Annotated in this window: 104 protein-coding genes and 8 pseudogenes (1 of these 112 only partly in view); 55 read left to right on the forward strand and 57 right to left on the reverse strand. The window is 69.8% G+C overall.

Features of this window, described 5'->3' with window-relative positions:
* Window positions 1-205 precede the first annotated feature (205 nt).
* Together ACIQFX_RS09255 and ACIQFX_RS09260 are read left to right on the forward strand one after the other, a co-directional pair.
* Window positions 206-1465 (forward strand): sensor histidine kinase, encoded by a 1260-nt coding sequence (locus ACIQFX_RS09255; RefSeq protein ID WP_402460379.1) that lies wholly within the window; start codon window positions 206-208, stop codon window positions 1463-1465.
* A gap of 187 nt (window positions 1466-1652) precedes the next feature.
* Entirely contained in the window at window positions 1653-2180 is a 528-nt protein-coding gene (locus ACIQFX_RS09260) for a ferredoxin (protein ID WP_402460380.1), read from the forward strand.
* A 10-nt stretch (window positions 2181-2190) separates the two neighbouring features.
* On the opposite strand, the pseudogene ACIQFX_RS09265 reads toward ACIQFX_RS09260, so the two are convergent.
* Together ACIQFX_RS09265 and ACIQFX_RS09270 are read right to left on the reverse strand one after the other, a co-directional pair.
* A pseudogene (locus ACIQFX_RS09265) lies at window positions 2191-2550 on the reverse strand (IS5/IS1182 family transposase); the annotation flags it as partial.
* Window positions 2484-2720 (reverse strand): hypothetical protein, encoded by a 237-nt coding sequence (locus tag ACIQFX_RS09270; protein ID WP_402460730.1) that lies wholly within the window; start codon window positions 2718-2720, stop codon window positions 2484-2486. The pseudogene ACIQFX_RS09265 and the gene ACIQFX_RS09270, both read right to left, overlap by 67 nt.
* Window positions 2721-2813: 93 nt before the next feature.
* Between ACIQFX_RS09270 and ACIQFX_RS09275 the strand changes: the two genes are divergently transcribed.
* Window positions 2814-3221 carry a MerR family transcriptional regulator gene (locus tag ACIQFX_RS09275; protein WP_402460382.1) on the forward strand — a complete coding sequence of 136 codons (408 nt, stop codon included), beginning with the start codon at window positions 2814-2816 and terminating at the stop codon, window positions 3219-3221.
* Between the two features lie 229 nt (window positions 3222-3450).
* A complete protein-coding gene (locus tag ACIQFX_RS09280; RefSeq protein ID WP_402460384.1) occupies window positions 3451-4068 on the forward strand; it encodes an MFS transporter in 618 nt (205 codons plus the stop codon).
* Window positions 4069-4275: 207 nt separating this feature from the next.
* Here ACIQFX_RS09280 and ACIQFX_RS09285 read toward each other — a convergent pair whose 3' ends face one another.
* Window positions 4276-5085 carry an alpha/beta fold hydrolase gene (locus ACIQFX_RS09285; protein ID WP_402460386.1) on the reverse strand — a complete coding sequence of 270 codons (810 nt, stop codon included), beginning with the start codon at window positions 5083-5085 and terminating at the stop codon, window positions 4276-4278.
* A 557-nt stretch (window positions 5086-5642) separates the two neighbouring features.
* Here ACIQFX_RS09285 and ACIQFX_RS09290 point away from each other — a divergent pair.
* A complete protein-coding gene (locus ACIQFX_RS09290; RefSeq protein ID WP_402460389.1) occupies window positions 5643-6077 on the forward strand; it encodes a hypothetical protein in 435 nt (144 codons plus the stop codon).
* Between the two features lie 102 nt (window positions 6078-6179).
* Here ACIQFX_RS09290 and ACIQFX_RS09295 read toward each other — a convergent pair whose 3' ends face one another.
* Entirely contained in the window at window positions 6180-6947 is a 768-nt protein-coding gene (locus tag ACIQFX_RS09295; RefSeq protein ID WP_402460390.1) for an SDR family NAD(P)-dependent oxidoreductase, read from the reverse strand.
* Window positions 6948-7704: 757 nt separating this feature from the next.
* Window positions 7705-7935 carry a hypothetical protein gene (locus tag ACIQFX_RS09300; protein WP_402460393.1) on the reverse strand — a complete coding sequence of 77 codons (231 nt, stop codon included), beginning with the start codon at window positions 7933-7935 and terminating at the stop codon, window positions 7705-7707.
* Between the two features lie 131 nt (window positions 7936-8066).
* On the opposite strand from ACIQFX_RS09300, the gene ACIQFX_RS09305 reads away from it, so the two are divergent.
* From ACIQFX_RS09305 to ACIQFX_RS09320, 4 genes are all read left to right on the forward strand, one after another.
* Entirely contained in the window at window positions 8067-8456 is a 390-nt protein-coding gene (locus ACIQFX_RS09305; RefSeq protein ID WP_402460395.1) for a hypothetical protein, read from the forward strand.
* Between the two features lie 81 nt (window positions 8457-8537).
* Window positions 8538-9554, forward strand: coding sequence for a family 1 glycosylhydrolase (locus ACIQFX_RS09310; protein WP_402460397.1), 1017 nt, complete (start codon window positions 8538-8540; stop codon window positions 9552-9554).
* Window positions 9555-9703: 149 nt separating this feature from the next.
* Window positions 9704-9946, forward strand: a complete 243-nt coding sequence (locus tag ACIQFX_RS09315) for a hypothetical protein (protein WP_402460705.1) — start codon at window positions 9704-9706, stop codon at window positions 9944-9946.
* Complete coding sequence (locus ACIQFX_RS09320; protein ID WP_402460399.1) at window positions 9910-10335, forward strand: GDSL-type esterase/lipase family protein; 426 nt, start codon at window positions 9910-9912, stop codon at window positions 10333-10335. The genes ACIQFX_RS09315 and ACIQFX_RS09320 overlap by 37 nt, the downstream gene beginning before the upstream one ends.
* Window positions 10336-10381: 46 nt before the next feature.
* On the opposite strand, the gene ACIQFX_RS09325 is transcribed toward ACIQFX_RS09320, so the two are convergent.
* Window positions 10382-11071, reverse strand: coding sequence for a TetR/AcrR family transcriptional regulator (locus ACIQFX_RS09325; protein WP_402460401.1), 690 nt, complete (start codon window positions 11069-11071; stop codon window positions 10382-10384).
* A gap of 99 nt (window positions 11072-11170) precedes the next feature.
* Here ACIQFX_RS09325 and ACIQFX_RS09330 point away from each other — a divergent pair, with 99 nt between their 5' ends.
* The 3 genes from ACIQFX_RS09330 to ACIQFX_RS09340 all read left to right on the forward strand — a co-directional run bounded on the left by ACIQFX_RS09330 (window position 11171) and on the right by ACIQFX_RS09340 (window position 13890).
* A complete protein-coding gene (locus tag ACIQFX_RS09330; protein ID WP_402460402.1) occupies window positions 11171-11785 on the forward strand; it encodes a hypothetical protein in 615 nt (204 codons plus the stop codon).
* Window positions 11782-12741, forward strand: a complete 960-nt coding sequence (locus tag ACIQFX_RS09335; protein ID WP_402460404.1) for an NAD-dependent epimerase/dehydratase family protein — start codon at window positions 11782-11784, stop codon at window positions 12739-12741. Before ACIQFX_RS09330 ends, ACIQFX_RS09335 begins: the two co-directional genes overlap by 4 nt.
* A gap of 198 nt (window positions 12742-12939) precedes the next feature.
* Window positions 12940-13890 carry an agmatine/peptidylarginine deiminase gene (locus tag ACIQFX_RS09340; protein ID WP_402460406.1) on the forward strand — a complete coding sequence of 317 codons (951 nt, stop codon included), beginning with the start codon at window positions 12940-12942 and terminating at the stop codon, window positions 13888-13890.
* 762 nt (window positions 13891-14652) lie between these two features.
* Here the strand turns inward: ACIQFX_RS09340 and ACIQFX_RS09345 are convergent.
* Window positions 14653-15324, reverse strand: coding sequence for a TetR/AcrR family transcriptional regulator (locus ACIQFX_RS09345; protein WP_402460407.1), 672 nt, complete (start codon window positions 15322-15324; stop codon window positions 14653-14655).
* Window positions 15325-15440: 116 nt separating this feature from the next.
* On the opposite strand from ACIQFX_RS09345, the gene ACIQFX_RS09350 reads away from it, so the two are divergent.
* Window positions 15441-16475, forward strand: coding sequence for a hypothetical protein (locus ACIQFX_RS09350; protein WP_402460410.1), 1035 nt, complete (start codon window positions 15441-15443; stop codon window positions 16473-16475).
* Between the two features lie 29 nt (window positions 16476-16504).
* Here ACIQFX_RS09350 and ACIQFX_RS09355 read toward each other — a convergent pair whose 3' ends face one another.
* Complete coding sequence (locus tag ACIQFX_RS09355; RefSeq protein WP_402460412.1) at window positions 16505-17338, reverse strand: hypothetical protein; 834 nt, start codon at window positions 17336-17338, stop codon at window positions 16505-16507.
* Between the two features lie 265 nt (window positions 17339-17603).
* Between ACIQFX_RS09355 and ACIQFX_RS09360 the strand changes: the two genes are divergently transcribed.
* Together ACIQFX_RS09360 and ACIQFX_RS09365 are read left to right on the forward strand one after the other, a co-directional pair.
* Window positions 17604-17843, forward strand: a complete 240-nt coding sequence (locus tag ACIQFX_RS09360; RefSeq protein ID WP_402460414.1) for a hypothetical protein — start codon at window positions 17604-17606, stop codon at window positions 17841-17843.
* On the forward strand, window positions 17843-18217 hold the full coding sequence (locus ACIQFX_RS09365; RefSeq protein WP_402460416.1) for a toxin Doc: 375 nt from the start codon (window positions 17843-17845) through the stop codon (window positions 18215-18217). Before ACIQFX_RS09360 ends, ACIQFX_RS09365 begins: the two co-directional genes overlap by 1 nt.
* A gap of 116 nt (window positions 18218-18333) precedes the next feature.
* On the opposite strand, the gene ACIQFX_RS09370 is transcribed toward ACIQFX_RS09365, so the two are convergent.
* On the reverse strand, window positions 18334-19227 hold the full coding sequence (locus ACIQFX_RS09370; RefSeq protein WP_402460417.1) for a GyrI-like domain-containing protein: 894 nt from the start codon (window positions 19225-19227) through the stop codon (window positions 18334-18336).
* Window positions 19228-19443: 216 nt separating this feature from the next.
* Window positions 19444-19797 (reverse strand): hypothetical protein, encoded by a 354-nt coding sequence (locus ACIQFX_RS09375; protein WP_402460418.1) that lies wholly within the window; start codon window positions 19795-19797, stop codon window positions 19444-19446.
* Window positions 19798-20092: 295 nt separating this feature from the next.
* Between ACIQFX_RS09375 and ACIQFX_RS09380 the strand changes: the two genes are divergently transcribed.
* Both ACIQFX_RS09380 and ACIQFX_RS09385 read left to right on the forward strand, forming a co-directional pair.
* Window positions 20093-20335, forward strand: a complete 243-nt coding sequence (locus ACIQFX_RS09380; protein ID WP_402460420.1) for a hypothetical protein — start codon at window positions 20093-20095, stop codon at window positions 20333-20335.
* Between the two features lie 167 nt (window positions 20336-20502).
* Window positions 20503-20760: a hypothetical protein gene (locus ACIQFX_RS09385; protein ID WP_402460422.1), complete on the forward strand. Its 258-nt coding sequence runs from the start codon at window positions 20503-20505 to the stop codon at window positions 20758-20760.
* A gap of 22 nt (window positions 20761-20782) precedes the next feature.
* Here ACIQFX_RS09385 and ACIQFX_RS09390 read toward each other — a convergent pair whose 3' ends face one another.
* From ACIQFX_RS09390 to ACIQFX_RS09415, 6 genes are all read right to left on the reverse strand, one after another.
* Window positions 20783-21181 (reverse strand): hypothetical protein, encoded by a 399-nt coding sequence (locus ACIQFX_RS09390; RefSeq protein ID WP_402460423.1) that lies wholly within the window; start codon window positions 21179-21181, stop codon window positions 20783-20785.
* Between the two features lie 170 nt (window positions 21182-21351).
* Complete coding sequence (locus ACIQFX_RS09395) at window positions 21352-21546, reverse strand: DUF4253 domain-containing protein (RefSeq protein ID WP_402460425.1); 195 nt, start codon at window positions 21544-21546, stop codon at window positions 21352-21354.
* Window positions 21547-21766: 220 nt separating this feature from the next.
* Window positions 21767-22069: a hypothetical protein gene (locus tag ACIQFX_RS09400; protein ID WP_402460427.1), complete on the reverse strand. Its 303-nt coding sequence runs from the start codon at window positions 22067-22069 to the stop codon at window positions 21767-21769.
* Between the two features lie 50 nt (window positions 22070-22119).
* Window positions 22120-23310: an IS110 family transposase gene (locus ACIQFX_RS09405; protein ID WP_402460429.1), complete on the reverse strand. Its 1191-nt coding sequence runs from the start codon at window positions 23308-23310 to the stop codon at window positions 22120-22122.
* 155 nt (window positions 23311-23465) lie between these two features.
* Window positions 23466-23945, reverse strand: a complete 480-nt coding sequence (locus ACIQFX_RS09410; protein ID WP_402460431.1) for a diadenosine tetraphosphate hydrolase — start codon at window positions 23943-23945, stop codon at window positions 23466-23468.
* Window positions 23946-24049: 104 nt separating this feature from the next.
* Entirely contained in the window at window positions 24050-24232 is a 183-nt protein-coding gene (locus ACIQFX_RS09415; protein ID WP_402460433.1) for a hypothetical protein, read from the reverse strand.
* A gap of 297 nt (window positions 24233-24529) precedes the next feature.
* Here ACIQFX_RS09415 and ACIQFX_RS09420 point away from each other — a divergent pair, with 297 nt between their 5' ends.
* Both ACIQFX_RS09420 and ACIQFX_RS09425 read left to right on the forward strand, forming a co-directional pair.
* Window positions 24530-24949, forward strand: a complete 420-nt coding sequence (locus ACIQFX_RS09420) for an SAV_915 family protein (protein ID WP_402460435.1) — start codon at window positions 24530-24532, stop codon at window positions 24947-24949.
* Between the two features lie 14 nt (window positions 24950-24963).
* Window positions 24964-25811 (forward strand): annotated as a pseudogene (locus tag ACIQFX_RS09425) (diaminopimelate decarboxylase family protein).
* A 67-nt stretch (window positions 25812-25878) separates the two neighbouring features.
* Here ACIQFX_RS09425 and ACIQFX_RS09430 read toward each other — a convergent pair.
* Together ACIQFX_RS09430 and ACIQFX_RS09435 are read right to left on the reverse strand one after the other, a co-directional pair.
* Window positions 25879-26100 carry a ferredoxin gene (locus ACIQFX_RS09430; protein ID WP_402460437.1) on the reverse strand — a complete coding sequence of 74 codons (222 nt, stop codon included), beginning with the start codon at window positions 26098-26100 and terminating at the stop codon, window positions 25879-25881.
* Complete coding sequence (locus ACIQFX_RS09435) at window positions 26097-27290, reverse strand: cytochrome P450 (protein WP_402460438.1); 1194 nt, start codon at window positions 27288-27290, stop codon at window positions 26097-26099. Before ACIQFX_RS09435 ends, ACIQFX_RS09430 begins: the two co-directional genes overlap by 4 nt.
* A gap of 380 nt (window positions 27291-27670) precedes the next feature.
* Here ACIQFX_RS09435 and ACIQFX_RS09440 point away from each other — a divergent pair, with 380 nt between their 5' ends.
* A complete protein-coding gene (locus ACIQFX_RS09440) occupies window positions 27671-29554 on the forward strand; it encodes an APC family permease (RefSeq protein ID WP_402460440.1) in 1884 nt (627 codons plus the stop codon).
* 428 nt (window positions 29555-29982) lie between these two features.
* Here the strand turns inward: ACIQFX_RS09440 and ACIQFX_RS09445 are convergent, their stop codons facing one another.
* Complete coding sequence (locus tag ACIQFX_RS09445) at window positions 29983-30621, reverse strand: GNAT family N-acetyltransferase (protein WP_402460442.1); 639 nt, start codon at window positions 30619-30621, stop codon at window positions 29983-29985.
* Window positions 30622-30819: 198 nt separating this feature from the next.
* Between ACIQFX_RS09445 and ACIQFX_RS09450 the strand changes: the two genes are divergently transcribed.
* The 3 genes from ACIQFX_RS09450 to ACIQFX_RS09460 all read left to right on the forward strand — a co-directional run bounded on the left by ACIQFX_RS09450 (window position 30820) and on the right by ACIQFX_RS09460 (window position 34892).
* Entirely contained in the window at window positions 30820-31545 is a 726-nt protein-coding gene (locus ACIQFX_RS09450; protein ID WP_402460444.1) for a DUF2238 domain-containing protein, read from the forward strand.
* A 282-nt stretch (window positions 31546-31827) separates the two neighbouring features.
* Complete coding sequence (locus ACIQFX_RS09455; protein WP_402460446.1) at window positions 31828-33231, forward strand: serine/threonine-protein kinase; 1404 nt, start codon at window positions 31828-31830, stop codon at window positions 33229-33231.
* A gap of 251 nt (window positions 33232-33482) precedes the next feature.
* Window positions 33483-34892, forward strand: coding sequence for an SMI1/KNR4 family protein (locus ACIQFX_RS09460; RefSeq protein WP_402460448.1), 1410 nt, complete (start codon window positions 33483-33485; stop codon window positions 34890-34892).
* Between the two features lie 253 nt (window positions 34893-35145).
* On the opposite strand, the gene ACIQFX_RS09465 is transcribed toward ACIQFX_RS09460, so the two are convergent.
* A complete protein-coding gene (locus ACIQFX_RS09465) occupies window positions 35146-36273 on the reverse strand; it encodes an NADH:flavin oxidoreductase (RefSeq protein WP_402460450.1) in 1128 nt (375 codons plus the stop codon).
* Window positions 36274-36391: 118 nt separating this feature from the next.
* Between ACIQFX_RS09465 and ACIQFX_RS09470 the strand changes: the two genes are divergently transcribed.
* Window positions 36392-36826 carry a MarR family winged helix-turn-helix transcriptional regulator gene (locus ACIQFX_RS09470; protein WP_402460451.1) on the forward strand — a complete coding sequence of 145 codons (435 nt, stop codon included), beginning with the start codon at window positions 36392-36394 and terminating at the stop codon, window positions 36824-36826.
* A 73-nt stretch (window positions 36827-36899) separates the two neighbouring features.
* On the opposite strand, the gene ACIQFX_RS09475 is transcribed toward ACIQFX_RS09470, so the two are convergent.
* On the reverse strand, window positions 36900-37253 hold the full coding sequence (locus ACIQFX_RS09475) for a hypothetical protein (protein ID WP_402460453.1): 354 nt from the start codon (window positions 37251-37253) through the stop codon (window positions 36900-36902).
* Window positions 37254-37391: 138 nt separating this feature from the next.
* Window positions 37392-37772 (reverse strand): FKBP-type peptidyl-prolyl cis-trans isomerase, encoded by a 381-nt coding sequence (locus ACIQFX_RS09480; RefSeq protein ID WP_402460455.1) that lies wholly within the window; start codon window positions 37770-37772, stop codon window positions 37392-37394.
* A gap of 100 nt (window positions 37773-37872) precedes the next feature.
* Between ACIQFX_RS09480 and ACIQFX_RS09485 the strand changes: the two are divergent.
* Together ACIQFX_RS09485 and ACIQFX_RS09490 are read left to right on the forward strand one after the other, a co-directional pair.
* Window positions 37873-38082 (forward strand): annotated as a pseudogene (locus ACIQFX_RS09485) (hypothetical protein); the annotation flags it as partial.
* 155 nt (window positions 38083-38237) lie between these two features.
* Window positions 38238-39536 (forward strand): PQQ-binding-like beta-propeller repeat protein, encoded by a 1299-nt coding sequence (locus tag ACIQFX_RS09490; protein WP_402460457.1) that lies wholly within the window; start codon window positions 38238-38240, stop codon window positions 39534-39536.
* Between the two features lie 147 nt (window positions 39537-39683).
* Here ACIQFX_RS09490 and ACIQFX_RS09495 read toward each other — a convergent pair whose 3' ends face one another.
* The 4 genes from ACIQFX_RS09495 to ACIQFX_RS09510 all read right to left on the reverse strand — a co-directional run bounded on the left by ACIQFX_RS09495 (window position 39684) and on the right by ACIQFX_RS09510 (window position 45414).
* Window positions 39684-40058, reverse strand: coding sequence for a hypothetical protein (locus ACIQFX_RS09495; RefSeq protein ID WP_402460459.1), 375 nt, complete (start codon window positions 40056-40058; stop codon window positions 39684-39686).
* Window positions 40059-40279: 221 nt separating this feature from the next.
* On the reverse strand, window positions 40280-41542 hold the full coding sequence (locus tag ACIQFX_RS09500) for a ThuA domain-containing protein (protein ID WP_402460460.1): 1263 nt from the start codon (window positions 41540-41542) through the stop codon (window positions 40280-40282).
* A gap of 104 nt (window positions 41543-41646) precedes the next feature.
* A complete protein-coding gene (locus tag ACIQFX_RS09505; protein WP_402460462.1) occupies window positions 41647-43896 on the reverse strand; it encodes an RICIN domain-containing protein in 2250 nt (749 codons plus the stop codon).
* A 153-nt stretch (window positions 43897-44049) separates the two neighbouring features.
* A complete protein-coding gene (locus ACIQFX_RS09510; RefSeq protein WP_402460464.1) occupies window positions 44050-45414 on the reverse strand; it encodes a ricin-type beta-trefoil lectin domain protein in 1365 nt (454 codons plus the stop codon).
* 467 nt (window positions 45415-45881) lie between these two features.
* On the opposite strand from ACIQFX_RS09510, the gene ACIQFX_RS09515 reads away from it, so the two are divergent.
* Both ACIQFX_RS09515 and ACIQFX_RS09520 read left to right on the forward strand, forming a co-directional pair.
* Window positions 45882-46436 carry a hypothetical protein gene (locus ACIQFX_RS09515; RefSeq protein WP_402460466.1) on the forward strand — a complete coding sequence of 185 codons (555 nt, stop codon included), beginning with the start codon at window positions 45882-45884 and terminating at the stop codon, window positions 46434-46436.
* 194 nt (window positions 46437-46630) lie between these two features.
* Window positions 46631-46888, forward strand: coding sequence for a DUF6221 family protein (locus ACIQFX_RS09520; protein ID WP_402460468.1), 258 nt, complete (start codon window positions 46631-46633; stop codon window positions 46886-46888).
* A 103-nt stretch (window positions 46889-46991) separates the two neighbouring features.
* Here the strand turns inward: ACIQFX_RS09520 and ACIQFX_RS09525 are convergent, their stop codons facing one another.
* Together ACIQFX_RS09525 and ACIQFX_RS09530 are read right to left on the reverse strand one after the other, a co-directional pair.
* On the reverse strand, window positions 46992-47612 hold the full coding sequence (locus ACIQFX_RS09525) for a VOC family protein (RefSeq protein WP_402460469.1): 621 nt from the start codon (window positions 47610-47612) through the stop codon (window positions 46992-46994).
* Window positions 47613-47897: 285 nt separating this feature from the next.
* Complete coding sequence (locus ACIQFX_RS09530) at window positions 47898-48290, reverse strand: hypothetical protein (protein ID WP_402460471.1); 393 nt, start codon at window positions 48288-48290, stop codon at window positions 47898-47900.
* Window positions 48291-48686: 396 nt separating this feature from the next.
* On the opposite strand from ACIQFX_RS09530, the gene ACIQFX_RS09535 reads away from it, so the two are divergent.
* The 3 genes from ACIQFX_RS09535 (at window position 48687) to ACIQFX_RS09545 (ending at window position 50607) form a co-directional block, all read left to right on the forward strand.
* Window positions 48687-49121, forward strand: coding sequence for an ATP-binding protein (locus tag ACIQFX_RS09535; RefSeq protein WP_402460473.1), 435 nt, complete (start codon window positions 48687-48689; stop codon window positions 49119-49121).
* Window positions 49122-49282: 161 nt separating this feature from the next.
* On the forward strand, window positions 49283-49849 hold the full coding sequence (sigK, locus tag ACIQFX_RS09540; protein ID WP_402460474.1) for an ECF RNA polymerase sigma factor SigK: 567 nt from the start codon (window positions 49283-49285) through the stop codon (window positions 49847-49849).
* Window positions 49846-50607 (forward strand): anti-sigma factor domain-containing protein, encoded by a 762-nt coding sequence (locus ACIQFX_RS09545; RefSeq protein WP_402460476.1) that lies wholly within the window; start codon window positions 49846-49848, stop codon window positions 50605-50607. The genes sigK (ACIQFX_RS09540) and ACIQFX_RS09545 overlap by 4 nt, the downstream gene beginning before the upstream one ends.
* 609 nt (window positions 50608-51216) lie before the next feature.
* Here ACIQFX_RS09545 and ACIQFX_RS09550 read toward each other — a convergent pair.
* The 10 genes and pseudogenes from ACIQFX_RS09550 to sigK (ACIQFX_RS09595) form a co-directional block, all read right to left on the reverse strand.
* Window positions 51217-51714, reverse strand: a pseudogene (locus tag ACIQFX_RS09550) (DUF1295 domain-containing protein).
* On the reverse strand, window positions 51711-52988 hold the full coding sequence (locus ACIQFX_RS09555) for a class I SAM-dependent methyltransferase (protein WP_402460478.1): 1278 nt from the start codon (window positions 52986-52988) through the stop codon (window positions 51711-51713). Before ACIQFX_RS09555 ends, ACIQFX_RS09550 begins: the two are co-directional and overlap by 4 nt.
* The gene (locus tag ACIQFX_RS09560) at window positions 52985-54241 is read right to left on the reverse strand and encodes a class I SAM-dependent methyltransferase (RefSeq protein ID WP_402460480.1); all 1257 of its coding nucleotides are present in this window, start codon (window positions 54239-54241) and stop codon (window positions 52985-52987) included. Before ACIQFX_RS09560 ends, ACIQFX_RS09555 begins: the two co-directional genes overlap by 4 nt.
* 77 nt (window positions 54242-54318) lie before the next feature.
* Window positions 54319-55098: a DUF1365 domain-containing protein gene (locus ACIQFX_RS09565; protein WP_402460483.1), complete on the reverse strand. Its 780-nt coding sequence runs from the start codon at window positions 55096-55098 to the stop codon at window positions 54319-54321.
* The gene (locus tag ACIQFX_RS09570) at window positions 55095-56360 is read right to left on the reverse strand and encodes an NAD(P)/FAD-dependent oxidoreductase (protein ID WP_402460485.1); all 1266 of its coding nucleotides are present in this window, start codon (window positions 56358-56360) and stop codon (window positions 55095-55097) included. The genes ACIQFX_RS09565 and ACIQFX_RS09570 overlap by 4 nt, the downstream gene beginning before the upstream one ends.
* A gap of 211 nt (window positions 56361-56571) precedes the next feature.
* On the reverse strand, window positions 56572-57789 hold the full coding sequence (locus ACIQFX_RS09575) for a redoxin domain-containing protein (protein ID WP_402460487.1): 1218 nt from the start codon (window positions 57787-57789) through the stop codon (window positions 56572-56574).
* Window positions 57790-57817: 28 nt separating this feature from the next.
* Window positions 57818-58468: a cytochrome c biogenesis protein CcdA gene (locus ACIQFX_RS09580; RefSeq protein WP_402460706.1), complete on the reverse strand. Its 651-nt coding sequence runs from the start codon at window positions 58466-58468 to the stop codon at window positions 57818-57820.
* Window positions 58469-58480: 12 nt separating this feature from the next.
* Window positions 58481-58603 (reverse strand): annotated as a pseudogene (locus tag ACIQFX_RS09585) (redoxin domain-containing protein); the annotation flags it as partial.
* A 177-nt stretch (window positions 58604-58780) separates the two neighbouring features.
* Complete coding sequence (locus tag ACIQFX_RS09590) at window positions 58781-59530, reverse strand: anti-sigma factor (protein WP_402460489.1); 750 nt, start codon at window positions 59528-59530, stop codon at window positions 58781-58783.
* Window positions 59527-60120 carry an ECF RNA polymerase sigma factor SigK gene (sigK, locus tag ACIQFX_RS09595; RefSeq protein ID WP_402460491.1) on the reverse strand — a complete coding sequence of 198 codons (594 nt, stop codon included), beginning with the start codon at window positions 60118-60120 and terminating at the stop codon, window positions 59527-59529. The genes ACIQFX_RS09590 and sigK (ACIQFX_RS09595) overlap by 4 nt, the downstream gene beginning before the upstream one ends.
* A 377-nt stretch (window positions 60121-60497) precedes the next feature.
* Here sigK (ACIQFX_RS09595) and ACIQFX_RS09600 point away from each other — a divergent pair, with 377 nt between their 5' ends.
* Window positions 60498-60737, forward strand: coding sequence for a chaplin (locus ACIQFX_RS09600; protein WP_306311021.1), 240 nt, complete (start codon window positions 60498-60500; stop codon window positions 60735-60737).
* A 172-nt stretch (window positions 60738-60909) separates the two neighbouring features.
* Here ACIQFX_RS09600 and ACIQFX_RS09605 read toward each other — a convergent pair whose 3' ends face one another.
* Window positions 60910-61320: an ATP-binding protein gene (locus ACIQFX_RS09605; protein ID WP_402460493.1), complete on the reverse strand. Its 411-nt coding sequence runs from the start codon at window positions 61318-61320 to the stop codon at window positions 60910-60912.
* 460 nt (window positions 61321-61780) lie between these two features.
* On the opposite strand from ACIQFX_RS09605, the gene ACIQFX_RS09610 reads away from it, so the two are divergent.
* From ACIQFX_RS09610 to ACIQFX_RS09625, 4 genes are all read left to right on the forward strand, one after another.
* Window positions 61781-62176: a hypothetical protein gene (locus ACIQFX_RS09610; RefSeq protein ID WP_402460494.1), complete on the forward strand. Its 396-nt coding sequence runs from the start codon at window positions 61781-61783 to the stop codon at window positions 62174-62176.
* Between the two features lie 68 nt (window positions 62177-62244).
* Window positions 62245-62934 carry an MMPL family transporter gene (locus tag ACIQFX_RS09615; protein ID WP_402460708.1) on the forward strand — a complete coding sequence of 230 codons (690 nt, stop codon included), beginning with the start codon at window positions 62245-62247 and terminating at the stop codon, window positions 62932-62934.
* Between the two features lie 67 nt (window positions 62935-63001).
* Window positions 63002-64585 carry a molybdopterin-dependent oxidoreductase gene (locus ACIQFX_RS09620; RefSeq protein WP_402460497.1) on the forward strand — a complete coding sequence of 528 codons (1584 nt, stop codon included), beginning with the start codon at window positions 63002-63004 and terminating at the stop codon, window positions 64583-64585.
* 93 nt (window positions 64586-64678) lie between these two features.
* On the forward strand, window positions 64679-65326 hold the full coding sequence (locus ACIQFX_RS09625) for a fasciclin domain-containing protein (RefSeq protein ID WP_402460499.1): 648 nt from the start codon (window positions 64679-64681) through the stop codon (window positions 65324-65326).
* A gap of 163 nt (window positions 65327-65489) precedes the next feature.
* Here ACIQFX_RS09625 and ACIQFX_RS09630 read toward each other — a convergent pair whose 3' ends face one another.
* Window positions 65490-66359, reverse strand: a complete 870-nt coding sequence (locus ACIQFX_RS09630) for a DUF4394 domain-containing protein (protein ID WP_402460501.1) — start codon at window positions 66357-66359, stop codon at window positions 65490-65492.
* A 443-nt stretch (window positions 66360-66802) separates the two neighbouring features.
* Here ACIQFX_RS09630 and ACIQFX_RS09635 point away from each other — a divergent pair.
* A pseudogene (locus ACIQFX_RS09635) lies at window positions 66803-67995 on the forward strand (IS3 family transposase).
* Between the two features lie 92 nt (window positions 67996-68087).
* On the forward strand, window positions 68088-68453 hold the full coding sequence (locus ACIQFX_RS09640; protein WP_402460502.1) for a hypothetical protein: 366 nt from the start codon (window positions 68088-68090) through the stop codon (window positions 68451-68453).
* An 87-nt stretch (window positions 68454-68540) separates the two neighbouring features.
* On the opposite strand, the gene ACIQFX_RS09645 is transcribed toward ACIQFX_RS09640, so the two are convergent.
* From ACIQFX_RS09645 to ACIQFX_RS09660, 4 genes are all read right to left on the reverse strand, one after another.
* Window positions 68541-69005 carry an SMI1/KNR4 family protein gene (locus tag ACIQFX_RS09645; protein ID WP_402460504.1) on the reverse strand — a complete coding sequence of 155 codons (465 nt, stop codon included), beginning with the start codon at window positions 69003-69005 and terminating at the stop codon, window positions 68541-68543.
* A gap of 254 nt (window positions 69006-69259) precedes the next feature.
* The gene (locus ACIQFX_RS09650) at window positions 69260-70087 is read right to left on the reverse strand and encodes a hypothetical protein (RefSeq protein ID WP_402460507.1); all 828 of its coding nucleotides are present in this window, start codon (window positions 70085-70087) and stop codon (window positions 69260-69262) included.
* Between the two features lie 140 nt (window positions 70088-70227).
* Window positions 70228-70626, reverse strand: a complete 399-nt coding sequence (locus ACIQFX_RS09655; protein ID WP_402460509.1) for a hypothetical protein — start codon at window positions 70624-70626, stop codon at window positions 70228-70230.
* A complete protein-coding gene (locus tag ACIQFX_RS09660; protein WP_402460510.1) occupies window positions 70607-70987 on the reverse strand; it encodes a hypothetical protein in 381 nt (126 codons plus the stop codon). Before ACIQFX_RS09660 ends, ACIQFX_RS09655 begins: the two co-directional genes overlap by 20 nt.
* A 140-nt stretch (window positions 70988-71127) precedes the next feature.
* On the opposite strand from ACIQFX_RS09660, the gene ACIQFX_RS09665 reads away from it, so the two are divergent.
* Window positions 71128-71655: a hypothetical protein gene (locus ACIQFX_RS09665; RefSeq protein ID WP_402460512.1), complete on the forward strand. Its 528-nt coding sequence runs from the start codon at window positions 71128-71130 to the stop codon at window positions 71653-71655.
* 210 nt (window positions 71656-71865) lie between these two features.
* Here the strand turns inward: ACIQFX_RS09665 and ACIQFX_RS09670 are convergent, their stop codons facing one another.
* Entirely contained in the window at window positions 71866-72156 is a 291-nt protein-coding gene (locus ACIQFX_RS09670; protein WP_402460513.1) for a hypothetical protein, read from the reverse strand.
* A gap of 790 nt (window positions 72157-72946) precedes the next feature.
* Between ACIQFX_RS09670 and ACIQFX_RS09675 the strand changes: the two genes are divergently transcribed.
* From ACIQFX_RS09675 to ACIQFX_RS09685, 3 genes are all read left to right on the forward strand, one after another.
* The gene (locus ACIQFX_RS09675; protein ID WP_402460515.1) at window positions 72947-73522 is read left to right on the forward strand and encodes a hypothetical protein; all 576 of its coding nucleotides are present in this window, start codon (window positions 72947-72949) and stop codon (window positions 73520-73522) included.
* A gap of 287 nt (window positions 73523-73809) precedes the next feature.
* Window positions 73810-74286, forward strand: coding sequence for a hypothetical protein (locus tag ACIQFX_RS09680; RefSeq protein ID WP_402460516.1), 477 nt, complete (start codon window positions 73810-73812; stop codon window positions 74284-74286).
* On the forward strand, window positions 74283-74840 hold the full coding sequence (locus ACIQFX_RS09685) for a hypothetical protein (protein WP_402460518.1): 558 nt from the start codon (window positions 74283-74285) through the stop codon (window positions 74838-74840). Before ACIQFX_RS09680 ends, ACIQFX_RS09685 begins: the two co-directional genes overlap by 4 nt.
* A 446-nt stretch (window positions 74841-75286) precedes the next feature.
* Here the strand turns inward: ACIQFX_RS09685 and ACIQFX_RS09690 are convergent, their stop codons facing one another.
* Window positions 75287-76480, reverse strand: a complete 1194-nt coding sequence (locus ACIQFX_RS09690; RefSeq protein ID WP_402460520.1) for a HEAT repeat domain-containing protein — start codon at window positions 76478-76480, stop codon at window positions 75287-75289.
* Window positions 76481-76961: 481 nt separating this feature from the next.
* On the opposite strand from ACIQFX_RS09690, the gene ACIQFX_RS09695 reads away from it, so the two are divergent.
* Complete coding sequence (locus tag ACIQFX_RS09695) at window positions 76962-78947, forward strand: hypothetical protein (protein WP_402460522.1); 1986 nt, start codon at window positions 76962-76964, stop codon at window positions 78945-78947.
* A gap of 1096 nt (window positions 78948-80043) precedes the next feature.
* Here the strand turns inward: ACIQFX_RS09695 and ACIQFX_RS09700 are convergent.
* Window positions 80044-84096, reverse strand: coding sequence for an FG-GAP-like repeat-containing protein (locus tag ACIQFX_RS09700; RefSeq protein ID WP_402460524.1), 4053 nt, complete (start codon window positions 84094-84096; stop codon window positions 80044-80046).
* Between the two features lie 1494 nt (window positions 84097-85590).
* On the opposite strand from ACIQFX_RS09700, the gene ACIQFX_RS09705 reads away from it, so the two are divergent.
* From ACIQFX_RS09705 to ACIQFX_RS09715, 3 genes and pseudogenes are all read left to right on the forward strand, one after another.
* A complete protein-coding gene (locus tag ACIQFX_RS09705; protein ID WP_402460526.1) occupies window positions 85591-91746 on the forward strand; it encodes an RHS repeat-associated core domain-containing protein in 6156 nt (2051 codons plus the stop codon).
* On the forward strand, window positions 91743-92429 hold the full coding sequence (locus ACIQFX_RS09710) for a hypothetical protein (RefSeq protein ID WP_402460528.1): 687 nt from the start codon (window positions 91743-91745) through the stop codon (window positions 92427-92429). Before ACIQFX_RS09705 ends, ACIQFX_RS09710 begins: the two co-directional genes overlap by 4 nt.
* A gap of 262 nt (window positions 92430-92691) precedes the next feature.
* Window positions 92692-92949: pseudogene (locus tag ACIQFX_RS09715) on the forward strand (MerR family transcriptional regulator); the annotation flags it as partial.
* A 98-nt stretch (window positions 92950-93047) separates the two neighbouring features.
* On the opposite strand, the gene ACIQFX_RS09720 reads toward ACIQFX_RS09715, so the two are convergent.
* Window positions 93048-96491: a hypothetical protein gene (locus ACIQFX_RS09720; RefSeq protein WP_402460530.1), complete on the reverse strand. Its 3444-nt coding sequence runs from the start codon at window positions 96489-96491 to the stop codon at window positions 93048-93050.
* A 229-nt stretch (window positions 96492-96720) separates the two neighbouring features.
* Here ACIQFX_RS09720 and ACIQFX_RS09725 point away from each other — a divergent pair, with 229 nt between their 5' ends.
* The 4 genes from ACIQFX_RS09725 to ACIQFX_RS09740 all read left to right on the forward strand — a co-directional run bounded on the left by ACIQFX_RS09725 (window position 96721) and on the right by ACIQFX_RS09740 (window position 98490).
* Window positions 96721-96903 carry a hypothetical protein gene (locus ACIQFX_RS09725; protein ID WP_402460533.1) on the forward strand — a complete coding sequence of 61 codons (183 nt, stop codon included), beginning with the start codon at window positions 96721-96723 and terminating at the stop codon, window positions 96901-96903.
* A 255-nt stretch (window positions 96904-97158) separates the two neighbouring features.
* Window positions 97159-97251, forward strand: a complete 93-nt coding sequence (locus ACIQFX_RS09730) for a putative leader peptide (protein WP_402460536.1) — start codon at window positions 97159-97161, stop codon at window positions 97249-97251.
* Window positions 97252-97464: 213 nt separating this feature from the next.
* Window positions 97465-98055, forward strand: a complete 591-nt coding sequence (locus ACIQFX_RS09735) for a helix-turn-helix domain-containing protein (RefSeq protein WP_402460539.1) — start codon at window positions 97465-97467, stop codon at window positions 98053-98055.
* Between the two features lie 126 nt (window positions 98056-98181).
* Window positions 98182-98490, forward strand: a complete 309-nt coding sequence (locus ACIQFX_RS09740; protein WP_402460709.1) for an integrase core domain-containing protein — start codon at window positions 98182-98184, stop codon at window positions 98488-98490.
* Here ACIQFX_RS09740 and ACIQFX_RS09745 read toward each other — a convergent pair.
* Window positions 98464-99097: pseudogene (locus ACIQFX_RS09745) on the reverse strand (helicase); the annotation flags it as partial. The gene ACIQFX_RS09740 and the pseudogene ACIQFX_RS09745 overlap by 27 nt on opposite strands.
* A gap of 78 nt (window positions 99098-99175) precedes the next feature.
* Between ACIQFX_RS09745 and ACIQFX_RS09750 the strand changes: the two are divergent.
* Both ACIQFX_RS09750 and ACIQFX_RS09755 read left to right on the forward strand, forming a co-directional pair.
* Window positions 99176-99445, forward strand: a complete 270-nt coding sequence (locus ACIQFX_RS09750; RefSeq protein WP_402460540.1) for a hypothetical protein — start codon at window positions 99176-99178, stop codon at window positions 99443-99445.
* Between the two features lie 611 nt (window positions 99446-100056).
* Window positions 100057-102147, forward strand: a complete 2091-nt coding sequence (locus ACIQFX_RS09755; protein ID WP_402460542.1) for a BTAD domain-containing putative transcriptional regulator — start codon at window positions 100057-100059, stop codon at window positions 102145-102147.
* On the opposite strand, the gene ACIQFX_RS09760 is transcribed toward ACIQFX_RS09755, so the two are convergent.
* The 5 genes from ACIQFX_RS09760 to ACIQFX_RS09780 form a co-directional block, all read right to left on the reverse strand.
* Window positions 102110-103069, reverse strand: a complete 960-nt coding sequence (locus tag ACIQFX_RS09760; RefSeq protein ID WP_402460544.1) for a 3-oxoacyl-ACP synthase III family protein — start codon at window positions 103067-103069, stop codon at window positions 102110-102112. The genes ACIQFX_RS09755 and ACIQFX_RS09760 overlap by 38 nt on opposite strands.
* 35 nt (window positions 103070-103104) lie before the next feature.
* Window positions 103105-104244 (reverse strand): acyl-CoA dehydrogenase family protein, encoded by a 1140-nt coding sequence (locus ACIQFX_RS09765; RefSeq protein ID WP_402460547.1) that lies wholly within the window; start codon window positions 104242-104244, stop codon window positions 103105-103107.
* Window positions 104245-104278: 34 nt separating this feature from the next.
* A complete protein-coding gene (locus ACIQFX_RS09770) occupies window positions 104279-105274 on the reverse strand; it encodes an aldo/keto reductase (protein WP_402460712.1) in 996 nt (331 codons plus the stop codon).
* Between the two features lie 126 nt (window positions 105275-105400).
* Window positions 105401-106045, reverse strand: coding sequence for a nitroreductase family protein (locus tag ACIQFX_RS09775; protein ID WP_402460550.1), 645 nt, complete (start codon window positions 106043-106045; stop codon window positions 105401-105403).
* A gap of 83 nt (window positions 106046-106128) precedes the next feature.
* Window positions 106129-107499 carry an aspartate aminotransferase family protein gene (locus tag ACIQFX_RS09780; protein WP_402460553.1) on the reverse strand — a complete coding sequence of 457 codons (1371 nt, stop codon included), beginning with the start codon at window positions 107497-107499 and terminating at the stop codon, window positions 106129-106131.
* Window positions 107500-107868: 369 nt separating this feature from the next.
* Here ACIQFX_RS09780 and ACIQFX_RS09785 point away from each other — a divergent pair, with 369 nt between their 5' ends.
* The gene (locus ACIQFX_RS09785; RefSeq protein WP_402460555.1) at window positions 107869-108144 is read left to right on the forward strand and encodes a hypothetical protein; all 276 of its coding nucleotides are present in this window, start codon (window positions 107869-107871) and stop codon (window positions 108142-108144) included.
* A 41-nt stretch (window positions 108145-108185) separates the two neighbouring features.
* Here ACIQFX_RS09785 and ACIQFX_RS09790 read toward each other — a convergent pair whose 3' ends face one another.
* The 3 genes from ACIQFX_RS09790 to ACIQFX_RS09800 are packed head-to-tail and all read right to left on the reverse strand — an operon-like array spanning window position 108186 to window position 110296.
* Window positions 108186-108677, reverse strand: a complete 492-nt coding sequence (locus ACIQFX_RS09790; protein WP_402460556.1) for a hypothetical protein — start codon at window positions 108675-108677, stop codon at window positions 108186-108188.
* Window positions 108674-109735: a TerC family protein gene (locus ACIQFX_RS09795; protein ID WP_402460559.1), complete on the reverse strand. Its 1062-nt coding sequence runs from the start codon at window positions 109733-109735 to the stop codon at window positions 108674-108676. The genes ACIQFX_RS09790 and ACIQFX_RS09795 overlap by 4 nt, the downstream gene beginning before the upstream one ends.
* An 18-nt stretch (window positions 109736-109753) precedes the next feature.
* Window positions 109754-110296: a universal stress protein gene (locus ACIQFX_RS09800; protein ID WP_402460561.1), complete on the reverse strand. Its 543-nt coding sequence runs from the start codon at window positions 110294-110296 to the stop codon at window positions 109754-109756.
* A 127-nt stretch (window positions 110297-110423) separates the two neighbouring features.
* Here ACIQFX_RS09800 and ACIQFX_RS09805 point away from each other — a divergent pair, with 127 nt between their 5' ends.
* Together ACIQFX_RS09805 and ACIQFX_RS09810 are read left to right on the forward strand one after the other, a co-directional pair.
* On the forward strand, window positions 110424-110756 hold the full coding sequence (locus ACIQFX_RS09805; protein WP_402460564.1) for a helix-turn-helix transcriptional regulator: 333 nt from the start codon (window positions 110424-110426) through the stop codon (window positions 110754-110756).
* Window positions 110757-111585: 829 nt separating this feature from the next.
* A protein-coding gene (locus tag ACIQFX_RS09810) for a hypothetical protein (protein WP_402460565.1) crosses the window boundary here: on the forward strand, window positions 111586-112187 show its 5' end (the start). 832 nt of this gene lie beyond the right edge of the window; 602 of the gene's 1434 nt are visible here — the first part of the coding sequence; its start codon is at window positions 111586-111588; its stop codon lies off the right edge, out of view.

Genomic DNA, 112187 nt, shown 5'->3' on the forward strand with positions numbered 1-112187 from the left:
GAACGCCGAACGCCGAACGCCGAACGCCGAACGCCGAACGCCGAACGCCGAACGCCGAACGCCGAACGCCGAACGCCGAACGCCGAACGCCGAACGCCCAACGCCGAACACCCAACGCCGCGTCTCGGCGACCCGGCGCCGACGTCCGTCGTAGTACCGCGGCGGTCTCGTGGATCAAGCAAGCGCGGGGGCGTAAGCTTCGCTGATGCGACCGGATCGGGGACTCTTCGGCCGTCCCGGCGAGGGCCTGCGTCGACCCCTGGTGGTCGATTCGCTCCTCGCCGTGGGGTACGCGACCACCAGTCTGCTGCTCGGGATGGAGCGACCGCCGACCGGCTGGTCCGACATGGACGCGACCGGCGCACTGCTGACGGTGCTGACGAGCCTGGCACTGGTCGCGCGACGGATGGCACCGGTGGCGGTGCTGTCGATCGTCGTCGCCTTGTGGGTGGTGTACATCGCGTGCGGGTACTGGCCCGTGGTCAATTCCCCCGCGGCGCTGCTGGCCCTGTACACGGTGGCGGCGACGAGGACCGGCAGGTCCGTTCCGATCGGTGGCGCGGCGGTGGGGGCGGCCTGGCTGCTGGCCGGTCTGTCCAACGTGGACAACGGCTCCATGAAGACCGTACTGGTGCAGGCGGTGGCCTTTCCCGCGGTCGTCGCCCTGATCGGACGAGGCGCAGGCCGGTCCGCCGAACGCAGCCGCGAGCTTGCCCGGTTGACCCGCCGTCTGCAGGTCGAGCAGGAGACGAGGGCCTCGCAGGCCGTCACCGAGGAACGGGTTCGCATCGCCCGGGAGTTGCACGACGTCGTCGCCCACCACATGTCGGTGGTGTCGCTCCAGGCCGGCATGGCGTCGTACGTGTTCGAGGGCGACCCCGCCACGGCCCGACGGGCCCTGGACACGATCGCCACCACCAGCAGGGAGGCGCTGGAGGAGCTCCGCCGTCTGCTGGCTCTGCTGCGCGTCGGATCGGACGACGTACGGGCCGCCGGCGGTGGCACCGACGCCGACACCGAGGGGGCGGAGGACGCCTACGCGCCGGCGCCGGGGCTCGAACGGCTCGACGCGCTGCTGCTCCGCGTACGGGAGGCCGGTGTCCCGGTGGACCTTGAGGTCACCGGAGAGCCCTACGCGCTGCCGCCGGGGATGGACCTGTGTGCCTACCGGGTGGTCCAGGAGGCACTGACGAACGTCCTCAGGCACGCGGGGCCCGCCACGGCGTCGGTCACCGTCGGCTACCAGCCGCAGCTCCTCACCGTCCGGATAGCCGACGACGGGCAGGGACGGGTTCCGGCGGTTGATCGGCCGAACGTCGGGCACGGGTTGATCGGCATGCGCGAACGCGCAAGGATCTATCAGGGAACGGTGAACGCCGGCCCCCGGGCGGGAGGCGGCTTCGAGGTGCTGCTCAGCCTGCCCACTCCGACCAGCGGCAGCGCGCACGACCTCCGGTCCCCGTAGCCGCGAGCCTCGCGTCGCCGCCGTCGAGGGCCGACCGTTCCCATGAGGGTGTTCCCGACGCTGCCTTCCGTCCTGGCCGTCGACGATCAGACCCTCGTCCGGGCCCGACGTGCCGCCCTGCCGCGGATGGCTCCGGGCCTCCAGGTCGTGTCTGGTGAATCGTTCGGCAGGTGGCTAACCTCCTTCCGTGGACCTCTACTTCGATCCGGTGCCTCTGCTCGACAATGCGCGCGGAGCGTTCCTGGGGCAGTGGTCGGAGCGGAAGTGGCTCAACGTGCCCGGGCCGTTCTACGGATCCGAAACCGACAACTGCGGCACGGGCCGTATCCACGCCCCAGAGCTCGTGCTCTACGAGGCCGACTACTTCACCGAGTACGTGTACCGGCAGCCCCGGACGCCGGAGGAGCTTCAGCGGTTGGTCGAGGCAGCGGAGGCTGAGGTCTTCTCCGGCTACGGCTGTGACGGCGACACCCACTGGACGCCGGCAGCGGTCCGGGAATGGTGGCGCGACCGAGGGCGGATCAGGGAGTATCTGGCGGACCGGCGGTCGGACTGGGAGGCCGACGACGCGAAGGCCGGGCAAGGTGTGGCCGCCGCTGCCCTGGAGTACGCCGCCTACCTCGACGGCGAGCTGGCATCGCACCTCCGCGTCTATCTCTTCTGGCTTGAGGAGCGACGTTCTCCCACAGTTGCGGACCGACTGCCGCCGCTCTGACGGCGGCGCGTCAGTCGCAGAGCTGGAGACGGATCGCGGTGACAGTCACGGTGCCGTGGAAGACGTAGGCGCGTTTGTCGCAGCGCGTCGCCACGGCGCGGAAGCCCTTCAGCCTGTTGACCAGGCGCTCGACCTCGTTGCGGCGCCCATGGGCGCCGCGATCGAAGGCGGGTGGGCGGCCACCCGCTTGGCCCCGGGCCAGCCGGTGGCCCACCTGGTCCTTCTTCTCCGGGATGCTGTGCGGGATTTGGCGTCTGCGCAGGCAGATCCGTATGCGGCGGCAGCTGTAGGCCTTATCGGCGCTCAGTGCCAGGGCGCGTCCGGCGCGTCCGCCGGGCCGGGCACGGTGAGGTCCTCGTACTCCACGCGGTCGTTGGGCGGCAGGGCGGCGAGGGCCACCCGGTTCATCTCCTCGTACAGCTCGCGCTGCCGCGGGACGTCGAAGTCGACCAGGCCGCGAGGGCTGGTCAGCGCGTGGAAGGCGCGGAGGCCCTCGCGGACCTCCGGGTCGATACGGTCGGTGATGCCGGGCTCGGACACAGGAGCGCCTTTCTCGGAAGTGACGTTGCGGCAGTGACGTCAAACCCTCACGTCGACGTGAGGGTCAATCGGAGCCGTTGCGGAGTGGGCCACATGAAGATCGGAGAACTGTCCCGGCTGACCGGGGTCAGCGTGCGGGCGCTGCGCCACTACGAGGAGGAGGGCCTGGTCCTCCCCGAGCGCGGCGACAACGGGTACCCCGACTACTGCGACGGCGCGGACGAGGTGGTCCGGCAGATCCGCGGGCTGATCGAATGCGGCCTGCCCACCCGGATCACCCGCGACATCCTTCCGTACCTCGACGGCCCCGCCGACCTGCTGCCCCAGGTCCCCTGCGCCCAGATGCTCGACCAGGTCGCGGCGGAGCACGAACAACTCGACCGCCGCATCCGCTGCCTCACCCGCAACCGCGCCGCCATCGACGCCTACCTGCGCGCCGCCAGGACCGCCGCGGGGGCGCCCCAGGCCGATGAGGCGGCAAAGGGTTCGACGGTCGCTTGACCCTCACGTAAACGTGAGGGTTTTAGCGTCCGCTCATGACCTCAATCTCAACCTCAACCTCAATGTCTGCTTCAACCTCAGCACCGTCTCCGTCTCCAACCGCGACCCCCACCGCAAACTCCCCCTGGCCGCTGGCCGGGCTGCTCGTGCTGGCCGGCGCCGCGTTCGTCACGATCCTCACCGAAGCCCTGCCGGCCGGCGTGCTGCCCGTGAGGGCGCGGACCTCCAGGTGACCGAAGCCCGCGCCGGGCTACTGGTCACCGTCTACGCCCTGGCTGCCGCGCTCACCGCGATACCGGCCACCGCCTGGACGCTGATCGTGCCGCGCCGCACCCTGCTCGTTGCACTGCTCGTCGGCTTCGCCTACATTGCCCCCTTCGTGGAGCGGGCGGACCTGGGCATCGGCACCGGCACCGTCCTCTTCGTCTTCGGCCTGGGCTCCATGGCCGGCGTCTGGCTCGCCGGCGCCACCGCCGACCGCCACCTACGCACCGCGGCCCTCGCCCTCCTGAACCTCGCCACCCTGTGCCTGGCCTCCCTCGGCCTCCTCGCCCACAGCGCGCCGGCCCTCCTCCTCGGCACCCTCCTCTGGGGCTCCACCCACGGCGGCCTCCCCACCCTGATGCAGACCGCCGGCGTCCGAGCCGCCCCCGACGACCCCGACACCGCCAACTCCCTGTGGGTCACCGGCTGGAACATCGGCATGGCCACCGGATCACTGCTCGGCAGCGCGATCCTTATCAGCGCCGGCACCTCTGCCCTCCCCTGGACGGCGGGCGCCCTCCTGGCCGCGTCCGCCCTGACGAGCGCCTTCGCACGCCGCAGCGCCTTCCCTCCTGCCGCCTGAGGAGGCGCCGAGCGCGGTGAGAAGCGTGCATCCGGGGAAGCCCGCGTTCTGCCTCGAAGCATGCTGCTTGCCTGCGCCTGTGGGGCGAGAACGGTCAGGTCCGGCGTCGTTAGTCCTGAAGGCGGGACCGGTAGACAACGTCCAGACGCAGGACAGCCGCCGCTTTGCGGGGCATGACCCTTCTCTCCAAGGAGCGATCTCGGCGAGTCACCCTCCTGGGTGGTCGTCTTGCGCGTTCGCGCGGCAGAAGGCCCGAACCGCAGCCGTGAAAGCCTCGGGCGCTTCGAGGTTGCTCATGTGGCCCACCGAGGGGATCACCACGAGTTCGGCGTGCGGGATCGCCTCCTGGAAGGCGTGGGCGACGGTCAGGGGAGAGCGGGCGTCGAGCTCGCCCCACAGCAGCAAGGTCGGCACGGTGACGCGGGGCAGGAGGTCGGTCTCGTCGGCCTCGGCCATCAGGGAGAGCTGGGCGCGCATGGTTTCCGGGCGGACGTCCCTGCTCATGGCGTCCAGCGTCGCTGCGAAGCGTTCCGGCGGGCCGTCGGCGTACAGCCCGGGAAGCGTCGGGTCGAACTCGTCCCGAGGCGCGGCGAGCATGCGCTCGGCCCCCTCGACGCGCGCCGCGACCTCCTCCGGGGGCAGTGAGCCCTTCCAGCCGGCGTACGTGTCCACCAGGAGCAGCGACCGCACCAGGTCCGGTCGCCACCGGTACAGCTCCAGGACCACCGTTCCACCCCAGGACAGTCCCGCGACCTGGGCGGGCCCGAGCCCCACGTCCTCGATCACGGCGGCGAGGGCGTGCGCGAAGTCCGCGAGCCCGAACCCCGCCGGCAGCGCTCCGGACCTGCCGGAGCCCGGCTCGTCCCAGGCCACCACCGTGAACTCGTCCGCCAGTGCCTCGACCTGAGGCTGCCACATCCGCCCGTCGATCCCGGCCCCGTGGGCCAGGACCACGACCGGCCCGCGCCCCGTCCTCGTATAGGCGACCTCGACGCCGCCGAATCGCACCACTGCCATGCCTCCAGGCTAGGCCGCGCGGTAGGCCCTTGCCTTGCGCCGCGCGAGCAAGCCACGGGAACGAACCACGGGAACGAACCACGGGAACGAGCCGTGCGAACACCCGACACGGTGGGTGGCGGACCTTCCGTCAGGACCAGCCCTGTGGCTTGGTCCGGGTCACCACCGCGCCGAACAAGGGGATCCCCTTGATCACGACGCGGGGTGTGCCAGGCTTGCGGGTCCTTCGGGTCACTCGCCGGCCGAAGGCGCCGAAGAGGGCCAAGCCGCGCACGTCTCCCACTGGTGAAGGGCATACCGCCGATCCGCTCCCGCTGCGGGCCCCGGCGGCGCAAGCCGGGCAAGCCCCACGTTCCCGGCCTCCGTGCTGCATCAACCCTGACCGCGGAATCGGGGCCCGGCCCGTTGCACGTCCGGCGAACTGGGGAAAGGCCGCACAAGTTCGAGCCCTGTTCGACGATCCGAGGTTGAACATCAAGCTCAGCGCCTGTCCGGGCGATCACGCTGCGGTGACGCGTTGAGGGCTGTGTCGCAGGTCATCAGTAGGATTCGCGGGCATGGGAGCGAGCAGATGGTCGTACTTCACGCCTTTCCGGTGCAGCGAGCAGGATGCATTGAACGATCTTCGCGAGACGGTCTTCGCCCAGGAGGTCGAGCACTACCGGGAAGCAGGCGTCGAGACGCTGGCGGCGCTGGTGGCGAGCGGTTGGCTGGAGGAGGAGCCGGCGCATTCCGTGCTGGACGTCGAGCGCGTGGTCCGTTGCGAGGAACACATGGAGGAACCTGGTGACGTGAGGGTGGTCGAAGCGGCGGAAGTCGTCGAACTGTTCGGGACGACGCGGCCCGGACGGGATGCTGTCGAGCAGGCCTTGAAGCGGGCCGGAGACGGTTGGTTCCCTCCGTTCGACCGCGGCTCCGGCTGCTGCACGGTCGTTTATGAAGACGAGGGGCGCCCGGCAGAACTGTGCTTCTGGGGCTCCACCGGAGACTGATCCGGACCCCACGGCCAGAGATGTCCCAGTCGATCTCCCCAGCCGCGCCCGCCCCGGCCCGGAGCGTCGGGCAGGGGCGGGTGCCGCTCTCGTGTGTGTTCATCAACTCCGAAGGTATGAAGCGCCGTTGAGGTCGAGGATCGTGCCCGAGGACCATTCGGCGGAGGGGGAGGAGAGCCAGAGCACCGAGGCCGCGACCTCCTCGGCCGAGGCGACTCGGCCGAACGGGCTCTGCCGGCGGATGGCCTCCCCTTCGGGGCCTTCCAGGCGGGGAGCGACGCGCTCGGTGGCGAAGAAGCCGGGGGCGACGGAGGCGACGGCGATGCCGTACGGGGCGAGGGAGACCGCGAGGGACTGGCCCAGGGCGTGTACGGCGGCCTTCGTGGCGCCGTATGCCGGGTGGTCGGGTTCGCCTCGGAACGCGCCGCGGGAGCCGATGTTCACGATGCGGCCTCCCGTGTTCTGGTCGATCATGAGCCGGGCGGCGAGGTGGCTCAGGTTCGCCGTGGCGAGCAGGTTCACGGCCACGTGCTGCTGCCAGACCGCCGCCCACTCCTCGTACGAGGTCTCCGCCAAGGGGTGACGGGTGTTGACCGCCGCGTTGTTCACGAGCACGTCGATCCCGCCGAGTGCCTCCGTGGCCATCTCGACGACGACTGCCGCTCCGTTGGGGTTCGTCAGGTCGCCGCCGACCAGCACGTGCCCCGTACCGGCGAGGGACTCCAAGGTCAGCCGCGCGTCATCGACGCGCGAGCCGAAGTGGACCGCCACCCGGTCCCCGTTGGCCGCGAACGCCTGAGCCACCGCGCGCCCGAGCCCGCGGGACGCGCCACTGACCAGGACGCGCCTGCCCGACGGAGGCAGATTCATGAAGTTTCCTTTCGAACGGCGACGAGGAGCGGAGACCGTGAGGCCTCTGTCGCCCGACTGGGCACTTGGTCCGACGTTCCGCACGGCGGGTCACGACGCTGTCGGCCGCCACGTAGATCATCGACCGCCAAGCGTAGGAGATCCACGGACCGGTTCAGCGGCACGCACGAGGCGACAAGCGCCTTGCCGCCAGGGGTTTACGGGCTTCGGTGGCCGGATCTCTGTGGGTGCTCCGCGTCAGAGCGACCACGGGGTCGGTGTCCGTGTCGGTGACGGCGGCGGGCTCTCGCCGCCCTCGCAAGTCGTGCCTGTTGGTTGAACATGGCGCGATCACTACCACCGGGACGGCACTGAACCCCATGCCGTCCGTGGGGAGGACGGATGGGGTTCAGTGACCCGAAAGCGTGAGGGGTGATATTCGGTGTACGTGGTCGGCGGGGGCGTAGCGGGCTTGCTCCGGGCTTCTCCGGGTGGCCGTTTGGCCAGGCATCTCCGGCTGGTCCTACGGTGGTGATGGTGGTAACCCACGGCGTCAACCTGCCCAGTTGGGCTACGCGCTATGTCGGCGCTCGGCACCCGACGCCCGTGACTGGCACCCGACGCCCGTGACCGGGACCCGGGACCGACCTCGACCTCGACCTCGACCTCGACCTCGACCTCGACCTCGACCTCGACCTCGTCCTCGACCTCGACCTCGACCTCGACCTCGGTCCCGGGCCCGATCCCGGCCCGGGCCCGATCCCGGATCCGAGTTCGGTCAGCGGGAAAGCCTCACGACGTCCGAAGTGGCCTCGCGGAAGGACTCGGTCGCGTCGAAGCGGGCGCGGAGGAATCCGGACTTGGGTGCGGCGATGTCGGCGGAGAAGGTGTGGTCCTCGCCGGACCGGTGGGCCTCGACCGTGGTGACGTCGGTCCAGGACGCGCCGTCACGGGAGTGCTGGACGCGCACCGGGACGGTGCCGGGAGCCCAGCCGTCGGGGAAGTTCATGCCGCCCTCGACGTGGGCGCTGTGCCTGTCGGTGCGGGGCGCGGAGAGACGGGTGAAGGCGGGGAGACGCGCGCAGGACGCGTACCACGGGGCTCTGGGTCGGGACGGCGGCGACGAACGGGTCGTCGCTGATGGCCGACAGACGGAAGGCGCCGGTCTCCCCCCGGGGCGTGCGTGAAGGCGATCTTGCCGTCCTGGCCGGTGGTGAACTGGCCGACGACCGAGAACTGGCCGCCGGAGGAAGGCTCGAAGACGCCCCCGCCGCTCTGGCCGGCGAACGGTGCCCAGCCCCGCGGGGACTCCCGCTCCAGGCCGTCGTCGCGGAGGTGCTGCCCGACCAGGAGAACCGGGCCAAGGACCTCGGCTTCCTCAACGTCGCCAACACCATGCCGCAGCTGATCGCCCCGATCGCCGCGAGCCTGGTCGTGCCCGCCTTCGGGCATCCGACCCTGTTCGTCCTCGCCATCGTGCTCACCCTCGCCGGCGGACTCTGCATCCTGCCCCTCCGCCGCGTCCGCTGACCCCGTAGACCTCCGCTGCCCCCGGCAGCCTCCCGCCGCATCCGCCGGCATCGCTCATCCCACCTCTCAGGAGTACGCACCATGACCGCCCCGAGCTCCACCCTGCCCGCCGACTTCCTCTGGGCAGCCCCCGGCGAGATCTCGCGCGCCGCGATCGACCACTACCGCCGCATGGTCGAGGGCGCGCACCAGCGCGGCCTGCGCCCGCTGGTGACCCTGCACCACTTCACCTCGCCGCGCTGGTTCGCCGCCCGCGGCTCGTGGTACGCCCCGGACGCCGACGAGCGGTTCGCCCGCTTCGTCGAGGCCGCCGCCCCGATCTACGCCGACGGCGTGGACCACGTGTGCACCGTCAACGAACCGAACATGGTGGCCTCGCTCCTCCCCGCCCTCGCGCAGGCGTCGACCGGCACGGAGTCCGCGGGCTCGACCGAGCACCTCGCGACCATGGGCATCCCCGAACCCGATGCCGGACTCACCGAAACCCTGATCCGTGCCCACCGCCGAGGCGTTGAGGCGGTCAAGTCCCGCGCACCCCACGTGCGTACGGGCTGGTCGGTCGCCGTCCAGGCCTGCCAGGCGCTGGAGGGCGCGGAGACGGCGGCCGATGCCTGCAGGCGTCCGCGCCAGGACGTCTTCGTGGAGGCGGCGCGCGGCGACGACTGGCTCGGCGTCCAGACCTACACCCGCGTCGTGATCGGCCCCGACGGCCCGCTGTCCGTCCCCGACGCCGCCGAACGCACCCTCACCGGCTGGGAGTTCTACCCGCAGGCCCTCGGCGAGACGCTGCGCCACACGGCCACCACCGTCCCCGGTGTGCCGCTCATCGTCACCGAGGACGGCATCGCCACCGGCGACGACACGCGCCGCGTCGCCTACACCTCCGGCGCCCTGGCCGGCATGACCGCCGCGATGGCCGACGGCGTCGACGTACGCGGCTACTTCCGCTGGTCCGCCCTCGACAACTACGAATGGGGAAGCTACGGCCCCACCTTCGGTCTCATCGAGGTCGACCGCACCACCTTCGCCCGCACCCCCAGGCCCTCCGCGGCCTGGCTCGGCGCGGTCGGACGCGACCGTCGCCGGCCCACCGCCTGACCGACGGCGACCACGGAGGCCGAAGCCGCTCCCCACTCCGGCCTCCACCTCCCGGTCGCCTTGAGCGCCCCACCTGCCGAACGGTCCCCGGCCCCGGACCCGACCAGTACGGCGGCGCGTGCGAACGCTCCACGCGCAACTACCCCCACCTGGTCGCCGAGGCCGAGGGCTACGCGCTCACCGACGTGACCTGCGGCGGCGCCACCACCGATACGGTGATCGCCACGCAACTCGACGCCCTGTCGCCCACCACCAAGCTCGTCACGCTGACCATCGGCGGCAACGACCTCGGTCTGGCGGAACTCGGCATCACCTGCGGCCTTTCTCATCTGGCAAAAATCCTGGCCTGGGCGCTGTGTCAGGAGGCCCTGGCGACACGATCCAGGAGCTGATCGACGTGGCCGCGGGGAAGGCCGGCGCGCTGATCCAGCGGATCCACACGGCCGCTCCCGGCGCCGAGGTCGTCGTGGTCGGCTACCCGCGGATCATGCCGGACAACGCCTGGAGCCGCCAGTTCAACACCCCGCTGGCGGTGGGGGACATCGACTACCTGCGCAACGCCGAACTCTCGCTGAACGCCGCGATCTCCACCCAGGCGCAGGCCAACAAGGCGACGTTCGTCGACACTTACCACTCCACCGACGGGCACGACATGTGCCGGCCCAACGAGCAGCGCTGGGTGGAGAACGTCGTCGTGGTCAACGGGACCGGGAAGCCTCTGCACCCCAACCAGTACGGGCAGATCGCCATGGCGGGTGCGGTCCAGCGGGCACTGGGCTGACCGTCGCCGCTCCAGCCGGACCGACCGCGACGCCGCGCCCCTCGGCTCAGCCCGTCGCCCGCCCCGCGATGCCGTCCAAGGCCCGGTCGAGCCCCCACGCGAACTGCTCGTCGGAGACGAACCGGGCGATCGTGTCCGCCGCCTCGGCCGTACGCGGATAGTGGTCGGAGGGGATGGAGCGGAGCTGCTCCCGGCGGAGGGCGACCCGCTCGTCGATGGGCGGGGCGGGTGCGGGGGAGGGGAGTTCGGCGGCTTCCAGGGCGATGGCTCCGAGGACCTGGACGATCAGCATGTAGGAGGCGCGGGCCGCTTCCGTCGGGTCGAGGCCGGCGTCCGCGAGGACGGTGAGGAGGGCTTCGCCGAGCGCGAGGGCGTTGGGGCCGTCCATCGGGCCGGAGAGCAGCAGGTGGACGGCTCCCGGGTGGGCGAGCAGGCGGTGGCGCAGGTCGGCGGCGAGTGTGTGGATGCGGGCCCGCCAGGGGGTGTCGGGGGAGGTGAGGCCCGCGAGGTCGGTCTCGCCGAGGAGGTGCTCGACGACGGCGCGGACCACGGCGGCGCGGTCCGGGAAGTAGGTGTAGACGGCGTTCGGCGCGAGTCCGAGCTCGGCGGCGATTCCCCGGATGCTCACCGCGTCGGCGCCGCGGGTGCCGAGCAGCCGTATGGCGGCCGCGACGACCTCCTCCTCGCGGACCGCCCGCTTGCGGCCCCGCTTCGCCGGTGGCGCGTCCTGTGTCATGCGTACGGCTCCTCACACGTCCTGACTCGAAACCTTGGCGATCTATTTTTGCACGGCGTACATTAATTGCACGCCGTACAAAAATCAGAGGGGATCCCCATGCGCGTGATCCCCGTGCGCGTCCCTGTCCGCGGCGTCGGGCGCCCCGCCGTGCGCGACTGGGTCCGGTGGACGGCCGGCTTCCTGGCGTTCCCGATCGCCGGACTCGCCGGCCGCGCGGTGGCCGGTCCGGTCGACGACGCGATGAGCGCCCTGGTGGGCGGGGCCGTGACCGGGGCGGCGATCGGCGCCGGGCAGGCGCTCGTCTCCTCCGGTCGGCTGGGCCTGCCGCGCTGGTCCGCGGCCACCGCGGCCGGCAGCGGGCTCGGGCTCCTGATCGGCGCCGCACTGGTCGGCCACCGCACCGATCTCGGCTCACTGGCGCTGAGGGGCGCGGTCGAGGGCGTGCTGCTCGGCGCGGCGCAGGCCTGTGCCCTTCCGCGCGCCACCCGTCTGCCGTGGCTCTGGGCGGTGGCGATGCCGGCCCTGTGGGCGGCAGGCTGGACGGTGACCACCCTCGCCGGAGTCGGGGTGGAAGCGGGGTTCACCGTCTTCGGAGCCACCGGCGCCCTCGCCTTCTCCGCCCTCTCCGGTGTCCTGCTCCACCGACTCCTGCCCACCACCAGCCCCACCCGGACCCCCGGCTCGGACTCCCTCAGCGAGGTCGGCGCATGAAGCACACCACCACCCCCCGTCACGTGATCTTCGGTGCCGGCGCCGTGGGCACGGCCGTCGCCGAGGCGCTGGTACGCCAGGGAGAGACCGTCCGGATCGTCAACCGGTCCGGTCGCGCCGACGTCCCCGACGGCGTCGAGGTGGCTGCCGGCGACGCGGCCGATCCGGCGTTCACCACCGCCGTCGCCGCCGGCGCGGCCGTCGTCTACCAGGCGCTCAACCCGCCGTACCACCGCTGGCAGCAGGAGTTCCCCGCGCTCCAGGTCGGCGTCCTCGCCGCGGCCGAGGCGACCGGTGCCCGCATGGTCTCGATGGGCAACGTCTACAGCTACGGTCCGCCCGGCGGCCGCCCCTTCACCGAGGAGACCCCCGACGCCGCGACCACGCGCAAGGGCCGGCTCCGGGGCCGGATGGCCCAGGAACTGCTCGCCGCGCACGAGGCCGGGCGCGTGGAGGTGGCGATCGGCCGCGCCTCCGACTACTTCGGACCGCGCGGCGGCGCCCAGTCCAACCTCGGCGACCTGGTCTTCCCGGCCCTGCTGGCCGGCCGTACCGCCACCGTCCTCGGCGATCCCGACCAGCCGCACACGTACACCTTCCTCCCCGACATCGGGGAGTCCCTCGCCCTTCTCGGCTGCCACCCCGATGCCCCCGGCCGCGTCTGGCACCTCCCCAACGACCCCCACACCCGCACGACCCGCGAGCTCGTCGCCCTGGCCCACCGCAGCACCGGCCGCCCCGGCGCCGCCCGGCTGCGCCGCATGCCGACGCTCGCGCTGTACGCGGTGGGTGCCGTGAACCGCACCGTGCGTGAACTCATCGAGATGCGGTACGAGTTCGCCGAACCGTTCGTCGTCGACTCCACCCTCATCCGGGACCGCCTGGGCGCCGTGGCGACCCCGTCGGAGGAGGCGGTGGAGCGGACGGTGGAGGCCTACCGGGCCCTCGGGAAGTGAGCCCTCGGTCCGAGTCGCACGAGGGCCCTGGGTCGCCGGACAGTGGTGTAACCGGCGGTAGTGGGTGAGTGTGAGCCGGATTCGCCGAACTATCCGGACGATCATCTCTCCGAGAGACCTCTTGGCTGAATTTTCGGTTAACGCAAGTGTGTGCGGCGCACCACACCTCACCTCCCCACCCCCTCCAGGGAGAGTTCCATGAACATGTCTGAAGCCTCGAGGCGCAACCTGCTCAAGTTCGGCGCCGCAGCCGTCCCCGCCCTGGCGCTCGGCAGTCTCCTCCCCGCCACCGCGCGTGCCGCAACCAGCCCCACCGGGGTGCAGCTGCGGATGCCGGCCGAGGACGGCCGTCACCTGCAGACCTTCATGGCCTGGCCCGCGCTGTCCGCGGTCTGGGGCAACGCCCTGTCGGGTGTCCGCAACGACATCGCCTACCAGATCTCCCGCTACGAGCCGGTGGTCATGCTGGCCCGCCCCGGGCAGGCGGCCGGCGCCCGGTACGCATGCGGCAACGGCGCGTACTACAGCATCACCGCGGTGGAGATCGCCAACGACGACCTGTGGATCCGGTACTTCGGCCCGACGTTCCTGACCGACCCCGGCGTGATAGCCGGTCTGGACACCAACTTCAACGGCTGGGGCAAGACCGGCACCACCTACTACCCGCCCTTCGCCAACGACGCCGCCGCGGCCGCCCCCCTGCTCGACTACTACGGCATCCAGCGCGTCCAGGCCGCCTTCGTCGGTGAGGGCGGCTCGCTGGAGACCGACGGCGAGGGCGCCCTGCTCGCCACCGTCAGCTCCCTGCTCAACCCCAACCGCAACCCGGGCAAGACGCAGGCCCAGGTCGAGCAGGACCTCAAGTCGTCGCTCGGCGTCGACAAGGTCATCTGGGTTCCCGGCCTCGGCGACCCGCGCACACCACCTCCCCGGCAACCAACGGTCCGCGCCACCGGCTCAACCCGGCGATCACACGGACGCCCGCCGCATCGCAACCACGTTGCACGTCCCCGACACGGGGTTCACCATCCGGGTCGACACCGACCGACCGGATCCAGAGCCCTCGAGCCCGCCCCTGCCGACATCCCCGACGGCAGGGGCGGGCGCACGCGTGTCGGGACGCAGCCGGCGACAGGAGTACGTACCTGACGGGGCCCCGCGGAGACCCGGACGCGCGGGCGCAGGAACTGACGCACCGGTCCGTCGTCAACGTCTGCGCCGAGAAGGCGCCGAACGAACCTCTCCCACGCGCGGCTGTCCCACGGGCAAGCTCCGCAGGCGTACGGGCGCGCCTGAACCCTTCCCGTGGGGAGCCGGGAAGGGGCCGGCGCGGTCCCGACCCCGCCCAACGGCAGGTGGGACCAGCATGCGATCCCTCTCCGGGACTGGCCTCTCTGCGAGGACCGCGTACCGACACACTGCCACCGGCCTTCCGCGCACAACAGGGTCGTGCACGAAAAGAACCATCGACATATGCGCCCGCCCGCTCATCCACGCGGTACGCCCTCGTCGTGCGGCATGATGGCGACCATGGACATGCACCCCTCCGACTGGGTGACCCTCTTCTCCTTCGAGAACGTCGCCGGCTGCCCGAGGCCCGGCCGACTGATGGCGGTTTGACTGCGTGACCGGGGGATCGACTGGTACCCCTTCACCGAGCACGACGTTCGGATCGACCACATGTGCGGCGTGCGCTCCGACGGCCACTGGCACGGTGTGATAGCCGTCCGCGTACGCGCGAACGTCCTGCGTCGACTCGGACTCCACCCCGACCAGCCGACATCGGCTCCGACCGATCCGCTGCCCCCCAAGTGGTGGGGGCCGTGGGCGCGTTGGTCGGAACCCGCTTCCGCCGGCGATCAGGTGCTCGGGTGGCCGCGGTGAGGTGCTGCGAGCCCGGCCGGGTCGGCTTCACGGTTGAGATCGCCGCTCCGCGGCGTCGAATGCCGGCGCGAGCGGAGCCAGTGCCGCGCGGAGCTCCTCGGGCAGGGAACCGGAGGGCACGAGGAGACCCGTCGCGCCGACACTCGCGGTGGCTTCCGTGTGCCCGGCGGGCCGGAGCCAGGATTCGAGCGCGATGCGGACCGCTGCGCCCACGCTCGCAGCGAGCACACGGGCGGTGTGCTGCGGGGTGTCTCCCAGTCGTGCGGTGAGCGCTGCCGCGAGGGGGGCTTCCATGGCGGCGGTGGTGTCGAGGAACGCCTCGCGCAGTGCGGTCCGGGTGGTGATCAGCATCAGCGCCCGGTGGTCGCGTTCATCGGTGTCCGTGTACTGCTCGACGACCGCGTCGGTGACGGCATCGGCGAGGCGCGTGCCCGCGGGCCGGGCCACGACCGCCGCCGCGATCCGCGCCTCGCGGTCGGCCGTGACGGCGGAGACGATCGCCTGCTCGCGACTGGCGAAGTAGTTGTTGTAGGTGCGCGGTGACACCCCGGCAGTCTCGGCGATGTCCTCGACCCGCACCTGATCGGGCCCGCGCTCCAGGGCAAGGCGGAGCGCCGCCTCGCTCAGCGCCGCGCGCGTGGCCCGCTTCTTTCGCTCCCGCAGTCCCGCTGCCGCTGGTGGGGGTGGTGGTGTCGTCACGGTGTCAGCGTTCCATACCGAACTGCGCGCACGCAAACTTTCGTAAACGCAAACTTGCGTGCACGCATTTTCCCTGTCAGTCTCGGCCCGACGGCACCGACAGGAAGGGCATGGACATGCGAGCCAGAGGGATGACCTACGACACCGGATTCGTTGTACACGGTCGGACGTCCCGTGAGGACTTCGACCCCGTGGTGGTCCGGCGCGAACTCGCCGTCATCCGAGACGACCTCCACTGCAACGCGATCCAGATCATCGGCGGCGACGCGGACCGACTGGAGGTGGCCGCCGATGCCGCCGCTGAGCTCGGCCTCGAGGTCTGGTTCTCGCCCTATCCACTGGAACTCGACCCGGAGGAGATCCTCACGCTCTTCCGCGACTGCGCCGAGCGGGCGGAACGGATCCGGCGGCAGGGGGCGACCGTCGTGTTCGTCGCGGGGGTCGAGCTGAGCGTGATGAACCGCGGCTTCCTGCCCGGGCGGAGCCCCGAGGAGCGCGTCGCGCAGCTCATGAGCCGCCCCGAGCGACGGGCCGACGCGATGCGCGAGCTCGGCGTGCGCGTCAACGCCTTCCTCCGGGACGCCGCGGCCGCCGTCCGCGAGCACTTCCACGGCAAACTCACCTACGCCGCCATCCAGTTCGAGCAGGTCGACTGGACCCCCTTCGACATCACGACGTTCGAACTGCTCCGCTCCGCCGAAGTCGCCGACGGATTCCGCGACGCCGTGCGCACCCTGGCCCGAGGCCCCAGACCCCTCGCCGTCACCGGATTCGGCACCGCGGCCTACCGCGGCGCGGGCGACCGCGGCGGCCGGGTCATGGAAGTGGTCGAACACGACCCCCTGACCAGGGCCCCCATTCGGCTGAACGGCACGTACGAGCGCGACGAAGCCGGTCAAGCCGCCTACCTGAGCGAACTGCTGGAGATCTTCGACACCGAGGGAGTGGACAGCGCGTTCGTGTTCCTGTTCGCCCTGCCCGGCTACCCGCACCGCCCGGACGGCGACCCCCGGGACGACTTGGACCGGGCCGGCCTGGGCATCGTCAAACTCCTCGAAGACGGCCGAGGCCGGACCTACCCCGACATGGGATGGGAGCCCAAGGAGGCTTTCGCGGCGGTGAGTCGGCAGTACCGGCAGAAGCAGCGGTGACGGCCGGACCCGCGGCGACCGGGCCTTCCTCAGGCGGGGTAGGCGATGGTGCCCAGAGGCGGGCAGTGGGTGAGCGTGGCGTCGGCGCCGGGGCGTCCGACGAAGGCGCGGGCCTGGGCGGCTCGTACGCGCTGGGATTCCAGCGCGTCGGCGTGCCAGGCATCGCGAGTGGCGCTGGTGTAGTCCCACGTGTCGTCGATGAGGCTGAGGCTGGTGTTGCCGGAGCTGCGCTGGAACTCCATCTTCAGGGCGACCTGTCGGAAGGTGCTCTGGACCGCGGCGAGTTCGATGCGGGTGACCAGGAGGCCGCGGGTGTTCGGCTCGCGGGTCGGCATGGGGGCCAGGGGGAGCAGTGACACTCCGGTGTCGAGGCGGCCGATGTTGTCGATGGTCGACCTCTGTGATTCCTGAACGGTGAGCTGTATCTCCTGGTGCAGCCAGAAGAGCTCGTCGAGGTCGGCCGCGGTGATGCGCATGCGCTGGTAGAAGGCTTGGAACCGCGGGTCGTGGTGCAGCCGTCGCAAGGGGGTGGAGTGGAGCGCCACGCAGTCGTTGTAACCGCTGGTCACCGCGGCGTCGAGGTGGAAGAGCGCCTGGTTCGCGTCCCCGCGCGCGATGGCCAGAGCGCTCAGGCTCGAGTGTCCCGCGGCAGCGAGCCACGTACCTTCGGGGCCGAGCGCCGCAGCGCGCGTGACGACGTCACGAAGGGCCGAAGCGACGTCCAGACGCTGACGGGAACCGAGGAAACCGCGGGGCGAGGAGGCGGTGTCCTGCCCCGGCACCATCACGTCGGCACCATGAGTCAGGATCGCCACCAGCAGTTCGTGCACGCGGGTGGCCAGTGAGTTGACGGTGTCGACCATGGATCTCCTCGGTCCTCAATGGTGCTGATTGCTGAGGATGTTGAGTTTCTGTCAGCTTCTGTGGGGATGACAACCTTCCGTATTTCGCCATTTCGCCATTTCGCCATAGCGCCGTTCCGTCATGCCGCTGTTCCGTCATGCCGCCGTGCCGCCTCGGTCTGCCTCGTGGCCGTACGAAAGTCCCGTCGGCCCGCCACCGGCAGCGCCCTGAGGCGTACAGCCGAACCCTGGCCGCCTCAGGTACCTGCTAGGTACCATCGGCGACATGCCGTCCTTGAACGTCACCTTCACCGACGAGGAGCTGGAGGAGGTCCGCGCCGCCGCGGCCGCCGAAGGCAAGTCCCTCAAGCAGTACGTCCATGACCTGTCGCTGCGCGAGCGACTGCGCCGCCAGTTCGTCCGGTACGCGGTCTCCTGGGGCGAGGCGCACCGGAGCGAGTTCGACGACGCGTTCCCCGACGAGGCCCCGCCCGCTTCCGCCGACCGCGGGGCGGACGCCGCCTGATGATCCTCCACATCGACGTCTCCTGGCTCTTGGACGTCCAGGAGCAGGCCGTTCCGGAAGACGTCAGCGTCGCCGACTACTCCGCACTCGTCGCCGCCGTGGCCCGCCACAAGACCCGCATCCCGCGCCCCGCCACCGCCGAGCCCGACCCGGCCTGGCGCGCCGCCGCCCTCCTGCACACCCTCGTCAGGCTGCAACCGCTGCCACACCGCAACAGCCTCTACGCCTGCCAGGTCACCGCCGCCTACATGCAGGCCTCGGGCGAGGGCATCAACCCTCCGTACGGTGCCATGGTCGAGCTCGTCCGCGACATCCAGGCCGGCAAGGCAGACGTCTACGAGGCCGCCGACCGCATCCGGACCTGGCGAGTCTGACCGCGGAGCGCGTCGCGACGTACATCAGAAGGGACCGGGACATCTCCTTCCGTCCTTCCGTCCTTCCGTCTGGAAGGCGATGAAAGCGATGAAAGTGATGTCCCGGTCCCAGCCCCTCACGCCCCGGCGCCCCCGCCGACGCGCTCGACCGGGATCCACAGCTGGGAGTCCGTGTCCGCGCCGATCTCCACCGGCTGCGTCCGCAGCAGCTCCGGACCCGGGCGGCTCGCGTACGGGTTCGAGGGGAACCACTGCGTGAACACATCTCGCCACAGTTCCTGGAGGGCGCTCGGATAGGGGCCGTGGTTGTCGAAGACCGCCCACGTCCCGGCCGGCACGTCGAGGGTTTCGAGCTCCTCGGCGGCCGCATCAGGACCAGTCACCACTCCGATCCAGTAGTCCACCTCTGCGCCCTCCTCGCGGCTGTCGGTCAGGTGCGTCACCGCCGACAGGACCCCGTTCGGCTCGCCGTCGGCCAGCTCCTTCATCCGTACGATCGCCTGTGTGTCCAGGCTCTGCACATGGGCCGCGGCGGCCGCGTTGACGCCCTCGTGCACGAGCGGGACCCGCGCCTTCCTGCCGACGACGCGAAACGCTTCCTTCTCGACGATCCGGTACCGCATGGTCGTACTCCCTTCGACGACGACACGGAAGGACATGCGCGGCTGTGCCGTGAGCGTCGCACCGGTGCGCCGTGCCTCGCCCGGCCCGATGCCGTGCACCGACCGGAACGCCCGGGCGAACGCCTCGCCCGAGCCGTACCCGTACCGCACGGCCACGTCGAGCAGCGTCCGCTCCCCGCCCAGCACCTCGGCCCCGGCCAGCGTCATGCGCCGACGCCGTACGTACACGGAGAGCGGCATCCCGGCGAGCGCCGAGAACAGGCGCCGGAAGTGGTACTCCGACGTCATCGCGACCCGGGCGACCTCGGCGACGTCGACCTCCCGGCCGGCCTCCGCTTCGAGAGACCGCTCGATGTGGTCGAGCGCCTGGTTGAGCTGCTCCAGCACGGTTCCGCGTCCTTCCTTCTGATGCCTCCACCGTAGGAAGCACCACCCTCCCAGGACCCGACCATCCGTGCCCGGAACGATCGGGTGCCTGACCAGGTCAAGAGCGTGCGGCATAGCGCCGCGCCGACGTCCGTGCGCGTCCCCTTCGGGGACAGGGACAGGGACAGGGACAGGGACGGGGACAGGGGTCCGGGTCCCGGCCGTGACGAAGAGGGTCTACTCCAGCGGATCCACGCGGCCGAGCATCTCCGCGAGCGGTGTACCGGTCCGCGCGGCCGCGATACGGCGGGCGCGCAGCTGAGCGCGCGTGCGGGGGCGGAACTTCGGTTCCCGTCCACAGCCGCACCCCTCGAAGCCCTCGTAGCGCAGCCCGGCACCGAGGACCGCGGCGACGACCGACCACGCCTTCCGATTGCTCCGGCGGGGCGCCGCGAAGTCGTGACCGGCACACAGCATCGGCACCCCACAGCGCGGGCAGGGCTGCTCGGCACCCGGATGCCGTTTGAAGCTGACCCGGCACGAGACACACGCGTAGTGCAGCTTGTAGTGGACGAACGCGTAAGTGCACATGGGGCGACCGTACCGACAGCGCTTCTCCGCCGGCCAACGGATTCCAGGTGGGTCGCGCGGGCCGGCGCTTCCGTGGCATAGCGGGGGGGCTGAACGAGGGGGTCACGTGTCGGAAGATGCAGCCGGAGCCGGAGCCGGAGCCGGAGCCGGAGCCGGAGCCGGAGCCGGAGCCGGAGCCGGAGCCGGAGCGGGCGTCACTGCCGAAACGAAGATGAACCGGTGGCTGGGTCGAACACGAGGATGTGAGCATGCGACGGTGAACTCAGGCCTCCCCACCGGTTGGACGATCGAGCGCGTGCGGACTGTGTCCGGAGACGCGAGCGCCGTCGTGCTCTCCGCCGATCGCCTCGTGGTGGTCGAGAACGCCGACCGGGCAGACTACGACACGCCCCGGCCCGCCGTGATCCTCTCGTTCCACGAGCTGTGCCTCGTGCAGGACGACGACGAATGGTTCATGGGGCAGCTGGACGGTGACGGGTCGGTGACCTGCTGGGCCTCGTACGGCTCCGACCTCGCCGAGGCCATCCGAAGCCTCTGAGCCCCGGGACGCGCAGCGGCGGCCTCTGAACTCCCGCACCTTCGGCGACAGCCTCCGAGCCCCACACCTTCGGCGACGGCCGCTGAGCTCCCGCACCTTCGGCACGCCGTCGCGCACGGCGCCGACCTGCTGGGCACCTTCGGGTCCACCCGGAGGTGGACCCGAAGGTGCCCAGCAGGTCGGAACTCTCCGAGGCCGTCGGCTGGCTGGACGCGGTCGAGACGGACTTCGCCGCGGGCCGACGCGGCGCCCCCACCGTCGCCGCGCACACCTCGAACGCCATGCGCACGCTCCGGATGCTCTACTTCCTCGCCGACACCGGCGTCCGCCCCGACGGCGGCCCCACCCCCGTGCGCCCACCGCACGCGGAGGCGCTGGAACGACGCCTGACCGAGGTACTGGCCCTGGCCTTCCAGCGGGCCTGAGCCCGAGCCTGAGTACGAGCCATCAAGGCCTGGCTGCGAGGGGGTGGTGACGGGCGCATGATTCCGCGGCCGACCACGGGACCCAGGAATGGGCCTCACGCCAACCAGGTCGCCCGCAGGCCCAGCCCTGGAGCACCTCAGCCACGGGTTCCACGGTGAAGACCCCGTGCCCACGGGGTACCCATGTCTGGAAGTGCTTGTCCGGCCCTCCCTCGCGGTACTCCACCTGATAGCTCAGGTCGTCGTTGAGGAAGACCTGCATGTAGTGCTGGTCGACGGGTTCCGAATCGAGCCGCCGCACGACGACGAAACGCGACGAGAGACTCATGTCAGCCAGCAGGTCGTGAAGCTGATCCTCGGACGGGTCGTCCCAGGTCGCCCCGTCCGCCTCGACTGCTTGAAGTATTGGTGTTGCTGCCATGTGGCCGACTCTAGTCACCCACCGCGGGCACGGATGGGAGCTCGACCCGGAAGCCGAGATCTGCAGGAGTGACCGGGCGGTCCGCTTCCCGTCCGGGCCTGTGCCGTACGGACAGGACGACAGCGTGCGGCCGACGTACACACACTGTCCCCGGGGCCTCCGGTCCGGGTTCAGTCCCACCAGAGCGACCACATCGTCGAGCGGACCATCGTGTCGCCGGTCTCCACCGGGTCCTGCACGGTGTCGAGGCAGTAGGCATGCAGTTCTGCGGCGGCCTGCGCGGCGCCCCGCGGGTCCAGCGGCGGTCGGTCGACGACCAGCTCTCCAGGTCGTCGACCCCGTAGGCGACCTCCTCCACCGACCATCGGCAGGCCGATACCAGAACGGACGCGGTCCTCGCATCGTGGTCCTGGGAGACGGCGTCACCGACCAATCCCTCCACCTCTGCGTCGTGACTCGGCTTCCCGCGCCCCGCGACCAGCGCCGTCGGCGAACTCAGCCCGACGTATGGCCGCCAGCCGGTCTCGCCGTGCCTACTGCGCCACTCCTCCCCAAGAGACATCTCACGTTGCTATGCCGTCAAGTTCAGGGGATGAGTCCTCCGTTCACGGCGCGGCCGTAGAGGCGCTGGTGCCACTCGTTGGCGTCCGGTCCGGGGTCGGCGGCCAGGACGGGGTTCGGGCCCGTCTCGATGAGGTGCAGGAGCGTCCAGGCGACGCCGTAGCAGTCGTCGGGGCCGAAGCAGGAGACGAGCGCTCGGGCTTCTTCTCCGGTGACTGGCCTCGAAATCGCTTCGAGTTGCTGAACGCGCCTGTCGATCTCTTCTTCGCTCGCGTCCCAGTCGGGGAGCGGGCCGTCGGCGACGAACGTCTGCACTTCGGGTCTCATGGGCGAATGATCGACTGCCTCCGTCACCGGGGGCAAGACATCTTGGCTGGTCAGGCTGCTGCTGCCTCGGCGAGCGAAGATGTGGGGAACGCGGACTGTTCGTCGAAGAGCTCGCGCTTGTGGAGGCAGTGGTAGAGCCGGCCGATCATGCGGTTGAAGAGGTTGCGCTGGGCGGCCGCGTGCCAGTCGCCTTGTTCGCGGCGGCGCCGGTAGTGGGCGTTGGCTCCGGTGGATGCCCGCAGGGTGGCGAAGGCCCAGAGGTAGCCGGCGTGGTTGAGCCGGTCGTTCTTCACCCACCGTCTGGTGATGGCGGACTTCTTGCCGGAGGCCCGGGTGATGGGTGAGGAGCCGGCGTAGGCCTTCAGGCCGCGGGCGTCGGCGAAGCGGGTGCGGTCGTCGCCGACCTCGGCCAGGACGCGGGCGGCGAGCTGGATGCCGAGCCCGGGGAAGCTCAGCAGGATCTCGGCGTCCGGATGCTGCGGGAAGGCCTCTTCGACCGCTTCGGCGAGCTGGTCGGCGGCGGTGCAGGCGGCGTCGAGCTGGATGAGGAGGGCGAGCATCTGCTTGCCGAGCGCGTCCTGGACCAATGGCGGCTGGTGGGCCCATTCGTCCCGGAAGACCTCGTGGAGGCGGTCGGCCTCGGCTTCGATGCCGCGTTGGCGGCCGGCGCGTTTGAGGGCGGCCTGGATCTGCGTGCGGGTCAAGCGCGCCGCCCGGGCCGGGGTCGGTGCGGTCTTGAGGGGTTCTCGGGCCTCGGGCCGGCACAGGCCGTTGGTCCAGGTGGCGAAGGCGGCCAGGGCGGCGGGGTAGTGCTCGCGCAGCAGGGAGCGGAGCTGGTTGGCGAGCTGCTGCCGGTTCCGCAACGAGTCCTGCCGGGCGCGGGCCAGGACGGTGATCGCGCGGCCGAGGTCGGAGTCGTCGGGCAGGGGCCGGTGGGCGTGCATGTCGGTGCGGAGGATGTTGGCGAGGACCAGGGCGTCGCCGGGGTCGGACTTCTTGCGGGAGACGCTGCGCCGGTCGCGGTAGCGGGCGGCGGCCATCGGGTTGATCGCGAACACCTTGCGCCTGCCGGTCCGCAGGACTGCGACCAGCAGGCCGCGGGAGGTCTCGATCGCGACCGGGATCGGGTTCTCCTCGCTGTCGCCGTACTCGGCGAGCAGTTCCAGTGCGCACTGTCTAGCCGTAGGCCTCTCGGGTCGGGTGCGTACGAAACGTCCGTCCGGCGCCCACGTGACCGCCACCACTCGCACCGGACCGCGCACCGATCTACGTTGAGGCCTCCATGGGACCCGGCTGCACCTGGATGTCACGGTCTGGTACTCGAACGCTCCGAGAAGCACCCGCTCCTGCAGAACGCTCATAACTACGGATTAGGTGACTTCTCGGTGCTGTGCTGTCAGACCGTCGAGCGCAGCCGATCCAGTTCGCTGCCGATCGCGGTCCGCAGTACGTCGTGCTGCGGACCGAGCCTGAATTCCTCTTCGGTCCATCGGGCCCGCGGATAGAGCCACACCGGGGCACTGACCACATCCGCCGGCTCCCAATCGAACCGCGGCCACACGTGTGCATGCAGAAACGGGTCCTTGTTGCCCAGGATCTCCAGGTTGACGCGTCGGAAAGCCGGGTCCAGCCGTCGGCAGGCGTGCTCGACCGCTTCGCCGAGCCGATCCATGTCGGAGAGGAAGGACAGCCGCTTGGACCGGGGAAGGTCTGACAGGCGCTGTACGTCCGGGTCGTCCACGAGGAGTACGGAGTATCCCGGCAGGAACTGGACATCGCCGATGACGGCGAACCCTGACGTCAACCGCCGCAGCACGGTCGGGTTCTCACCCTTCAGGGCAGTACCGATCCGATCCATCCGCCAGTCGTCAGCCATGTACACAACTTACTGACCCACAAAGGCTGGTCCCTGCCTTGCCGGCCACCTTGCCTTCCCGTGAGGGTCGGAAGGGGCAGGAAACGGCATGACCACGCGCGAGATCAGGGGCGGTAGACGAGTTCCAGAAGGACGGCCGCGATCAGGAGCCAGGCGCCGCCGCCGAGGAGCCACATGGTGTCGGCCACCACTCCCGCGGCAATGGCGACGAAGGCGCCGGAGGTGAGCGTCACGGAGCGGCGACGTACACGGTGGTCGGCACGCATCCGTCCGTGGGATCGGCTCATGAGACGAATGTAGGGCTGGAGGGCGACGAGTGGGCCGTTGCGTACGGCGTCTTCACGCGGTTTTGACGCCGTAGGACTCTGCGGTGCGTGTCATGACGCTTTGAGGCGCGTGGCGCGCGTGGCGAGGAGGCGGGGACGGTGTGGTCGGGAGGGGCGTATGAGCGGCGTATACGTCGTGGCTGATGCCGTCAGGGGAGTGTCAGGAGGCTGCCGGGGCTGGTGGGGGCCGGGAATAGCGTCGGAGGCAGCCCGGCGCGACCGCGTCGGGGGAGTGCGTTCCCTTCCTCGGAGGAACCCATGTCAGCTGCTTTGTACGGAGACGAGCCGGAGCCCGGAGAACCGCTCCCGGCCGGACGGCTGTGCGTGCCCGTCCGGCCGGGGTCCGGCAGGTGTGTGACCCGTCTCTTCCGCACGCCGGTCGGTGGCCGCACCGCCGTCGCGTTCACGGGCCCGGCACGTCTGAGGGCCGCCTTGGGGGAGACCCAGCCGTGGATCGTCCTCGCCGAGCCGGCGCTGCGCGCGCTCGTGGAACCGTTGGGCGTCCGCGAGCTGCGGATCGACCCGGTCCTGACCGCACCGGCTCCCGCGGCCTCCTCGGACGGGGCGCTCGCCGGTGTCGCTGTCGGCTCTTCCGCCTCTGCCTCCGCCTCTGCCGCTTCCGGCTCCGGGGCGCAGTCACTGCGGCGCCCGCGGCCGCTCACCTCGCTCGCGAAGTGAAGGGAACCGCAGCGATGGCCACCCTCCCCGTCTCCCTGGGCACCACCCCGACCGATTCCGATTCCGATTCCGATTCCGACGCCGATTCCGACGCCGATATCGATACTGTCCCGGTCCCCGCCCCCGTCCCCGTCCCTGACATCGCCCCCACCCTCGACGCCGCGACGGGCCCGGACTCCGCCGGCCTCGGTTCCGTCTGGCCCGCCACGACGACCGAGCGACCGCACGCCGATGTCCTCGTGGGCGGTGTGTCCCTTGCCGAGGTCGCCGAGAGGCACGGCACCCCCGTGTACGTCCTGGACGAAGCCGAGGTCCGTGAGCGCTGCCGTACCTACCGCAGGGCCTTTCCCGAAGCCGAGGTCCACTACGCGGCCAAGGCGTTCCTGTGCCGCGCGCTCGTTCACTGGGTCGAGGAGGAGGGGCTCGGCCTGGACGTGTGCTCGGCCGGTGAGCTGGAACTCGCCGTCACCACCGGATTCCCGCCCGAGCGGATCCTGCTCCACGGCAACGCCAAGTCGCCGCAGGACCTGGCCGTCGCGCTGCGCCTCGGTGTGGGACGGATCGTCATCGACAACCCCGCCTGATCGGCCGTCACTCGCCGGCCGAGGGCGAGCGCGTGACGGTCGTCGGCCGCCACTGCGAAGCCGGCGACGTCCTCGCCGAGGACGTGCCCCTGCCTGCGGACACCCATCCGGGCGACCTGATCGCGGTGCCGGTGGCAGGCGCCTACCACCTGGCGATGGCCTCCTCGTACAACCTCGTCGGTCGCCCGCCGGTGGTCGCCGTGCTCGACGGCCGGGCCCGCGTGCTGGTGCGGAGGGAGACGCTGGAGGACCTCAGGGTCCGCGACGTCGGCCTGTAGGAGAAGCCGGCCCCCGCCGCGATGCGGCGGGGGCTCGGGCCGGGCGTGTGGGCGACGGCGACGGCGGCTAGGAGGTGCCTGGCGCCGCTTCGTGGAAGGCGATCGCACCGGAAGGACAGACGCCGGTGGCCATGCGTGCGGCCGTGTGGTGGGCGGCGGGCGGTTCGGTGTGGAGGAGGAGTACGAGGCCGTCTTCGGGGTCCTGGTCGAAGACGTCGGGGGCGGTCATGGCGCACATGCCGGCGCCGATGCAGCGTTCGCGGTCGGCGGTCAGGTGGGGCGCGCTCACTTGGCGTCCCAGGTGACCGGGAGGCTCTTCACACCGAAGATGTCCGCGGTCTCGGGGCGCAGGACGACCTCGGCCGCCGGTACGGCGAGGCGGAGGGTGGGGAAGCGGTCGACCAGCGCGCGGAAGGCGACGCGCATCTCGACGCGGGCGAGTTGCTGACCCAGGCACTGGTGGATGCCGTGGCTGAAGGCCAGGTGTCCGGTGGCCTGGCGGTGGAGGTCGAGCGTGTGGGGGTCGGGGAAGCGGTCGGGGTCGCGGTTGGCGGTGTTGTAGGAGAGGACGACCGTCGTGCCGGCCTTGATGGTCCGGCCGTCCAGCTCGACGTCTTCCAGCGCCGTCCGGTGGAACGTCTTGGCGACGCTCAGATACCGCAGAAGCTCCTCCACGGCCCCGTCGGTCAGCGCGGGATCGGCGCGCAGCGCGGCGAGTTGCTCCGGGTTCTGGAGCAGCGCGAAGGTGCCGAGGGACAGCATGTTGGCCGTGGTGTCGAACCCGGCGGCCAGGAGGATGAGGCTGATGCCCTTCAGTTCCTCGTCGGTCAGGTCGCTGTCGGTGAGCTCGCTGAGGACGTCGTCGGTGGGGTGGGCCCGCTTGGCGGCCACCAGCTGCGCGAGGTACTCCTGCGTCGCGGTGTAGGCCGCGATCAGTTCCTCGTCGCTGACCTCCCCGCCCATGAACGCGTCGATCTGCTCCTGGAAGGATGCCCGGTCCTCGTAGGGCACGCCCAGGATCTCGCAGATCACGATGGTGGGGATGGGCTTCGCGAACGCGGTCACCAGGTCCGCCGTCGGCCCGGCCGCCTCCATGGCGTCGAGACGGTCGGCGGTGATCTGCTCGATCCTCTCGGTGAGCATCCGCATCCGCCGCACGGTGAACTTGCCGACCAGTGGCTTGCGGTAGCGGCTGTGCTCCGGCTCGTCCATGAGGAGGAACTCACCGGGTGGCGCCGGAGGAAGCTGGAAGTCGACGACGTTCATCAGATCCTTGCGCGAGCTGAACCGCGGGTCGGCCAGCACCGCTCGCACCATGTCGTACCCGGTGATCAGCCATCCGGGCTTTCCGCCGGGGTGCGTGTAGCGACTCAGGGGGCCGTGCCGACGGGCGTCGACCAGCTCGGCCGGAGGGTCGAAGGGGCAACCGGCCTGACGCTCCGTCGGCAGTGTCGTGGCGGTGTGGGGGGTTGCGTTCATGTCTCGTCCTCGTCTCGCGATATGACGTGTTCGAAGCTGACTGAAAGCTACGTTGCGTTCATAGTGACGTCAATTAATCTGTCGCGTTTCTGCAGGTAGATCGCGAGGAATTGATGCAATGACGCTGACGTTGAATGCAACGGTCTCGTTGCAACTGATGAAGGCGAAGGTAATGCTCGCGACCAGGACGGCCCCGCCTCCGTCCGAGGGGCCCAGGACGACCGGGCTGGGGTGCCCTCGGCCCTCCGCCGAGGACCGGCCGCGTCAGGAACGCGTGAAGAGTGGGCGCCCGGGCGCAAGGAACCTGACAGGAACGGCGGAAGTCCTCCGGTCGGGGCTCACGCTGAGCGGACGTGACCTGCTCGAAGGAGTCCGCCCACATGACCGCCCTGACCACCGACAAGACCACCGAGAAGGGTGCCGAGAAGGCCACCGAGAAGGGCGCGGTACCCGGCGCCGAAGAGCCTCCCGACAGCGGTGCACGGCACAAGCTGACGGCCGTCACGGGACTCGCCGCGCTCTCCCTCGACGCTATGGCCTCGGTGGCGTACGGCCCCGAGGCCATCGTCCTGGTCCTCGCGGCGGCCGGCGGATACGGGCTCGGCTTCACTCTCCCCGTCACCCTCGCCATCGCGGGCCTGCTGGCCGTCCTCGTGGCCTCGTACCGGCAGGTCATCGCCGCGTTCCCCGACGGCGGCGGCTCGTACGCGGTGGCCAAGGCGCACCTCGGCCGCCGCACCAGCCTGGTCGCGGCGGGTTCGCTCGTCCTCGACTACGTCCTCAACGTCGCCGTGGCCGTGACGGCCGGTGTCGCCGCCCTGACGTCCGCCTTCCCGGGGCTCTACGGCGACCGGCTGTGGATCTGCCTGGCGGTCCTCGTGCTGATCACGGGCGTGAACCTGCGCGGCATCGTCGACTCTGCCGGTGCCTTCATCCTCCCGACCGCCGTCTTCATCGGCGCGATCCTGGCGCTGATCGTCGTCGGCCTGTTCCGCGACGCCCCCGTCTCCACGGCCGCGTCCGCCGGACACGCCTCCGTCCTCGCCGACAACGCCACCACCGTGGGCGCCCTGCTTCTCCTGAAGGCGTTCGCCTCGGGCTGTTCCGCGCTCACGGGCGTGGAGGCGATAGCGAACGCCGTGCCTTCCTTCCGGTCCCCGGCCGCCCGCCGGGCCATGCGCGCGGAGGTCGCACTGGGCGCGCTGCTCGGCGTGATGCTGATCGGCCTGTCCGTCCTCATCTCGCGCTTCGGCCTCCAGCCCGTCGCGGGCGTCACCGTCCTCGCCCAGCTCGCCGACGCCTCCCTCGGCCACAACGCGGCTTTCTACGTCGTCCAGTTCGCCACCATGGTCCTTCTGGCCCTGTCCGCGAACACCTCGTTCGGCGGCCTCCCCGTCCTGCTGAAGCTCCTGGCCCGGGACAACTACCTGCCGCACGTCTTCGGCCTCAAGGCCGACCGCCAGGTCCACCGCCACGGCGTGGTCTGGCTGGCCGTCGTCTCGGCGGCGCTCCTGGTCTTCTCCGGCGGCGACACCAACACCCTCGTGCCGCTCTTCGCGATCGGCGTCTTCGTCGGCTTCACGATCGCCCAGACCGGCATGGTCCTGCACCGGCACCGCGAGCGCGGCCCCAAGTGGGCCGCGAAGGCCCTGCTCAACGGCCTCGGCGCGGTCCTGACCGGCGTCTCCGCGGTCGTGGTCACCGCCACCAAGTTCCACGACGGCGCCTGGCTGATCGTGATCGCCCTGCCCGTCCTCGTCCTCGCCTTCGAGGCCGTGCACCGGGCGTACGGCCGGATCGGCGAGCGCCTCGGCATCGGCCGCATCCCCGAGCCTCCGCACCGCGAACGCTCGCTCGTCCTGGTCCCGGTCTCCTCCCTCACCCGGCTCACCAGCGAGGCCCTCACGGCCGCCGTCTCCCTCGGCGACGAGGTCCGCGCCGTCACCGTCAGCCATCCGGACCCCGAAGACCTGGCGGCCACCGAGGCCCTGGAGCGCGACTGGGCCCTCTGGAACCCCGGCGTTCCCCTCGTCCGCCTGCCCTCCGAGCGCCGCTCCCTCGGCCGGCCCATCACCGCATACGTACGCGCCCTCCGCGACACCCAGCCCACCACACGGGTCACCGTCCTCGTACCCGAAGCGGAGCCCGAGCACCTCTGGCAGCGACTCCTGCAGAACCAACGGGGCGCGGTCGTCGCCCACGCCGTACGACGGGACACGGACGCCGTGGTGTGCCGACTGAGGTTCCGGCTCGGATCCCACTAGGCACTGTCCGGCGGACCGCACCTGGCACCTGGCACCGGATGCTGCAGGCGGTCCAGGCCCACGCCGACGTGCCCGGCCAGATCGACAGGGGCGTGGTCGGTGTCGACTCGACCTCCTGCAGGGCCCACCAGCACGCGGCTGGAGCACGCAAGGCCACACCGTGGGTTCCGAAAGAAGGGCGACGCCCCACAGAGACCGACTCTCAGAGTCCCGGGGCGGGAATGAAGCTCGGCCACCACTGGGGCACACCGTTGGGGCACGGAGGAGTGGCAGCGCCCTCCCAGAAGATCGAGATGACGCACCAGGCGACGCCGAGGAGCGTCACCGCGAGGGCAAAGGCATGGAGAAGGGGACGGTTCCCGAGAAGGGTGCCCACCCCGCCCCCACCGCACACCGCACACCGCTCGCCGCGCAACGGCGAGGCGCCTTCAGCGGCCAGGCACCCCGTCGGTGGCCGTCGGCCGGCCCAAGTGCCGGACGGGGCCCGGGTCGGGCACGGTCAGGAGCCGGAAGCCGAGCCGGTCGTAGAAGGCGCGGGCCGTGGTGTTCGCGCGCACCACGCACAGGTGTACGGCGGGGACGCCGTGCTCGTGCAATGCCGTGATCAGTGTGTTGATCAGGGCGCGTCCGTATCCGCGACCTTGCCATCCGGGCAGCAGGTCGATGTGGAGGTGGGCGGGGTACGCGGTGAGCTCGTCGAGGACCATGTGCTCGGGAGTGTGCAGGAGCCCCGCCATCACGTCGGCCGCGCCGTCGGAGGCCGCGTCGGGTGCTGGGAAGCGCTCCGCGACCAGGGGCAGCCACTCGGTACGGAACCGCTTCGCGAAGTCGGCGGTGTCGGGTGCGCCGAGGACGTAGCCGACGGCGCGCCCGGCCCCGTCGTCCAGTACGAAGGCGAAGTCCGGCTCCAGCTCCACGTACGGGTAGGCGAAGATCGTCGGCATCAGTTCCGGATCGGGGTAGATCGCGGAGGAGTCCTTGCCCTCGTCGGCCGTCTTCACGCATATCTCGGCGAGGTCGGCGCGGTCGGAGGCGCGGTAGCGGCGGACGAACGGTTCTGTCTGCATGACCGGGGACGATCCCACATGGGAGCGCTCCCGCACTGCCTTTCTCGCGGCTGGGGGAGGGGGAGACCGTCGGTTCGCTGGTCGACGTCTCGCAGTCCCAACCAGGTACTTGGATAAGGCGATTGAGTACGCGCACTCATGCCGGGACTTCGCGCGGGCCCGAGGATCAGGGCACACCCCAGGCACGAGGAGCCAGCGATGTCCGCCACCCGCCCGACCGTCACTCCCTCGTCGGCCACGGAGCCGAGCCCCGGGTCCACGCTGCCTACGCCCGGGTTTGCGCAGCCGACGCCCGGCTTCGCGGAGTCCGCCGCCGGTCGCCGACTGCCTGCCGCTCTCGCGCTCGCCGTCGTCGTGGCGCTCGCGGTGTCGGCGATCGGCGCGGCCGACCCGACCACCTGGCTGCTGGAGACGGTGTGGGTGATGCTGGGACTGCCTTTGGTGGTGGTGCTGCGTAAGCGGTTCCCGTTGAGTGGTCTGCTGTGCGGCCTGTTGGCCGTGCACGCGCTGGTCCTCATCGTGGGTGGGCACTACACGTACGCGGAGGTGCCGGCCGGCGACTGGGTGCGTGACTGGTGGGGCCTGGAGCGCAACCCGTACGACCGGTTCGGTCACCTGGTGCAGGGCTTCGTCCCGGCGATCCTGGTGCGGGAACTCCTCGTCCGCACCTCGCCGCTGCGCGGCAGCCGCTGGCTCGCCCCGCTGACCGTCTGCGCCTGCCTCGCCTTCAGTGCCGTCTTCGAGATGCTGGAGTGGCTGGCGGCTGTGACGGGAGGTCAGGCCGCGGACGCGTTCCTGGGCACCCAGGGCGATGTGTGGGACACCCAGTGGGACATGTTCTGCGCCCTGATCGGCGCCGTGTCCTCACTGCTCCTGCTCAGCCGCCTCCACGACCGGGCTCTCGCGCGTCGGCTCCGCGGCTGAGGAAGCGCAGGGCCGGCTGCGTGGGTCAGAAGCGGAACGGTTGTCGGTGGATTCTGGAAACGACCGCGAGCCGGCAGCCCTGAAAGTGTCGGCGAGAAAGGGGAACGGGCCGGTGCGCACCAATGGACAGCTTTGGCCGGATCAGGGCTCGACAGCCGGCACGAGGCTCCTGAGCATGGCGCAGGACGTTAGACGTCCACGGGGGATCCCTGGGGTGTGCGCATGCCGGGTGTGATTCCGCGGAGCTCGTTCGGTGCGAGGTGATGTGGGGGTTGGGCGGCCGTGAAGCGGATCGGCGACTACACGGTCGTTCGCCTGCTGGGCAGTGGAGGAATGGGATCCGTTTATCTGGCACGCTCGCGGTCCGGAAGGCTCGTGGCCATCAAGGTCATCCGGCCAGAGTTCGCCGCCGACCCCCGGTTCAGGGAACGCTTCCGCCAGGAGATCGAGGCTGCCCGCAAGGTCGGGGGCTTCCACACGGCGGCCGTGGTCGACGCCGATGCGGACGCCCCGCAGCCGTGGATGGCCGGCGCGTACGTCGAGGGACCGACCCTGCAGGCGGAAGTCGCCCGGCGCGGAGCGCTCTCCGAAGGGCAGCTGTGGCGGCTCGCCGCGGCGCTGGCCGAGGCACTCAAGGCCATCCACAGCCACGGTCTCGTGCACCGCGATCTGAAGCCCGCCAACATCGTGCTGGCCTCCGACGGCCCCCGCGTCCTGGACTTCGGGATCGCCCGGGCCTTGGAGGAGTCCCCGCTGACGACGGACGGCGTGGTGGTCGGCACCGCGGGGTACCACTCGCCGGAGCAGGTTCTCGGACGTCCGGTCACAGGGGCGAGCGACGTGTTCGCTCTCGGTGCGGTCCTCGTCTCCGCATCCGGTGGCAGCGCGTTCGGCCACGGAGCGCCCGCGGGCCTGATGTACCGAGTGGTGCACGAGGACCCGGACGTCTCCGGGGTGCCGCCGTCACTGCGGCCCGTGGTCCTCGCCTGCCTCCGCAAGGAGCCTTCCCGCCGCCCGAGCCCGCTCGAACTGCTCGACCTGTGTGCCGCACATGCCGGGGCCACGCCGACGCACGGCGACACGGTGCCGGACGATGTACCGCCCCCTCGCACCGTTCCATCGCCGCCGCCGCCGCCGTCCGAACCGCAGCCGCCTACGGTGACAGCGGAGAACCCTTCCCCTCCCCTGGCCGTGTACAGCGTTCGCAGGCCCGTCTGGTTCCTGCAGATCCTGCGCAACGCGCTCGGTGTGGCCGGACTCGTCGCCGGAGCGGTGCTGAGCGGCACGGACGCCTTCCCCGTCGCGGTACCGGTGACGTGCGGGATCGCCGCGTTCTTCCTGGCCGTACGGCTCCTTGGCCTGCTCGGCACGGCCAAGGACGGCCTCACCCTCAGCAGCCGCGGTATCGGACTGGGCCCGCCGAACAACCTCGTGGTCATGCCCTGGCACGAGATCAAGGCGCTGGAACTGACGCGGCACACCGGGTGGACGGAGCTGACCGTCCACCTCGACGTGGTGCGGCAGCTGCCCACGGGTTCCCACCACCCGACCTGGGTCCGCAGCGGCCGCGACGGTGTCACCCGGATCCGTACGCACAGACTCACTCCACTGGGCACCACGCCCCAACTGCCCTACGCCGTACATGAGTTCGCCAGGTGGCGGCGGATCCGGGTGAGTGAAGGCTGAACGGGCCGGTCCGAGTCGACCAGGGCTTCCGGTGAGGGCGACGGCAGGAGCCGAGGCCTACCCGGGACGAGGGCCGTGTAACGGTGTCCGCCGGGTCGGGCCCATCGGATGTCCGGGGCCCATCGAGTGTGCGGGGCCCACCGGGTGTGCGGGGCCCACCGGGTGTGCGGGGCCCACCGGGTGTGCGGGGCCCACCGGGTGTGCGGGGTACGCCGCCACCCGGTGTCAGCGGCTCCGCGTACGGTTTGCGCATGGTTGATCATCAGGAGACCCCCGCGGCATCGGTGGACGGCTTCGCGACCTGGGAACCGGTGCTGCGGCTCCTGCTGGCCGAACAGCGGCGGAAACATCCCGACGGGCCCGTCCGGGTGGCGGGACGGATCGGTCGGGGTGGTTGGAGTCTGGCGCTGAGTCGACGGAGGCCTCCGCGCGGCAGGGCCGCTCAGGTGGAGGACATGCAGGAGGAGTTCGACGCGGTGGAGCGGGTGCGGGGCGCGCTCGCGGATGCCGGGGTCGACGACGTCTCGTTCTCGGCGACGATCCAGCCGAACGGGAAGACCGTGCTGCGCCTGATGGGTCCCAGCCCCGCCGTGGAACCCGGCCTCGGCACCCCGCACCCGGGGGCGCTCATCCTGGTCGACGGGTCCCTCGCCGAACCGTGGCGCCGGTTGCCCGAGTCGGCCCCCGAGGCGTTGTCGGCGCCTTCGGTGGATGTGGAACTGCTGGAGCGGACGCTGCGCGAGCGCCTTCCGGATGCCATCGGTGCGACGGAGGAGGAGATCGCCGCTGCCGAAGTGCGCCTCGGCGTCGTCCTCCCCGACGAGCTCAAGGCGCTCTACCGGGTGACACGAGCCCGGTGGGAGGACCTGGGTGACGACTACGAGTCAGCGGGACGCGCGTGGAAAGCCGTCGGCTGCGAACTCTTCGACCTCGACGGCCTGTACGTCGCCGACGCGTCGTCCCGGCCCTGCCGCTGGGAGTCCGCGGCGAAGGAGGCGGTCGACACCCCACCCGATTCCACGGTGCAGGGCCTCGTCGGCTCACCGGGCTGGATCGCCTTCGGCGACAACGGCGGCGGGGACCGGCTGGCCGTCGACCTGACACCTGGCCCCCGTGGGTACAAGGGCCAGGTCATCATGCTCTCCCACGAGGAGAACACCGGCGCCGAACTCGTCGCCGACTCCCTCACCGACCTGGTCCTGGGCCGGCTCGCCACGGATCCGCCCACCAGGTCGGACGAGGACCGGCCGTCCGCCGTGGCCCGCGTCAACGGTGTGAGCTGGAAGAGCGTCCAGGCCGCGGCGCACCCCGGCCTGGAGGTCCTGTCCATCGGCTGGTGGGACGGTGAGCCGTTCAGCCTCGCCCCCGTCATCGGGCTGCCTCGTCTGCGTACCCTCACCGCCTACCCCGGCACCCTGGCCGACCCCCTGGAGATCGCCGAGCTCACCGGGCTGGAGTTCCTGGCGCTCGGCCCGGCCGACTGGCGCCGCCTCCTGGACGCCGGAGCCGTACCGCGCGGCCTGTCGGCCGCGGCCATCAAGACACTGCGCGACCACGACCCCCTGCCCATCGTGGCCATGGCGAACGAGATCCTGGCGCTCTGGGACCGGCCTCAGATCGTCCAGACGGTGATCGAAGGGGACCTTGCTCCTTTGGCGTAGCCGGCGAGACCGGGGGTGTCGCAGGCCTCCGAGCCTCGAACGTCGGCGAGCCTCGCAGGCCTGCGCGCCGCTCAGGCTTGTGGCCCGTTCACGCCTGCGCGCCGCTCACGCCTGGTTGGTGGCCCCCGCCTGGCTGCCGATGCCCTGCTTGGGTACCGACGTCCCGCTCGGGCGCCGACATCCCGCCGCCCGGTCGCGCGGAGCGCGCGACGGTTCGCCTACTCGGCCGGCGAACCGTCGCCCACAGGCGTCCCTAGCTCAGCGTCTGCACGGCGGCCGCGTCGTACGGCTTCAGCTCGTCGGTCCGCCCCGCGAGGACCTTCGCGGCCCACTCCGGGTCCTGGAGCAGCGCGCGGCCGACGGCGACCATGTCGAACTCGTCGCGCTCCAGGCGGTCGAGGAGCTCGTCGATGCCCTGGACGGGGGCGCCCTTGCCGGCGAAGGCGTGGATGAAGTCGCCGTCGAGGCCGACCGAGCCGACGGTGATGGTGGGCTTGCCGGTGAGCTTCTTGGTCCAGCCCGCCAGGTTCAGGTCCGAGCCCTCGAACTCGGATATCCAGTGGCGGCGGGTGGAGGCGTGGAAGACGTCGACGCCGGCGGCGGCGAGCGGCGTGAGGATCGCCTCCAGCTCCTCGGGCGTCTCGGCGAGCCGGGCGTCGTAGGCGTCCTGCTTCCACTGCGAGTAGCGGAAGATCACCGGGAAGTCGGCGGAGACGGTCTCGCGGACCGCGGCCACGATCTCGGCCGCGAACTTCGTACGGGCCACGGGGTCGCCTCCGTAGGCGTCGGTACGGCGGTTCGTCCCGGCCCACAGGAACTGGTCGATGAGGTAGCCGTGGGCGCCGTGCAGCTCGACGCCGTCGAAGCCGATGCGCTCGGCGGCCGCGGCGGCCTCGGCGAAGGCGCCTATGACGTCGTCCAGGTCACCCCGCGTCATCGCCTTGCCCGTGCCTTCGGTGCCGTCGGTGCGGATGCCGGAGGGACCCATGGCCGGGGCGTCCGCGTACGGGGCCTGGCCCTGCTTGCGCACCATGCCGATGTGCCACAGCTGCGGCACGATCGTGCCGCCCGCCGCGTGCACGTCCTCGGCGACCTTCGCCCACCCCGCGAGCTGCTCCTCGCCGTGGAACCGCGGCACGCGGTCGCTCTGCCCGGCCGAGTCGTGGCCGACGTACGTGCCCTCGGTGACGATCAGGCCCACGCCGGCGGCGGCACGGCGGGCGTAGTAGGACCGCACGTCCTCGCCGGGGATGCCGCCGGGGGAGAACATGCGCGTCATGGGCGCCATGACGATGCGGTTCGGGACGGTCAAGCCGTTCAGCGCGACGGGCCGGGACAGGATCTCGGCCGCGCGGGAGGCGGGGGACGCGGTGACGGTCACAGGGACGCTCCTCATGGCTACTACTTGACAATCTTGATGCTTGAGAACTTCATGCAATGGGGTGACGGTAGAGGGCCTTACTTGAGGTAGTCAAGTATCTCCGGGTAGGGTGACCCTCATGACAGAAGCTCCCCGCGTCGACACGGCCCAGCTCATGGAGCTGCTCTCCGTGTCGCTCGGCGTCTACTACGGTGACTTCACCATCGCGGCGGCGAGCGAGAACCTCACGGCGAGCCAAGGCAAGGCCCTCACCGTGCTCCGCCGCGGACCCGCCGCCATGCGCGCCCTGGCCGAGACCATGACCTGCGACGCCTCCAACATGACCGGGATCATCGACCGCCTGGAGAAGCGCGGCCTCGTCCGCCGCGAGGCCGACCCCTCCGACCGGCGCGTCAAGAACGTCGTCCTCACCCCCGAGGGCGAGCGCGTCACCGACTCCATCCGCGCCAAGATGCACACCACACACGAGGGCCTCGACCGCCTCGACGCCCAGGACCGGCACTCCCTGCACACCCTCCTGGAACGAGTCTTCGCCCCCGCACCCCCGACCTGAGCCTCGTTCCTCCCAGTCCTGGTTCCGGCACCCTCCGCTCTGCCCCGCTCAGGTGCCGGAGGGCGCCCGTGCCTCAGCGGAACTCGTGGACCACCTGGATCTCACCGACGATGTGAGCGTTGAAGTCATCAAGCTCCTCGGCCGGAACCCAGAGCTCGAGGATCGTCTGCCCACCCGCCTGCTGGACCGGATACCGGCTCAAGAAGTCCGACTCGACCTCGAAGCGGGTGACGAAGCCGGCGCCATCGTGCTTCACGTTCCAGTCCCGAGCGATCCTGATCGCGTAGTCCTCGTTGAGAACCGGGTAGAAGATCGGCTGCTCGGGCAGCCGGGGCGGCCAGGCGCGCCAGTTCAGGTCCCGGACCAGATCCAGCTCCTTGGGGCCGGTGGGGCGCCACAGGGTCGTGGTTGCTCGCTGGCTGGTCATGCGTAGAACTCTCTCCGTGCGTGTGGGTGACTGGGCCGACGGGGCCGGAGACCGGACGTTACCGGCACCGCGAACTCGGCATCTACGGAGTTTCCGCACCTGGCCGGCTCAATCGGCGAGGCCGGGGAGCAGCCGGCCTCAGACGGCGACGGAGAGCAGGTCCACCACGAAGACCAGGGTCGAGCCCGGCGGGATCAAGGGGGAGGGCGACTGGTTGCCGTACCCGAGGCGCGGGGGAATGATGATCTCGCGTCGACCGCCGACCTTCATACCCCTCACCCCGCGGTCCCAGCCCTTGATGACCCGGCCGCCGCCGATGGCGAACTTGAACGGTTGGCCCCGGTCCCAGGAAGCGTCGAACTCCTTCCCGGACTCGAAGGTGACCCCGACGTAGTGGACCTGGACAACCCTGCCCGGCTTTGCCTCAAGGCCGTCCCCGACGACGAGGTCGCGGAAAGTCAGCTCGGTGGGAGCGTCCCCCTCGGGGACGTCGATCTCGGGCTTCGTCGGTTCACTCATTGCAGCCTCACTTGCGCTCTGCCGGAAGTTCTCGCGTGGCCCCGCCGGGCGCGCCTGGCCGTGGTCACTCCACGTAGTAGATCACCATGCTGCCGGGGGACGCGGCAGCAACGGCGGCCGGTCCACCGGCTTCGACGGCGAGATCTACGAACGCCGCAACGAGGTCGAGCGGACGGTCAACCGGCTCAAGAACTCCCGAGCCGTCGCCACCCGCTACGACGAGCAACTCGTGGCGGCACGATCGGCCGGACAGGACCCGAGGCCGTTTCTTCGGCATCACCGGAACGGTGCTCACAACCGCCTTCGGTAGTCGCGAACTTGGCGCTCTTGAAGGTGTGGCTGATCAGTGATCGCATAGGCTGGGTGCCTTCGAAGGGGTGGCGAGACAACGGGTGGGGGCACATGTCGGCGAATTCTGACAGGGATACGGACGCGGTGCCCGGCCGTCGCCGCGGACGGGGCTGGGTGGCCGCCTTGGTGGGCGCGCTGGTCGTCCTGGGAGGCGGCGGCGTCATCCTCGGCGGCATCCTCTCCGACACGGGTCTACTCCCCGGCGACTCCATGGAGCTCGCCTGGCAAGCCCCGCCCGACCGCAGCGCCGCCGCGTACGGCAACGGCGACTGGTTCGTCGGCGGCACCGTCGTCCGCAGCCGATTCGACGCCGTCACGGCCTTCGACGCCGGATCGGGGCAGCGGCGTTGGGAGTACGCGGTGCCTGGCCGAGACGAGATCTGCGCCGTCAGCAAGGAGGCCGACGGCTCCGTCGCCCTGCTCGCCCACGGCGAGGCGCCGCGGGAGAAAGGCTGTGCCACCGTCACCGCCCTCGACCTGACCAGCGGCCGAGAGCTGTGGCACACCCGCCGCGCCGCGGAGACCGGTGAGCCGGCCGCCGTGCTCGACCTTGTCGCCACCGGTGGCGGCCTCGCGGTTGTCCGTGACGGCGACGACGACTGGCAGTACGAGTCGGCCGGGGCGCGCGACGTCCTGCGCGGCGACCAGGCCTTGCGCGCCTTCGACCTGCGTACCGGCGCTCCACGCTGGAAGGCCGCGGTGGCCGAAGGCTGTTTCCCGCACCGGGTTGCCGCCGCCGCGCGGCAGGTCGTCGCCGTCCTCGTGTGCGACCGCACCGAACTGAAGCTTGCCGCCTTCGACCCCGCCGACGGCAAGGAACGATGGACCGTCCCCATGGACCGGCGTTCGGTCGACGCGCAAACCGACGTGACGTTCATGTCCGCCGACCCGCTGGTCGTACGGGTCGTGGGAGCGCAGGCGAGCGGGCTGCGGGCCTACCTTGTGTTCGGTACGGACGGTCGTCCCCAGGGGCGTGTCGAGTTCGACGGCGGTGCGGGGAAGATCGACGAGTACGAGCCGGCCCGCGTGACCGTGGATCGGGACGGAGGACGGCTCCTTGCCGTCACCAGTACCCGGTGCCGGAAGTGGCAGTGCGACCAGGTCGTCGCCTTCGATCTGTCGGACGGCCGTGAGTTGTGGCGCACGGTCCTGAACAACCAGGACGAGGTACTCGCCCTGCGAACCGTCGGCGACCGGGTGACGATCCTGGTCGACCGTGGCCTCAAACAGTCGAGGAAGGAAGGGCTGTACGTCCTCGACGCCGCCACCGGCGACGAGGAAGACCGGCGCAGCTACTCGGAGGACGTCAACCACGACAAGTCCGTCGCCGATCTGATCGTCCACGACGACCTGGTCATCGCCGTGCAATGGGGCGACGGAGCGCGCCCCTTCACGGCCTACCGCCCCTGGTGATCGTCCGCGCTCACCAGCACGCCGTCGGAGCACATCGCGGGCATCTTCATCTGGTCCGCGATGTGCTCCGGAAGGAACGCCCCAGCACCCCCGGTGCCGCGGTTCCCGCCACCGACGCCACCGACGCCATCGACCGGGTCCGCTTGTTCAGCTGATGAGTGACTGGGTGAGCCCGGGGTAACGGCAGGTCAGCGAGTCTCCCGGCATGTAGATGCTGAAGTTGATGAGGGCGCCGGGTGCGGTGATGGGTTCGGCGAGGCACGTGGTGAGCCAGCCGGGTCCGTGGAGGGCGTGGTGCAAGGGGAGTTCGGAGCCGTCGTAGAAGGGGGTGGGGGCGGAGGCGTGGTCACGGTGGAGCGGTCCGGCGACGGGGTCGGCGAGGATGTCGCGTTCGAGACGGGCGAGTCCGTCGTTGTCGGGGCGCAGTTCCACGCTGTGCTTCAGCGAGGGCATCATGACCGGCAGCCATTGCGTCTCCCAGTCCAGTAGGACGTCGGAGCGGGCCTCTGGATCCAGAAGCATCCATCGCATGATGTTGGCTGGGGCCTGCCCGCGTGGAAAGAGTCGACGGAAGTCCTCGTTGCAGGCGATGACGTTGGACTCGACGTCTCGCGTGCGCGAGCATTCGGCTCGCCCGTTTCGCCCGTCGCGGCGCGCGGGTCGGCCCCCGCATCGGAGTCCCGTTCCGCCCCTCCGGGCGTGAGCTGGGACCTGACACGGGGGCCGGTGTAGACGTACCTCCGCTAGGGAGTCGCGGTCGGGCGGAAGCTCTGTGCGGGGGAGCCGTCGCAGATGCGTTGGACGAGCTGGACTCCGGTGGTGGTTCCGGTGGCGGTGAGGCACTTGCCGCTGTGGCGGGCGACGAGGTGGTGGCGGCCGGATGGTTCGCTCACGGGGAGCCATTGCTGGTTGGTGCCGCCCCCGTAGGCCCAGAGCTGGAGTGGCGCGCCGTCGGCCGCCGATCGGTCGGTGACGTCGAGGACCTGCTGCGGGGCGTTGCGTACGCCGATGCGGCTGTAGCCGTCGGTGGTGGGGGTGAAGCGGAACTGCTGGGCCTGGGTGCCGTTGCAGGTGTACTGCTGGACGGCGGTGCCGTTGGCCGTGCCCGCCGCTCGGGCGTCGACGCACAGGCCGTCGGACTCGGCGGCGAGGGTGTACCAGGAGTCCCCGGGGAACGGGCCGGGCGGGGTGGTGCCGACGCCGGCGAGCCACCGGAGGCCGTCGAGGAGGAGACGGTTCTGGGTGGGGCTCGCGAACGTCGAGGAGAGCCGCGTGTTCGTCGAGTAGTTCATGGCGTTGTGGCCGAAGTTGGCGTACAGCATGCGGTACTGGGTGTTGGTCCAGACGAGCGGGTAGTCACCGCTGTACCAGGACTGGTCGGGGTCGGTGCCCAGCGGGAAGCTGGAGGGGTCGACCGAGGCGAGCACCTTGATCGACGGGTTGGACCGCAGGTTGTTCGACCAGCTGTACCACTCGCTGACGGCCGAGGTCCACGTCGCGGGAAGTCCGGCGGCGGCCGGGTGGGAGCCGTTCTCCGTGCGGACGACGGCGGTGGTCGGCCCCCAGGTGTTGGAGCGGAAGTTCCCGCTGCCCAGGAACTGGTTGTAGTACCAGCCCCAGCCGGAGGCGTTCGTGGTGAAGGCCGAGACGTGGAAGCCGAGCCATCCTCCGCCGGCCCGCATGTAGCGTTCGAACCCGGCGCGCTGGGCGGCGCTCTGAGGGGCGTCGTCGAGGAAGAGGACGACGTCGTAGGCGTCCACGCCGCCGTTGGCGAGGAGGTTCCAGTCGGTGGTCGCCGTGTACGAGAAGTTCTGGGCCGCGGCGGTCCTGGGGAACCAGTCGTTCGCCTCCTTCACGAAGTCGATGTGGGCCGCGTCCCACGTGCCGTTGTAGAACGCGATCACGCGGAAGTCCGGCGCGGCCGGCGCCGCTCGGGCGGGCACGACGGCTCCGAGTCCGAGGACCAGGGCTATCAGAGCGAGAAGCCGAGGCGCGAGCCTGGGCATGAGCCGGGGTATGGACCGGGGCATCAGCCGGGGCATGGGCCGAGGTATGGGACTGGGCATCGGTCGGGGCCTCGGCCGGGCAAGGAGCCTGGGCAGGTGTCGGTTCACGGGTAGCTCACCAGGTTCGCGACGTTGGTGGAGGAGTTGGACGGGCCGCCGCGGTCGTTGACGACGTGGCGGATCGTGCCGGTGCCGCCGAGCGAGACGGTGACCATGTTCCGGAAGCGGACGTCGGGGCGGTTGGGCGCCTCGATGGCATGCTCGGCGGTGACACCGGGATTGACGTTGAAGTAGCAGTAGCTGCCGAGGCCGTACGCCTGGTGGTTCGTCACCGAGTCGGCGACCTTGTAGGCGGCGTAGCCCTGGGTGGTGCCGTTCATCCAGGCCGCCTGGTTGGGCGGGTCGTACGGCATCTCGTTCTGGTAGAAGTACGTGCGTCCCCGGTTGCCGTTCCAGACCGTCTGGTGCTTCTGGTAGTGCTCGACGAACAGGCCGTACATGGTGACGTCGTCGCCGTTGACGATCAGGCCCGTGTCGGCGGTGTTCACGGTCCAGCCCACCCCGGAACCGTGGTCGGCGCGCCAGACCCAGAGGTGGTCGCCGATGACGTGGTCGCTGTTGACGACCAGGCTGGTGGTGGCCTTGCCCACGCCCGCGCCGCCGACGCGGAAGTACACGTCGTGGAGCGACGTCGGGTTCGCCGCGTGGGAGGCGGACGATCCGGCGGGGCCGAGTTCCAGCAGAGTCGGCGAGTTGACCGTACCGGCGTCGAAGAGGACGCCCGCGATCTTCACGCCGTCGACGTCGGCGACGGTCATCGCCGTGATGCCGTTGTCGGGGACGAAGGTCGCGAGGCCGAGACCGAGGACCACGGTGTCCGGGCGGGTCACCCGCAGGGTCTGGTCGAGGTGGTACACGCCCGGCGTGACGAGCAGGTCCTTGCCCGCGGCCAGGGCGGCGTTGATCTGGGCCGCCGTCGCGCCCGGCTTCACGACGAAGAACCGGTCGATGCCGAGCTGCGTCCCGGCGGGAGTGCCGCCGGCCGTCCAGCTCGCGCCGGTCGAGTCGGTACGCGGGGCGGGCACGACGACCTTGTACGCGCCGGCGGCGTCCACGGTCAGGTACGGCTTCTCACGCACGACCGGGGAGCGGTCCACCGTCGTGTACGGCGGGTTCGGGAAGCTCGTACCGGGGACGCCCTGGCTGCCGACGAAGACCATGTTCCAGTTCGACCCCGTCCAGGAGCCGAGCTGCGAGTTCCGGGTCAGCCACTGCTGCTGGGTGCCGGACCGCACCTGGCCGTCGATCTTCGAGTCGGCCATGAACCCGCCGCTCGACCAACCGCCTTCGCTCAGCTCCAGGTTGCCGCGCACATGCATCCGCCGGTACGCCGAGGCCTGCGAGACCGCCCAGCGGTCGGTGCCGCCGGTGGGGGTGACGGAGAGGTTCTCGGCGCCCCGCCAGAAGTTCTGCGTCGCGTTCTGCGGCGGGAACCAGTCTGCCTCCACGTGCACGGCGCCGTTGATCGTCACGGAGTCGGGCGACGCGCCGAGGCCTACGACCTGCGTGTAGAAGCCGACGTTGACATCGTTGTTGTACGTGCCCGGCTTGAAGAGGACGGCGTACCGCTCCGTGCCGAACTGGTTCGTCTCCTGCCGCTGGAAGATGGTGTTCAGTCGGCTCTGGACGGTCGACGAGGGCATCGACGGGTCGAGGACGACGACGTTCGGCCCCAGGTCGACCTCGCCCGGCGCGGTGCCGACCGGCGCGATCCGGAAGCGCTGCGCGCCCGTCCCGTTGCAGGCGTACTGGACGAGCTGCACGCTGTCGGCGGTGGACGCGGCGGGCACGTCGAGGCACTTGCCGCTGTTGCGGTTGACCAGGCGGAACGTCCCGTCCCCCTCGTCGACGGCCCGCCACTGCTGGTTCAGCCCACCGCCGTACGTCCACAGGTGTACGGCGGCGTTGTCGGCGGTCGACACGTCGCTGACGTCCACGACCTGCGCCGTGTCGTTCCGGCTGCCGATCCGGACGTGCCCGTCCGACGTCGGCGCCACACTCCACTGCTGCGCGGTGGTGCCGTTGCACGCGTACTGCTGGACGACGGTGCCGTTGGCCGTCGCCGCGGCACGGGCATCGAGGCACTTCCCGCTGCCGGCGTTGACGACGGTCACCGTGCCGGTGGGTATGTCCGCCGAGGGCGCCGCGGAGGACGTGGGGGAGAGGGCGACGAAGGCCGACGACAGCGCGGCGCCCGCGACGAGGGCCGCTCCCAGGCGGCGGGGGCGCGAACGGGCGCGGACGGGGCGGGGAGGCACGGCGCTCCCCGGGTGGATGGTGGGCGGGGCGGACATGCGGGCTCCTTGACGACTACGGGGACGGGCGCGGGTACGGATACGGATACGGGGGGCTACGGCTACGGGCACGGGCGCGGGTACGGATACGGGCGGGGGCTACGGCTACGGGCGCGGGTGCGCGAGCAGGTAAGGCGAGGCCGGCGGCGCGAATCAGCCGTTGTACGCCGCGAGGATCCGGGTGAACTCCCACGCCTGCTGCCCGACCCCGGAGCAGGTGTCGGCGCCGCCGCCCGAGCACGGACGGTCGCGGTTGACGGACCAGAAGGTCAGACGGGCGAGGTGGCGCTGCTGCGCGTACGCGAGGATGGTGCGGAAATCGGCCTGGGTGATGGTCTCGCCCACGTCGGTGACGCCGTTCATCGAGGAGATGCCGGTGTGGCGGTAGGCCTGGTCGTCGCTGTAGCCGTACGCGTTCTTCACGGCGGTCTTGAGCCCCTCCGCCGCACGGACGGTGAGGTTCCCCATGTTCTGTCCGTTGCCGCCGAAGTTGAACGGCATGATGGTCCAGCTGTCGACCGTGAGACCCGCCGCGGCGGCGCGGTTGATGAGACCGGTGTCGGGGCCGTTCTGACCGGTGCCGAACGTGACGTACACCTTCAGCCCGGGGTTCGCGGCCTTCACGGTCTTCAGGGCGTCCACCGTGCGCTGCTGGACGGTGGGGCTGTCGTACGCCGCGGCCTCGATGTCGATGTCGATCGCCTTCAGGCCGTACGCGTTGATGACCTTCTGGTACGCGGCCGCAAGCTCACCGGCGCTGGAGCACGAACTCTCCAGCTTGTTCCCACTCCATCCACCGAACGAAGGAATCACATCTCCGCCGGCCGCCCGGACCGTGTTGACCGTCTGCTGGTCGACGCCGCCGACCAAGGGACGGCTGCCGTCCCACTGCGGGTTGCAGTACCCGTTGCTGAGGACGAACGCGAGCGTGAACCACTTGACCCCGGTCGCGTTCATCACCGTCGTCGGGCTCGGCGGGCTGCCCCATCCGTTGTAGAGATACGGAGCGACAGCCATGGAACCCCCGGGCGCCGGCCCCGGCCCACCGGCCGCCGGCGCCGTCCACTTCTGGTTCGCCCCGCCGGTACACGTCCATATCTGCAACCGGGTCCCGTTGACCGAGCTGTTGCCCGTCGCATCCAGACACTTGTCCGCCTGCGGATTGACGATGTCGCGCGCCGCCGTCACCGTCCACCGCTGCGCCGCGGAACCATTGCACTCCCACAACTGCACAGCCGTACCACTGGCCGTTCCACCCGACGTCACGTCCAGGCACTTGCCGAGCGCCTTGATGCTCCCGTCGCTGCCCACATCCCAGCTCTGGGCGGCAGTGTCGTTGCAGTCGTAGATCTGAACGGCCGTCCCGTTGGCCGGGTTCGCCCCCGCCACGTCGACGCACTTGCCACCGATTCCGGTGATCCGGCCGACAGCGGCCTCAGCAGGGGCAGTCACCGCAGCGAGACCGCCGGCGGCGAGGGCGAGGGTCGCCAGGGTGACGGGCAGACGTGTTCGTTGCATGGGAATCCTCTCGGGTGGGGGCGGCTCGTCGGAGAGACGGAGCGCCGGAGGAGTACTGGGCCAGGATCGCGTTCATGGATATGAACACCTTCCGACTTTCTGAGCGATGAAAGTAAAGGTATGAACCAGACGCGTCAAGACGTCGCACGTTCAGCCCTTGAACGCACAACGGCCCAGATCTCTTGGGAGGTTGAGAAATGCGGAGGGCTGAGGTGAAGTCTTGGCGACAAATGTGCGCGAACGTCATTCAGGCGGTGTCGCGGGGTAAGAGGCATCCCTGGTCGTACGTCGAGGCTCATCGTCCATGGACCAGAACGCACGGCACTGCGCGCTTGCACGCGCCATCGGGACCACGGCAGGCCTGCCTCAACGCCTCAACGCCTCAACGCCTCAACGGCTCAGCGTCGAGGCGATCTCCACAGCTACGCTTCTCGGAGCAGTCGCCAGTGAGTGAAACCGGGGGAGCCATGAACCGACCACTGCTGTTCCTCGACGTGGATGGGCCCCTCAACCCCTACGCGGCCAAGCCGGAGAGGCGCCCGGACGGGTACACCACACTCAGAGTGCCCTTGGAGAGCGGGGCCCATGAGAATGACCGGGGGTTCCTGTCCCGTCGGCGCCAACTGCGGGTCTGGCTCAACCCGGAGCACGCACGATTCCTCCTCCGCCTTGGCTTCGAGCTGTGCTGGGCCACCACATGGATGGATGACGCCAACCGATGGATCGCGCCGGTGCTCGGCCTCCCGGAACTTCCCTTCGTCGACTTCGGCGACGTCCTGCTCCAAGAGCGACCGGACGGAGTCCACTGGAAGACCGCTCCTCTGGTGCACTACGCCAGCGGCCGTCCTTTCGCCTGGGTGGATGACGAGCAGAGCGAGTTGGATCAGGCGTACGTGACCGCCCACCATCGAGGGTCCGCGCTCCTCCACCACGTCAACCCCCGGGTGGGACTTCGAGAGGGCGACTTCCACACGCTCGCCGACTTCGCCCGATCCCTGAACACTCCACAAGGAACCGAGTGATCACATCGCCGTCGCTTCGGTCGGCTGCGTACCTCGGCGCTGCGATCACCGCAGGACCGAACAGCCCTGAGGACCTGCAGTCAAAGCGTGACCGGCTGACCGGCTGAGCGGACGACGCCTGTGATGACATTGGCATGCGCCGACAGGTAAAACGGGGCCTTCCAGCTCTGGCATCAGCACGCGAAGATCGTCCCATGGGCGACCTTCTCAAGTTCATGCACGCCCGGTACGAGGAAGGCAACCACGCCTACGCCGAAGTGGCCTGTCGCTTCGGCGGCGAGGCCATCCTCGGCAGTCACCTGCCGATGCTCGACCTGATCGACATGCTTGCGCAGGACTGCGAGGCCATGGACCCCCAAGACCCGCGCTTCGCCGGGCTCACCTATGCGCTCCGCGCGCTCGCGCAGTCCTATGAGGAGCATCCGGATTACCGAGAGGAATGGCGTCCCTAGTACTCCAGCCGCCCTGCATCGCCCCAGGTCAGACACCAAAGTCCTGCTGGAGTGTTAGCCAGGAAACCTCAGCCGGCTGCTCCCGCGGGGCAGTCGGCCCTGGTCAGATCGTGACCGGGCCGTGGGCGGTGGCGAACTCGACCGAGACCAGGCCCGGTTCCTCATCCTCGGCCCAGGTGACGTCGATCTGGTCGAGGGGGTGGTCCGCCGGTTCGCCGAGGAATTCGGCGATGGAGGCGGCGTCGCCTGCGATGGAGACCCCGTGGATGGTGGTGGAGGTGCGCGGGTCGGCGCTCGGGCGCTCCTCGATGGGGACCAACCACTGCAGGAAGTAGGGAAGTTGCGGGTCATCCAGCAGTTCCAGGAGGCCGATCTGCTTCCATCTCAGGTCGAACCCGTCGGGGCGGACACGGTGGCCCTCGGCCGAGGTGCGGCCGAGGCGGGCCTCGACCGGGGCGATGTCGTCGACGGAGACCACCCAACCGAGCCAGCCGCCGCCCTCGGCGGCGCGGCGCGCGACCGCCTGGCCGAAGGGTGCGCGGTCGGCGGCGGGGTGGTCGAGTGTGGTGACGACCTCGACGTAGGTGCCGCCGCTCAGCGGGAGAATGAAATTACGGGTGCCGAACCGCGGGTGCACGCCCCCGTCGACGAACCCGGCGCCGAGGGCCGATCCGATCCACTGGACGGTCGAGACGAAGTTGCCGCGGGCCACTGCGTAGGACACGTGATCAAGTCGCACTGCGCCATCATCACCCGACAACCCGTCCACATCCCGACGCCACGCCTACCGTCCCGGCCGCGTCCGCCGTGGATTCAGCCGTGGAGCGGATCGACCATCGTCATCCCGGCGGGGAGGCCCGGTCGAAGCCAGGTGGCTTTATCGACGTCACACGACAGCAGCTGTCGACGACCTTGGGAGGCGCTCACCGGCCCGGACCTCGATGTGGACGAGACTGAGGACCGGGCTCTGGGGCCTGGTCCTCAGTCGTAGGAGTTCGGGGTCCGCCGTTCACCGGTGGTGGCAGTCCCAGTGGCCCTTCACCCAGTAGTGATCCCAGTGGGCGGGGACGTAGACCCACTTGTACGAGTGCTCGTGGCTCCAGTAGCCCCGGTGCCAGTCACCGTGCTTGTCGTGATGGCCCGGGTGCCACGTCTTGTGGTGGACCCGCTTCTTCTCCCAGTGGCCCTTCACCCACTTCTTCTCCCAGTGGCCCTTCTTCCACTCGCACCGGTCGTGACGGTCGTGGTGGTCGTGACGGTCACCGGCCACGACGGTCGAGACGGATGTGGGCGCGGGTGCCGCGGTGGCCGTGCCGGACATGCCGAGCGCGGCGCCGCCGGCCAGCAGTCCCGCCGCCGCGGCACTTGCCACCAGACGACGGGCGCGCATGGACGCGGTCATCGGACGCACCTCCCTCGATTGATCGACTGCCGGAGCACGCCGAGCAGATGCCGTGTGGTTCGAACGGATGCTTCGCCGTGCGGGGTCATGAGGGATTCGGAGCTGCCCCGCCGGCAGATGAAGAAGCGCCGGAAAACATCTTCATCGGGGTCGAACAGGCGCGGGGCGGAAGAATCCCCCGCGGGGCCGGACTGAGGATCAGGGCCGGGGAAGGGCCGAGGCCGGCGAGTGGGAGAACGGTGGTGGGCCGGGCGGGCGAAGCCTCGGCACGGGGACGCTGCCGAGGTCGGGACGAATGGGTTCTGGTGCGGAGTGCCCCCATGACCGATCCGTCATCCGTGCTCGGAGCGGCTACGAATCCCTGACACAGGAACCCCTCGCCTCCAGGGAGCGGTCATGACCATCACCGCACCACCCTTGACGCCCAGCGCGACGTGCCTTGTCGTGGCTCTTCCCTGGGGGCTGCGAAGCCCGGCTGTCGCCCGCCGCATCGCGGCCGGATGGCTGGAAGCGACCGAGTGCACCCGGACGGCAGACGCCGTCCTGATCGTGTCCGAGCTCGTCACCAACGCCGTCCGTCACACCCGCGGCCCGTGCCTCCTGACCCTGGCCGAGCACGGCGGGTCCTTGGACATCGCGGTCAGCGACCACAGCGAGGACATGCCCGACGTCCACCGGCCCGCGAGTGGCGACCAGCGCGGCGGATTCGGCCTGGAGATCATGCGCCACCTGGGAGATTCCCTCAGGGTGGTCCCCCGTATAGGCGGCAAGACCGTCCACGTCGCACTGCGGGCCCACACGGTGGCACACGACGACCGGAGGCCATCCTGATGGCCTCCGGCCCCGAACCCGGACTCACCCGGCCGGAGCGGCCACGCTGCACGACCCCGCCGAAGACGGCAGAGTCGGACGAGTCGCGCCGCCTGAGCAGGGCGACTCCGTCGCACACCCGGGCGACCGACCACCAGAGGCACGATGACGGGGGACGACCATTGCCTCACCCGTCCGAACCGAACGCCCCCCTCGACACGCTCCTGCTCCGGGCGGCCGACGGCGACCGAGAGGCCTTCGCCCACGTCTACGACGCACTGGCCCAACCGGTGATGGGGCTCGCCTGCCGGATCCTGCGGGACGCCAGCCAGGCAGAAGAAGTCACACAGGACGTCATGATCGAGGTGTGGCGGACAGCGGACCGCTTCCGGCCCGACCTCGGAACGGCGAAGGCATGGGTCCTCACCCTCACCCATCGGCGCGCCGTGGACCGGGTGCGCACCGTCCAGGCGAGCAAGGACCGCGAAGTGCGCGCCGGGATGCTGTCGCCCGACCGGGACTTCGACCAGGTCGCCGAGACCGTCGAGAGCGACGACGAACGGCGCCGCGTCCACCACTGCCTGGCGGCCCTGGAACGCCTCCAGCGCGTGCCGCTGGTGCTCGCCTACTACCAGGGCATGACCTACCTGGAGGTGGCACGCTCCCTGTCCACCCCCGAGGGAACGGTGAAGTCCCGCATGCGCAAGGGCCTCGAACAGCTGCGCGCCTGCCTGGAGGCCGGATCATGACAACACCAGAAGATCCACACCTCGGCGCCGCGGCATACGTTCTGCACGCTCTGCCCCCCGCGGAGGAAGCCGCCTTCGAGAATCATCTCGCCGGCTGCGAGACCTGCCGCCAGGACGTCGCCGAGTTCAAGCAGACCGCCGCCCGGCTCGCCTCCGCCGAGGCCGCCCCGGTACCCGAGGGGCTGCGTGCGCGCGTCATGGAGCAGGTCTCCCATACTCCGCAGGACCGGCTCCGTCACGCCGCCCGACCCCGTGGCGGCTCCCGCGGCGGCACCGGCTTGCGTCTTGCGCTCGCCGCGAGCATCGTGGCGGCGGCCGTGCTCGGTGCCCTCGCCGCCCTGGAGCACACGGACGCCGAGGAGGCACGAGCCCGGGCGGCACAGGCCCAGGAGCAGGCCCGCACCGCGGGCGGAACCTTCGCGGACATCCTCACCGCCCCTGACGCCACCGTGCACGCCGGTGGACTCTCCGACGGAGCCAAGGCGGCCGTCGTCGTCTCCCGCGAGCAGGCCCGGGCCGCGTTCACCGCCCGCGACCTCCCGACGCTGCCGAGCGGCAAGGCGTACGAGCTCTGGTACGCCGACAAGGCCGGCGACCTGCGCCCCGCGGGCCTTCTGGACGACACCGGCGACCGGGCGACACGTATCCTCGAAGGCCCTCTGGGCAACGCGGTCGCCGTCGGCATCACCGTCGAACCCGCCGGCGGCTCCGCCCAACCCACCACCGAACCCCTCGGCATCATCTCCATCAGCACCTGAGACACGAGCGAACCGAGCACACCTCGACCCGGTACGAGGAAGGTCCGGACGGCCGGGCCATGACGTCGCGTGCACTTGAATGCGTTGGGCCCGATGATGGCGCAGCTGCCCCGGCGGGCGCCTCGGTGTTCACGCCTTTGTGGCCCCGGGTGTGCGCTGGGCGACAGGGCCGTTCGCTGGGTCCTCCAGGCTGGTTCCTCCACCATTCCGGGGTCATGCGTTCCCACTGCCGCATGACGCGCCGCGCACGGAGTGTAGGCCTCTCCTCACCCTCCAGACGTACGGATCCGGTGAGCGCCCGCAGTTCGTCCTGGGCCCGGCGTGTGTCGGTGACCGGGTGAGCGTGATGGCCGTTCCAGCCGCGGTACTGGTAGCGGACGTGGGTGACGAGGACTCCCTCGTGCGTTGTGGTGCGCGCGATAGCGGTGGCGAAGGGCCGCATCCGCCACGCGGGCAGGTTCGCCAGGGGGAGTGGCCCCAAGCCGTCCGCCCGGCCGCCGTGCAGGACGAGGACCGCCGCCTTCGCCTGGGAGGACGGCGTTGGGGTGAAGAGGGGCAGCAGAGCCGGTCGTGGCACTCGATGCGCGTTCGCTGCCGACTCGGCACTGGCTACCTCCCAGCCCGTGGAGCGTTCCGCCGGGGCGGTCTGGGGAGGAAGCCGCTGGTACGTGCGGCGTACGTGGTATACCCGGGACGGTCGGCCATGTGTTTCTCCAGGAGGCGTTTGCCGCTGCCGACGGTGAGCAGCAGGGTCAACGGTGCGCAGCGCGTAGAGGGCCCGGTTGCCGGGAGCCTTTTCGAGGAGAGCGGTGTAGCGGGGATCCTCGCCGTGGTCGCGGGAGCGCCGTGCGATGTGAGCCGACAGCCGAAGCCCCAGACGACGGTCGCCGCGGCGACGACCAGGCGGCGGCCGTCGTGGCCGTGGCCGACGGAGAGCAGCCAGGTGACCGCCGCGACGGCGCTGAAGGCAAGGACCCAGGCGATGTCGACGACGCGGTGCAGCCCGCGGTGTACGGCGACGCCGAAGGTGGTGAGGAGCACCGCCACCGCCGTCGCGGCGGACACGCCGAGATCGAGGGCGAGGGCGCCCCCGTCGGTGCCGTTCACACCGGGGAGTACCAGTTGGCGGGGGTGGCCGGCATCGCCGAAGCTCCTTCCCGGGTGGGGCGGACGGCGAGGATCTGGTCGACGCCCATGCGGCGTTCGGAGAAGGCGAGCGAGGCACCGGCGAGGTACAGGCGCCAGACCCGGGCGGTGGTCGTTCCGACGAGGTCCTCGATGTCGCTCCAGCGCTGTTCGAGGGTGGAGCGCCAGGCGTCGATGGTGGTCGTGTAGTGCTCGCGGAGCGATTCGGTGGAGCGGGCCTCCAGGCCGGCGGCCTCCAGCAGGTCCACGGTCCGGCCGACGGGGCGCATGTGCATGTCGGGGGCGATGTACGTCTCGATGAAGGCGCCTCCGCCGGGCGCGTGGGCGCCGCGGGACATCTGCTGGATCAGGAGGCGGCCTTCGGGGCGCAGCGCGTCGTGGAGTTTGGTGGCGAAGGCGGGGTATTCGGCGTCGCCGACGTGCTCGCCCATCTCGACGGCGGCCGCGGCGTCGTAGCCGCCGCCGTCGATGTCGCGCCAGTGCCGCAGCTGGACGTCCACGAGGTCGGCCACTCCCTCGCGGACGGCCCGCGCGGTGACGAACTCGTGCTGGGCGCGGGACAGGGTGACCGCGGTGACGCGAGCCTTGTGTTCGCGTGCCGCGTGGACGGTGAGGGAACCCCAGCCGCAGCCGACGTCGAGCAGCCGGTCCCCGGGACCCAGGCCGAGTTTGCGGCAGATCAGGTCGAGCTTGTCGCGCTGCGCGTCGGCCAGGGTGTAGGTCGGGTCGTCGGGACGGGCCCAGTAGGCGCAGGAGTACGCCATCGACTCGTCGAGGAGGAGGGAGTAGAAGTCGTTGGAGAGGTCGTAGTGGTGGCTGATCCCCGCACGGTCCCGCGAGACGCTGTGCAGACCACCGGTCAGCCGTGCCCGCCCGTCGGGGCGCTTCGGGGGTGGACCGACGGCCCCGAGGCGTACCGCGAGGGCGGTGGCCGCGGCCATGGTCGCCGGTCCGGGACGTGCCGAGGGCCGGTCACGGACGTTTCGTCCGGCCCTGGAGAGGGCGTCGGCGAGGTCGCCCTCGATGTCCAGGTCGCCGGTGACGTAGGCCTCGGCGAGGCCGAGCTCGCCCGGCTGCCACACCAGGCGGCGCAGGGCGTCGGGCGAGCGGAGCACGACCAGGGGGGCGTCCGGCGGGCCTGCCTGGCTGCCGTCCCAGGCCCGTAGGCGTACCGGGAGCGGCCCCGGGAGGAAGTGACCCAGGAGTTGGGCGAGTCGGTCGGCGGCGGGCCTCATCGGTGCGTCCCTTCGGTGAGGAGGAGCTGGCGGACGTCGAGGTAGCGGGAGCGGAATCCGGCTTCCGAGTAGGCGAGGTAGAACTCCCACATGCGCTGGAAGACCGGGTCGAAGCCGAGGCCGGTGACGGCAGTTCGGTTGGCGACGAACCGTTCCCGCCACAGGCGCAGGGTCTCGGCGTAGTGGTCGCCGTAGCCGTTGTCGGCGGTGGTGGTCAGTCCGGCGGCGGCGGAGTGCTCGGCGATGGCTTCTCGGGAGGGGATCAGACCGCCGGGGAAGACGTACTTGCTGATGAAGGTGTGGGTGGCGGCGGTGTGGAGCATCTGCTGGTGGCCCATGGTGATGGCCTGCAGGGCGATCCGGCCCCCGGGGGCGAGTGCGCGTCGTAGGGCTGTGAAGTAGGAGGGCCAGTACTCGGCGCCGACCGCTTCGATCATCTCGACGCTGATCACGGCGTCGTGGCGGCCCTCGATGTCGCGGTAGTCGCGCAGCTGGACGTCGACCCGGTCACCGAGTCCGGCTGCCGTGATCCGCTCGCGGGCCAGGGCAGCCTGTTCGGCGGAGAGGGTCAGGGTGGTGACCCGGGCTCCGCGGGCGGCGGCCCGCAGGGCGAGTTCGCCCCAGCCGGTGCCGATCTCCAGCAGCCGGGTGCCCTCGCCGACGCCGGCGAGGTCCAGGAGCCGGTCGATCTTGCGGTGCTGAGCGGAGGCGAGGGACTCGGAGAGGGCGGGGAACGAGGTGAAGACGGCGGAGGAGTAGGTGAGGGTGGGGTCGAGGAACGCGGAGAACAGATCGTTGGACAGGTCGTAGTGGCGCTGGACGTTGTCGCGTGCACCGGCACGGGTGTTCCGGTCGGTGAGGGGACGCGTGGACACCCACAGGCCGCGGAGCCGGCGCAGCGGGGCGGGGACCAGGTCGTCGACGTGCCGCGCGAGGGCGGTCAGGACGCCGGCCAGGTCGTCGCTGTCCCATTCGCCGGCCATGTAGGACTCGCCGAAGCCGATCAGCCCGTGGCGGCCGATGCGCCTGTGGAAGGCGTCCGGGTCGTGGAGCGTCAGCCGTGGGCCGGCGCCTGACGGGCGGGCGCCGGTTGCGGGTCCGGTCAGGGCCAGTCGGCCCAGGGACCGGCTCACGAAGTGCCTGGCGATGGCGGTGCGGGCGGGTGCGGCCGACGGCAGCCGGGCCACGTCCGGCCAGCGTCCGGCGTCGACGTCCGCGCGGCGAACGGCGGGCGCGGCAACCGCGGGACTCATGCCCGCCGTCTGCGGGGGGATCCCGACTGCCTGACCGGCGGTTCGGGAGCGGCCCTGGGAGATGAGGGCGGGACGGCTCACGGCAGCATGCCTTTCTGCGGTGTGGAACGGGGACGGGGGTGCACGGGCAGACCGCGTAGCAGCAGGTGGATACCGTGGCGGCGGATGTCGGCCCAGACCGTGGCGGTGGACCAGGGCCTGCGCACGGCCGCCGACAGCAGGGCGGGGGTGGTGGCGGGTCGACGACGACCCCGGACGACCGCGGTGAACGCTCTGCCGTTTTCGTTCTCCAGGTGGACGGTCAGGTGCAGGAGTTCGCCGGGCAGCGGCAGCTGCATCCGGTAGCGGCCTTCGACCGCGAAGAACGGCGAGACGTGGAACGACTTGTCCACCTCCGCCTCGTCGGCCTCGTCCGTCCGCAGCAGGTAGCAGTGGCGCTGCCCGTACGTGTTGTGGACCTCCGCGACGACGCACACCAGGGCTCCGGAGGAGTTGTGGCACCAGAACACGCTGAGCGGGTTGAAGACGAACCCGAACACCCTGGCGTGCGCCAGCATCACCACCCGCCCGCCTTCCAGGTCGATGCCGTGGCCGGCGAGGAAGCCGTCGAGTCCGGCACGGATGGACCCGACGGTTCCAGCGAAGTGGTCGCGGGCGTCGAAACGGGCGAGGGGACGCAGCGGCCTGGGCAGCACAGGGAGCCGGTCGAGGTCCACACACCACAGGTAGGTGCGGTGCCGCAACGCGTGGCGCAGGGGCGTGCGGCGAACGTGCGTGATCACGCAGTCGTACACCGCCGCGACGGGCTCCGTGCCCAGGAGGCCTCGGGAGATGACGTCTCCTCGGGCGCGGGTCACCAGTACACCCCCAGGGACCGGGCCGCCTCGACGCCCGAGCGGCAGCCGTCCTCGTGGAAACCCCAGCCGTGCCAGGCCCCGGCGTACGCGGTCACACCGGTGTTGAGGCGGGGCAGTCCCTTCTGCGCCGCGACCGACGTGGGCGTGTAGACGGGGTGCTCGTAGACCATCCGCTCCACCACCCGGTCAGGGCCGATGCCGTCGTCACCGCCCAGCGTGACGACGTAGCCGGATCCGGCGGGCAGACGCTGGAGACGCTCCATGTCGTAACTGACCTGTACGGGCGCGGTGGAGGGCTCGCAGCCGGTCATGCGGTAGTTCCAGCTTGCGCGTGCCCTGGGGGAGCGGGGCAGGAAGGAGGTGTCGGTGTGCAGCACGGTGGGGTTGTGCGAGTACGTGAAGGCGCCCAGGAGCTGGGTCTCGTCCGCGGTGGGGTCCGCGAGCATGCGCAACGCCTGATCGGGGTGCGTGGCGATGACGACGGCGTCGTACGCCTCCGCAGAGCCGTCACTGGTCGTGATCAGCGCGCCCCGGCCCGTGCGCTGGACTGCGTCTACCCGGCTGGTGACGCGGACGCGCTGGATGTGTTTGGCGGCGGCGGTGACATAGGCGGTCGAGCCGCCGGTGACGGTCTTCCACTGCGGGGAGCCGGTGACCGACAGCAGACCGTGGTGGTGCAGGAAAGCGAACAGGTACGAGGCCGGGTACGACAGCGCGGTGCGGGCCGGGCAGGACCACACGGCGGCGACGAGCGGCAGAGCGAAGTGGCCGACGAAGTAGGAGGAGAACCCGCCCTCGCGCAGGAAGTCCCCGAAGGTGACGCCCGCATGCGCTCCGCGGGCCAACAGCCGCCGGGCGCCACGGTGGAAGAGGGGCACTTCTGCGAGGAGCCGGAGGTACCGGGACCGCAGGGCGGAGCGGGATGCGAACAATCCTGCCGCGCCCCGGGCGCCCGCGTACTCCAGCCCGCACCCGTCACACCGGACCGACATGCTCATCTCGGCGTCCTGCGTGCCGATCTCCAGCTCCCGGAACAACCTGAGCAGGGTGGGGTAGGTGCGCTCGTTGTGGACGATGAACCCCGAGTCCACGGCGATTGACTGCCCGCCGGGGCCGGGAAGCTCGCGAGTGTGGGCGTGACCGCCGAGCCGACCGTCCGCCTCGTACAGGGTCACCTCGTACGAGGACGCCAGGACGTAGGCGGCCGTCAGGCCCGCCACGCCGGCGCCCACGACCGCCGCCTTCCGCTGTTCGACCACCATCACTCCCGCCACTCGACACGCCGCCAGACTGCTGCGTTTCACCCGTACTTCGCAGCGGACGGCCTGTCGGATGGGGACCTGTTTCCGGGGGCGCCGCAAAGCGGCGGTGGAGCGCAGGCGGCCTGACGATGCGACAGCACTCCGTCGACTCCGGGGCGGACTGAACAGTGCCCACGAGAGCCCTCGATGGTGTGTGACGTGGCGGGGCTTGTCAGCCGTAGGTGAAGGCGAATGCCTGGAGTCCGGCTGTGAGACGAAGTTCGAGACGTACTTCGCGGGCCTTGCCGTGGTCGGTCAGCCGGTACAGCGTCGGCGTTCCATGAACCTCGATCGTCCGTGTGCGTTCACCGTCGACGAGGACGGTCACCGTGCCTTCGCCGGCGAGGACGAGGTTGGCGTTCTGGCCGTGATGGGTCAGGGCGAGGCGGGTGTCCTTGCCGGCGGTGAAGTGTTCGTAGCCCGCGGTCCAGGTCCCGGCGAGGGAGAGCTTGTTCAGAGGGACGCCGCCGGGCGGGTAGGAGTAGGTGACCGGCTTGTCCTCGGTGAGTTCGGGGCTTCCGGTGCAGCCACGGATGCGGTGGGTGCTCAGGTACGTCTCGGGGGTGCGGTCGGCGGTCAGCCGGTCGTCGGACTGGTCGGTGGGTGGTGGGAGGACGACCGTCGGGTCGGCCTGCCGGAGCAGGTCTCGGATGAGGCTCTCGGTCTGGGCGTAGCAGCCCTCGCCGAAGGTGAAGTGGCGGACGGTTCCCTGAGCGTCGATGAGGTACTTGGCGGGCCAGAACCGGTTGCGGTAGTTGTCCCGGGTGTCGAGCGTGTTGTCGAGGGCGACCGGGTAGGTGATGCCGAACTTCCGTGTCTGGTCCGCGACGTTCTTCGCGCTCTCCTCGAAGGCGAACTCGGGCGAGTGGACGCCGATGACGGTCAGGCCATCGTCGCGGTAGGCCCGGTTCCAGTCCTTGATGTGCGGGATGCTGCGCTGGCAGTTGATGCAGGAGTAGGTCCAGAAGTCGATCAAGACGACGCGGCCCCGGAGGGCGGACAGGTCGACGGGGTTCCCGCCCGTGGTGTTGATCCAGGTCGAGATCCCTGCGAGCGGCGGGGCCTGGCCGCAGGAGCGGAGCTCGTCGACGCCGTCCTCGCAGCGTGAGAGCTCCTTGTTGGAGTCGTCGTACAGCCCCGAGAGCTTCTGCCGGGCTGTGCCGCTGTCCTCGACGGTGCGTTGAGCGGCCCGGGTGTAGTCGGGCAGCGCGCGTTGCAGGGCCGCGGTGACGTCGAAGGCCAGGGCGAAGGCGAGCGCGATCATGAGGATTCCGGAGATCACGCGGAGCTTGCGGGCCCGCGTGCGGAAGGCGGCGACCCGTTCGGCGACGGGCCGCCCGGCGAGGGCGAAGACCAGGAGCGGGATCGCGGTGCCGATGGCGAACGCCACCGTGAGGACTACGATGTCCGTGCTGATCTCACCGCGCGCCCGCGATGGTGATCGCGGCGAGGACCGGCCCGGCGCACGGCACATACAGGAGACCGAGTCCAAGGCCGAGGACGAAGGCACTGCCTTCTTTGTCGACCTGCCGCTGCGGGATGCGCGCGAACGGCTTCTCCAGGACCCGTTCGACGGGCGGGAAGATCAGGCCCAGACCGATCAGGACGAGCAGGGTCGGTCCGACGTAGCGCAGGATGTCCTGGGGCAGGCCGAGCGCGGAGATGATCGTCACGCCGAGCAGCGTGAAGAAGGCGAAGCTCAGGACGAGCCCGGCGACGACGGCGTAGGGACGGCGGTTGCGCGGACGCCGGTCGACGGGCGGCGATTCGCCAGCGGCTGCGTCGTCGGTGGGGGCATCGGGGCTGCCGACTGGTGCGGGCCTGCGCGTGGCGGGGGCGTTCGTGCCCGGTCCGCCGGCCAGGAAGACGACGGGCAGTACCGGCAGGATGCAGGGCGACACCGCGGTGATCAGCCCTCCCAGCAACCCGATCAAGGCCAACGTGATCTGATGGTCGCCTCTCCCGTGGATCTGGGCTCTCGGCAGATGTTCGGACCACCCATGCCGTTGGACGGCCGGTTGCCGCACACAGGACTCGCCGCCGCGCGGACGCCGACGGTGAGCCACCACGGACGTGTTGCGGGCGAACCGTTCGTGGCTGTCGATTCCTTGGGAGCTGATGCCCCACACGGCGGCGCCGGCGGACTGGAGCTGGTCCAGCCCGCCGGAGTACGAGCGCAGTTGCGCGGTGCACACGGGGGTGTTGTCGCCGGGGAGAAGGCTAGGGGGAGGGGCTGACCGCGCTGTTCACACAGTGAAGTTGCGCCGGTGGAAAATGTCTCCGTCCAGGTGCCCGCCGGGTGGACGGAAGTCGCCAACGGTGTCCCCGACCTTCGGGGTGCCGGCCATGAGGGACCTCCCTGTGTTGGTGCGGGTATCCGGTCAGGTGGGGAGGGCCATCAGCATCAGGGGGGTGGTGGTGGGCTGGGGGGATCCTCCGGTGGGTTCGAGGGTGAGGCCGACGGCGCCGGCGTCGGCGGGGTTCCCGGTGAGTACGACGGTGCCGTCGTGGTCGATCAGTCCGGCCGGGCTCATGGTGCCGTCGTGGTCGAGCCAGAGTTGGTAGGTCTTGCCCGCGCCGGGGGCGGGCAGGTTGGCGGCGGTGAAGACGGCCTTGTTCTGCCGGTCGGAGGAGACGACGGTGGTCAGGGCGCCGTTGGCGGCCTTGCCGTGGACGGTGCGCGCGTCCGGGGCCGCCAAGACGGCGCTGACCGCGTCGAGCTGCTGCTGGGCCTGGCGGGCCTGCTGTTCCACGGCCTGCTTGTTCTGCGTTTGCCACACGGCGACTCCGCCCAGTGCTGCCGCCGCCACGCTCGCGGCCAGTGCCAGGGACACCGAGCGTCGGCGGAAGATGTTGCTGAAGGCGGGCGTCGAGCTGGGAGCGGGGACTCGCGGGGGCAATTGGCGAACCTCCTCGATGGCGGCCATGACCTGTGCCTTGGCCGCTGCCGGGGGTGTCTGTGAGGCGGCCGCGGCGAGGCGTGCCGTGGTGGCCTCGAACTCGGCGGCTTCCTGCCGGCATGCCTCACACGTCCGGAGGTGGAGTTCGAAGTCCCTGCGTTCGGCATCGTCGAGCGCGTCGAGGGCGTAGGCGGCGGCGAGGGTGTGGATGTCGGTGGCGTGGTGGTTCATGTGGTCACCCCCATGCAGTCGCGGAGCCGGATGAGCCCGTCGCGCATGCGTGTCTTGATGGTGGGAAGAGGCGTGCGCAGGGTTTCGGCGACTTCACGGTAGGTCAGGCCCTGGTAGTAGGCCAGGGTCACGGCCTGGCGCTGGAGCTCGGTCAGGCCGCGCATGCAGCGGCGGACCTGCTCGGACTCCAGCCGGGTCTCGACCTGCTCGGCGACCTCGTCGAACGCGGTGGTGTGCTCGCGGGCTGCCTGGGCGTGCTCGCGGTCGATGGCGGCCTGGGCGGAGCGGACCCGGTCCACGGCCCGGCGGTGGGCGATGGTCGCCGCCCACGTCCTGACGGAACCGGCATCGGGCCGGTAGCGGGCGGCCTGGCGCCACAGATCGATCATGACCTCCTGGGCGACCTCCTCCGACTGCGCCCGGTCGCGCACGACCTTGAGCACGATCCCGAAGACCAGGGGGGCGAGGGCGTCGTACAGGGCGGAGAACGCCTGCTTGTCGCCGTGGGCGACCTGCTGCATGACGCCGGTGAGGTCGCACGGGTCGGCGTCTGAGGGGCGGCCGGTGCCGAACGGGATCGGTTGGTTCACCTGTTCCGCTCCGCCCGTGGGGAGAAGGCGGAGGGACGGCCTGGGGCGGCCGTCGGGGGGCGGGGCGTCCATCGCATGCCGCTCCTTGTGTCGTCGCTCGTGCGGTGCCGGACCGTCCCCGGAGACGGTCCACTGTGGGGAATCTGTTCGTGTGTCGCCCGTTCTTCGTAGCGGACTGCCCTGCGGATGGGAGGGCTCTTCGTCACCGGCACCACCTTCGGGTAACCCGTTCGAGGGAAGTGGAGCACCAGCGCCAAACCGGCAGGAGGACGGTCGCGAAGACCACGTGTGAGGCCTCCCGGAGACGTTCGCGGGAGATTCCTCATCGGCCGCGCGGGACCTCCGCGCGGCCGCCATCCTCACGGAAGGTGCAAGACATGGTTCGTGTGCGACGAGGTCTGGCCGTGGCCCTGGCCGCCGGCGCGGTCGTGGTGGCCGGAGGCTCGGTGGCGTCCGCCGACGCGGGCGCGCAGGGCGTGGCCGCGTACTCGCCGGGTGTCGGCTCGGGCAACCTCATCCAGGTGCCCGTCCACATCCCGGTCAACGCCTGCGGCAACACCGTCAGCGTCATCGGACTGCTGAACCCGTCCTTCGGCAACACCTGCGTCAACGCCTGACCGACTGCCGCGGGCAAGAGCCCCGGTCCGCCGCCGACAAGACGGGGTGGCGCGGACCGGTGACCCACCGGCCTTGCGGGACACGTTGACCGTGTCCCGGTCCGGTACGGGCGGGTCTGCTGCGGGTGGCTGTCGGCACAGCCACCCGCAGCACCCACGCGCTTCGCGCGGGCTACCAGGTGAGCACTGCGATGACCTGCTTGCCGCTGTCCGAGGGGCTGACGAAGAGATCCGCGCCGAGAGCTCGGACGATCTTCAGGCCATGCCCGCTTTCGGCGATCCCCTCCGCGGCATCTGGGCGGGCGGGCAGGTCGGCGGATCCGTCGCTGACCGCAATGCCTATCCGTCCCTCTTCCATGCTGACCGTCAGTGCGTAAGGTCCCCTGGCGTGTGTGACGGCATTGGTGACCAGTTCGGAGACGATGAGCACGAGGTCTTCGGCGACAGGGCACGGGCAGAGCGCCGGCTCCAGAGTCAGCATGCGTGCTGCGGTCCGGCGGGCGTGCCCGGCAGCCTGGGCACCTGGCGAAAGCGGGACGTGAAGTGTGACAGGAGGCCCGCAGAACGCGAGAGCGGTGTTCATGATCACTCCTGGCAGTGGGTCGCCCCCGGGCCCGGGGACCGGGCGGAGGGAGCAGGGGTGAGGCTCAGGGCTCCCCGTGCTCACCGCGACGGAGACGCCCAACAGGCCGCCCGACGCACGCCACTGAGGCCATCAGCCTCCGCGCGTTCAGGCACCGCGGTCATCCCTCTTACCTCCTTTGATCTTGTCAATCGTGGAATCGGCGTGCTGCACATCTGACCCTCACATGAAGAATTCGGGACGAATCACTCCATGGATTGCGTCAAGATGCCTGTCCAGCAAAGTCCCTTAACCGGGTGATATCCGTGCACAAGCCCTATACCGGCCCAAACCTGGCTTCGAATCCAGCGAGCACATCCATCCCGGCGGCATCCGGGGGCTGCCGCCGGGCGGCATCGGCCGCCACGATCGGAAGGCGTCCGTCGTGCTGTGGAGATTCAATCGGGCAGGGTCGCTCGCCGTGCTCCTGCGGTGGCTGATCCCGGCTGTCGCCGCCGGCCCCTACACCGTCCGTCCCGGCGAGGCGGCGCAAGCCGGCCAGACGGCACCGCTGGCCGAAGCCGGCCAGACGGCACCGCTGGCCGAAGCCGGCCAGACGGCACCGCTGGCCGCCGAGGCAGAGTCTGCCCGGGCGGCACGCCTGCTCAACCCCGCCGGGCAGGGCGAACCGCTGCCCCTCGCAGTGATCTGGACCCCGCGCACGCAGGGCGAACCGATCACCGCAGGCCAGCAAGAGACCGTCCGCCAGGTCACCGCCCACCTGGCCGGCCCTGCTGCAGTCCCGGTCCTCGCCGCGGACGGCCAGGCGTTGACAGCGGTGATCGCCGCTGGACCGACCGACCGACCGACCGACTGACCGACCTGCCCGCCCAGCTCGCGGCCATCGACAAGGCGGCCGACACGGTCAGCTGAACGCGCGTACACCTGGCGGGCCCGGCAGCCGCTCAAACTGACCTCGACGGCGCGTTCGCGGAGATCGACGGCACCCTGCTGGCCGTCGCCCTCGGTGGCGTCCTGGTGATCCTGCTGCTGGTCTACCGCAGTGTGCTGATGCCGCTGCTGGTGATTACGGGCGCACTGCTGGCCCCGGCAGCGGCGTGCGCTGTCCTGTACATCCTGGCCCGCTCTGGCCGGCTGCCGATCGACGGACAGACCCAGGGCATCGTGTTCGTCCTGGTCATCGGCGCCAGTACCGACTACGCCCTCCTGCCTGCGGCCCGCCATCGCGAAGAACTCACCGAACAACCGGACACCGCACGGGCGATGGCCGCCGCGTGCAGGGGCACCGCACCACCGGTCCTGGCCAGCGCCGCGACCATCGCCTGCGCCATGATGACGCTCACGTTCAGCGACCTACCCGCCGAACAAGGTCTGGGGCCGGCGGTCGCGATCGCCATGGTCTGCTGCGCCGCCGTGTCACTGACCTTCCTGCCCGCCGCCCTCGTCCTTTGCGGCCACCGGGCGTTGGGACCCCGTGCCGGGCGCGTGACGGGCGGCCGACTCGACCAACGCACCTGGTGGCCCAGCCGCCTCCCCGGTGACCGCCTCCGCCCCGGCACCAGCCGAGCCCCGCACACCCCTGCCCCGGGTCGCTCCGCTGCCCGCGCGACCTGACGGCAACAAGAGCGAGCAGTTTCCCTCATTCGGAGGTCGGACCAATCCGCCAAGTGGGGGCTGCCGAATGCCGGGTGTGAGCAGCTTCCGCAGCAAACTCGTCCGCGCCGCATCTGGCGCTCTGGCCGGGCTCCTGGCCGCGTTCACCGCGCTGACCGTGGCCGAGCTGGTGGCCGGACTGGTTCGGCCTGCGGCAGGGCCCGTGACCGTCGTGGGCGGCGCGGTGATCGACCGCACGCCGAATGCGGTGAAGGACTTCGCGATCCGTACCTTCGGGGAGAACGACAAGGCATTCCTGCAGCTCGGGATCCTCGCGATTCTTGCCCTCATCGCTCTCGCCCTGGGCATCCTCGCCCTGTCGCATCGGCGGGCAGGAGCCGCATGCGTGCTGCTGTTCGGGATCGTCGGAGCGGCAGCCGCCCTCAGCCGGCCCGACTCCACCGGCATCGGAGACGTACTTCCCTCCGTGGCCGGAGCACTTGCCGGAGCCCTCGTCCTGTATCTCCTTGCGTCCAGAGCCGTACTGACCCCTGCCCCAGCCGACGCGGGCGGCGCCAGCGGCTGGAGCCGGCGTGGCTTTCTCACCGCTGCTGCTGTGACAGCCGTCGCGGCGACCTCGTCCGGTGCACTGGGCCGGTTCTTCACCGGCCGGCGAGGCCAGGGCGCCGTCGCTTCCCGAGAGAGCCTGGTCCTGCCCAAGCCTGCCTCCCCGGCTCCCGCTGTCCCGGCCGGCGTCCAGCTGAAGGTCCCCGGCATCACCGCCTTCACCACTCCCAACTCCGACTTCTACCGCGTCGACACCGCCCTGACCGTTCCCAAGGTCGATGCCGGAACCTGGCGGCTACGCATCCACGGCAAAGGGGTCACCCGACCCCGCACCTACACCCTCCACGAGCTCCTGGAACGCCCCCTTATAGAACGTGACATCACCCTGACGTGTGTCTCGAACGAGGTCGGCGGTCCCTACATCGGTTCCGCCCGCTGGCTGGGCGTCCCTCTTGCCGACCTTCTGAAGGAGGCCGGTGTGATCCCTCCGTCGCGGGGAGGGAATGCCGATCAGCTGGTGGCCCGCTCGGTGGACGGCATGACGCTCGGCTCCCCGGTCGAGGACGTCATGGACGGCCGCGACGCGATGCTCGCGGTCGGTATGAACGGTGAGCCGCTCCCGTTCGACCACGGCTTCCCCGTACGGATGCTGGTCCCGGGCCTCTACGGATACGTGTCGGCCTGCAAGTGGATCACCGACATCGAGCTGACCACGTTCGACGCCTACGACCCGTACTGGGTGAAGCGGAAGTGGGCCCGCAGGGCGCCGATCAAGACGCAATCTCGCATCGACACCCCCAAGCCCTTCGCACGACCGCCCGCCGGCACCCTCACCATCGCCGGCGTCGCCTGGGCCCAGCACCGCGGCATCAACCGCGTCGAGGTCCGCGTCGACAACGGGCCGTGGCGGGACGCCGACCTGGCCGCCCAGGCCGGCACCGACACCTGGCGCCAGTGGTCCTACCGCTGGAACGCCACACCCGGCGCACACAACATCACCGTCCGCGCCACCGACGGCACCGGCCAGATCCAGCCCGAACAGCGCACCCGGACCATCCCCGACGGAGCGAGCGGCTGGCACAGCGTCTTCGTCACCGTCACCTAGACCACCCGGGCACGACCGGAAAACCGTGCCCGGGCGACGCAACCAACCACGCCAACACCCCCGTAGAAAAGCCCTTTCAAGGAGCAACCGATCATGAACAGCATGAAGATCCGCCGCACCGCGATCGCCGTCGCCGCAGCAGCCCTGCTGCCCCTTTCCCTGGCCGCGTGCTCGGACTCCGACAGCGACACCAAGGCCGCACCGTCGAGCGCGGCGGGCGACGAGGCGAAGACCAGCGCGACGCCCACCGAGGACGCCATGACCGGCGACCAGCCCTTCGGCCCGGCCTGCGCGGGCGTGCCGAAGGAGGGCGCGGGATCCTTCGACGGCATGGCCAAGGACCCGGTCGCCACCGCGGCCTCCAACAACCCGGCCCTTTCCACCCTGGTCACCGCGGTGAAGCAGGCCGGACTCGTCGACACCCTCAACAACGCCGAGAACATCACCGTGTTCGCCCCGACCAACGACGCCTTCGCGAAGATCCCGAAGGCCGACCTCGACAAGGTCCTCGCCGACAAGGCCACCCTCACCAAGATCCTCACCTACCACGTCGTCGGTGAGAGGCTCACCCCGAAGCAGCTGGAGAACGGCTCCTTCGAGACCCTCCAGAAGGGCATGATCACCACCAAGGGCTCCGGCGAGAACTACACCGTCAACGACACCTCCAAGGTCGTCTGCGGCAACGTCAAGACCGCCAATGCCAACGTCTACATCGTCGACACCGTCCTCATGCCGAAGTAACACCGCTCGCTCGCGCAGCGGCAACGACCGCCGGCCCCGTTCCCCTTCCGTGAAGAAAGGGGAACGGGGCCGGCGTCATGACCACACTCCACCCGGGAGGCACAACGCAGTCCCGGGCCCGCGCCCCAGCCCTGGGGCGCGGGCCCAGGCCATGGAGGGCGGGCTACTTCTGGTTGATGGGCAGAGCCAGGTCGGTGACCTGGTACTTGGCGGGGAAGGCACCCTTGCCGATGGCCTTGCCCGTGAGCACGTCCACCGCGTACAGACGGTAGGAGCCGCCGCTTCCGATGGCGGCGAAGCCATGGTTCATGCCGGTGGCGGCGTTGTAGTAGATGTCGAAGCCCGCGTCCAGGGCGGCGTCCACGCCGAGGCTGCCGGTGGGTGCCAGAGTGCCGGCGTTGGCGGGGGACTGCAGGGAGATCCGGTCGGTCATCGTGTCCAGATCGAACAGGGTGGTCGCGGTGGCGGCGCTCAGGTCGTTGTTGGTGTACGCGGCGCCGGTGACCCCCGTAGCGGTCGACGGCGGCATCGTCGGATTGGTCAGGGTGCCGTCGACGGTGGTGGTCAGCGGGGCGGCCCCATCGTCGATGTTGTGCCGCAGGTTCTGTCCGGTGTCGGAGATGACCCGGAGCCGGTTGGCGGCGGGGTTGAAGTCCACGCCGAACGCGCTGCCGACCAGCGCGACGGTCAGCTGGGAGACCTTCACGGCCTTGCCGTTGGCGGTGCTCAGGGTATAGACGCCGCCCTTGTCGCCGACGCCGTACAGCTTCTCGTTCTGGACGCGGAAGTCGATCCCGACGAGCTTGGTGTCGCCGGACAGCCCCGAGACCTTGCCCAGCGACCAGATCCTGGCCGGCTTGTGCACGTCGAACTCGACCAGACGCTGGTCACCGGTCAGGCCGATCGCGTGCAGGGCCTTGTGCTGCTTGGTGGGCAGCGTCTGCGGTGCGGCGCCGGACGCGGCCAGCGCGGGCGCCGCGCACAGGGCGGCCAGAACAGCCGCGGATGCGGCGGTCAGGGTGCGGTTGCGCATGTTCACTCCTTCATCGGCCCCTGTGCCGGGTGGCCGGGGCTCATGAGGTCTTCGGTACCGTCGCTGCAGCGGACCGGTGCTTGCAGCGGATGCCACCCGCATGGCGCAGCATGCGCCGCCCCGGCTGCGCCGGCCGGGGCTTGACCCCGGCACGGAGCGAGTACTCGAATTGTCGAGCCCGCTCGGCCCGGAGGGCGTGGCCGTGGAGATCGAGGGGCCGGAGGGGATCGTCGGCGGCGCCTACGGTCTGCCGATCACGTCTTCCGACGGCGGTGCCCGGCCCTCGGATGACAAGGTCCGCATGACGCCGGACAGCGGCGGATCGGCTGTGGTTACGCTCCCCGCGCAGGCGCTGTGCCCGGGGTACGACGGCTTTGGGCTTTACCCCGAAGAGTGGACACTTCTGAGAAGCGGATCTTCGGGTCCGTGGAGAGGATGTCCTCATGGGTACTGCGAGGTACTCGGGGGAGTTCAAGCGGGACGCGGTCGCACGGGTGGAGTCCAGCGGGCGGCGCATCTCGTCGGTGGCACGCGAGCTGGGCGTCAACCCCGAGTCGCTGCGTCAGTGGGTCGCACGGTCGCGGGCCGCGGCGGCTTCGGATGCGGGCGGTGAGGACCCGTTGAACCCGCAGGGGCGCGAGGAACTGCGCAGGCTGCGCAAGCAGGTGCGTGAGCTGGAGCTGGAGCGGGAGATCCTGGGCAAGGCAGCTGCGTATTTTGCCAAGGAGATGGGTCGATGACCGGCCGTTGGCGGTTCATCTCCGATCATCGTGACCTGTACGGAGTGCAGCGGCTGTGCCGGGTTCTGGACGTGTCCGCGTCCGGGTTCTACCGGTGGATCGCGGCGGCGGCCGCCCGGGCGGCCCGCAGGGCGGCCGACGAGGACCTGGCCGCGCGGATCGAGCAGATCCACGAGGAGTCGAACGGCGCCTACGGCGTTCCCCGGGTCACCCGTGAGCTGCGGGAGCGGCACGGCGCGGTGAACCACAAACGCGTCGCCCGGCTGATGCGCGAGCGCGGGCTGGCCGGCCGGCACCTGCGGCGCAGCGTGCGCACGACGGTCGCGGACAAGAGCGTGCCGCCGGCGCCCGATCTGGTGGGGCGCGACTTCACCGCGCCGGCGCCCAACGTGCGCTGGTGCGGCGACATCACGTACCTGCCGGTCGGCGGGTCATGGATGTACCTGGCCACGGTGATCGACATGCACTCGCGGCGGGTCGTGGGCTGGTCGCTGGCCGAGCACATGCGCGCCGGTCTGGTCGTCGACGCCGTCCGCTCCGCGGTCGATGCCCGCGGCGGTGACGTGCACGGCGTGGTCTTCCACCCCGACCGCGGCACGCAATACACGTCGGCGGCGTTCGCCGGAGTCTGCCGGACGCACGGCATACGGCGCTCGATGGGTAGGGTCGGCTCCAGCTACGACAACGTCCTCGCGGAGTCCTTCTTCGCCACGTTGAAGCGCGAACTGCTCTACGGCTCACGCTGGCTGAACCGGGCACAGGCCCGCATCGCGGTCTTCACCTGGATGGCCTGATACAACCGCAGGCGGCGCCACTCGGCCCTCGGATACCGAAGCCCGGTCGACTACGAACGGCAGCACACCGTCAGCATCGATAACCTGGACCTGGTCGCATAACACGCGAGTGTCCACGGAATAAGGCAAAGCCCGACCTTACCTGGAACGCAGAAGGCAAGCTCAACACTTCCACCACCTCGGGCAAGGTCACGTTGTTCCTCTACGACGCCGAAGGAACCCATATCGTCAAGCGCGATCCGACCACCACCACGCTCTACCTGCCCGGTGGTCAGGAACTCGCGCTGACCCGCCAAGCTGGTACGACTTCGGCAGCTATCGCCAATGGCACCCGCTACTACACCGTGCCCGGCGGCTCTGCCATCCGCACAAGCAACGACGGTAAGGTCTGCCTCCTCGTTGCCGACCACCACAACACCAACGCCCTCTCTTTCAGCGCCACCACCCTTACTTTCAAGCGCCGTAAATCCCTCCCCTACGGCGGCCAGCGCGGCTCCGCGCCAGCTTTCTGGCCCGGACAAAAAGGATTTGTCGGTGGAGATATCGACACCACCACGTGAGACATCCTCTAACACAATGAGGTGAGTCGCCTACCGGCACCTAAGGGCGGCAGTACGGTCGGGTGATCGCGCGAGTCGGCCCGGTGGTTACAAGTCGCGCCAGCTCACGAACACGTGCGGCCCTGATCCCGCGATCAGCTCGCTGAACGGGTCCACCACGCCGGTCAGGACGGCCAGGCAGAACTCCGCCATGCCACCGTCGAAGACCGTCCAGCGGTTCACCCCGTACGGCGTCTGCCTCCGAAAGGTGGCCACTCTCCAGGTGTCGGCTGCGCCCTTTCGCACGAAGAAGGCGACATCGCCGCTCGCCGAGTCCGCGAAGGGCAACAGGGGCGGCAAGTCCTGCTCTCCAAGGAGAGCGCCCAGCTGCTGGCAGTCCGCGAGTGCGGGATCGATTCTGTCGAGGAGATCTCCGTACGGCGAGCCCGGTATGGGAGGTGTGCTGATGGACAGGTATTCGTCGATCTCTCCCCCGCCGTACGACTCCACGAACTCGCGGTAGTCCGCAGGGAGTTCCAGCTGCGCCGCGTCGGCGATCCGTTCCCAGTCCACTATGTCTCCTCCGGAGACAGGTGGCGGGAGTAGCTGAAGCAGGCGGGCGAGAGCAGGCTGGGGCATATCGGAGTTCCTTCCTTGTCCCTGTGGCGCGCCGGTCTCGGCGGCTGCCAAGAGAGGTCAACCCTGAAGGCCGAGGACCGGCGGGTCGCTGTGCGACCCGCTGGTCTACGTGGCGACGATGAAGGCCGTCCGGGCAAAGACATGCTCGACGCGGATTCCGGCCTGCTGGTGCCACGTGTGGTCGGGCTCTATTCGTAGAAGTGCCACCAGGGGAAGTCGTAGGCCCGCAAGGGGGCAAGGGTTTCGCGGTGGCGGGCTCCGAAACCGATGGCCGCTTCGGTTTCGGAGGCGCTGACGCTGACCAGCAGCCCGGGGGCTGCGTAGAACACGCTGCCTTCGTAGGTGGGCTGGTGGGGGCTGAGGGGCACTGCGCGCAGGAAGCTCCACAGCGGTTCGAGACGTTCGAGGGGCAGGACGAAGGTCCGGGCTCTGAAGGGCGCGATGCCCCGTGCTTGGTCGAGGGTGAACTGCAGGAGGAAGCGGCTGAGAGGTTCCACTTCGAGGATCGTCTCCGGGTCGTCGTCGTAGTGCGGGTCCTCGGTGAGCCAGACAGGAGGGTCGGTGTCTTCCGACCCGGTTTGAGGAGGCCAGGGGATGGACCAGTCCCTGCATCCCTGATTCTCCACTGCGAAGACCAGCTGGCTGCCGTGAGGCCTTGTAACGTGCTGGGGACGCAGGAGCATCGGGTGGCAGAAGCGGTAGAGCGCGGCGCGGATGCGGGCCAGACGGTGGAAGGCGGCCAGTGCCGGCGGCAGAAAGGCGAGAACGTCGTCCGTGGGGGCATCAGGGTCCGGCGGTGTTTCCTCGGCCGGATACCACCCCAGGACCAGCATCTCCAGCGCGCGTATCGGGTCGGTGTCGACGTAGTCGACCCAGTCGACGGACAGCGGCGGCCTTTCAAGGGAGGTGTCAGGGCCCGGTGCGGTCCGGGACGCCGAGGTGAAGGTCTTCCAGACCGAGTCACCCCAGTCCGCTTTCGTGCCGTTGCCGAAAAGACCGGCTTCCGGGGTCCCCATGGCGTGCTCCTTGCGTTCATCCGTTCATCCGGATCCTGGCACGAGGTACTGACAACGCTCACGGCCAAACGAGACGGCGAACGCCCGGCACAAGTCCGAACCCGCGATCCCAGCATCAGCCGCCGGCGACCCCATCGCGGTCACGGAGGCGATGATGCGCGCACGCCGGGGGCCAGGCCCTGCCGGCACAGCAGCAAGAACGACACCGTGCCCGAGACGCTGAAGGCCGCTCGGGCCAGCGTGCACCTCTCGTGCATCTCCAGCCCAGGGAACTGCTCGAACGCGATCCGCACCTCCTCGGTCAGGAGCGAAGTCATGTTCTTTCCGTCCGGGCAGTTCCCGCGGTGCAGCGCGGGGTGGCTCTCGACAGCTCGGGACGGCAGCGGCTTCCAGGAGATCTCCCGGCGCGCGACCTCCTGGCGCCGCTGCTCCCAGGCCTGCTGCACCTTGAGTTCGCGGATCGTCCGCTCTGTCTGGTCAAGCAGCCATCGAAGCCAGTCACGCAGGGTCTCCTGCTGCTTACGTCGCGCCAGCCCCACCCGGGACACTGACGGCGTCCGGCTGCGCCTTCGAGTGCCGCTTCAATTCCATGCGGGCCTTCACCAGGCCGGCGTCCTTCTCCAGGGTTCCCCAGTACGGGTGGGTCGAGACGGCGATCGACAGCTCCCGGGCAAGCTCCCACAGACGCTTCTCCTCGGCCTCCTGCTCCGGCGTGCACCCGGGGGACGCGTCACGGCCGCCGGTGACCTCTCCCGTATGCGGGTGTACGGCACCGGGCCGGCCGTCCAGCGGCTCCACAGACCACGGCAGGGATCTACACAGCGCCGTGTACTCGGCTCGAGCCTGGTGCAGGCGCTGCTGCAGCTCGATCAGGTCGTCAGGAAGGGGGGTGTCTGCCACTCCAGAAACGTACCTCTGTTCGATTTTTGTAGGCCAGTCACACACGCCACCTACGACTACGGTCACTGTCCTGTGACAGCGAACCTTGAGCGCGTGCCACCGAAGATTGATCGGGGTCACTCGTCGTAGATAATGCCGCCATGGACCAGGGGTGGGCTGCGGTCGCGGGTGCCGGCGTTGGTGTCTTAGGAGCTGTGATCTCGGGGTTGGTCTCCGCGGCTGCGCTCCGACGGCAGTCGCATGACCAGCTCGCCGGTAGTCGAGCACAGTGGCATCGTCAGCTACGCCGAGACGCCTACGTCACGTTCATCGGTGCGGCCCGCCATTTCCAGGCTCAGGCACGGGCGGTGTCGCCCTCCCTTGGGGGGAACGAGGTGGAACCGGTCCAGCGCGCCGTTGTAGGTCTTCGTTCTGCCGAGAACGCCCTACTAGAACAAGCCCAGGTCGTTGATCTGGAAGCGCCTGATCAGGTCGTCGAAGCGGTAGCCTCCCTGCTCGCAACCGCCAAGCAAGTCGTGGTGGACACCAGTATCTGGCTTGAGCTGGCTGAGCGGGGAGACTCCGCTCTGGGGACTTACCACAGACGATTTGCCGAGGATCGAGAGGTCTTCGGCCAGCGTGTTGACCTACTCCGAGACAAGATCCGTCAAGATCTCCAGGGGCAGTGAGCACTCGTCCATCGCCGATCAATCTTCGGTGGCACGCGCTCAAGGTTCGCTGTCACAGGACAGTCACCGTGCCGTCGCGCGATATCTGTCACCGACATGACCGGCAGCGGACTGGAGGCCGGCCAGGCGGCGGTAGTCGGTGCGCTGGAGTGGGAGCGCAGGTGATCTCGGGCACCCACGAGAACAGATGACGCTGGCCTTCCTCGCCCGTCAGCCGCCCGCCCCGGGGACCCAGTAGTTGTGCACCGTCATGATGCGGGGCGCCGCGTCGCTGACCGGGAAGCCCACGGCCGCTGCGATCGGCATCATGCGTTCGGCGAACGCGTTCATCTGCTGCTCGGTCTCCCACACGTCGAAGATCTCCAGACCGTCGTCCGTCTGCACGCACGCGTGGGACACGCAGCCGTCGAAGATGTCGGGCGTCTCCTGGAGCTTCGCGTTGAAGCCGTCGTATTGGTCGGTGGTGACGCCCGCCAGGACGCCGTGCACGAAGATCGCCATGGCGGATCCCTCCTCGTGAGGTGGGGCGGCACATCACGCGCCGCCCCGGTGGCGACATCCCCCCTACCAGCCAGCACACCACGCCCCGCCGGGGACGGCATCCGAGGAAGGGATTCAGCACCACCCCAGACACCTCAGTGCCTCCCCAGGACAGATCCAAGTCCGCCGTGGAACAGATCAGCGCAGCCCCAAGATCTCGGAGACCCGAGTGAAGCCCTCCGCGCCGTGGCCGAGGAGTTACCGCAGCGGCCTGCATCCTGGCGTCACGCGGCCGCGCCGCACGCGCTGCTCGCGGCAGTTCGGGTGGCTTCCGCCAGATCTCGTCGGGCCGCGCTCCTGGACCTGACCATCACCTCCGGCCAGCGAATCTGCGGCCGCGATCAGCTCGCCCGTAGGATGACACTGACCGTCCGGTTCTCCGACGGATCCCTCGTTGAACGCATCCACACCCTCGCGCAGCCCTCGAGCCACACCGAAGATCTCCAGGCTGGGCCGGCTCAGACTGCTTGCGCTTGAGGAAGGAAAAGGCGGCCCGGTGGTACTGCTCCCAGAGCGCATCTGGGCACCGGGCCTCACCCGCGCACGCCATATCGGCGCGGGCTGCCGCTGACCCTATCCACCCGCCTTGCTCGTCAACAGAGAGGAGGCCGGAGGTGGTCACGCATCGTGGCTTGATCCTCTGACGACCGTCAGGCACGACTGAATCTCTCCGGTCCCCGGCGCAGCGTTGAGCCACTAGGTTGCCTGTGCGATCACGCACTGACTGGAGGGACGCTTACACACGTACAAGATGACCGAGGAATTCGCCGGGGCGATGGTGACGGTCATTCCCCTGCTGGGGAGCGCTGAGTTCCTGAAGGTCTCCGGCACGTTCATGGAACGCCTCATCCCGACCCTTGACCGCGAAGGTCTGGAAGTAGTGCACAAGCTCTTGGGGCGTCAGCATGATGTGGCGACGCCTTCCCAGCCAGAGGAGCCGTCGCCGCTGGAACGGTTGGGAAGCATGCTGCATAAGGAGGTTCGGTTCTGGACGAACACTGCATGGCTTATCCTCGCGTGCCTTCACGTCTACGCAGAGTTCCGCCTGATTCAGTGGCTCGCTACAACGGAGCGCCCCGAAGCCCCTGCCATGGCCCAGTACGTCACAAAGATCGCGACAGCCGGTTTTGTCATGCTCATTCTCGGTGCGCTCGCCCCGCCGGCCTTGCTCATCCACCGGCGCTTCACTATGTGGGTCATCCGGAAGGACATAACTGGCATATCCACGATCTTCAAGCTGACAGGTCGCCTCTTTCTGCCCCCACTCCCAGACCTTGCAGCCCCCCAGGGGCAGCACCAGACCAGCGACCGACAGCCGACAAACTGATCCCTGCTCGGCACTCGTCTCGGTGGTGACCGGCACGACCGCCCCGCCCCCTTCATTTGGCAGGCGGAGGCGCACTTTCGGTGCCGGGTCTCTGCGAATCCGGAGGCTGCACGTAGGGTGCGGGGCACGTTCATCGCTGCTGTTTCGCCCCCGTCTACCGGAAAACGACGGTCATCTGGTGGCTGCTCCATGCCCTTCGCGAGCGCGGCTACGACGTCAAGGGCTTCGACTCGGACGAGTCCAAGCAGCTCTATCGGTGGTGGCAGGCGTCGGACCAGGATTTCGAGGTGACCCGCCTTGCGGACACCCGCTTCCACGAGGAGGCACCGGACGCCCTGCCGGAGGGGCACATCGGCGCGGTCGACTGCGGCCACCTGGAGAACCACGCGGGCATCGGATACTCCGTACTGCGCGTGGCGGACCTGGTCATCGTCGTGTGCGCGGCAACCAATGGCGACGTGGAGCGCCTGGAAGAGCTGCCCATGGATGGCTTCCTGGATCTGGCCTGGGACAAGAAGAAGGACCCGAACGCCCCTCGGGCGAAGGAGTGGGTCCTCCTGGTACGCGTCCAGCCTGGCGCCAGGACGGCTCCGGAGGGCATCCGCAAAACGCTGGTGGATGCTGGCTGGAACGTGTTCACAACGATGATTCCGGCCGTCCAGCGGTACGCGAACACGGGCGAGGGTCAGCCGATCGATGCGCCCGGCTCGCACTTCGATGAGCTGGTGACGGAGCTGGAACAGCGGGGGTTGATCAGCAAGTGAGCAGCAAGACCAAGCCACTGACTCCGGAGCAGCTGCGGGCGAAGCGCGAGGAGCGGCGGCGCAGGGAGCAGGAAGAGACCGGCGGCGGCGTGGTTCTGCGCGAGGAGGACGTGGCGCAGGGCCGGGCTCAGCCGATGATTCGGTGGGATCAGCTTCCGGCAGCGGTGGATGCGCCCGATGCGAAGGGGCCGCTGACGGCAGAGGAGGCAGACTCCTGGGAGCTGTGCAAGCGTTCCTTTGCCCAGTACAAGGAAGCCTGGTTCGTCGCGGCGACCGCGCTGGATATCTCACTGCGGGGCCGGCTGTGGCGGGCGGACTATGAGACCGCCGAGCTGTTCATCCGGGATGTGGCGGACATGTCGACGTCCAACGCGTACCGACAGATCTCCGGGGCTCGGATTGCGGCGCTTCTGTCCGAGCCGCCGCGTCTCGAACTTGAATCGAACGATCTGTCCCGCATGCGGGACTCGCAGGACAACCTGCGCCGGCTCGCCAGCTTCCAGGTTCAGCAGAAGGGCGGCACCCCTCGGTGGGTGCCGCCCTTCGGTGCGTGACGCAGAACGCCTGACGGGCTACGCCTGTCGCCCTGCCCCGCTCTCGCGCACGCGGCTGGACGGGTCAGTGGCCGGTACTACGGAGCGGGCTCGTACTCCACCAGTGCGGCCGGGCACTCAGCCGCGAGCGATGGGAGGGCGCCCGCCTCCGCCTGGTCAACGAACAGACCCCAGCGGAGCTTCGTCGCCGTCCACTCCGTGGCGTACCGGCACCGGGCGCTGGCGGCCGGCGGCTGCCACTGCGCCGGGTCCTGGTCCGCCTTTGACCGGTTTGAGCGGGCGCTCACCGCGATCAGTGAAATCGGCGAGTCCTGATCGTTCCCGTATGCCTCACGGCGCTCAGCGCTCCACGAGGAGGCACCAGCTGCTGGGGAGCGGTACTCGAACCCTGCGGTATTCCTGATTCCTGTCTGGAACCGGTGGCTGCCAAGCCCGAGCAGGCGTCCCTACTGGTGCGGCCGCGGTCCGGTCAGGAGGGTCCTGATGGCGTTGCGGTCTACAGGAAGGTCAACGTCGTCGAACCAAGGGGTGACGAGGTGGGTGTATCGCCAGCACACGTCGCGGGCGGCGAGAGCGTCCAGGTAGCGATGCTGGGCCGGGGTGAGCTTGGCACCCTGGTTGTAGCCGGAGGGGAATGCCGCGGCGAGCAGTGGCCCCCAGTCTTCGGCGATGGTGAGGTTGCTGCAGAAGGGCACGGAGGCCAGGGCGGCCGGCAGGAGTTCCTCGAAGTCGCCGGCGCGGTCGATGGCCGTGGCCAGGAGAGCGTGCCGTAGGCGGCCTGTGATGTGCGGCAGTGGGTCTCCGGCCCAAGGGTCGGCACGGGTGGGTTCGAGGAACCAGGAGTCGATGGCTGCGGGGTCGAGCAGAGCGTGGAGGATCGTCCGCGTCGCCTTGGTGTTGTCGGCGCAACCCGGTGACAGCGCGGCGCAGGCCCGGATGGCGGGGTCCGGGTCCGTGAGCAAGGCGGTGGTGTCCTCGCCCCAGGCGCCGATCGTCAAGACGACCGTCGCGCGTTCTCTCCGGTCGCTGCTCTGGGCGAGCAGCCGTTGAAGGGTCTGGGTCGTTCTGGAGATTCGGTCGGCGAGCTCGGGAGATTGGAGGAGTGCGGTGGTGGCGCTGAGGGCGGCCTCTCGGACGGCGGGGTCTGGGGCGAGGAGGTGCGGGGTCACGGCGTCGTAGATCGGGCCGCGGACAGCGCGGACCGCATCGGTGACGCCCGGATCATTACCGTCCTCCTCGCCCGTCGCCTCGCCGTAGGCTGCCGAATCCGTGATCTGGCCCAGCCATTCCAGCAAGGCCGCGCGCAGTGGCCGAGGCCGGTCATCCCCGGTGGAGTAGTCCTCGTGGCTGGCAAGGGTCCGGGGGTGGTTCAACACTGCGGCTACGTACAGCGCGGCCGGCGCCGTCGCGCTGTACAAGGACTCCTGATGCAGAACGGACATGTCCAGCAGTCCCAGTGCTCCCGCTTGAACGTCCGGGTCATCGTCCAGGAGCTGGAGCAGACGATGTGGCGTGTCATGCGCCTGTCCGTAAGCGTGCTCCAGCGAGGCCCAGTCCGTGCACTCGATCACGGAACGCGGATCAGGCAGTCGGCCATCTCCGGCCTGGCCGCAAATTGTGTGCTCATCCTCTGTCGTCACATGGAAAGCATCCCCCTGCCACTGACAAGCCTCGTGGCCAGACTCCAGGAACGTCGGGTCGGTGTTCGAGGGCGGTGGTCAGGGCCGTGGGGCGGCGACGCGGGCTTGAAGGTAGGTAGTCCAGTCGGAGGCCGAGCGGCGTCGCCAGTGTGCGGCGGTGACGGGGTGAAGGCCCACCCACCAATCCCACAGAACTAACGAAAAGATCAGTAGTAGCAGTGCACTCTCGAAGATCTCCGCCCGGATCCGGAACAAGCCGCCTACCCTGCCCGTGATCGCACGGCAGCCCGGGTCTCGGTATCCGTCATCAGGCCTGACAGCTGCCCGGCCACCCCCAAAGTAGCGACAGATCCCACAAGGTGAACCAGAGTCAGAACTCGTGATGGGAGCCGCCGCGGGGGCCCTGCCCGGGGCGGAGCCGCAGACGGGGCCCGGTCATAGGTCCGAAGTGACGTCGCCCGGGGAGGGTCGTTTCCTCAGTATGCAATTCCTTCGGGCGGAAGCCCGCTACCGGACCACGTCGATACCCACTCCGCGGCCACCGTCACGTGACGCCGCCGAGGCGGTGCTCGTCGAGCACTACCCCGCCCTGGTACGACTGGCGCACCTGATCCTGCCGCCGGGACTTGGCCGCCACCGCAGGGTGCTGGCCGCCCATGCCCTGGTCCAGCGGAGCCTCTGCCGCGCGGGAGCCGGTTCACGGAGTGGACCGGAGCCTGGGGAGGCAGACTCCGTCGGTGACGCCCCTCGGATCCCCACGCCCCGCACGGACGGGACCGTCGGAGGCTCGGCCCACGACTGGCTCCGCGCCCGGATCGTCCACGAGGCCCTGCGGCCGCCGCTCCGGGTCTCGTACGGAGCGGCCCTGCCCAGAGTGGTCGGCCTGCGGCTCTTCCCACGGGCCGGCGGAACGGACGAACTCGCCCTCGACCGCGCGCTGGCGGCAACCGAGCCCGCGACGCGTGCGGCCCTCGCCCTGACGTCTCTCGAAGGCCTCGCTCCGCCGTCCGCCGTGGCCCTGCTCCGCGAGGCGGGCGCGGCCGATCCCGAGCGGGCCGTGCGGGAGGCCGAACGGCTACGGATGCTCCGCGCCGTCGGCGTGACCGAACTCTCCACCGACGTGGCCGAGCTCCTCAGGCGCCCCGAGTTCGATCCCTGCACAGTCCATCTGCACCCGACCGATCTGCTGCGCCGTCGCCGCCGCGTCCGGCTAGCCGCTCTCGTCGGCACCGTGGCGCTGCTCACCGGGACCGCCGCCGGCGTCCTGGATGGATCACCCGCCACTCCCGCACGGTCGGCAGGGTCCGTGGCCCCGGCCGGGGTGGCCCCGGTCCTCGTCCCGGCCGACGAGTGGGCCGACACCTCGCGCGTCGACTTCACCGCTTGGCCTGCACGCGGAAACCGCACCGGCGACCAAGGCATGATCAGGCGGGCGACGGCGGCGTGGGCGGGCGGCGCGTCGGCCTCGGCCGGCCTCGAGCGTCCGTCGCTGTTGTACGCGGGCACCGTGGACGGGACGGGCGTCGTCCTGCTGTGGGCCGCAGGCATGCTCGTCCGCTACACCGAGCCAGGTACAGCCCACGGCAGACCCGCGCTGGTGAAGACGCCGGCGCACAACAGCGACGTGACCACTGCGGCGGCCGTCGTTCTCTCCCGCAGGAGCGACCGGACCCGCTATCTCCTCGCCCCCTGGGTGGCCGAGGCCGGCCTGCGCGATCTGCACGCTCCCGGCTCCCCCGTGCGGCCCTTGCGTGTGGCGGCGGACGGAACCACCGAGCCCGTGGCGGACGCTGAGCCGAACAGCGCCACGACACACTGCGGCGACGTACCGGTACTGCAGTTGCGCTCGTCGCGCCGGATCGTGGAGGACCACGCCTTTCTTGTCGCCGATCTGGGCGGCACCATCCCCGCGCACCTGACGTGGACGCCCCTGCCGGTCCCTGGTGAGCAGGCCCGTCGACCACGCGAAGCCACCGGCCCGCTCGGGCTCGCTGCCTGGGCGCACTCGGCGTGTTCGCTCGTGCGCCTCCGAGGCAGCGACGTCCGATCCGTCAACCGCTGGGAGTTCGCCGCGCAGACTCTGCCCGAGAACGCGGGGCGCGCCCTGTGGGTGTGCTCGCGGGCCGACACATGGGCGGGGCGGGGACAGGCGGACATCACACTGGAGGTGCCGGGACGGACCGTCCCCGTCACCACCGTGCACCACACCGCGGCCTGCGGGCGATTCGGGCAGGACATCCTCGCCGGGACGTCCTGGTCCGCACCCAGCGGAGCGCGCTACGTCCTTGCCGCGGGCAGCCGACGCGTGGTGGGCGTCACCGCAGCAGGTGCGGTGCAAGCAAGTTCCCGAGAACAGCTGCTGGCCGCACGCGGCGGCGGGGCCGCTCCACTCCGCCTCGTCGGACGCCTTGCGGACGGCTCGTCGCTCCAGGGGTGGACGTCCCGTTCGATCGAAGGCGGCGGGTGAGCCGACGCACCATTGCCGCGGGCCGGTTCCCGGGCGACGCCGGAACCGGCCCGCCCGGCAAGGGCCACGCCCAAGTCGGCTGTCCTGCGGTGTTCAGGTCATGGAGGAGACGGGCCAGCTGCGGGCCGGCGGTCGCGGCGCCGTCCGGGACGGTGGGGCCGTGGACGGTGCGGAGTTCGGTGAAGCGTGCCAGTTCGTGCTCGTAGAGGCTTACGGCCTCACGGGTGCGCGCGTCCAGGTCATTGCGCGGAGCCGTGCGGTGCAGATGCAGAAGCGGTGGGTCGATGGACTCGGCGATTGCCGCGGCGAGCCGGGCGTGGCCGTCCAGGATCAGCTGGCAGTGCAGGCCGCTGACCCACCACATGAGGACCGGCGGGAGCGTCCCGTCGCGAGCTTGCTTGCGGTACGCCTTGACCCGGCTGTCGTCGGCGTCGGGCAGCGGCCGCAGCGGCAGGATCTCCCAGGAAGAGGAATGGACGAACCAGTCGATGTATCCGTTCGGATGGTCGTCGACGAGCATCTCGCTCCAGTACGCGGCGTGCGAAGTGTCGGGGTGACGCCGGCGCCGGAACGGACTCTCGCAGGAGAGCAGCCATCGGCCGTCGTGCAGGGGGCTGTCCGGTGCGTCGGCGAAGTACTGAGCGAAGCGGTGAGCCCACCGTTCCGGGCTGCCGGCTAGGGCGCGGCCGATATCGGCGCGCAGCGGTGGGACAAAGGAGTGGTACGCGTCGGTGCGCCAGAAGTCGACGCCCTGGAAGTGCTCATCGACGAGGGCGAGCAGCGCAGGCCGCGACAGTTGGGAGACCAGCAGTCGGGGCCCGGCGCTGAGCACGCACAGTCCGGGCCGGGGGCGGTTCCGCACGTCCAGGGACAGGCCCGCCCACGTGCCGTCATCCCGCCTCACCTCGCCGCGCTGCATAGCGAGAGATTAGACGGCTGGTGCGGGGGACATCGATGGCAGCCCTGGCTGCCGGACGGGCTTTGACCTGCGGCGCGGCGAGTCGGTGGAGAGGTTCGCAGCGGGTGGGGAACGCGAAGGGTGGGACCCCGTCCGGGACGGGGCCCCACCCTTATCCGTGGCGTGTGGTGCCGGTCGTCAGAGGATGACGTCGAAGGACTGCCAGCCGGTGCCGATCAGGGTGCGGCCACTGGGGAGGTAGTCGTACAGCTCTCCGTTGTTGGTCACACCGACGGACTCCGCTGCGCCGTCGCTGTTGAGGTCGGTGGCGAAGGGGTTCCAGTAGCCGTTCCACCAGCCGTTGCCGTTGAAGTACCGGGCGCCGAAGCTGATGCTGCCGTTGTTGGTGCTGGTGTTGGGGTAGACGTACAGGTCGCCCTGGTCGGTGCGGCCCATGATGTCGACCTTGTAGTCGCCGTTCATGTCGGCGAAGCGGATCGTGGTCCACGATGCCGGCCACCAGCCGTTGCCGATGAAGACCCGGCTGCCGAAGGTGCTGGTGCCCGTTCCGCCGGTGCCGGGGTAGACCCAGAGTTCGCCGCCACTGTCACGGCCGATGGCGTCGGTGCGACCGTCTCCGTTGATGTCACCGAAGCCGAGGGTGTCGTACATGTTCCAGCCGACGCCGATGAGGGAGGGGGAGCCGAAGGGGTAGGTGCCCTTTCCGTCGGTTCCCGGGTAGAGGTGGAGTTCGCCGTTGCGGTCGCGTCCGACGATGTCGGTGTATCCGTCGTTGTTGAGGTCCGTGTTGTAGGCGTTCGTCCACCAGTCGCGCCACCAGCCGTTGCCGACGAAGTAGCGGCTGCCCAGGGTGTTGGTGCCCGTTCCGCCGATGCCCGGGTAGACCCACATGTCGCCGTTGGCGTCGCGGGCGAGGACGTCGGTGTAGCCGTCGTCGTTGTAGTCGGGTCGGCTCTGGCCGCCGCTGGTCCAGTGGCTCCTGCCGACGGCGTCGTAGAGGACCAGGACTCCGCGGGCGAGCACGACGGCGTAGGAGTTGGGCTTGTTGCCGGTCTTGCTGCTCCACAGGGTGGTGGATCCGTTGGCGGTGTAGACGACGAGGGCTCCGTCGGCCTGCATGCGGGCGAAGGCGCCCGGGTTTCCTGCGGTGTTGGTGGCCCAGACCGGCTTGTTGTCCTTGGTGGACAGCACCAGGTTGCCGTCGGTCTGCATGACGAGCTTGGCGCCGGTGGTGGTGAACTGTTCGCCGGAGGCCAGAGTGGTGCCGGACGCGATCCGTGCGCCGACCACCGCGTCGATGTCGAATCCGCCGGAGAACGAGCCGACGGCGCCGCCGATGATCTGGCCGTACCAGCCGAAGACGGTGTTGTCGGCCTTTCGGGCCCACAGGTCGGTGACGCCGTCACCGGAGAGGTCGCCGACCGAGCCGACCTCGGGGTAGAGCTTCTGGGTCACGCCCGTGCCCACCTTGGTGCGGGTCGCGGAGCCCCAGGTCGCCAGGTCGACGGTGACCTTCTTGTCGGTGCTCGGCTTGCCGTAGGTGCGCAGGATGTCGCCGTTGGCGTTGTCCCGGAGCCAGAGGTCGGGGACGTTGTCGCCGTTGAGGTCGCCGGGGGTGATGACGCTGTACTTGTCCCAGTCCTCCCCGCCGACGAGCACGGGCGCGCCGTGCATGTCCAGGAGGAGGTTGCGCTCGCCGAAGTAGGCCCACAGGCGCTTGCCCTGCTTGACCAGCAGGTCGGCTCGTCCGTCGCTGTTCAGGTCACCGGGGTTGATGATCTGGGAGGCGCCCTGCCAGTGGTCGTCGCCCTCCTCGGTGCAGCCCATCTCCTCGTCGCGGACGGGGCAGCTCACGTTGATCTGCTGGGTGCTGTTCGCCTGCACGAGGCCGAGGCCGTTGTTGGAGTGGACCCAGAGCTTGTCGAGGTTGTCGTTCGCGTCGTGTCGCAGGGTGATCAGGTCGTTGTAGCCGTCCTGTCCCCAGTCGAGCGAGCTGGTCGTCAGGGCCGAGCCCAGGCCGCTGATGCCGCCGTTGGTGGTGGTGGAGAACTTCGCGTTGCCCTGGCCGGCGTAGGTCAGCAGGGTGCCGTAGCTGTCCTTGCTCCAGATGTCGCGGTGGGTGTCGCCGTTGAGGTCGCCGGGCTGGTCTCGCGCGGTGGACCGGCCGGCGTAGAACAGGTAGGCAGCGGTGTCGGAGCGGTTGCCCGCGGGGTCCTGGCTGAACGCGTAGACGAAGTGCGGGCCGACGCCGGGCGGGGTGAGCTGGACGGTGGTCGAGCCGCCGGCGGGAACGGTGACGCTCTTCACGTCGGGGTTCCAGTCGGTGTAGTAGCCGTACCAGGTGACGTCGTCGACGCCGTTGGCGGAGAGGGTGAAGGAGCCGGGGGTGCGGGCTTTGCCGGTGCCGGCGGGCCAGCCGTTCTCACCATTGGGGAAGGTGGTCGACGTGATCTTCGGCTTCTCGGTCGGTCGGGTGCGGTCCAGGGTGAACTTGCACGTCTGGCTCCAGGCCGAGTACTCGCTCTGGTCGTACGCGCGCACCTTCCAGGTGTAGCTGCCGGTGGGGAGCTTGGCGTCGGGGACGACCAGGGTGGAGACGCGGTCCTTGAGTCCCGGGATCCACTCGTCGGCGACCATGGTTCCGTCGCTGCGGAAGACCTGGAACTGGGCGGAGAGGTTGCCGGCGTTGGGGTCGGTCACGTACGCGTAGAGGCTGACGGTCGTGTTGCCGATGAGGCCGCCGTTGGCGCAGTCCGTCTTGGGGTTGGTGCCGAGGCCGGTCGGTGTGGCGGGCGGGTTGTTGTAGACCGTTTCCAGGGTCGCGGTCTTCGGGTCGAACTTCTTCCAGCCGAAGGTGTCGGACTCGTTCTCGGCGTACATGCCGAGGGTGATGCTCGTGTCGCCGGCGGCGGCGATGCGCTGCATCTTCCAGGTCAGGTCGAACTCGAGGTTGCCTGCCGGGCAGCTGCTGGACCAGCCCTTGGAGGCGTTGACGTTGTAGAGCCAGTCGATCTTGGCGGGCTGGTTGTTCCAGGTGGTCTGCTCGCCGATGCCCTTGGTGTGCCACAGCTGTACGGGCCGGTCCTGGCAGGACCAGGACCAGACGTTCTTGATGCGGAAGGTGGAGCTGATCACCTTGGTGCCGCGGACGTTGGCCGTGTCCATCTGGAAGAAGGACCGTGACAGGCCGTTCGTCTCGTTCTCGTATCCGACGCGCGCCACCTCATTGGAGTTGAGGTAGTTCTTGGTCGGGTACTTCTTCGACACCCGGGTCCAGTTGTTGCGCCCGCCCCAGGCCCAGGAGGGGTCGATGTAGACGGGGTAAGTGGTGTCCGCCGCCTTCAGGAGCTGCTGGTCCGGGGTGATCTGCAGGGTGCTGCCGCTCACGGAGGTCGCCATGACGGCTTCCTTGGACCCGGACGGCTGCTCGAAGGAGCTGTCAGGCTCGGGGACCTCGGTCTCCGTCGCCGTCAGGGACCGTGCCGCGGCCGACTGCTTGAGGCTCTGCGGGGCGGCCGTGCCGCTGCCCGTGGTGGTGGAGTCCCACATGATGGGGGACGGGCTGGTGAACACCGTCTGCCCGGCGGGGTTGGTCGCGGTCACCGTGCCGGTCGCGGGGTCGGTGGCGACCGTGACCCCGACCGTCGACATCGTGTACTTCAGCTGGGTGAGCGCCGGGTTCGCGGCCGCCTGCGGGGTCTTGACCACGACGAGCTGGGAGAAGCCCTCGACCTCGGCCTTGAGCTGGAGGTCGACGCCGGGCAGTACTTCGGCGTAGGTGGCCACATTGCCGTTGAGGGTGGGCTTCGGCAGCGCTGACGGCCAGGAAAGCGACAGTGTGCGGCCGTCCTTCACACCGGTGAGGAGCGGCCCGGTGCCGCCACCCGAGAAGGTGACGACGACGGTGGTGGCCTTGGGCTTCACCGATCCGTCGGCGGCGAACTCGAGCGTCGGGTCCGTGGCGACCCATGCGCCGCCCCGCAGCACACGTACCGGCTCGCCGTACTTCTTCTCGGAGAACGTGCCGTCCGGGTTCACCCAGGTGTCGGACAACTCGGTCCGGGCGGAGGTCAGTTCGACCGGCTTCCCGGTGCTCTTCGCCTCCTGGAGGGCCTTGTCCTCGGGGCTGACACTGCCGTCGTCCTCGGGTGTCATGACGGTCGCCTGCGCCCGCTCGGCGGCCGTCGCCGGCGGTACGCACAGGGCTATCGAGCCCACGAGTGCTACCACGGTGGCCTGGTGGAGAGTCCGTCTCCAGCGACTCCTGCTACGCGTACTCGACAAAGGGGTTCTCTTCTCTGAGTGCGGTGGTGCTCGGGCAGTGCCGTCCCTCGAACGTGGCCCGTCCTCCGGGGAGTCCAGGCTGCTGCGTGGCGGCGAGCCGGAGTGTCGGTGGGGTGGCGCAACGCGTGCGAAGGCAGCCCGGAGGGGTCCTGCCCCCCCCGGCTGCGCCTCCGCGCCAGCGCAGACTAGTCGATCGTCGAGCGGGCGCGACCGTAATTCCGGAAGTTACCGTGAGAGGAATACGGATTCGAAGAGAAGCCTCAAATGAACCTCAAATAAAGCGGCTTGAGGCAGCCGACGCCGACGCCCGCCGGGGCGCCCGGCGGGTGTTCGTGTCCGTTTCGCCGGGTGGCGCGCGAGGGCTCAAGTTCCGCTCAAATGGCTTGCCGGGCACGTGGGCCGGTGGGACTCTCGCGCGCGAGTTCCCGCTGTTCGTCGCGAGGGGGGCTTGTCGCGTCCTGGGGTTCTCCACCGCGTCAGAGCGGGGCAGTATACGTTTCGTATGAGCGAATTCGATTGCGTTCGCAAGCGCCCTGTCCGTACGGGGTCCCATTTCCCGTCGGAATGAATTATTCCGATGTTGTCTTTCGTGATATCGCGTACGGTCGCGAAGGGTCGCTCCGGTGCGGGGGCTGTGTGCCCGTGCACACCGCTGGATCCGACCGGCCCGGCGAGCCGGCCTCGGGTGGGGGCCGGCCACCGCGTGCGCGGATGCTGCGCACGATCCATGTCGCCGGATCGACCGGCACGGCATCCGCCGGGCGGCCGTGGCGGGCCCTGATGAGTTCCGGTCCGGGTCGCACTCCGCGTTCGCCAGCGGAAAAGCGGCTTTTCGTGAGATTGCCGTGATCAACTCGGGCTTTTCCGAAAGAAGTACGGGAGCACGCTCGCTCCCGCCGGAGGCAGCGTGACGCCCTCGCCGGCCCGGCCGTCGGCGTCACCCTCGGTTGCCGGGGGTCCAGCCGCGTAGAGCGGGGGCGCCCTGCCTCGATCTCCGGTCGAGAGTCGCGGTCGAGGCCGAGGCCGAGACATCCCCCGGCCGCTCGTGCGCGAGAGGGCCGATGGGGCGCCGCTCTCGCGGAGCGCCCCTGCTTCAGACGGGGCAAACCGGCCCCAATGGCTTCGATGTCCTCTGTCGCGCAGAAAAGGGGCGGCGTCGGAGTCATCGGTGCGGGAGCGCAAAACGCCCGATCGTCAATCGATCGGGCATGATTTCGCGGTTTTCCGTGCGGATCTCAGATCTTGCTCAAGTGATCGCCTTCCCGGGCGCGCGCACTGCTAGCGTTCGGCGACATTTTCCGCTTTACGCGAGAGGTGAGTGTGAGAGTTCCACGAATACGCGGCTCCGCGGCCGTTATGGCCGCCGCGATCGCTATGGGCCTTCTGCCCACATGGGGAGCCGTGACAGCTAATGCGGATGAAAGAACTCCGCTTCCTGGATTGCACCAGCCGAAACCAGTCCCGGTCAAGAACGCGCGCATCGGCGGAGCCAAGAGACCCGACGCCGCGGCGGCACACGCCTGGAAGGGCGGCCCCAAGGTCCTCTGGCCCGGCGCTGCGACGGCCGAGGTGGAACTGGCCCCCGTGAGCGGCAAGCCCGCCTCACGGCGAGGAGTCGCACCCGTACCCGTACGGGCCGCGAACCTGCCCGTGGCCGTCGCTCTGACCGATCAGGGACAGTCGGCCGCCGCCCCCGGGCCGAAGGGCGGCAAGGCCACGCCGCCGTCCGGCACCAAGACCCAGGCCACCGTCAAGGTCAAGGTCAAGGTCTCCGAACGGGCCGCCGCACGCAAGGCCGGAGTCGACGGGCTGCTGCTGTCCGTGGGGCGCTCCGACGGCGCGGCGAAAGCCGTACAGACCCGCGTGGAAGTGAACTACGCCTCCTTCCGCGGCGCGTACGGCGGCGACTGGGCGGCACGACTGCGGCTGGTGCGGCTGCCGGCCTGTGCGCTCACCACGCCCGACAAGGCCGAGTGCCGCATCAAGACCCCGCTGGCGACCACCAACAACACCCGAACCGGGACGCTGAGCGCACCGGTCGGTGTCGGCGCGACGACCGTCCTGGCCGCCGCCGCCGAAGAGGCCGGCGCCAGCGGTGACTACAAGGCGACGTCCCTGCAGGCGGCCGGCTCCTGGAGCGCCGGCGAGTCGATGGGCAGCTTCGCCTGGTCCCACCCGATCAACGTGCCCGCCGTACCGGGCGGGGTCCAGCCGAAGATCTCCCTGGACTACAACTCGCAGGCGGTGGACGGCCGTACGGCCGCGTCCAACAACCAGCCGTCCTGGATTGGCGACGGCTGGTCGTACGAGCCCGGCTTCATCGAGCGCCGGTACAAGTCCTGCAACGACGACAAGACCAACGGCACCAACACCACGCGCGTCGGTGACATGTGCTGGTTCAACGACAACGCGACCCTGTCGCTGGGCGGCAAGTCCACCGAACTCGTCTACCAGGCGGGCAAGGGCTGGCACGAGGCCGCCGACAACGGCACGAAGATCGAGAAGCTGACCGGAGCCGACAACGGCGACGGCGGCACGGACGGTGTCGACGGCAAGGGCGAGCACTGGAAGGTCACCACCGCCGACGGCACGCAGTACTTCTTCGGCCTCAACCGCCTCCCGGGCGCGACCACCGGTTCCCCCTCGACCAACTCGACCTGGACCGTGCCGGTGTTCGGCAACCAGTCGGGTGAGCCCTGCTACAACGCGAGCTTCGCGAGCGGCTGGTGCCAGCAGGCATGGCGCTGGCAGCTCGACTACGTCGTCGACCCGCGCGACAACGCCATGGCGTACTACTGGAAGACCGAGACGAACAACTACGGTCGCAACGTCTCGGACGTCACCGGCAAGGCCACGGTCACCCCGTACATCCGGGGCGGCTACCTGGAGCGGATCGACTACGGCCTGCGGAACGACGCCGTCTACTCCGGCAAGGCGATGGCGCAGGTCCACTTCGCCGTCGACGAGCGCTGCCTCGCGAACTGCGGCACGTTCGACGAGACCAACGCCAAGAACTGGCCCGACGTTCCCTTCGACCAGTACTGCAAGGACGGCTCCACCGAGTGCAAGGACCAGTTCTCCCCGACGTTCTGGTCCCGCAAGCGGCTCGCCTCCCTCACCACCAAGCTGCTGACCGGCGGAGCCTACAAGGACGTCGACACCTGGACCCTGAGCCATGACTTCCCCGCCTCCGGCGACGGCATCTCCACGCCCATGTGGCTCAAGTCCATCCAGCGCACCGGCCTGGCGGGCGGCAGCGTCGCGCTCCCGGCCGTGACGTTCGCCGGTGAGCAGAAGGCCAACCGCGTCGACAAGACCGGTGACGGCCTCGCGCCCTTCATCCGCCTGCGGATGTACCAGATCACCACCGAGACCGGCGGCACGATCGGCGTCACCTACTCCGAGCCGGAGTGCACCGCGACGACCCTGCCGGCGGCCGACGCCACCAACACCACCCGCTGCTACCCGGTGAAGTGGGCCTACGAGGGCTACGACGCCAAGCTCGACTGGTTCAACACCTACGTGGCCACCCAGGTCGTCGAAGGCGACAACCTCGTCGAGTCCCCGGACAAGGTCACGTCCTACTCCTACCTGGGCGGCGCCGCCTGGGCCAAGAGCACCGACGAGCTCACCGAGGCCGACGACCGCACCTACTCCGTCGCCCGCGGCTACGAACGGGTCCAGACCCGCGTCGGCACCGCCTCCGACCCCAAGACCCTCACGGAGAACCGCTACTTCCGCGGCCGGGACGGACAGGACGTCAAGGACTCGGCAGGCGTCGCGGTCACCGACCGCGACACCTTCGCGGGCATGCAGCGCGAGAAGATCACCTACAACGGCGACGACACGAACAAGCTGGTGACGGCGACCTCGTACACCCCGTGGCGCTCCACGGCGATCGCCACGCGCACCCGCTCCGGCCTCCCTGACCTCGTCTCGTACCAGACCGGCGTACAGAAGGAGTCGACCCGCACCACCGTCAACGGCGGAACGCGCACCACCGAGACGGACCGCACCTTCGACGGCTACGGCATGGTCGCCACCGAGTCCACGACCGGTGACACCGCCAAGACCGGCGACGAGAGCTGCAAGACGACCAGCTACGCCCGCACCAACGCCGGCAGGATCCTCGACAAGGTCAGCCAGGTCGAGACGGTCGCCGTCACCTGCGGCGCCACCGCGGCCCGACCGGGCGACGTGATCGACGACGTCCGGACCTACTACGACGGCGGCGCGCTCGGCGCGGCACCCACGAAGGGCAACGTCACCCGGTCCGAACGGATCAACGGCGCGGGCAGCGGCTACGACGCCACCACCGCCACTCCGGCCGCCGACTTCGACGTCTACGGCCGAGGTCTCACGGTTGCCGACGCCTTCGGCAGGATCACCAAGACGGCGTACACCCCGGCCACGGGCGAAGCCCCCACGAGCGTCGCCGTCACCAACGCGCGCAACCACACCACCACCACCCAGATGGCCCCGCTGCGCGGCCAGCCCACACAGGTGACCGACCCCAACGGCAAGATCACCACCACTGCCTACGACGCGCTGGGCCGCGTCACCAAGGTGTGGCTGCCCACCCGCTCCGCCACGACCTACCCCAATTCCCCCAACAGGGTCTTCGACTACCAGCTCCGCAACGACGCGCCGGCCGTCATCACGGCCAAGACCCTGGCCCACGACGCGACCTACCAGACGGAGTACTCCTTCTACGACGGTCTGCTGCGGCCCCGCCAGACCCAGACGGAGTCCCCCGACCGGGCCGGCCGGCTCCTCACGGAAACCTTCTACGACACCCGCGGCCAGGCGTGGCGCACCTCCGGCGTGTTCTTCGCGACCGGGGCGGCCGAGCCGGTCCTCGCCACCGGCCAGGAGCTGAAGTACCCGGCGTCCACCGACACCGAGTACGACGGAGCCGGGCGCGTCACGGCCCAGATCTCCAAGCGGTTCGGCGACGAGACCCGGCGGACCGTCACCCAGTACACGGGTGACACCACCACCGTCGTCCCGCCCCAAGGCGGCACGGCATCGACCACGGTCGTGGACGCGCTGGGACGCACCATCGAGTCACGGCAGTACACCGACGTCGCCCGCACCTCCTACCAGTCCACCCGCTACGGCTTCGACAAGCGCGGCAGGATGGCCACCATCACCGACCCCTCGGACGCCACCTGGACGTACACCTACGACGTCCGCGGACGTCGGATCCAGGTCGACGACCCCGACAAGGGCACCACCAAGACCACCTACGACCAGGGCGACCGCTCCACCGACGTCACCCACGTCGGACGCGGGATCACCCTGCACACCGACTACGACGAGCTGGGACGCAAGACCGCACTGACCAAGGGCACCACCACGCTCGCGTCGTGGGACTACGACACCGTGGCCAAGGGGCAGCTGTCGAAGTCGACCCGCTGGGTCGGCGGCAAGGCGTTCGAGTCCGCGATCACCACGTACAACAGCCTCTACAAGCCGGTCGTCACCCAGCTGACCGTCCCCGACGGCACGGACGCGCCCGCGGGCGTCTACAAGTGGACCACTTCGTACAACCTCAACACCGGCGACGTGATGTGGACCCAGCACCCCGCCATCGGTGACCTGCCGGCCGAGAAGGTCGCCAACACCTACACGGCCGGCTCCGGTCTGCTGAACACGGTCGGCGCGGGCGTCGACCCGATCGTGTCCGCCATGACCTACGACCACTACGGCCGCAACACCCGCATGGAACTCGGTGAGTTCGCCCAGCACGTATGGGTGTCCAACGAGTACGACGAACACTCCGGCGTCCTCAGCCGCACCTACACCGACCGGGAAGCGGCCCCCCAGCGCGTCGAGGACACCAGCTACGGCTACGACCCCTCGGGCAACGTCGTCTCCGTCGCCACCGCCTACGGGCAGGACGCGAACCGCACCACCGACACCCAGTGCGTCGACCTCGACCCGCTGGGCCGCATCACCGAAGCCTGGACCAACACCGGTCAGCAGTGCGCCGACACGCCCTCGACGTCCGTCGTCGGCGGGCAGGACGCGTACTGGACGTCCTACACCTACGACGTGATGGGCAACCGGAAGACCGAGACCCGGCACACCACCGCCTCGGGCCCGGCCGCCACCCGCTCCTACGCCGCGCCGACCGCCGGCAAGCACAATCTGCCCAAGGTCACCCAGACCGGCGCCGACGCACACGACGAGACCTTCTCGTACGACGCGGCCGGCAACACCCGCACCCGCAAGATCGGCACCGCCGCCCAGCAGACCCTCGGCTGGGACGACGAGGGACACCTGGCATCGGTCACCGAAGGAACGACCGAGAAGGCCGCCTACTTCTACGACACCGAGGGCCAGCGACTCCTCGCCAAGGACTCCACCGGCACGACGCTCTACCTCCCCGGAGGCAACGAGCTGCGCCGCAGCACCAGCGGGGTGCTGAGCGGAACCCGCTACTACATGTCGGGCACGCAGACCATCGCCGTACGCAAGGGCGGAAAGCTGACGTTCGTACTCGGCGACCACCACGGCACCGGCACCACTCAGATCACGGCCGACGCCGCGCAGACCGTCACCCGCCGCAAGTCCACTCTGTTCGGCGCCGCGCGCGGTACCCAGCCCACCACCTGGTCCGGTGACAAGGGCTTCGTCGGCGGCACGAACGACGCCGCCACGGGCCTGGTGCACCTCGGTGCCCGCGAGTACGACCCGTCGACCGGACGCTTCATCTCGGTCGACCCGCTCTTCGTCACCGAAGACCCGCGCCAGCACAACGCGTACACGTACAGCAACAACAACCCGCTGACCCTGAGCGACCCGGCCGGCACCGAGATCGGCTCCCCGCCCAACTCGTGCCTGTACGACCTGGCCTACTGCTCCAAGGACATCCAGGACTCCGTCGGCTACACCCCGAAGACCACCAGCAGCGGTGGCGGTGGCGGTGGCGGCGGTGGCGGCGGTGGCGGTGGCGGTGGAGGCGGTGGAGGCAGCTCGTCCTCCAAGCACTACTGCGACGGTTGCCAGCCCCTGCCGCCCAGGCTGCCCAAGGGCGTCGTCGTGCCCGACGGCCCCCCCGGCACCGAGGCGATATCCACCGTCGTGGCCTACCAGGGCCCGTGGACCGACTTCTCCACCGGCGCCAACGTCCGCGAGGTCACCGAAGACCAGACGCTGTCGTTCACCTACACCTACGCCGCCATGTACGCGGCGATGGAACAGTTCGCCGACAAATTCGGCTGGTCGGCGTCCGTGAAGGCAGGCGGAAAGGCCAGCATCCCCCTGGTCGCCGAAGGCTCGGTCGAGACGACGTTCGGCCTCAACGGCGACTACACCTGGACCAACTCCGACACCAAGACCAACACCTCGACGGCCGCCGAGGCCAGCACCATGCAACTCAAGAAGGGCGAACTGTACGGCTACGTGCCCTCCGGCTACGTCACCCGGTACGACACCATCTACAAGGACGCCAACGGAAAGACCACGACCAGGAGCTGGGGCACCTTCGACATCCACACCTGGCAGGGCAACAAGTTCAAGGAAGCCCCGCCGAACCTGGTGCGACTGGACGTGGTCATGTGCACCCAGGTAGGAACCTGCGGCCGATGACCCGCCACCGAACCCGCGCCGCACGCCTGCTCCTGGCGGCCACCGCAGCCGTGCTCCTGGCAGCGGGCTGCGGACCCCAACCGACCGCGAACCCGTCGGCCGTCACACCGGCCAGCCTCGCATCCCCCACCACCCACGCAACTCCCAGCACGCACGAACCCGACCTGGCGCCACTCGAGACGGCCCTCGCAGCCCAGGCTCGCCAGTCCGGCGCAACCCCCACGAACAAAGGACTCAGCCTGGCCCGACAGTCCGGGAAATCCGCCTCCTACCTATGGGAGACCACCCACGGCAAAGTCTGTTTCGGACAGACCTCCTCCGGCGCGGCGCAGGAGATCGCCTGCAGCGCCGGACGAGCAACACCGGAAGAGAAGAACTCAAGCCTCGCGGCACTCTTCGGCCCCGGAATGGGCTTCGCGGAGTCGTACGTCGTCTTCGCCTCCCAGCCTGGAGCGACGGTGACATCCGTGAAGTACCGTGGAAAAGAGCTGTCCTGGCGACTCGTCAGAACCCTCAGTCCGGAACGGACAGGCCGGGACGTCTACTACGTCGCCCTGCCCGACGCCCACCGAGGGTGGATCGACGTGACCCTGAAGCAGGCTGACGGGCAATTGAAGCCCGACCGACTGCGGGTCACCATGGGCGGCGGCTCCCAGGCCCCCGCCACATCTTCGGCCCACTGATCCGAGCAGCTGAGGGTCGCACCCCGACGGAACGCCCGTCGGGGTGCGGACCCACCTCGGGCGGGCCCGCGCGACGTGCCACGGCCCAAGGTCTCAGCGGCATTCTGGTGATGCTCGCCGAGGAAGTGAAGAAGAACTGACGGCTGATCGGGTGAGTTGGCCTTGCGCTGTCACGAGGGGCCGCTCTGCCGGCCTCCCCCCGATGATCGGCGGGCCCCCAACGGCCAGGCCACCGGCTGCAGTCGGTCCAGCTCGTTGCCGTCCGATCCGGCGCTCCGCCGGCGGGCGCCGAGAGTTCACCGAGGGCAATGTGTTCTGGATCGGCCCGCTTACGTGCCTGCGCGAGGCCGGCCTCGGCATCGCGGACCGCAGAGAGTTCGTCGCCATCCTGCGCACCGAGCGCTCTCCGCAGGACCGGGTCCCCTTTCTCCGCGAGCGCCGCACCGCCCTGGCGGAGCGGGCCGCGGCCCTGCGCCGGGCCATGGAGGTCCTCGACGAGGAGATCGCCTCCTACGGTTGAGCGCGCGGACTCCTGCCTGAGTGCCACGCCGCCCGTTCGGCGGCCGGTCCCTGTTCTCCGTTGGGCGGAAGCCGTCTGTCAGGCGCTGGCTTCTCGGATCACCGCAGGTCATCCCATGACCAGCGGAGCGCGGCTCTCCCGTCGGGTTCCCTGCCGAACGTGAACCGCTTTCGGCGATCGCCGATCGACGCGAAGTCATCGAATTGCCCTGCGCCAGGCTGTCGTTCGGCCAGGGCCGCAGCTTGTCCGTGTTCCCCGATGTTCTGCAGAAGGGCCAGCAGAAGGTTCACGTCGGGCGGATCGTGGACGGAAACCCGCGCGGCGGGGTCTCGGGCCAGCAGCGTGGCTACCTGCTCCGCAGTACCGCATACCCGGAGTGTGGCCAGCAGGTCTGTTACTGCGGCCGGGTCGTCGAGGGGGGTGTGTGCGGCGGCCCGTTCGGCCAAGGCAGCTGCCTGATCGCGTGCTCCGGCACCATGAAGACGTTGCAGCAGCACAGCGACGGCCGACGGCTTGTCCAAGCGTACGTGGTTGGCGGGGTCCCGTGTCAGCAATGCGGCAGTGTGCTCGTGCGCCCCGCATGCCTTCAGCGCGTCCAGCAGGTCGCTCACGGCGGCCGGGTCGTCGAGGGAGGTGTGTGCGGCGGCCCGTTCGCTCAAGGTTGCTGCCTCGTCCCTCGCCCCCACACTGACCAGACCGCCCAGCACCCTGGCCACGTCGTACGGATTGTCGAGGGGCGTGTGCACGGCCGCCTCTTGGGCCAGGGTTGCGGCCTGCTCCCTCGCCCCGGCCCTCACCAGATGCCGCAACACCCCGGCAACGGCGACGGGGCGGTCGACGGGAGTGCGTGCGACGGCCCGTCGGGCCAGGGCTTCCGACTGGTCCTGGGCACCTGCCATCCGTAGATCCAGCAGCAGGGTGGCCACGGCGCGAGGGTCGTCCACGGGGACATGTGCGGCGGCGCGCTCGGCGAAAGCCGCGGCCTGTTCGTGCGCTTCGACTTGCACGAGACCGTGCAACAGTGCGGCTGCTGCGTCCAGGTTGTCGAGGTGGGCGTGTGTGGCGGCTCGTTCGGCCAGGGTTCGTAGCTCCTCCTTTGCGCAGACCCGCTGAAGATCAGCCAGAAGTGAGGCCACGGCGTCAGGGTTGTCCACGGGGGCGTGGAGGGCAGCCCGTTGGGCCAGAGCCGCTGTCTGCTCCCGTGCCCCGGCCCTGCCAAGCGGTGCGAGCAGCATGCCCACGGCCGACGGACTGTCGAGGGAGACGTGTGCGGCCGGATTCCGGCTCAGGAGCGTGGCCACCTGCTCCTGAGCCCCGGCATCCCGCAGAACGGCCAGCAGCTCGGCCACGGTACGCGGGTCGTAGAGGGGGGCGTGCTTGGCGACGTGTTCGGCGAAGGCTGCCGCAGGCTCCGGCTCCCATATCTGCCGTAGGCCATTCAGCAGCGCCCGGACGACGCGCGGGTTGTCCAGGGGCGCGTGTGCGGTGGCTCGTTGGGCCAGGGCGGCTGCCTGCTCCGAAGTGGCGGGCCCCGTGAGGTGGTTCAGCAGCTCGACGACGGCGTGGGGGTCGTCCATGGGGGAGTGGGTCGCGGCTCGTTGGGCCAGGGACGCCGTGTGTTCCCGCGCCCCGGCTTCCCTGAGGCCGTTCAGCAGCTCGGCCACGGCGTACGGATCGTCCAGCGGCGTGTGCAGAGCGGCCCGTTCGGCCAGCACCACTGCCTGTTCCTGCGCTCCCACCTCCATCAGATGATGCAACAGCCCGGCCACGGTACGTGGGTTGCCGAGGGGGGCTTGTGTGGCGGCTCGTTGGGCCAGGGCCGCAGCCTCTTCCCCTGCTCCCCTCCGTTCCAAGACGTTCAGGAGTTCCACTACGGCGGAGACGTCGTCGAGCGAGACGTGAGCGGCGGCGTACTGAGCGGGGCGTTGGTCTGCGGGGGAGAGGAGGTGCATGTGGTCGACGAGAGCGGCCGCGGCGTGGGGATCACCCTGCTTGGTCGCGCGTTTGTGGAGTTCAGCTGCATTGCGGAACAGGCCGCGGGCCATGGCCGCGTTGCCCAGGACGGTCAGGTCGGCGGGGTGGGCGTGATCGGCGCCGGCGGTCCAGAAGGCGATGGGCGGGATCGTCTCGGCACGGTGTCGGCGGCCGTGGTGGTGGAGGTAGTCGGCCAGCCGGTACGACGGCCCCGCTGCCCCGGGACTCTGTCCGGCAGCGGGGCCGGTGGTGCGCTGATTGCGGTTGCTGCCGGTCTTGACGGGGATGAGGATGCCCGGGGTGCCGTGGCAAGGGGTGGTGAGGTAGTCGAGGGCCTGTTCCACCCCGTTGTCGTCGGTCTGGTTCCATTCGCTGTCGGTGAGGTAGCCGGGGGCGGCTTCGGTCAGCCAGGCCAGAGGGATGTGCGGTCCGGCGCCGAGGCGGAGGGCGTCGATGGCGGTGTGGAGCAGGGCCCGGGCGGCGGGCGGCGCGTTGTCGTAACGGTCCAGCAGGGCCGGTCCGCCGGCCAGGTACTGGGTGATGCGGCCGTCCCGAGCATGTGTGGCGGCTTCCCTGAGCCGGGGATCGCGGCCGGCTGTGTCCGCCAGGGTGGCCAGGTCGACTCCACTGAACGCATCCGGCACCCTGATGCTGTGCCCGTCCAGCAACTCCCGGGTCTGGGCATGCCGGTCGGGGACGGCACGGGTGGTCAGGGTGTCCCACTCGTCCGGCCAGAGTGTGGCAAGTACCAGCACCGGACCGGGCCGGTTGTGCAGCAGGGTTCGCAGGCCCGCCGCCACCCGCTCGCCGACCGCGTCGGGCGTCAGGTAGAACTGGGCCTCGTTCAGCCACACCACGGTGTACGGGGCGAGGTCGTCCAGCCCCGCCAGGGCGGCGTCGGGGCGGGTGGGGGCAAGGGGATGCCACAGTCGCCAGGGTTCGTCCCGTGCGCGCAGCGGGTGGAGGGCTTCCCAGCAGGCCCGGGTCTTACCAGTGGAGGATCCGCCGACCAGCACCACGATCCGGCTGGTGCCTTTCGCGGCGTGTGCCACCACCTCGGCCAGCGCATGGTCGTGCTCGCGCGGCACATAAACGGGCAGTGCCGGCAGGCCGGCGACCGGGGATCGGATCGCGCGGTGCACCTCCAGATCGGAGGTGAAGGGGTCGGTCACCTCCGAAAGAGGCCGGCCGGGCCGCAGACGCCGCAGCGCTGCCCGCGCCTGCTCCGCCTCGACCGCGGTGCCCGTCGCGTCCGCGCGTCGGCGGGCTTCGCCCAGGTAGGCCCGTCGCCACCGCCCCGGGTCAAGTACCGCCTCCGCCTGGCCACCGCCCACCCCGACACGCTCGGCCTGGGCGCGTACTGCTCGCACCAGTGTCAGCAACGGATCGATCTGCTGCGGGAACTGGCCATCGCGCAGCCATTTTCCGATCGTGGTCGGGCTGACCCCGGCTGCCTTGGCGATCGCGCGGTCCGAGGGCAGACCCCTGAGACGGGTCTCACGGAACGCGACCAGCCTTGCGATCAACGCCGTGTACGACGGCTCCCGCCCTGCGGGCTCTGTGGGCACGGCGCTTCTCCCTCCCCCGGCCTGCGCGCGCGTGTCCGCCCTCCCCTTGGACACCCCGGTGGACACGCACTTCCGGCCGCAACTGAACTCTAACGCCGGCCGGCCCGCACGGCCGGATACGTCGCGATCCGAGACCGGACTCCTGCTGGACGCCCCCTTGGACAGGCAGCGTCGAGGTCATCCCGCACGGCCCGCCCCGGGCCGTCACCACCCAGGGGGAGTTCCCTCGATGAGCCCGTTGCAGATCCTGTCCCTCCTGCTCGCCCTGTCCACAGCACTCAACATCGCGATCACCGCGGGACTGCTGGCTCGCCGTGCCGGCACCGACATCCCCCAAGCGATCTTCATTGGCGCCGGCTCGGCAGCCACCAGCCTGGGCATCTACTTCGCCGCCGTCGCCGCCTACGCATGACCAGGCCCGCACGGCCCGGACCCAGCGCGGAACCACCCAGGCAGCACCCACGACCGTGGATGCTGCCGGGGTGGTTCGTGCTCGTGGTTCGCGATTTGCGATGCGCCGGGAGCCTGTGGCCCGCACGGTTCGTACGGTCCGAATGGCTCCCCTTCCCGCCTCTGCTCCCCGGGCGTTTCGATCATGCGAACCACCCGCGTCGACCTGGCTGTACGCCGTTGACGCCCCCGTGCGTATCGACGAGACTCCTGGCCCATGCAACCCACACGTGACCACTCGGTCACCTTCGTCCAGCGCCACCACGTGGACCTCGTCCGCGTAGCGAGCGCGGTCTGTCGCTGCGTCTGACGGCGCGTCCCGTTCAACTCGCCGTACCCCCACGCTCCTCCTCCCGCTCTGCCCGCGGTGCCGTCCTCCGCTCGCAGGCCCACGGAGTCATGCCCGCATGTTCGCACGCCCTTCCTGGAGCCTCATATGTCCACGCCCCTGTCCCGCCATGCCCTCGGCGGGGTCGCCGCCGGTGCCGCCGCGGCCAGGCGCTAGGTATAAAACTGCCGGACGTTGGTTACACATGGGTCTCCGAACAGACGGAGATCTGCCACGCCCCCTTCGCTGGAACAGCAGCGGGACCGTCAGGCCCAGCATCGTCTGGCGGTCCTGCGCGACGCCGAGGAAGTCACCGGGAACGTCGCGCTGAACTGCCGTTACTACGGCATCAGCCGCACGTGCTTCTACAAATGGCTGCGCCGGTATCAGGACGAGGGCCTTGAGGGCCTGCGGGACCGCTCCGGCAAGCCTCACCGCTGCCCGCACGCCACCGAGCCCGACGTCGTCAACGAGATCGTCTACCTCCGGCAGTACTACCACTTCGGTCCGATGAAGATCAAGATGTGCCTGAAGCGGTACCACGACATCGACATCGCCTGCTCAGCCGTCTACCGCATCCTCAAGAAGCTCGGCATGAACCGCCTGCCGGCCGCTCAGCGCTACCAACGGCACGACAAGCGCTACACCCGCTACGAGAAGCAGCTGCCCGGCAACCGCGTCCAGATCGACGTGAAATTCATCGAACCGATCGGCCTGCCGGAGCAAACCGCGGCCGCAACGCCGGTCACCGGCACCCTGCCCAAGCGGCGCCGCCGGGCGAAGTAGTACCAGTTCACCGCCATCGACGACTGCACCCGGCTGCGTGTGCTGCGGATCTACCCGCGGTGCGACCAGAAGACCGCGGTCCAGTTCCTCGACTACCTCCTTGAGTGTCTGCCGTTCCGCGTCGAGGTGATCCAGACCGACAACGGCGCCGAGTTCCAGTCCGCCTTCCACTGGAACGTCCTCGACAAAGGCATCGCCCACACCTACATCAAACCCGCATCACCGCACCTCAACGGCAAGGTTGAACGCTCCCACCGCATCGACGTGGAGGAGTTCTACCGCATGCTCGACGGCATCCTCATCGACGACACCGGCGTCTTCAACGACAAGCTGAGAGAGTGGGAGGACTACTGCAACTACCACCGCCCCCACGGCGCCCTCGGCGGCCAGACACCCTACGAACGCCTCAAGCAGAAGACCCAGACCCCGCTGTAATCGAGCTGCGGCAGTCACACAGTCGCGGATCTTCAGGACGTCGATCTCGAATCCGGCGAGGATCTCGCGCTCGATCGCCTCGCTCGGACCCAGCTCTGCGAGCCAGACGACCCGTAGGTGCCCTCCGGGTCGTCGGCCAGGTCGCGATCTCCGCCTCCTGGCCGTCTGCACCCTTCTGGGGCCGGGCCGCGGCGAGGATACGCGGGGTCGCGGTCAGGTAGAGCCGGAGGTCCGCCGGGATCCGGCCGCGAACCTTCCGCTGGCCCTCTGGTGCGTCGATGTCCTCGCGGTCCACGAGAGAGGCGTACGTGGTGAACACGACCACCGGGCCGTGCCCGGCCCACAGGGCCAGCTGGATCGGGTTCGTGGTGGTCCGCACGCCGAGCTCGTTCCGTACCGCGTCGTTCTTCAGCGAGCGCACCGCGACCATCGGCGCCCGGTAGCCCACGGCCCGCCGCGCCTGGGCGGTCTGCGCGAGCAGACCCAGGGTCGGCGCCGTCACGAGGATCCGGGCGTCCGCGAAGCTCTCCAGCGCGCACGCGGCGGCCGTGATCGTCTTGCCTGGACCGGGTGGAGACGCGCGTGGAGTCCGGACATCAGCCATGGGTGCTCACCGAGGGGGTGACACAAGGAGGCCAGGCTGCTGCTGCCAAAGAGGATCCGGATCTCCGCGCTGCGCAAGCTCGTGTACGACGACGAAGGACAACTGGTGGGAGCCGACGGGTACGACGAACACGCCGCCGCCGTCACGACGACCGCAGCCGTCCTCACCGGGGCCGGGTACGGGACCGTGCTGTCCAGACAGACCGAGACTCCGCACCGCCTCCCGTACGGCTACACCCAGTCGAACGGTCATCCTCCAGGTCCGTTCGAGTCGAAGGAGGATGAGGGACTCCGCATTCTGCACCAGCTCTTCTCAGCCAGCGTCCGAGGTGTGGGCGATTGTGCGTGGTGAACGCCTGTCCGCCTTCGTGTGCGGTTCGTCTGATTCCTGATGCGCTCCCGGACGATCAGTGTGTTCTGGAGTTTTCCCTATTTCGCCGCGCCGTGGCCACGCCGTGGGGGCTGTCCAAGATTCCGGTAGTGGCTCTGTCCTGTGATGTTTCGGAATTATCACCTCCGCATCCTCGGTAGGTATCGGCCGTTTTTCTCTCGAGGGTTCTCTTGACTGCTTGAGGCATCGTAAATTTTCCTTGCGAAGGCCCAGCCCCCCTGACTGAGGAGAATCCATGAAGGTGCTTTCTTGTCGCTGCTGGTCCTCCTTGGCTGTCACTGCCATTGCTCCACCCGTTCTTGACCTGCTCGGTAGGCAGCCCGCTCCTACACCTATGACTCGCGGCCGAGCTGGCGGCGATAGAACGGTCAGACTGGATAGGGGCTGGTATGCCGAGCCATCTCTTCTGAGATGCCTGTCGCATGATGCGTTCCAGACGGAGGGGCTGAAAAGGGCACGAGAAGGGAGCTGGAGTGCAGGCAGGATCAGGTGGGCAGATCACTGGAAAGTCAGGGCCGGACGGTCACTTGGACTTGGCGGCCGGCACTGCCGTGGTGTCCGCATTCGGTCGGATGACCCTCTGGACGCAAACGGGGCCGATGGATCCGGGTCCGCCGCGTAGGCGCGCCGTGCTCGCGCTGTTATTGATCAACGCCGGGAAGGTGGTGCCGACCTCGTCGATGGTCCGCAGCCTCTGGGAGGGCGAGCCCCCGCACCGGGCGGTTGCCACGCTTCAATCCTATGTGTCCCGACTGCGCCGGATCATCTCCGACCAATCGCCGCAGCACCGGGCCGAGCTTCAACTCCGTTATCGAGCGCCGGGGTACGTGCTCAACGTGGCGCCGGACCAAGTCGACGTGATGCGTTTCGAGTCGGCCGTGGTTCGAGGACTGGAGGCTCAGCGCCGTGGCGACTTCACACAGACTTTCGCCCTGACCTCCGAGGCATTGCGGTTGTGGACCGCGCCACCGTTTGAGGATCTGGCCGACTACGAGTTTGCTGCACAGGAGGAGGATCGACTGGACCAGCTTCGGTTGGCCGCAGTGGAGGCGCGGGCCGAGGTGGCCTACGCGTTGGGCCGCAGCGAGGAGGTCCTGCACGCACTGGAGCGCGAGGTGGCTGACCATCCGACCCGTGAGCGGTTGGTGCACCAGCTGATGCGGGCCCATTACCGCAACGGTCGACAGGCCGACGCGCTGCGCCTGTTCGAACGAACCCGGCGATATCTGGCCGACGAGCTCGGGGTGGACGTCAGCCCCGGCCTGCGACGGCTCCACGAGGAGATCCTGCGTCATGATCCCGTACTTGCCCGCCTGCCGGGGCCGTCCGAGCCGCCACTGACGGCCACCACACGCACCCAGTTCGGCCACCGGCCGCACGCGGAGTTCGACACTGAGCCGTATCTCGGCCAGCGCACCGGGTCTCCGACCGTCTTTGTCGGGCGCCAGGGCGAGTTGCGGCAGCTGCTGGCTGCGGCCGATGCCAGTGAGCACGGGGAGGGGCGCACCGTGCTCGTGGTCGGAGAAGCCGGCTTGGGTAAGACCAAACTGGTACGGGAACTCGGTCGACGGGTCCGGGAGGCCGGCACCGACGTGGTGAACGTCAACTGCCCTATGTCCGAAGACATGCCCCCGTACTGGCTCTGGGTCCAGGTACTGCGGCAGGTGGCGGCCCGTCGACCGGAGGCACTGCGCTGTCTGCCGGACAGGGCTCGCCGCGCCCTCGCGGCGGTGGTGCCTGAGCTGTTCCCTGACCTGGCAGGCGGTGACTGTCCCGAGCTCTCCGGGGAGGCCAGGTTCGCGCTGCACGACGCTGTCAGTCAGGTGCTGTTGGGATCGAACCGGAACCCGCTGGTGCTGATACTCGAGGACGTCCACTGGGCCGATGACGCCTCGCTGGGACTGCTGCCCTTTCTGACCCGGCAGTCGGTCGACTCGCGTTTCCTGCTGGTGGTCACCTCCCGGAGCTTCCGTATGGCTGACGACCCCGGCCTGCGGGCCTTCCGGGCCGCCGTGCTGCAGTCGATCAATGCCGAGGAGATTCGCCTGGCTGCCCTCAGTTCGGACGAAAGCCAGCAGATCGCACTGAGCGTCTCGGCCGGTGGCACCGATCCCGTGCTGTGCGCCGCATTGCACGAACGTTCCGGGGGTAATCCGTTCCTCCTCCTTGGACTGTTGGACTCATTGGGGGAAGGAGCAACGGCGCAGCAGATACAGGGCCTGGTGCCGCAGATGATCAGAGAAGTGGTCAACGAGCGGCTGTCCGGGCTTCCGGACGAGGTCCGGGCACTACTCGACTGCTGTGCCGCAGGCGCCCCGGTCGACAACCACCTCGGTGCGCCGTGCGACGGACCGGTCGCGGTGTCCCGCGAGACGTTCCGCAGAGCAGTCCGCGGCGGATTGCTGGTGCCGGATGACACGGCTCCGGAGGGCATGGGCTTCGTCCATCCTCTGATCCGGGACGTCGTGCGCCAAGAACTCACTTACCTGGCGCCCCAGCCCCGCACGACGGCCCCGGCTACCGCTCCGACAACGGAGCACGAGTGTGGCGAGGCCATGCGGCATCGAACGCACATCGCTGCGGCCGCACGGGTCGCCGTGCGTGGCGGATCGCCGGCGAAGCCGGTCAGCCCCGGTATTCCATGGCCATCACGCCCCAGGTGAAGCCGACCGCGCTGGTGGCGTGGAGGACAAGATCCCCGCGCTTGAGACGCTTCGCGTCGATCAGGTCCTGCATCGCGATCAGGGTGTCCGCGCCGCCCATGTGGCCGAGGTGGTCGTAGTTGAGCACGCTCCTGCTCTCCGGCAGACCCAGCTTCTGAAGGAAACCCTCGTGGATGGGCCGGGCGCCGTGGGTGACCAGCAGATAGGCGACGTCCTCAAGGCTCCGGCCGACCGAGGCCAGGAGCTCCGTGGTGAGCCCCACGAAATTCTCCATGTAGGCCTCGCCGAGGCCGTCCCGATCGCCCTTGCGCCGTATGACGACGCGGTCACCCTCGTGCTTGCCGGTGTAGTAGTCCGCCCAGCTGGGGTCGGTGCGCATCCGGGAGCCGAGGACCTTGGCGACGCGCCCCGACGCCGACAGCAGGATCGCGCCCCCCGCGTCCCCGTTGTTGAACAACTCCTTCATGTCGCCCTGGGTGCGGTCGACCATGGTGCTGACCCGATCGCCGATGAGGACCAGCGCGTATTCGTCGGTCCTGGAGGCGACCTTGTCGCAGGCGAGCTGGATGGCGACCGTCACCGCGTTACAGTGGTTCGCGAGTTCGAAGCAGTGCGCCCGGTCGATCCCGAGCTCGTGGGCCACCAATGCGGCGGGTGACCCGAAGGGGACGTCCCACACCCCGGTACCGGCGTAGATCACAGTTCGGATCGACTCCAGCGGGATCTGGTTCCGCTTCAGCACGGCTCGCGCCGAGCGCAGCGCGAGCTCCCACTCCCGCTCCTCCGGTGCGAGCACCGGGATGCTGTCGCAGGTGGTGATCGCGCGGATGTCCCCCTCCGGTAGGCCGGAGGCCGTGGCCATCTGGTGCACCGTCATCCGTGACGACGGCATGGTGACATCGAAGTCGACGATCCCGGCCATCTCGCTCTCCTCTGCGTGGTGTGTCCGGCCCTGATCTAGGAGAAGAACAGGGGTTTTCCCGCGTAGTAGTCGTCGACCGCACCGCTCATGCTGCTGCGCGACGGGGGATGGAAGACGATGGCTTGCGCGGCGCAGGCCAGGTAGGCGACGGTGGGGGAGGCGATGTAGGCCATGCCACCCAACATCTCGACCGCCTGCCCGACCACCTTGGTGATCAGGTCCTGTACCGAGAACCGGGTGAACAACGAGGCCGCGGCGCAGTCGTTGCCCAGGTCGTCGTCCATGATCCGCCGGGCCAGCCCCTCGACCAGGAACCCCGCGGTCTCGATCCGCAGGCACAGTGCCGCACGCTCGGCGGCCGATCCGCGACCCGCGCGCAGGACCCGGTCGACCAGAGCGCTGGCGATGCCGGTGTAGGCGGCGGCGATGATCATCTGGAACCAGATCACGCCGGCTTCGTTGAGCTGGTCGAGCCGCTCCGCGGCGCCGGGGGGCGTTCGCAGAAGGTGCTGCTCCGCGACGAACACGTTGTCCAGGACCACTTCGTGGCTCTCCGCGCCGACCAATGGGAACGTCGACCAGAAGTCTCGGACCGACACCCCGGGGGTGTCTGCGGGCAGGACCAGCAGGCCCATCTCGGCGACGCCGTCGGGCCCGCGCAGGGACACGCTCGCGGTGAGCAGGTCCATCGAGCGGGAGAGGCTGCACGGCTTCTTGGAGCCGCTGACCAGGTAGCCGCCGGGCACCGGCCGAGCCTGGACCGTCGGGGTGAGGATCCCGTGGCCGGAGCGCCCCTCGGCGTAGCCGGAGGCGATCAGCGAGCGGTTTCGCGCGACCTCGTGGAGCACCGCCCGCTCGATGTCGGTGGTGTCCGCATACAGCGGTCCCACGGAGTAGAGCATCCCGACGGAGAAGTGGTGCATGGCGGTGGCGACGGCCAGCGAGGGGGCAAGCGACGCCAGTGCGCGCACCACCCGGACGGCGTCCAGGGCGTCCGCGCCGATGCCGCCGTAGGCGCGCGGCACCAGAAGGTTGGGCCCGCCGTGGTCGCGGAACAACCGGATAGCCGGGCTGCCCGGTGCTTCCATTTCCGCGAAGGGTACCTCGGCGAGACGGTCGGCCAGGCCAGGAAGCAGCCTTTCGCAGGCGTCGAGGTCGGGTCGCAGGAATTTCATGGTGGTCGAGTCCTCCGTTGGTCCAGGTCGGGTGTCAGTTGTCGACGAGCCTCATGAGAAAGGGTGCGTACCGTTCGCCGTGGACGGCCGTCGCCGGTACCGCCGCCTCGATCTCCGCGCGATCCCGGGCAGAGAGCCGCACCTGGGCGGCTGCGAGGTTCTCCTCCAGGTGGGCGCGGCTGCGGGTGCCCGGGATGGGCACGACGTCGTCGCCCTGGTGGTGCAGCCAGGCCAGCGCGAGCTGGGCGACGGTGACTCCGTGCCCGGCGGCCAGTGACCGCAATGCGCCCAGTACGGCCTGGTTGCGCATCAGGTTCGACTCGTCGAACCTCGGCAGGGTACGCCGGAAGTCCTGCTCGGGCCCGAGGTCGGCGGTCGAGTGCACCCGGTCGGTCAGGAAGCCCCGCCCCAACGGGCAGGAGGCGATCAGACCGATGCCAAGTTCGCGGCAGGTGGCCAGCACCTCCGCCTCGATGCCGCGGCTCCACAGCGACCACTCGCTCTGCACGGCGGTGACGGGGTGGACCGCGTGGGCCCTGCGAATCGTGTCGGCCGAGACCTCGGACAGGCACAGGTGACGCACCTTTCCCTCGGCGACCAGTTCCGCCAGCGCGCCGAACGCCTCCTCGATCTTCTCCCCGGGCGCGACCCAGTGCTTGACGTAGAGGTCCACATGGTCCACGCCGAGGCGATCGAGGGAGTCGTGGCAGCGCCGGCGGATGTAGTCGCGATCACCGCGCACGCCCAGGAACCTTCCGTCCCGGTCGCGTTGCAGGCCGACCTTCGTGGAGATCAGGACCTGGTCACGACGGCCCGTGATGGCCTTGCCGAGCAGGCGCTCGCCCTCGCCGAGGCCTTGGACGTCCGCGGTGTCCAGCAGGGTGACGCCGCGATCGATCGCGCGGCGCACGGTCAGCACGGCCTCCGCGGGGTCGGCCGGGGCGTAGAACGACGACATGCCCAGGCAGCCCAGGCCCTGGGCGGGCAGTTCCAGATCGCCGAGCCGGCGGGTGGGCAGGGGTGCGCGGATGGTCAACTGAACCCTCCTCGTTCTAGCGTGGGCGTGTGATGGGTGTCGTGCCCGCGTGGCCTGGTGTGACCCGGGCCGCAGCCGGCCCGTGACTCGGGCCGGGGCTCGTGCCTCCGGAGCAGCGGATCACCAGGAGTCGACGTGCAGGACCTCGTCCAACGGCTGTCGCGGCGCGGGCTTGAAGTCCGTCCCGATGGAGTAGGCCGTCGGGATGAGCGCGGCTTGGACGATGCCGTCGGGCAGGCCGAGCAGTGCGGCGATCTCCTTCTCGTACATCAGGTGCAGGGTGGTCCAGGCCGTACCCAGTCGCCGGGCCCGGGCGGCGAGCATGTAGCTCCAGCCGGCCTGGATGATCGACCCCCACATGCCGGCCTCGTTGTACTCGGGCGCGGCGCTCGCGTCCAGACAGGGAATGACCAGCACGGGAACGTCACCGAGTCGATCACCGAGGTGTGCGACGCTGTCGCCGACGCGTCGCTGCACCGCGTGCCGGGCCGGGTCCTCGAGGAACAGCGAGCCGCAGGAGCCCTCTGAACTCAGGTAGGTCCCCACGGCGCGCCGGTAGAAGGCGCCGATCGCGGCCCGCTGTTCGGGGTCGGTCACCACGATCCAGTGCCAGGTCTGCCGGTTGCTGCCGGACGGGGCCTGCAAGGCGATGCCGATGCACTCCTTGACGAGTTCCAGCGGAACCGGGCGGGTCAGATCCAGACGCTTGCGCACGGAGCGGGTAGTGGTCAGCAGTTCGTCGGGGGTGAGGTCAAGGAGCGTCATGCGGGAAGCCCTTCGGTTGTCCTGCTCGTCTCGGAGGTCCGGAGGCGTCGCCTGTCCTGTTGGCGCGGGCGCATCGAAGGCCGTCAACCGCGGATGCGGCCATCGGGTTCGACGCGCGCCAGCACCGCGTGGAGCCCGTCGGCGAGTTCGTCGGCCGCTTCACGGTCCATGACCAGCGGAGGGTTGATCAACAGGGCCCTCGGGTTGCCGCGCAGGATGATGCTGGCGTCCTCACGCAGGGCCTGTGCCACCGGAGCCGTCCCGGTGGGCAACGGGGCCCGGGTCCGCCGGTCGGCGACGAGCTCGATGCCCAACATCAGGCCGATCTGTCGCACGTCCCCGACCACGGGCAGCTCGCGCAGCGGTTCGAGCCGGCCAGCCAAGTGGCCGCCGATCTTGGTGGCGTTGCCGAGCAGGTCCTCGCCCTCGATGATGTCCAGGTTGGCGAGTGCGGCCGCGCAGGCGGTGGGGTGCCCGGTGTAGGTGTAGCCGATCGGGAAGCCCGCGCTCGTGACCGTGGCCGCGACTTCCTCGGTGACCAGCACCGCGCCGTGCGGGACATAGCCGGAGGTGATGCCCTTGGCGGTGACCATCAGATCCGGCACCACCCCGAAGTACTGGGCTGCGAACCAGTGGCCGGTGCGACCGTACCCGGTCACCACCTCGTCGAAGATCAGCAGAATGCCGTGTTCGCGTAGCAGTTCCGCGACCCGCGGCCAGTAGTCCGCAGGCGGTATGACGGCGCCGCCGACGCTCATCACCGGTTCGCCGATCATCGCGGCGATCCGGTCCGGGCCGATCCGCTCGATGGTCTCGCGCAGCTCCCGCAGGCAGAACTCGGTGACGTCCTCACCGCCGTAGACAGCCGTCTGGTACGGGTCGGGGGCGGTCAGGTGGTGCACGTCGGGCAGGGTGGGGCCGAACCCCTGGTGGTACACGTCGAGCCCGGAGACACTGCCGCTGCCGTAGGCGATGCCGTGGTAGGCGCTCTTCCGCGAGAGGATCCAGGTCCGCTCGGGCTGGCCCTTGCGGTAGTGGTGGTAGCGGGCCATCCGCAGGGCGATCTCGTTCCCCTCGGCTCCGCCGCTGGTGAAGAACACGCGGTCCAGCCCGGCGGGCGCCAGGTCGGTGAGCCGCACCGCCAGTTCGACGGCCTTGTCGTTGCTCATCGTCTCCCAGAGGTGGAAGCACTCCAGCGCGTTCATCTGGGCAGCGGTGGCCTCCACGATCTCGGGCCTGGCGTGGCCCACCTGCATCATGCCGAGCACCGCCGCGGCATCCAGGTAGCTGCGGCCGGTGCTGTCACGAACGTGGCACCCGCGACCCTCGACCATGATCAGCCGGTCAGTGCGGTCGGCCGGGAGGTTGGGGTGGATCAGCCGGTCACGGTCGGCGCGAACCCAGTCGGCCGTCCTGTCCGAACCGGGCACCGGTGCACCCGAAGGGGTGGGCATCAGGCGAACTCCTTTGCAGCGGGAATTTCGATGTGTCGCGCCAGGGAAGAGGGCTCCGGCAAGGCGGCGCACTTCGCGCCGTGAGCCGACTTCCGGCTGGCTGGAAGCCTGGCAGTCGGGGACTGTGTTCCGCTGGCGACGCGATCAGCCCGATCGTCAAGCGTCCCGCAATGCCGATGAGGACGAGTTCATCCGCGCTGGGGCCCGCGTGGACAGCGAGCGCTAGGACCGCGCCGCCCGCAAGGAGACCGTCCATCGCGTCACAAGGACCGATCGGCACAGTGGTCAACGACTCGCCGGTCGGTGCTGCGCCCCACTGGCCCCTCACCTCTCATGCGTTGCGAACCATTCCACGTCAAAGCAGCTGCCATGTCCCGCGTCTCGACGGGTCCGAGCACCAGCCCGCCCGCCGCCCAGGCCCTGTTGCGTCGACTGCATGACCACGGTGTGCGGACCGTTCCCAAACCGGCGGGTCAGATCGTGGAGGACATCGTCACGGCCGTCTGGGCGGGCGACGACGCACGTATCCGGCTGCTGCTGGAGCGGCTGGCGCCGGTGGCCGATACCGAGACTCTGCTCTGGCTGCGCCGACGTCTGAACGACGATCTCGGCAGTTCCGCCCCGGCCGCAGACGAGCGGCCCTGACCGGTCGGGTCAAGGCCGTCGCAGGAGGTACGGGGCAGGCGTTATGGGCTGGCTCCGTGGTGGGCGGGGGTGAGGTGTCCGGCTGCGTTGTGGACGGGGGCGGGGGTGATGACGGTGGTGGCGCCGGTGCGGCGGGCGAGGCGGTGCACCGCGCCGGCCGGCAGCGACAGGTACGGGTTGGCTCCTTGAGGCAGGACGAGAGTGGCGGACTGGTAGGGGCCGGCGGCGGTGAGGTCGCCGGTGGGGGCGGCCAGGACGGCGCTGGTCTGGCGAGCGAACCGCTGGGCCCGGGCGTGGTGGAGCAGGGCGTTGATGCTGAAGCCGGTGGAGCGCACGGCGACCGCGGCGGTCAGCTGCCTGCCGGTACGGGCGGCGAGGCGTCCGGCGTGGGCGGCGGCGTCCCGGTCGGCCCGCGCGCCGGTGAGGACGATCAGGATGCCGCCGTCGGCGGGGCTCCCGGTGACGTTGTAGACGTGCACGGTGGGCGGGGTCGTGGTGACGGGCGGGTGCCCGTTCAGGCTCAGGGTGATCATGACGGCGGTCCTTCCGTATGGTTCCCGGTCCGGGGGGCGGTGGGGGAAGCGGGGCGGTGTCCGGCAGGCTCGGCGCCGGCGGTGCCGGCGGCCGGGGTGCCGTCTGCGGTGGCCTCGGCGCCGGTGGTCTGGCCGCGGGTGGCGCTCAGGGACCAGGCGATGGAGACGGTGATGGTGACGGCGATGACGGACAGGGTGAGGGGGATGGGGAGCTTGCCGACCGGGGTTTCGGACAGGATGAGCTTGACGCCGGCGAAGGCGAGCAGGACTGCCAGTCCGTAGTGGAGGTAGGCGAAGCGGCGCAGGAGTCCGGCCAGGCAGAAGTACAGGCTTCGCAGGCCCAGGACGGCGAAGGCGTTGGCGGTCCACACCAGGAAGGTGTTGGTGGTGATGGCCAGGACGGCGGCGACGGAGTCGATCGCGAAGATCAGGTCGGTGGCCTCGATCGCGACCAGGGCGACGAACAGCAGGGTCGCCACGCGCTTGCCGCTGACGCGGATGAAGAACTTGTCGCCGTGGAACTTCGGATCGGTGGGGATGAGTTTCTTGACCAGGCGGACGATCAGGTTGCGGTCGGGGTGGACCTCCTCGTCCTTGGAGACGGCCATCTTCCAGCCGGTCCAGATCAGGAACGCACCGAAGAGGTAGGCGGTCCAGAAAAACACCTGGAGCAGTTCGGCGCCGACGAAGATGAACACCAGCCGGGCGGCCAGGGCGCCGAGAACGCCCCAGAACAGGATCTTGTGCTGGTAGGCGTCGGGGACGGCGAAGAAGGAGAAGACCAGCGCGAAGACGAAGACGTTGTCGATCGACAGGGCCTTCTCGATCAGGTAGCCGGCGTAGTAGGTGGAGGACACCTCACCGCCCTGCCAGGCCCAGAGGATGAGGCCGAAGCCGAGGCCGATGGCGATCCACACGCTGGACCAGATCGCCGCCTCCTTGAAGCCGATCACGTGGTTGTCGCGGTGAGCGATCAGGTCGACGGCGAGCATCACGCAGATGCCGACGGTGACCGCGGCCCACGCCCACAGCGGGACCGGGAAGGCGAGGTCATTCATCGCTGAACGTTTCCTCTCTCAGAATCGGACGCTGGGGCACGAGCGGGAGGACTCGGACGGCGCATGGCCCAGCGGTATCCATGCGGCGGGGGCCACGGCGTGGACGTAGGGGCCGCCGCGCAGGGCCGCGGCCTCTATCAGGGTGTGCGCGTCCAGCCCGTGCGGGCCGCGGCGGGCGGCCACCACGTCCGGGGCCCGGTGGCGGGAGACCAGCGCCAGCAGCTGCTTCGCCGTGGCCAGCCGCGAGCCGTTGCCGGCGGGGAGGTGGAAGACCTCGGGGATGTATCCCGTGGCGTGCGGGCCGACCTTCGGCATGACCCGGGCCAGGACCGCCCGCACCGACGCGGAGGCCGGACCGAGGGAGGAGCGGCGCACGTGCGGGGGCATCACGGCGATCAGCAGCAACGGAACACGGCGAGCCAGCGCCATGCGCGCTGCTGCCTCGGCCACCGCCACATCGTTGAGCCGGTCGGTCAGCACCGCCGCCACCGGCTGGACGAGACCCGCCCGGGCCGGACGGCGAACGCTGTCCCGATGGGAGTGGGAGAGGAGGTGGTTCATGGCGATCACGCCTTCGAGGAGGGGCGGTGCGATACCTCCAGCGTCACCCGAACAAGAATGCGCGTCAAGTCTTACGCGAAAAGTTTTTCGTCAATCATTGTTCGGGTTAAGGGGTAGGATGGACCCCATGAGTGTTCCCTCCGCCCGCGGCGAAACCTGGACGTTCCTGACCAACCACGCCCGCGTCCTGCTGTGCCTGGCCCGCGACCCCGAGGCCCGGCTGCGTGACGTCGCCACCGCGATCGGCATCACCGAGCGCGCCGTCCAGCTGATCGTCGCCGACCTGGTCAGCTCCGGGTATCTCACCCGCATCCGCGTGGGGCGCCGCAACCACTACACGATCGACACCACCCAGGCCCTGCGCCACCCTCACGAGGCCGACCACCCCGTCGGCGACCTCCTGGGCGCCTTCCTCCACCGCGAAGCCGCCCCCGAGAGCGAACCGCAGGCCGCTTCCTGAACGTCGGGCCGGACGACCGCGCGGCCTGGGATCAGTCCTGCGGCCCGTCCTCGTCTTCGCCTCCGGCCACGGCCGGGTCCCGCAGCGGGCGCAGGCCGCCGCCAGCCGGGACCGAAGCGCGGTGTGCGTTCTCGCTCCTTCTGCGGTAGATAGAGGGCTCTGATCTGTAGCGCAGCAGATAGTTGAGATACCTCGTCGTCCTGCTTGAAGGCCGGTTGATCTGGGCTGCAAAAAGTTGAATGAGAAGACCGCAGGCAGAGTGAGAATTCGAACTTGGTGATGGAAGCGCCTTGCTGAAGCGGAGCCGGGCAGAGTGCCCGCCAGCAGCCAGAAGTCCGTCAGCGTCGATGTCAGTAGTGCCTCTATGCGGCACCGCACGGCGAGGCACGATCCCGCTCACCTTTCAAGAGCGGGGATTTGGACCCAGGGCGCACACCGGCCGACTGTAGAAAGACCCCCGTGAGCCGGAAGAGATCATGTGGGCGGCGGGCCTCGAGCCCCTGGAGCCCGTACCCGGGAGTGGACACGCCATAGCCCGTCCGTTGCCAGACATGCGGAGAACCCGGCACCCCCACGCTCGGCCCCATCCTGCACGGGCAGGGCGGCTGCTACCCCTGCGGCCGACGCAAGGCCAACGAGTCGATGCGCCACGACGCCCAGACCGCGGCCGCCGCGATGCGGGTGGCAGGCATGGAACCGCAGGACCCCTACCACGGCACCGCGTTCCCCTGGAAGAGCCGCTGCACCAGTGGGGCGCGCCTGCGACCCGGGCCGCGGCGCCCCGGAATTGACGCGGGCCCACGCCGTGGGGGCGGCTACCGTGTCCACCATGAGCCCGTCCGGCCCGAGTGCCGCTCCGATTCCCCTGCACATCGATGGCGAACCGCCGGTGCCCCCGGCCCCCGACGTGATCGGCACGTCCGCCGGGGCGGGCCGCCGTCCCGCCCCGGCGGTGCGGCCGGGAGTGGTGGACTGGGCGGCGCTCGGGGTGGAGCCGCGGTGGAAGGGTCAGGAGACGGGCGACTGCGCGGCCGTGCTCTCTCCCGTCCTCGGACCCGCCACCGGCCTGGAGCCCTACAAGCGCTTCGCCGCGGGAGCCCGGCAGCGCGGTGAGACCGCCCTCGTCGTCGCCTGCACCGGCGCGGGCACACGCAGCCACAACGTCTTCTCCGGCCCCGTCGCTCCCGGCATCCACTTGCCCCACTACTACGGTTCGATCGCCGCCAACCCGCTCCCTGCCGGCGTGAGTCCCGAACTCGCCGCCGGCCTGGACCACGCCGAGCACGACCTCGCAACCCGGCTGCTCAACCGTCCCCCGGACACCTGGTTCCGCCTGACCTACCGCAAGGAATCCAGCTCCTCGCGCCCCGGAGTCGCCAGGATGTGGCCGCCGCCGGGGGAGGGGAAGCTGCGCCCGATCCTGGTCGACGG

It is taken from the genome of Streptomyces sp. NPDC093089 (genome assembly GCF_044754405.1).
Taxonomy (GTDB): domain Bacteria; phylum Actinomycetota; class Actinomycetes; order Streptomycetales; family Streptomycetaceae; genus Streptomyces.

What these genes read in the sequence shown, in the direction of transcription:
- ACIQFX_RS09290 (WP_402460389.1), top strand. Translation starts at nt 5,643, where the DNA reads ATGGGAGCGAGCAGATGGTCGTACTTCACGCCTTTCCGGTGCAGCGAG.
- ACIQFX_RS09415 (WP_402460433.1), bottom strand. Translation starts at nt 24,232, where the DNA reads ATGAGCCGATCCCACGGACGGATGCGTGCCGACCACCGTGTACGTCGC.
- ACIQFX_RS09800 (WP_402460561.1), bottom strand. Translation starts at nt 110,296, where the DNA reads ATGAACCACCTCCTCTCCCACTCCCATCGGGACAGCGTTCGCCGTCCG.
- ACIQFX_RS09410 (WP_402460431.1), bottom strand. Translation starts at nt 23,945, where the DNA reads ATGGCTGACGACTGGCGGATGGATCGGATCGGTACTGCCCTGAAGGGT.
- ACIQFX_RS09360 (WP_402460414.1), top strand. Translation starts at nt 17,604, where the DNA reads ATGCCGTCCTTGAACGTCACCTTCACCGACGAGGAGCTGGAGGAGGTC.
- ACIQFX_RS09450 (WP_402460444.1), top strand. Translation starts at nt 30,820, where the DNA reads ATGTCCGCCACCCGCCCGACCGTCACTCCCTCGTCGGCCACGGAGCCG.
- ACIQFX_RS09365 (WP_402460416.1), top strand. Translation starts at nt 17,843, where the DNA reads ATGATCCTCCACATCGACGTCTCCTGGCTCTTGGACGTCCAGGAGCAG.
- ACIQFX_RS09435 (WP_402460438.1), bottom strand. Translation starts at nt 27,290, where the DNA reads ATGAACGCAACCCCCCACACCGCCACGACACTGCCGACGGAGCGTCAG.
- ACIQFX_RS09515 (WP_402460466.1), top strand. Translation starts at nt 45,882, where the DNA reads ATGAACCGACCACTGCTGTTCCTCGACGTGGATGGGCCCCTCAACCCC.
- ACIQFX_RS09695 (WP_402460522.1), top strand. Translation starts at nt 76,962, where the DNA reads ATGCAATTCCTTCGGGCGGAAGCCCGCTACCGGACCACGTCGATACCC.
- ACIQFX_RS09505 (WP_402460462.1), bottom strand. Translation starts at nt 43,896, where the DNA reads ATGTCCGCCCCGCCCACCATCCACCCGGGGAGCGCCGTGCCTCCCCGC.
- ACIQFX_RS09675 (WP_402460515.1), top strand. Translation starts at nt 72,947, where the DNA reads ATGACCGAGGAATTCGCCGGGGCGATGGTGACGGTCATTCCCCTGCTG.
- ACIQFX_RS09730 (WP_402460536.1), top strand. Translation starts at nt 97,159, where the DNA reads ATGCAACCCACACGTGACCACTCGGTCACCTTCGTCCAGCGCCACCAC.
- ACIQFX_RS09650 (WP_402460507.1), bottom strand. Translation starts at nt 70,087, where the DNA reads ATGGGGACCCCGGAAGCCGGTCTTTTCGGCAACGGCACGAAAGCGGAC.
- ACIQFX_RS09375 (WP_402460418.1), bottom strand. Translation starts at nt 19,797, where the DNA reads ATGTGCACTTACGCGTTCGTCCACTACAAGCTGCACTACGCGTGTGTC.
- ACIQFX_RS09780 (WP_402460553.1), bottom strand. Translation starts at nt 107,499, where the DNA reads ATGCCCACCCCTTCGGGTGCACCGGTGCCCGGTTCGGACAGGACGGCC.
- ACIQFX_RS09570 (WP_402460485.1), bottom strand. Translation starts at nt 56,360, where the DNA reads ATGGTGGTCGAACAGCGGAAGGCGGCGGTCGTGGGCGCCGGCGTGGCG.
- ACIQFX_RS09285 (WP_402460386.1), bottom strand. Translation starts at nt 5,085, where the DNA reads ATGGCAGTGGTGCGATTCGGCGGCGTCGAGGTCGCCTATACGAGGACG.
- ACIQFX_RS09305 (WP_402460395.1), top strand. Translation starts at nt 8,067, where the DNA reads ATGGCCGACAGACGGAAGGCGCCGGTCTCCCCCCGGGGCGTGCGTGAA.
- ACIQFX_RS09590 (WP_402460489.1), bottom strand. Translation starts at nt 59,530, where the DNA reads ATGAACCACCACGCCACCGACATCCACACCCTCGCCGCCGCCTACGCC.
- ACIQFX_RS09755 (WP_402460542.1), top strand. Translation starts at nt 100,057, where the DNA reads ATGACCCTCTGGACGCAAACGGGGCCGATGGATCCGGGTCCGCCGCGT.
- ACIQFX_RS09625 (WP_402460499.1), top strand. Translation starts at nt 64,679, where the DNA reads ATGAACAGCATGAAGATCCGCCGCACCGCGATCGCCGTCGCCGCAGCA.
- ACIQFX_RS09495 (WP_402460459.1), bottom strand. Translation starts at nt 40,058, where the DNA reads ATGCTTCTGGATCCAGAGGCCCGCTCCGACGTCCTACTGGACTGGGAG.
- ACIQFX_RS09510 (WP_402460464.1), bottom strand. Translation starts at nt 45,414, where the DNA reads ATGCAACGAACACGTCTGCCCGTCACCCTGGCGACCCTCGCCCTCGCC.
- ACIQFX_RS09310 (WP_402460397.1), top strand. Translation starts at nt 8,538, where the DNA reads ATGACCGCCCCGAGCTCCACCCTGCCCGCCGACTTCCTCTGGGCAGCC.
- ACIQFX_RS09275 (WP_402460382.1), top strand. Translation starts at nt 2,814, where the DNA reads ATGAAGATCGGAGAACTGTCCCGGCTGACCGGGGTCAGCGTGCGGGCG.
- ACIQFX_RS09760 (WP_402460544.1), bottom strand. Translation starts at nt 103,069, where the DNA reads ATGGCCGGGATCGTCGACTTCGATGTCACCATGCCGTCGTCACGGATG.
- ACIQFX_RS09350 (WP_402460410.1), top strand. Translation starts at nt 15,441, where the DNA reads ATGCGAGCCAGAGGGATGACCTACGACACCGGATTCGTTGTACACGGT.
- ACIQFX_RS09775 (WP_402460550.1), bottom strand. Translation starts at nt 106,045, where the DNA reads ATGACGCTCCTTGACCTCACCCCCGACGAACTGCTGACCACTACCCGC.
- ACIQFX_RS09560 (WP_402460480.1), bottom strand. Translation starts at nt 54,241, where the DNA reads ATGAGTCCCGCGGTTGCCGCGCCCGCCGTTCGCCGCGCGGACGTCGAC.
- ACIQFX_RS09395 (WP_402460425.1), bottom strand. Translation starts at nt 21,546, where the DNA reads ATGGTCGGTGGAGGAGGTCGCCTACGGGGTCGACGACCTGGAGAGCTG.
- ACIQFX_RS09475 (WP_402460453.1), bottom strand. Translation starts at nt 37,253, where the DNA reads ATGACCAGCCAGCGAGCAACCACGACCCTGTGGCGCCCCACCGGCCCC.
- ACIQFX_RS09400 (WP_402460427.1), bottom strand. Translation starts at nt 22,069, where the DNA reads ATGAGACCCGAAGTGCAGACGTTCGTCGCCGACGGCCCGCTCCCCGAC.
- ACIQFX_RS09470 (WP_402460451.1), top strand. Translation starts at nt 36,392, where the DNA reads ATGACAGAAGCTCCCCGCGTCGACACGGCCCAGCTCATGGAGCTGCTC.
- ACIQFX_RS09480 (WP_402460455.1), bottom strand. Translation starts at nt 37,772, where the DNA reads ATGAGTGAACCGACGAAGCCCGAGATCGACGTCCCCGAGGGGGACGCT.
- ACIQFX_RS09630 (WP_402460501.1), bottom strand. Translation starts at nt 66,359, where the DNA reads ATGCGCAACCGCACCCTGACCGCCGCATCCGCGGCTGTTCTGGCCGCC.
- ACIQFX_RS09805 (WP_402460564.1), top strand. Translation starts at nt 110,424, where the DNA reads ATGAGTGTTCCCTCCGCCCGCGGCGAAACCTGGACGTTCCTGACCAAC.
- ACIQFX_RS09255 (WP_402460379.1), top strand. Translation starts at nt 206, where the DNA reads ATGCGACCGGATCGGGGACTCTTCGGCCGTCCCGGCGAGGGCCTGCGT.
- ACIQFX_RS09500 (WP_402460460.1), bottom strand. Translation starts at nt 41,542, where the DNA reads ATGCCCAGGCTCGCGCCTCGGCTTCTCGCTCTGATAGCCCTGGTCCTC.
- ACIQFX_RS09460 (WP_402460448.1), top strand. Translation starts at nt 33,483, where the DNA reads ATGGTTGATCATCAGGAGACCCCCGCGGCATCGGTGGACGGCTTCGCG.
- ACIQFX_RS09440 (WP_402460440.1), top strand. Translation starts at nt 27,671, where the DNA reads ATGACCGCCCTGACCACCGACAAGACCACCGAGAAGGGTGCCGAGAAG.
- ACIQFX_RS09665 (WP_402460512.1), top strand. Translation starts at nt 71,128, where the DNA reads ATGGACCAGGGGTGGGCTGCGGTCGCGGGTGCCGGCGTTGGTGTCTTA.
- ACIQFX_RS09605 (WP_402460493.1), bottom strand. Translation starts at nt 61,320, where the DNA reads ATGAACACCGCTCTCGCGTTCTGCGGGCCTCCTGTCACACTTCACGTC.
- ACIQFX_RS09765 (WP_402460547.1), bottom strand. Translation starts at nt 104,244, where the DNA reads ATGAAATTCCTGCGACCCGACCTCGACGCCTGCGAAAGGCTGCTTCCT.
- ACIQFX_RS09445 (WP_402460442.1), bottom strand. Translation starts at nt 30,621, where the DNA reads ATGCAGACAGAACCGTTCGTCCGCCGCTACCGCGCCTCCGACCGCGCC.
- ACIQFX_RS09530 (WP_402460471.1), bottom strand. Translation starts at nt 48,290, where the DNA reads ATGACCGCGTCCATGCGCGCCCGTCGTCTGGTGGCAAGTGCCGCGGCG.
- ACIQFX_RS09785 (WP_402460555.1), top strand. Translation starts at nt 107,869, where the DNA reads ATGTCCCGCGTCTCGACGGGTCCGAGCACCAGCCCGCCCGCCGCCCAG.
- ACIQFX_RS09600 (WP_306311021.1), top strand. Translation starts at nt 60,498, where the DNA reads ATGGTTCGTGTGCGACGAGGTCTGGCCGTGGCCCTGGCCGCCGGCGCG.
- ACIQFX_RS09555 (WP_402460478.1), bottom strand. Translation starts at nt 52,988, where the DNA reads ATGAGGCCCGCCGCCGACCGACTCGCCCAACTCCTGGGTCACTTCCTC.
- ACIQFX_RS09535 (WP_402460473.1), top strand. Translation starts at nt 48,687, where the DNA reads ATGACCATCACCGCACCACCCTTGACGCCCAGCGCGACGTGCCTTGTC.
- ACIQFX_RS09795 (WP_402460559.1), bottom strand. Translation starts at nt 109,735, where the DNA reads ATGAATGACCTCGCCTTCCCGGTCCCGCTGTGGGCGTGGGCCGCGGTC.
- ACIQFX_RS09325 (WP_402460401.1), bottom strand. Translation starts at nt 11,071, where the DNA reads ATGACACAGGACGCGCCACCGGCGAAGCGGGGCCGCAAGCGGGCGGTC.
- ACIQFX_RS09355 (WP_402460412.1), bottom strand. Translation starts at nt 17,338, where the DNA reads ATGGTCGACACCGTCAACTCACTGGCCACCCGCGTGCACGAACTGCTG.
- ACIQFX_RS09330 (WP_402460402.1), top strand. Translation starts at nt 11,171, where the DNA reads ATGCGCGTGATCCCCGTGCGCGTCCCTGTCCGCGGCGTCGGGCGCCCC.
- ACIQFX_RS09420 (WP_402460435.1), top strand. Translation starts at nt 24,530, where the DNA reads ATGTCAGCTGCTTTGTACGGAGACGAGCCGGAGCCCGGAGAACCGCTC.
- ACIQFX_RS09390 (WP_402460423.1), bottom strand. Translation starts at nt 21,181, where the DNA reads ATGGCAGCAACACCAATACTTCAAGCAGTCGAGGCGGACGGGGCGACC.
- ACIQFX_RS09335 (WP_402460404.1), top strand. Translation starts at nt 11,782, where the DNA reads ATGAAGCACACCACCACCCCCCGTCACGTGATCTTCGGTGCCGGCGCC.
- ACIQFX_RS09295 (WP_402460390.1), bottom strand. Translation starts at nt 6,947, where the DNA reads ATGAATCTGCCTCCGTCGGGCAGGCGCGTCCTGGTCAGTGGCGCGTCC.
- ACIQFX_RS09790 (WP_402460556.1), bottom strand. Translation starts at nt 108,677, where the DNA reads ATGATCACCCTGAGCCTGAACGGGCACCCGCCCGTCACCACGACCCCG.
- ACIQFX_RS09620 (WP_402460497.1), top strand. Translation starts at nt 63,002, where the DNA reads ATGCCGGGTGTGAGCAGCTTCCGCAGCAAACTCGTCCGCGCCGCATCT.
- ACIQFX_RS09545 (WP_402460476.1), top strand. Translation starts at nt 49,846, where the DNA reads ATGACAACACCAGAAGATCCACACCTCGGCGCCGCGGCATACGTTCTG.
- ACIQFX_RS09710 (WP_402460528.1), top strand. Translation starts at nt 91,743, where the DNA reads ATGACCCGCCACCGAACCCGCGCCGCACGCCTGCTCCTGGCGGCCACC.
- ACIQFX_RS09725 (WP_402460533.1), top strand. Translation starts at nt 96,721, where the DNA reads ATGAGCCCGTTGCAGATCCTGTCCCTCCTGCTCGCCCTGTCCACAGCA.
- ACIQFX_RS09670 (WP_402460513.1), bottom strand. Translation starts at nt 72,156, where the DNA reads ATGGCGATCTTCGTGCACGGCGTCCTGGCGGGCGTCACCACCGACCAA.
- ACIQFX_RS09340 (WP_402460406.1), top strand. Translation starts at nt 12,940, where the DNA reads ATGAACATGTCTGAAGCCTCGAGGCGCAACCTGCTCAAGTTCGGCGCC.
- ACIQFX_RS09520 (WP_402460468.1), top strand. Translation starts at nt 46,631, where the DNA reads ATGGGCGACCTTCTCAAGTTCATGCACGCCCGGTACGAGGAAGGCAAC.
- ACIQFX_RS09300 (WP_402460393.1), bottom strand. Translation starts at nt 7,935, where the DNA reads ATGAACTTCCCCGACGGCTGGGCTCCCGGCACCGTCCCGGTGCGCGTC.